Origin of the sequence: Pseudomonas sp. W2Oct36 (assembly GCF_041060465.1) — a bacterium.
In the GTDB taxonomy this organism is placed as follows: Bacteria; Pseudomonadota; Gammaproteobacteria; order Pseudomonadales; family Pseudomonadaceae; genus Aquipseudomonas; species Aquipseudomonas graminis_B.
Genome location: NZ_JAUERW010000011.1, coordinates 57,201 through 169,178 on the forward strand (window position 1 = coordinate 57,201; position 111,978 = coordinate 169,178).

Here is a 111,978-nt window from a genome sequence, read left to right on the forward strand (position 1 = left end):
ACTTAGAGCACAGTCAGTGGTTATCGATGATGTACCCTCGCTTGGTACTTCTACGCGAACTGCTTGCCGAAGATGGCAGCATATGGGTGACCATTGATGATAACGAAGCTCACTATCTCAAGGTTCTCATGGACGAAATATTCGGTAGGAAAAACTTCGTCGCGACGTTCGCTTGGGAAAAAGATAAGGGCCGTCGAAACGATACGGATATTTCTAGCGCTCATGACCATGTCATTCTGTTTGCACGGCAGCGGGACGTGTGGAGTAAGACGAGAAATCTACTCAATAGAACGGAAGAGCAGAACGCTAGGTACAAAAACCCAGACAAGGATCCTAGAGGTCCTTGGTTACAGGGAGACAACGGAACTGCCAAAAGTGGTAGTGCCGCGCAGAGATATCCGATAACCCTGCCATCTGGGCGCGTAGTAACACCTCCATCGGGGAATTACTGGCGATTCTCCAAGGAAAGCCTGAGGTCAGCTCTTGCTGAGAACCGAGTGTACTTTGGAAAGGATGGGGACCGCCTGCCGATCATCAAACGTTACTTGACCGATGTTCAGGATGGTGTCGTCCCCCGAACTTGGTGGCCTGCCGAAGATGCGGGGTCTAATCAGTCTGCAAAACGTGACCATCTTCGAAAGCTTCTGCCAGAAATAGAGCCGTTCTCTACACCTAAACCTGAAGAGCTCATTCACTTAGTATTCCGGATCGCTACTGATCCAGGTGATTTAATATTGGATTCGTTTCTGGGCTCTGGCACCTCTGCTGCGGTCGCCCACAAGACTGGCCGACGCTATATCGGCATCGAAATGGGAGAGCATGCCCGGACACACTGCGTGCCACGTCTTGAAAAAGTCATTGAAGGAGAAGCCGGCGGCATTAGTCACAGCGTCAACTGGAGAGGTGGCGGCGGCTTCTCCTTGTTTACCCTCGGCGAACCTGCTTTCGATGAGCAAGGCCAGCTCACCAACTCAATTCGTTTTGCCACTCTAGCGGCTTACATCTGGCACCTTGAAACAGGAGCTCCTGGCCAGCAGGAGTTCAACTCTCCAATCCTAGGCGAACATAACGGAATCAGCTACTTCCTCCTTTATAACGGCATCCTCGGAGACCGTCGGCCTGCGAGCGGTAATGTCTTAACAAGTGCAGTCGTTGCAATGTTGCGACAGCTACAACCCAACCCTGGTCCCGTTGTAGTTTATGGAGAAACTACCCGCTTGGGCTCAGCACGCATGAATGCCGAAGATATCAGCTTCAAGCAAATCCCTTACGACGTGAAAATGCGCTGAGAGCCATCATGTTCAAACTGAAGAAATACCAAAACGACGCGTTGGACGCTCTGAGCGAATTCTTTGACAGAACTCGTAAGGTTTCTATCCAAGATGCCTACAGGGATATACTGCAACGTCAACAGCGAAGTGATGCTTACCACGAGATTTTCTCGAACATTCCTACCGTCTGTTTACGCGTCCCAACTGGTGGCGGCAAGACCCTACTGGCCGCTCACGCCGTAGCACTGGCTGGCAAGTCTGTTTTGGATAGCGATGCCCCTATTGCACTGTGGCTTACCCCTTCGGATGCAATTCGGACTCAGACACTTGAAGCTCTCTCCAATGCTCGCCACCCATATCGGCAAGCCCTGGCCCACTATTTCGGAGACCGCATACGCGTCTGCGATCTCGAGAGCTTGCAAACGGTCGGGCCACAAGACATAGGCAAAGCCTGTATCGTTGTCGTAGCTACCATACAGGCGCTTAACGTTAGTGATACCAGTAAGCGAAACGTTTATTCATTTTTTGAAGAGCTAGGTGAGCACTTCCGGGACCTACCTGCATCACTGACATCCAACTTGGAAAAGGTGACTGAGGGCGACCTGCAAAGCCAAAGGTTCCTGACTACAAAAGACATTGGCAGAGTTAAATGGTCAGTTGCCAATTGGCTGCACTTGCACCGCCCTCTGGTCATCGTCGATGAAGCCCACAATAATCGTACTGACCGTTTTTTTAAAACGTTGGGACGGTTACACCCGAGCTGTGTTATCGAAATGACTGCAACCCCGGTGCCAGGCAATAATGTGCTCTATCATGTCTCCGCTCAAGAGCTCCGTGCTGAGCAGATGATTAAGTTGCCAATTGTTTTGGCCGAGCATCCCGAAGGTTGGCGAGAGTGCCTACGAGACTCGATCCTCACACGAGACAGCCTTGAAATCGTCGCGCTAAAGGAAGACGATTACGTCCGGCCAATTGTGCTCATCCAAGCTATGCCCAAAGGGGGTGAGGCAACAGTCGACGTTGTGAAGCAGCACCTTATTGAGCAAGAAAATATATCTCTCGAACAAATTGCAGTTGCTACAGGTGCCCAAAAAGAACTGAATGGGGTCGACCTGTTCGACCCGGACTGCAAGATTAGATACATCATCACTATCGAAGCTTTGAAAGAAGGCTGGGACTGTTCCTTCGCCTACGTGCTTTCTGGCCTGCAATCCGTAAGTTCCTCAAAAGACGTCGAGCAGCTGCTAGGGCGTGTGCTCCGCATGCCATATGCGAAGGATCGCAGCCAAGCATCGTTAAACAAAGCCTACGCCCACATCGTGTCAACAAACTTCGCAGAAGCTGCCAGCAACCTGCGAGATCGTCTAGTTCAAAACATGGGGTTTGAACGTTTGGATACTGCCGGTATTATTGTGCCTCAGCAGTCTCTTCTCTTGACTGGCGGCTCCGGTGACATAGAGCAGAGTATCGGCCATAGCTCACCACTCTTGATACCGGATTGCCATGTCGATTTGCCCTCGGTGCCTGAAACTGATAACTGGCCGGAAGACTTGAAAGCCCAGGTGGAAATTCGTCCTACATCGCAAGGCGCAACTTTGGTACTCAAAGGCAACCTGGATAACGAGATGCTGAAACAGGCAGAAACGTTCATCGCAGCTGCTATCCCAGCAAAGGCTAAAGCTGCCAAGGAGAAGCTAGCCCAGCAATTTGCTGATCACCGAGCCGTTCGAAACGCACTACGGGCCCCAGCACAGCTAGGTATCCTATTCTCCCCAATTCCCCAGCTATGTCTCAGGTTGGATAGTTATCTTGAAATCGTCGAGAGAGATACATTGGCAGAGCTAGGAGAGTGGAATCTGTTGGACTACCCCGTGCAGCTTGCTGGCTTTACTATCCATGAAACGGTGAACTCCTTCGAGATTGATGTTCACGGAGAGAAGGTAAAATTCCGTCATATTGACGCCCAGCAATTAAAGTTGAACGAGGTAGCTAGCCACATCGGTGTGCAAGATCTCGTACGCTGGCTGGACATGCAAGTGCGGAAACCCTTCCTCCCTCAGGCACAGGTGCTGGCGTACCTGACAAAGTTGATTTCATACCTGATGAGTGATATCGGCCTCAGCCTTACTGCGCTGGTCCGGGCCAGATTTCAGCTGGCTGACGCCATCAAGGGAGAAATTGAGCGTCTGCGCAAGCAGGCTATGGAAAAAGGATTTCAAGGGCGGCTTTTTGAAATGCGTGTACCGACGTTGGAAGAGGTGGCGCAGTACAGCTTTTCTTTTGACGCTGGAAGGTATCCAGCCCGAAACATTTATCAAGGTAGCTACGATTTTAACAAACACTTTTACCCCATTATCCATGACTTACGAGAGAAAACGCCTGCAGGTAACACCGCAGAGGAGTTCAAATGTGCGATGGCGATTGATGCTCATCCTAAGGTAAAGCACTGGGTTCGCAATATTGAGCGCCAAGAAAGCTGCTCATTCTGGTTGCCGACCGCATCTGACTACTTCTACCCCGACTTCGTAGCAGAGTTGGAAGACGGTCGGATCTTGGTGGTGGAGTATAAAGGTGAGCCCTACAAAACGAACGACGACTCTAAGGAGAAACAACAGGTTGGACATCAGTGGGAAAAGTCTAGCGATGGACACTGCCTTTTCCTGTTTGCCGTTGAGCGAGATGACCTGGGCAGGGATGTTTTCAAGCAGCTGGCAGACAAGATAGTGTAAAACTATTTTGTCATTAGCTCGTGCGCCCAGAGCCTAAGCCGTGTCTGCAGGTTGTAACTTAAGTGGCATAACCTCGGCTATCTACCCAGCGTAGATAGCCGTAGTTTTTCTGATTTGGCTACCCACAGCCGCTACCTGCTTTATTACCCCTTACAGCTGATACGGATTAACGTCTGCACGAACCAAGTAAGAGGACAAAAGCAATACACCCCAGACCATCAGTAAAACAAGGCCACGTCGCAGAAATAACGCTGGTCACAAGCCGGCTTTTGACTTCCGATGAACACATCGCACCCAGGCCCACGCGGCGCCTAATGGCGCGCGTAAATCGGCAATCAATGGACTGAGCGCCGTAATTGGGAAATTGCAACCCATTTGACCAGCCATTTGCATTCGACTTGACCAGTCGTTTGCATCGGAAGTGACCAGGCATTTGCATTGGACTTGACCACTCGCCTAGCGAGTCATTTGAAAGGCTAAAGCAGCGGTACTGGTGGCACTGTCTGTGGCGCGCCATCGATGATGCACATCCATCCCCAAGTTCTCAGTGCCGACGTCTTCTTAAACTCCTCGACCAGCTCGGCCGCAATTTCCCCTATGTCCGTCCGCAACTCGAACTGAGGGCGCATTGCGTGCAAAACGTCAATTCCCATGTCCCCGGCAAGCAGCTTGCACATCAGCTTATTACGAAGCTTCCAAGGTAGGGCTTTTCCGCGCCTTTCCGGATGCTGGTAAACCATGGTGTTCAAATGCGCCGACGCGTGGATGTAGTCAGCGCTGCTCATCCAGATATGCAGATGGGCAGGCACTCCAAGGGGTAGGACGTTGAACACGAGCCAATCGATTAGGCCAACGGCAACACCGCGCGCTTGAAGCTCCATTGCCAGCATCAGAAGTACTTTGTGCAAGGTGCCTGCTGCCTTGATAGCAACGGTTTTTCGACCTAGGAGATCTGCTTCGACCACTATCGCGATCAACGCAGCGAGGGCATCCAAGCTTGCCCTGCGTTCGAGTTTTTCGAGTAGAACTTGAGTGATTGGTTCGCGCTGAACACTGTCCCAAATCATGTTGCTGGTGCTGCGATAAAGCACCAGTTGGACATCGGTATTTAACGCACGGAAGTAGCTGTCGAAGCTGATTTTCTGTTGCCGGGAGATCAGCTTCATCAAAGTCCATATGGGATGATTCAGGTCGCGGGACGATCCAGGTGCTAGCAGTTCCACCCTACTCAAGGTCTTGGCCTTGGGGGAGATCATTTTCTGTTCGTACCTAGACCACTTGCTTCGGTAATGCCGGATCGTGCCATTCGTATTTCTTCGAAATGACTCTTTTTCGAAATACAGCTCAAGGGCATAGGCAGTTTTGAGGCCTGTCCGCTGCCTCAGTCCTTCGAACCAGTAGCCCACTGCGAGCATTTCCACTGTGTTGCTTCGGGGGCGGCTATTTTCCGGAATTTGTTCGCGCAAGCTGCCTGCGAACTCCGAATAAATGTTTGCAATTCTCTTAAAATCAGACACTTAAAAATCCCCGAACGATCTTTGTACCGTAAAAAATGTAGAAGTCTTACGGCTGGAGCGCAAGGGGGCGGTTTATTACTATCAACTGTGACCAAACCGGACATTAAGTGCGATGCGCGAGCCCCTTGAAATCCAATTTCTGTCATTCGAATTAGAGCTCGACCTCAAACAGCGATATGGCCTGATGGTGGGTGGCAGCGCGCTGTGGAGAGAGTTGGGTTACACATCGTACGACGCGTTTCGTAAAGCTAAACAGCGAGGGACAATTGAGGTGCCGCTATTTGAAGTGCCTAATCGTCGGGGGTTCTTTGCTCTGTCCAAAGAGGTCGCTTGGTGGATTGCTACGCAGCGCTGCGCACGGCAGCAGGCCGTATGAACTAAGCATATGAGGAGTATCACAATGAGATCAGGATAGGAGCTAGCCGGTGGATTTGGAGCACAAAAAAGCCCAGGGGTGGAGCCCTAGGCTTTTTTGATGGTGTTAGGTTTCAGCCCTACGCGCCGTCATTCTGTGTTCCCTCGCGTTCGGCGTCAAGTCGATCACATTCCGTTTGTCTGCAATTTTCACACGGCGCGACCTGTGAGGTGTTCACACACCTGTCGCGAGGAGAACATATGAGGCTGCCAATAAGTACGCAGCGCGAGGTGCTACGCCTTACGAGCGACCCCAAGCTGTCGAATAGGGCTATTGGCCTATTAGCCAAAGTGTCCCATAACACTGTTCGCACCATTCGGGATCAGTTGGCACAGTGTGGACAAAGCTGGGAAGAACTGAAGCACCTTGACGACAAAGCGCTGGCGGAGCGTCTGCATACCCAGCCAAAAGTCTCATCTCAAAGGAAGGCTTACCCGTCATGGCCTGCCATCCATGAACAGCTAAAACTTCCTGACATCACCTTGGAACTCCTATGGCAAGAGTTTCGTACAAGCGAGCCAGAAGGCGTGTCTTATGCTCAGTTCACACGGATTTATCGTGAATGGGTCAATAGGCAAAAGCTGAGCATGCGACAGACTCACCTCCCCGGAGACAAGTGCTTCGTGGACTTTTGTGGCAGGACAATGCCTGTGACCAACCCGGATACTGGAGCAATCAGCCAAGCTCAGGTGTTCGTGGCAACGCTAGGTGCCTCGGGATACATTTTTGCCACCGCCGTGAGAAGTCAAACGATCCCAGACTGGCTCAGATGCAACATTCTGGCCCTGGAGTTCTTCGACGGGGTTCCACGGTTCGTTGTGCCTGATAATTTGAAGTCAGCAGTGACGAAAAACACGAGAGATGTGGTGACCCTAAATCGTGCCTACGCCGAGTTTTCTGAGCACTACGGATTTCAAATTTACCCCGCCAGACCGCGTAAACCGCAAGACAAGTCGCTAGGTGAGATTGCTGTTCAACTGGTACAAAGATTCGTTCTCGCAAGGCTGAGAGCGAGCACCTTTTTTTCCTTAGAAGAGCTCAACGAGAAAATCAGCTACTGGGTTGATGAGCTAAACAGTCGAATCACTCGAACGTACCCTAAGAGCCGAACCAGCCGCTTCCTTGAGCTTGACTATCCAGCCCTCAAGCCGCTCCCAGAACATAAGTACAGCTACAGCAAGTGGGTGTATCAGGTTAGGGTAGGCAGCGACTACCACGTACAATTTGAAGAGCACAGCTACTCGGTTCCTTACCACTTCGCGAATCTTCTTGTCGATTTGCGCGTGCGAGACGATTGGCTCGAAATCATTCATCAGCGCCGTCTCATCGGCTCGCACAAGCTCAATCGTCAGCGGGGCACTAGCACTCTCAAAGAGCACTTGGCCCCGAATCACAGATATTTCCAGGACTCCCAGCCGGAAGCTCTGATTGTCTGGGCTGAGACTATTGGGCCGGAAACGCTCCGTTTCGTGAAGGACAACCTCAACCTGCGGAAAGATTTCTCGACCGGTTTGAAGGTCGTTGTTGGCCTGAAACGTGACGTTCGCAAAGGGGCAATCACACCGTCACGCCTTGAGTCCGCGTGCGGCTATGCGAATAGCTTGAACATCCTAAGTTCTGAGCGGCTGCGTTCGATCCTTCGGAACGAATCTGACCTGCGCCCCAACTACCGAAGATCCGCCCCCTTGGTCGAACACGCCAACATACGTGGTGCTGAATACTACGCCTCACAGGGAGATGAGCCGCTATGAAGTCAATCCTCGATACTGCCCAAAACCTTATGTCTCTTGGTCTGCACGGGATGGCAGCAGCCTACGAGCGTCAGCTTGAAACACCGGCGCTGCTGAAAGAACCATTCGAAACAAGGCTTGGTTTAATGATGGATGCCGAAAATAGCGAGCGTGAGAGCAGAAAGGTTGGACGTTTGCTAAAGAACGCAAGGCTTCGTGAGAATGAAGCCACAATAGACAGCATTGAATTCAAGGCGTCTCGAGGCATAGACCGCAATACGGTCATGTCCCTTGGTGAGTGCGAGTGGTTAGCGCGACGTCAGAATGTGATCATCACGGGCGCTACGGGCACTGGCAAAACCTGGCTCGCTTGCGCACTCGGAAACCAAGCCTGCCGCCTTGGGCGAGCGACGCTGTATCGCACTGCCACGAAGCTTTTTGAAGAAATCTCACTTTCTTACGCTGACCACACCACGCCTAAACTACGTCGGCATTTGATCCGCGCAGAATTATTAGTCATAGATGATTTGGGCATCGGTGGCATTGACGCCCAGTTGGGCCCGTTCCTCCTGGACGTTATCGACGAGCAGTCACAGAACGGCTCATTGTTGATTACAAGTCAGTACCCTAAAGAAAAATGGTATGACCTGTTCTCCGACCCCACGATTGCCGATGCAATTCTTGACCGTATCGTTCACAAGTCCCACGTTATAGAACTGAAAGGCGAATCAATGCGAAGGATCAAAAGTCGCAAACGGTTGCAATAGGATCCGGTGTTTATCCAGGTGGGCAATACGAATGCAATTGGTCAAATTGAATGCAAGCAGTTGGTCAAATGCAACGCAATCACCTGTTTTTTCAATAATGTATAATTGGCGGGATTAAGATTTTTGCTATGCTCTTTGAATCATCCTACCTTAATCAGATCTGAGGGTTGAAACCTTTAGTAAGTCCCAGCCCCAGTGCTAGCCCTATTTAAATTTAACAGTCCAGAGGTGATCCAGCTGGGTTGTGCAAATGGGGCTTAGCATCTGGCGCTTCATACCCCAGTATGGCGTTATGGGAACATCTCAAGAGCGTACGGTGCCTCGGCCCCATTTTACGTTGATCTGATCCATCATGCTTTGTGAGGCGCAGCGGCCGCACGTTGGCGGAACTATCAGGTAGTTAAACTTCTAGTTTGCGCCACTGACAAAGCCAGGGCGCATGCTAGCCTGTTAATTAATGAGGTTACGGTTTAGCAACGTGCCAGACTTGGTTGACACCGTCGCCGGTTGTATCCCCTGGCTTGGTATCTTTGACCCAGCTGTAAAGTGGCATGCCTTTGTAAGCCCATTGTTTTGTGCCATCGTCTCGAGTGACGACAGAATAATCATGATCCGCTTTGGCGTTTGCCGACACTGCCAGAGGTGGCCAGTTTGCAGCGCATGGCCCAGTGCAGACCGACTTGCCCGAGGTGTCCTTACCGAACGTGTACAGAGTCATTCCTTTCGCGTCTACGAGTACTTTTCCCTTGTCTGTTTCAGCAACCTTGACTGGCGCGTCGGCGAACGCAAAACCAGATATGCAGCAGACGGCAACAGCAGCGGTGAGGATCATTTTTTTGAACATACGTATTCCTTTGGTTTTTGTGAATTTTTGTAGGCTCGCCTGCTATTTGAAATAGTACGCGACCAGACAGTAGACGAACGCCAGACAGTTCTATTCCAGTTCCGTAAAAAACTTCCCAATATTATGTTTTACCGGAACCCTGATCTTTCCCCCCCTGTTGATCCAATGGCGTTCTTATTTGAGCAAAACGACGTTCACGCTCAAGCATCACGAGCTTGGGCGCCTCACTCCACAGCCGAAGTTCAGGGCTGACCCACCAAGCTACAACGAATGCAGAAACGATCAGGGTCATCACAATTACCATTGAAGCAAACATGATTCACTCCTGCTCGGTAGGTTGGTATAGCGTACGCAAATAGGTAACTACAGCAGTTCGTTGTTCGTCCGAGAGCACTGCTTTCCAGGGAGGCATTGCCGTACCTGGTATGCCTTCACGCAAGACGTTCTCCAGATACGCCGTGTTGCCTTTCTTCTCCCAGAAGTTCGCGGGGCGTGGGGAGAGCCCGCGAGATGCAGGCCCATTGCCCTGGCCACTGGCACCGTGGCAGCTAGCACAATTGGTGGAAAATAGAGACTGCCCAAGCGCTACGTCGCTAGACGGCAAGGCGCGCTCGTCCGCTGTATGCAGGCTTTGCACATAAAGCGTGAGTGCCACCAGCGTTGAGTTATCAAGGTCTCTCCAAGCGGGCATTGCTGTCCCGGGCCTGCCGTTCCACAAAACATCGGCTAAATGCCGGGTTGTAAATTGTGCATCGCGCAGGTTAGCCGGACGTGGCAGCAACGTCGGCGCCGCTAAGCCATCACCTGTTCCACTCGGACCATGGCACCCGGCGCAGTTCTCCGCGAAAGCCGCTTGTCCCAGACGTAATGCGATCGAGCGGTCATTTGCGTTAGTAGGTATCACAAAGCCAGGCACTGGCCCATCCAAGCGAGGTCGCGCGGCGATTGCATCTTGGCTTACATTGAGTGACGCCGACATTTCTTCATCTGCCATGCTGTCGTGCGACATCGCGTTACTGCTCTTCTGGGTTGATTGTTGAGCGTCAACCTGCGCCTGAAGCGGATCGTCATAACCCGAAACTTTTCTAGCTCTACCAAGCGTCTGTAAGTAGGCAACGAGGTCAATTCCATCCGATGTCGGTTTGTTGGCATCACCTTTAAACAACCAGGGATAGCCAGGCATTACAGAGTCACGAACGACATATCGAGGATTGAATAGGTGGGTCAGATGCCAATCATTACTTCGTACCTCGGTTTCCCGAGCTAAATCAGGACCAATGCGGCGAGTCCCCCAGAGTTGTGGGTAGTCGTATTTCGTTTCCCATGCTTCAGTGGGCGCCCCCCAGCGACTGACGTCCTGAGCTACGAATCGTACTTGTTGAGTATGACAATAACCGCACCCTTCGCGGGCATATACAATGCGCCCTCGTTCTTCTTTCGCGGAATACTGTTGCATGTTGGCAGGTGCACGGGCCTCGATTTCCTTTTGCAGTTGCTTCCCAGGCAATATCCCGAGCAGCATAAACGACAAGATAAAGAAGCCGATACCGGCTACAAATATGATCAGATAGGCGCTATTGAACAGGCGATGCTTGGTAACCGTTTGCATACCTTAAACTCCCGCTAACGTAGGGTGAATGACGGGAGAGGTACTTACGGCAGCACCGTTGTTTCGGGCTCCTGTAGTTAGGCCCAGGAAAAACGCGATGAAGCCTGCCAGAATCGGCAATCCGCTTAGGTCTCTGATCCACCAGTACGCCAGAGATGCGCGTACAGAGTCCATCCACGGCGCGGTGGTTTCCCATATTTGTGCCTGTACCAAACCGCCGGCCGTTAGTGTGGTGAACATGGCCAGTAGGCCGATAGTTATCAGCCAGTAAGCCCAATTCATCGCCGCTGCGCTGTAGCGGTTGTTTGGTATACGCTGCCAGGCATGGGCAATCCCGCCAGCGGCAACGAAGGTTGCAAAACCCAGCATCGCGAGATGCGAATGGCCAATTACCCAATCGGAAAAGTGAGTCAATCGGTTGACCGGCATCAGAGCCTGGAACGCGCCCTGCAAACTGACGATTAAATAGAACACCGTGCCCGTCCAGACAAACCTCAGAGGGACATCGCTTGCGACTGTCGAAGCTTGGCCTCGCAGTGACATCAGTTGGTTGAATACAACTAGTATCACGTCCATGCCCAAATACACGGAGGCGATAATGGCCGCCTTCTGCGCGTCCATGGGGATAGCCGAATAGACGTAATGGTGAGTGCCATTGAGCGGATAAAAAAAGAATAGAAACCAGAAACCGATCATTGACAAAAAGTGGCTATAGATAGGTCGATTGGTGGCGGCCGGAATAATGTAGTAAGAGATCGCAAGTACAAATGGCGTAACGAACAAACCCACTGCGTCGTGAATCCAAAGCCCGCTGAATGCAGCACCTTGCGCGCCGGGGATAAATGCAGGCGCGAAATTTCCTACTGGATATGCAAGCAGCGTAAATACGGCTCCGCCGATCAGGTACCAAGCCGAAATATACAAGCCTCCTCGTTGCCGCTTAAGCAAGAAAGGCCCCGCGAATTGGGCACATACCAAAATCAGACCGAGTACTACCACTAGGTCCACGATCATTGGGAACTCCGCCCATTCTAAAGACTGTATTGCGAACCATGGGCTATCGAGCCCGAGGGAAATAAGTAACCATCCGGGCAAAAGGACACCAAGATTCCAAATATAGAAAATGACCCAGCCCAATCTGCGACTGAACACCGGGCGATCAGCCAGGCGCGGGACCATGTGGTAACAGAACGCAAAGAAAGCATTGGCAAGCCAACCAAAAAAAATACCTTGTGTGTGATCGAACCTCAGGCGACCCCAGGTCAGCGCTGCGTGGCTACTCAGCAGATCGGGCATTGTCAGCTTCAGAGCAACAAGCAGGCCCGCAAGAGCTGATAGAAACAGTGTGATCACTGCTGCATAACCGTGGGCTTTGATAAGATCGTAATCAATGCGCGGCAAAATATCCGAGGGTTGATTCGCGTCTAGAGCATGCTCTGTTCCAGCTATCAGTCTACTCATGGCTTAGCTCCTTCAACGAAACGGTTTTGGAGCGGCTTAGAATCCATGCTGCCGTTCCTGATCGCTCCTCCGGCGTCAGTGTTATGTCCGTAGGCCCTGCAGAATAACCATCCCATCCTGGTTGGGGATGGGAAATGGCAGCGACCATGACAGCCAATGCTTCGTGATTAAGCGGCTTCGTCCCAATTACAGATTTATATCGTGCAAGGACTGCATTCCAGCTAGGACCTACCGAACGTTGAGTCGCGTCATGACACCCTGCGCAACGCTGTTGGACCACAATTGCGCCTGCGCCGACCAATGCAGTGGTCAACTCGACCTTATCTGTTGAGTCCACTCGCGACGGGAGAGCATCTCCTCGTCGGGTGATATCCGAGGCGCCGTGGGTGCCGATGACCTTCCAAGATATCAACGTGCCGAGCGCCAATACACCAATCAACATAGCCAATGCAGTTCGGGAAATCCCATGGGCCGATGTGTCGCGAACAGGATCACTCATGGTGTCTCCTTGCCATTGAAGAACATCAGATAATCGATGATTGGTTGTACGGCTTCGTCGGGGATGGGCGCTCCATATTCGTCGCGCATTTTGGCGACCTCAGCCGCCCAGGTTTTACGCGGAAATGCAGGTTGGTTGGTAACGTAACGAGGAGAATGGCAGATCACGCATTGTGCCAGAAATTCGCTGCGCCCCGGACCGTCCGGCAAGTAGGGCTCGTCGTGGGGAACAGTGATTGAGTGCACGGGAGCACCAAAATCGACCTTCGGTTCCTCGGCCGCAAAGGCGCTTGGTATCCAAATAGGTAGGCTACACATCAAGGCAAAAAAGAGCATTCTAGGCTGGAGAAATGTCGTCATCTCACACCACCATTCCAGTGGTTTGTTCGATAACCCGGCGCGCATAGCCTCCCCGATTCCACTGGGTGGTCAGTTGACCTTGCCCGGCGCGGTTGGTGGCGCGGACCTTGAACGTGTATCGGCCTTTGTCAAGGGGGGTCCATACGAAGCGCCACCGACGCCAAGAGAACCGGCCGATCTCGGGGTCGAGCGTCGCATCTGCCCAAGTACGCCCGCCGTCAACTGAAACCTCAACCCGAGCGATACCATCGCCGCCATCATTGGCTAAGCCCTCTAGCATGTATGGATGATTTACAAGCAATAGTTCTTCGGGTTCTGGACGTACGAATACGGAGTGAGTGACAAAGCGGTTGATGGGTACCGTTTTCTTGGAGAGGTTTCCTGGCTCCTCGTTGATCTCTGGATTATCAGGAATTCGGTAGGCTTGGTTCATCCAAATATTGCTTAAAGGTTTATCTAGCACCTCAATGTGAGCCAATGATTTAATCCAGTAAGTCGCGTACCAACCGGGTACCACTAAGCGCAATGGAAAGCCATTGAGCATCGGCAGTGGTGCGCCATTCATTGCGTATGCAACCATCACATCACCATCATTGGCATGGTCAAACTTCAATGACTTCACGATCTTTGGCAAGCCTGGCATTGGCGACTCATCCAGCCCAGAAATTGCCACCTCGACTGCTCCTGCTTTAACACCTGCACGATCAAGGAGGTCCTTGAGGCGAACGCCTGTCCACTGTGCATTTCCCATCGCGCCAAATTGCCATTGCCCACCAGGAGGTTTAGGACCAAACAAGCTTCTGGCATTGCCTGAACATTGGTTCATGGCCACCAGTGTCACGGGCTCGAACTCGTTGACCAAGGCATCAAGAGAAAAAGACTGAGGATTGGCAACCTGGCCATCGAGACGCAGTCGAAAGGTTCGCGTATCGACCTGAGTTGGATACCCCGACAGATGCCACCGAACAAAATAGGCTTCGTTAGGCGTCAGGTCCTGGCGAAAATAATGCAGCGGCGTTTCCAACTGCGGCGGACGATCAGTAATCAGAATCAGTCCCGTTTTCTCTGGAAAACGTACAAGGCGTCGTTCGGACTCTGCGGATTCGATCCTATCTAGTTGCGCCAAGTCCGTTCCAGAAAGGGCTTGGCGCGGAAGCAGGCTAGCGAGACCAGCGCTAGTGGCCAACCCGAGTAAACGACGGCGATTCATCATCCAGAACTCATCACTTCCATTCATTATTATTCACCAGGTCGTGGAGTATCAGCAGGCCCTCGAGAAGGCCTGCGTTGTTTCGATCAGTCAGCCTTGAGCGTCGATACCACCTTGTTGCTGGCGAGATCGACGGTGGAGATGCTCAGGTCCTCGTTGAGGACATAAGCCTTCGACTTGTCTTTGGTGAAGACAATGGCCTGGCGGGGTGCCTTCAAACCGGTCACAGTGGTCGTCACTTTCAGCGTTTTGGTGTCTATCACTGACAGGGTGTTGTCACCCAGGTTACCCGAGTAGACGTGCAGTCCGTCTGGAGTCAGGGCTGCACCGTAGGGGTCTTTGCCCACCATAACGGTGGTTGTGATAGCGCGTTTTTGAGTGTCGACAACTGCGATGCTGTTACTGCCGCTGTTAGCCGCGTACAGCGTATTGCCGTCGGCCGATATGGAGATGGCGCGCAACTTGTTGAAGCCAGTGATCTCACCTTCGATCTTATTGGTCTTGCTGTCGACCAGGGTGATTTTGTCGCCAAGAAAGTTGGTGACATAGACGGTTTTGCCGTCAGGGCTTACTCGGATGCCTTGGCGCGGTTGGGAGAAGCCAGGTACCACAGCTACTAGTCGTTGGTGATCAAGGTCAATAACCGACAAGGTGCTGGCGGCCTCGTTGTTGACGTAGAGCAGGCTCCCATCCTTGCTGAGCGTGGTACCAAAAGCACCTGCACCTAACGGAAGATCTGCGATGACTTTTAATGTTTTGGTGTCGATCTTACGAACGACCCCTAAGCTGCTGTCGGAAAGGTAGAACACATCGCCGTTTGGAGAAAAGACAATGTTGCGTGGCGTGATATAGCCGGTGAGAACCTGACGAACCTTGCCGGTTTTCAAGTCGTAGACCACCACGTCAGGACGCTGACTGTAGGAGACTACGGCTGTCGATTCGTCAGGGCTGACAGCCAGTGAGTTGTTATGAATATCACCATCGAAGGTCCAGCGATCTTCCGCTGCCGACGCACTCATTGATGCGGCGAGCGCGATACCCAACGCCAGTGCAGTCACTGTTTTCTTGATCACATTCATCAAAGGTTCCTCACAAGGGGCAGCCAGGCGTGAGATTGCGCCTTGGCAAATGCAGCTCGCTGATTGCTGCTAGACAATGAGTTGACCTTAAGCGCTTGGGATAAATTCCGAAAACAAGTTGTTGTGGTAGTAGTTACCTACTTTTCAAATAGATTTCGTTAGCTTTGGCTCGCAAACTGAGTGCAACTTTGCCAGAACCGTTCAAGTCCGGACGAGATGAATTTTTCCCGGTGGCGGATCAGAAAAAAGCGCCGGCTCAGCCCAGGCAACGCATGCGGCAGTTCAATCAGGTCTTGAGAAGTCAGCAGATCCCGAACGACCCTGCTCGACAGGCAACTGATGCCGATGCCTTGTGCAAGGACGTGTTTGATGGCTTCTGAGCTGCCGATCTGGCGGGTTTCAGCGAGGTCGTGCAGGTGACGCAACAGCAACTGTTCGACTTCCTCCCGAGTGCCCGAGCCAGGTTCGCGGAGAAGCCACTCAGCAGTACGCAGGTCATCAAGGGTGACCTGCGACTTGAGTGCTAAAGGGTGACGTTGGCCCGCTACAATGAGCAGTTCATCTACAAGCCAAGGTTCGGCACTCAGTTCGGGCAAGTGGCACGGTCCCTCAATCAGTCCCATATCAATCTCGAAATCTGCGACCTTCCGGGCGATAGCCATGCTGTTGGCCATATCAACATCGACCCGCAGGTGCGGAGCCGATTGGCGTAACTCGCCAAGTATCAATGGCAAAACATAGTTGCCTATAGTGGTACTACAGCCTACCCGCAAGCGAGTCTTCAGCTCTGCATGCCCTGGAAGGAAGCTGTTTTCTATCTGCAACGCGTTCTCAAGCATGCTTCTGGCCTGGGGCAGTAATGCTTGGCCGTTATTGTTTAACACCAAGCGTTTGCCTACGCGATCGAAAAGCCGGGTATCCAAGGCGCTTTCCAACTCGTTGAGTGCGGCGCTGGTGGCCGATTGCGAAAGTGACACAGCGATGGCCGCGCTGGTGGTGCTGCCCTGTTGCGCAATGGCGCAGAAGATTTGCAATTGACGTAGGCTTAACTTCAATTTTCTACCTCTTTAACAGGTAACGTAAACCTATACTATCCGTTTAGCCGCTAACCTCATCAAGCTATACTTCAGGCAAGTCACATTGAATGAACACTGAAGCGGGAGCGCGAAAATGAGTGATACACGACTCGCAGCGATTATGGGCGGCAGCCATCCACTGGCAGCATTGTCCAATCCACGAGAAGCGATCCGGCAGTTCACACCTAACTGGTTCGCCGCCACGATGGGCACCGGGATTCTGGCTCTGGCTTTGGGCCAACTGCCATTTGCCGCGCAGTGGCCCAAAGTGTTAGGTGAAGCCTTGTGGTTTTTCAATATCGCGTTGTTTTGCCTCTTTACGGTGTTGTACGCAAGCCGCTGGGCCCTGTTCTTTAATGAAGCCAAACAGATCTTCGGTCACTCCACCGTGTCGATGTTTTTTGGAACCATCCCCATGGGGCTGGCGACAATCATCAACGGATTTCTCCTTTATGGCTTGCCACGCTGGGGGGATGGGGTTGTCGCTTTAGCTGAAGTCCTGTGGTGGATCGATGTCGCCATGGCGTTGGCGTGCGGGGTTCTGATCCCGTTCATGATGTTTACCCGCCAGCAGCACAGTATCGACCAGATGACAGCAGTATGGCTGCTACCTGTGGTTGCGGCCGAGGTAGCCGCCGCCAGTGGTGGGCTACTGGCGCCGCACCTTGCTGATGCGAGTGCACAGTTCACCCTGTTGATCACCAGCTACGTGCTATGGGCATACTCAGTGCCCGTTGCCTTGAGTATTCTGGTGATTCTGCTGCTGCGCATGGCATTGCATAAATTGCCTCATGAGAGCATGGCGGCATCGAGCTGGCTTTCATTAGGGCCCATTGGTACTGGTGCGTTGGGGATGCTGGTACTCGGCAGCGACGCTCCGGCGATCTTCGCCGCTCATGGAATGGCCGGCATCGGAGGCGTTGCCGAGGGCATTGGCTTGATCGGTGGTGTGCTGTTTTGGGGGCTTGGATTGTGGTGGATGGTTTTGGCGCTGCTGATTACCGGTCGCTACTTCAGGGAGGGTATTCCTTTCAACCTCGGCTGGTGGGGTTTCACCTTTCCGCTAGGCGTGTATGCGGTGACTACCCTTAAATTGGGCTCCATGTTGCACCTCGCGTTCTTCAATTTTGTGGGCGTGGTACTGGTATTGCTGCTTGCGATCATGTGGATCATCGTCGCGGCCAAAACTTTGGTAGGCGCGTATCGCGGCAACTTGTTCATCTCGCCCTGCATCGCCTCGCTGAACAAGATGAGCAAACCCTGAACCTTTGGCTACTCAATCGACTGTTTGGCGTCACGCAGCGTGGATAGGATGCGTTGCCGAACACTCGGGTGAGTGCAAACAGAAAGCGGGCTGGGGTGTGGCATCTCGAGCAATGAGATATCGGGAAAGGCGTGTCGAACCCGCAGCATCGCCTGCTGAGCGACACGTCCGGCAAATACGACAGTCGCGAGATCAGGAAAATGCGGAAGCAGCGTGATTAGCTTCTCAATTCCCTCCTCAATTTGCGCCCTGCGGAGCGACGCCTTGGGCTTTTCAAGATCGGGCAGCCAAGGATATAGATTCCAGATAACGGTCTCTCGGCGTTCCAACCCAACCTGTTCCATGAAACTTTTGAGGTTGCGTTGTGCAGGCCCCGGATTGTCTCGTGAGACATACCGTGCACGACTGACCGTTCGCGCGGGTGACTCTAGCAATATCAATATTTTGGCGTAGACGCCGCCATCCAACGGATCGAAATACGGCAAGGTTTTGTCGCCCGTGGACTGGGAAATCACCCAGCGCGTCAGTTGCGCAACGTTCGGCATCAGCAGAAAAATTTCTCGCGCTTCAAGCGAAATCCCGAGGGGGGCGGTGCCTTGGTGAGTCGACACTGACAAGACGCTTCCTCTATTGATACGAAATTGCCATTAGGAGGCCACGATATGTTCGATCTTCAAGCTCTTGACCTCGCGCGAATGCAGTTCGCTTTCACCGTTTCATTCCACATCCTGTTCCCGGCAGTTACCGTCGGGCTGGCTGCTTATCTAGCAGTGTTGGAAGGTCTTTGGTTGAGGACGCATGACAATACCTATCGGACCTTATACCACTTTTGGATCAAAATCTTCGCAGTCAACTTCGGTATGGGTGTGGTGTCAGGATTGGTCATGGCGTATGAGTTCGGTACCAATTGGAGCAGATTTTCGTATTTCGCCGGCCCTATAACGGGGACCCTACTGACCTACGAGGTACTGACGGCTTTCTTTCTTGAAGCTGGATTCTTGGGTGTGATGCTTTTTGGTTGGAGTAGAGTCGGCCGTGGCCTACATTTCTTTTCTACCGTGATGGTGGCCGTTGGCACCTTGGTTTCCTCGTTCTGGATTCTCGCCTCTAATAGCTGGATGCAAACCCCACAGGGCTTCAAAATTGATCATGGTCAAGTGATTCCGATGGACTGGCTGAAGATTATCTTCAATCCGTCTTTTCCTTACCGCCTGGTGCACATGTCGATTGCTGCCTTCGTGGCAACGGCGTTCTTTGTCGGCGCTTCAGCAGCCTGGCACCTGTTGGGAGGTCGCGATAACCCGGCCGTCCGTCGAATGTTATCAATGGCGATGTGGATGGCGTTGATTGTGGCGCCGATACAAGCCGTGGTGGGCGATGCTCACGGGTTGAACACTTTGGAGCATCAGCCGGCAAAAATTGCGGCAATAGAGGGCCACTGGGAAAACGTGGGCAATGAGCCGACGCCGTTGATCCTGTTTGGCTGGCCCGATATGAAGGCTGAGAAGACCCGGTTTTCCGTCGAGATTCCCTACTTGGGCAGTTTGATCCTTACCCACAGCCTGGATCGTCAGATTCCTGCCTTGGCATCCTTTGCGCCGGAGGATCGCCCCAACTCGACTATCGTGTTCTGGTCGTTCCGTATCATGGTTGGCTTGGGAATGCTGATGATTTTCACTGGACTGTGGAGTCTATGGTTGCGAAAGCGCGGCACGCTCTACCGGTGCCGCTCGTTCTTATACTTCCTGATGCTTATGGGGCCGTCAGGGCTGATCGCCCTATTGGCCGGCTGGTTTACCACTGAAATCGGTCGTCAGCCTTGGGTAGTGTATGGACTGCTGCGCACTGCCGATGCTTCGTCGAACCATAGCGTGGCGCAGATGAGCATTACCTTAGTGCTGTTTGTCCTGGTTTATTTCGCGCTTTTCGGAACCGGCTTGGGCTACATGATGCGCCTGGTACGTAAAGGACCCCAAAATCACGAAGGCGACGCGCTTAGCCACGGTGGGCCTGGCCATCTGCGAACACCTGCCCGTCCTCTATCTGCCGCCCACGGTGGCGATGCTGATAGCCATCACAAGGGGCATTGACTCATGGGCATTGATCTTCCGCTGATTTGGGCCGTGATCATCATCTTCGGCATCATGATGTACGTAATTATGGACGGCTTTGACCTAGGGATTGGCATTCTTTTTCCTTTCATGAAGGGCTCGGGCGATCGCGACGTAATGATGAACACGGTCGCGCCTGTCTGGGACGGCAACGAAACCTGGCTCGTGCTTGGCGGCGCGGCGTTGTTCGGCGCCTTCCCGCTGGCCTATTCGGTGGTCCTGTCGGCCCTGTACCTGCCGCTGATTTTCATGCTGTTCGGGCTGATTTTCCGCGGCGTGGCCTTCGAGTTCCGTTTCAAGGCCACTGACGAGAAGCGCCACATCTGGGACAAGGCCTTTATCGGCGGCTCCCTGGTGGCGACCTTCTTCCAGGGCGTGGCGTTGGGCGCCTACATCGACGGCCTCCCGGTGGTCGATCGCCAGTACGCCGGGGGCGGCCTAGACTGGCTGACGCCGTTCAGTCTGTTCTGCGGCGCTGCGCTGATAGTTGCGTATGCCTTGCTTGGCTGCACCTGGCTGATCATGAAAACTGAAGGCGTGCTGCAAAAAGCCATGCATAACCTGGCCCGTCCTTTGACGTTGGCACTGCTGGCTGTGATCGCCGTGGTCAGCTTATGGACGCCGCTCGCCCATGGCGATATCGCTGCACGCTGGTTCTGCCTACCGAACCTGTTCTGGTTCCTGCCGGTGCCAGTCCTAGTGTTGGTGACTATGTGGGGGTTGTTCAGGGCCGTGGCGAGCAGTGCTCACTACGCGCCTTTTATCTTGACCCTGGTATTGATCTTTCTGGGTTACAGCGGCCTCGGCATCAGCCTGTGGCCGAACATCGTCCCACCGTTGACGTCGATCTGGGATGCCGCAGCCCCCCCGCAAAGCCAAGGTTTTATGCTTGTAGGTGCTCTGCTCATTATCCCGATCATTCTGGGCTACACCATTTGGAGCTACTCCGTGTTCCGAGGAAAGGTTAACGATCAGGCAGGCTATCATTGAGTGAACTGACACCCTTTAAATGCCTCGGGAATCTCTAGTCCGTTCAGGAATGCAGTCCTTGGGTTACTTCGCCATCAGTGACATTATTGCAGTGCTTGGAGCGTAGCTCGGTACACAGGTGGCCACATCCTTTAATGTGGCGAGTGGTCCCCCTTTTTTGGTTTATACGTAGCTACCGATTTGCGAATCTCTTCTCGGGCCTCATCTGCGCTCCCCCAACGGCCCATCTTTACCCACTTACCCGGCTCCAATGCCTTGTAGCTTTCGAAGAAGTGCTGGATCTGTGCGAGGAGTAATGCAGGGAGGTCAGAGAATTCCTTTATGTTGCTGTACACAGAGCTTAGTTTTTCATGAGGCACCGCGATCACCTTGGCATCCGCTCCAGCTTCGTCCGTCATGTACATCACGCCAACCGGGCGACTACGAATGACAACGCCAGGCGATACCGGGTAAGGGCAAATCACCAAGACGTCCAACGGGTCTCCGTCATCGCTCAACGTATTTGGAATGAACCCGTAGTTGGCCGGATAGAACATGGGCGTGCTGAGAAAGCGGTCTACGAAAATTTGTCCACTCGGCTTGTCCACCTCGTACTTGATCGGCGAGTGGTTTGCAGGAATCTCGATAACGGTGAAGAAGTCATCGGGGATCGCGTTACCAGCTGGAATATCCGTGTAGCTCATGCTCATATCTCCAAGCGTCTAGGAAAGGCCAATGCCACTGACGTTTTTGCCAACAGCGATATGTGGTTCGTTTTTTACGGTAACCAGTACAACAGGTTTACCGGCTATAGGCCGTCAGCGCACGAATGCATCATGTCCTGCATAAAACGCATGGCTGCCAAGATGCTCTTCTATTCTCAGAAACTGATTGTATTTCTCGACCCGCTCCCCTCGACATGGAGCGCCCGTCTTGAGATGGCCAGTACCCATGGCAACAGTCAGATCTGCGATGAAGCTGTCTACAGTCTCCCCGCTACGATGAGAAACCATAGCTCCCCAATTTGCCCCGTAAGCCATTACGATGGCGGCTTTGGTCTCAGTCAGGGTTCCGATTTGATTGGGTTTAATCAGTACAGCATTGGCGACGTTTTCTTTGATGCCTCGTTGAATCCGTTCGACGTTGGTGACAAACAGGTCATCTCCAACCAACTCGATCCGGTTACCCAGCGCAGCATTCAATTGCTTCCAGCCCGACCAATCGTCTTCCGCGAGGCCATCTTCCAGTACCGCAATCGGGTACTTGTCGACCCAGGAGGAATAGAGACTAATCAGCTCTTGAGCATCGACCTTACGACCTTCAGAGCGCAGATGGTAAAGACCGTTCTCATAGAAACCGCTGGATGCTGGGTCGATAGCGATCTCGATCTGAGATCCAGGGGTATAACCGGCCCTTTCAATTGCCTTAATGATCAGCTCAATGGCATCTGAGTTTTTCTTGAGCGTCGGCGCAAAGCCGCCTTCATCTCCGACCGCTGTTGAGTAGCCGGCGTCCTTAAGCACCGCTTTCAGCTCGTGGTACACCTCAGCGCCCCAACGCAAGGCTTCCTTGAAACTGCCAGCCCCTGTAGGTGCAATCATAAATTCTTGGAAGTCAGGGCCTTGCCAGTTTGCGTGAACACCGCCATTGAGAATATTGAACATTGGGACGGGCATTCTTGCTGCTTGCTCGCCGCCCAGATATTGGAACAAGGGCACTTTCATCGCAGAAGCCGACGCTCTGGCTACGGCGAGGCTGACGCCCAAGATGGCGTTTCCTCCAAGCCTAGACTTATCAGGTGTTCCATCCAGCTTAATCATCAGATGATCAATCTGTTCCTGGTCAACTGCATCCTGGCCTCTCAGAGACTCAAGTATTTCGGTATTCACATTGCTAACGGCCTTTAACACTCCTCTGCCGGAATACCTCTTTGGATCATGGTCACGCAACTCAACAGCTTCGTGAGCGCCTGTAGAGGCACCGGACGGGACTGAAGCCCGGCCCAGTGTTCCGCACTCCAAGGTGACGTCGACTTCAACGGTAGGGTTACCGCGTGAATCGAGAATTTCACGTGCATGAATAGCCTGGATTTGCGTTTTCATTGATTTTCTCCAAGGGACGATTCGGGAACGTCATTAACCATGTGAATAAGTCGAGAGGCCTCGATTTCGGAAGTCAGCTCTCCATGAGTATTCTGAACAGCTGCACTGCCGACACCGCAATTGCGGGAACCAAGAAGCCTCCAATAATTAGCTCAGGAATCTCTCCCACCAAGGGCATGAATTGCCCTCCCTTTGCCATCTGGAAAAGCTCCAGCATTTGGTTTGACGCAACCATCACAGAACAGCAGTACGCAGTCTGGGCTTGTAGCATGGCCCGCCTTTGATCTAGCAGATGAAACGTCAGCAACGACACTCCAATGCTTACGATGAAAAGCGCGACGAATTCATAGACGGATCCTGTAAAAAGCCTGCCCATCACAAGCCCGAATACGATGCTCAGCATCACTGCGCTCATGTGGTATCCCATTTCTCTAAAGTGGTTTTGATGAGCCGACGTCGGTGAGTTCCATTTCGCAATCTCATCTTTGGATTGCCCACCACCATCGCGCTCGTAACGTTCAACGTTGCTGTGCTCTCAGCTCGTAGCCAGGTACGCAGGTGATGGTCACGTCTGCCTTGCAGGATTTCTCACTGGGCATGCGCATCGTGACCAAGGCGCCTTCGAGCGAGGTGACGATGTACCAACCCTCGCTCGATACCTTTTGGCTGCCTGCAATGCCCGCCAAAAAAAGCGCCCAAAAAACCAGTCCTACGAGGAGCGGCCTGTTGTCACGAGCCCAGTTGACGGGGGCTGGCTGTGGACGCAGGTTATAAATTCGGTACATGGCGTTTATCCTTTTTACTGGTTGTCCAACAAACCGTGGTTTTCAGCTTTTCGCCTGGCCCACTCGACCGTACTCGATGGGCAATTTGATAAAGCTCAGCGAAAACGCCTCCTTGGCCAATGCTTCCAGCAACTTCTCGCACCCGGGCTCATCAGTGGATATCGTCACTGTGACCGGATGATCAGCACCGCTGAGGAAATGCGCGGTATGCAAATGTCCTAAATGATCCAGGCCTTCCGTACCGCTCACCAGCGTCGCTCCCAACATGCCCTCTCGTTTGGCGAACTCAACCAGCCACTCCCCGAGTGGAAGATGCTGGTAGTTGGTACTCTGTTCAGTGAAAAACGTCAGTTGAAAGCCATTCATGGCAACATCCTCTAATGTGGCGAGAGCGACCAACGGTTAGTCGGCTATGCCTCTTCATTTGCGAACTGTTTCTTCGAACTGAATTACAAGGCTTCACTGAGCGGTAACTCGCATAAGAGAAGAACTGCTCGCACCTTGCGCAACTCGTCAGCGTGGTCGCGCAGGAAGGTGCGCAGCTTGACCTCTGTATCCAGCAATTCCAGACACTGCGGATGACGCATATCACCAAGCTCCGGGTGATGATGGGAAATGCGATGGCCCGTCAAATAGCCCGCAGAAATCGGTTTGAGCATGACCTGATCAATCTTGGCTTTCTGCGCGACTTTAAGAAGGTGTTGGGCAAGTGCGGGCGCACTCAGGTGATGCCAGAAATTTGTAACTCGAGCCCGACTAGCGCCAGGGAAATAGAGCTGCAAAGCTGTCAGGCGATCTTGGCGATGTTCGGTCATTTCTCTTCCCCAATAAAAGTCACTTTGCGCTCGCTGGCGGATTCACTTTGAGCATGAAATTGCTTGATATCGGAGAGCCGGATTTCCTTCGGCAGAGGACGGTGATGCTTGCTGTGACCGACGCGCTGGGCGTGATAGATCCCGGTATGCCCGGATACGAGGTAACTTGCGATACAGGCAATGGCTGCAAGCGGAGCAATTTCAGGCCCGAAGAGCTCCATGGCCATGACAATGGTTGCCAGTGGCGTATTAGCTGCACCAGCGAAGACAGCGACAAAACCGATACCAGCCAGCATGCCGAAGGGAAGATGTAAGAGGGGCGCTAGCGCGTTCCCCAAGGTGGCTCCAATGTAAAACAGCGGAGTGACTTCGCCGCCCTTGAATCCAGTCCCCAGGGAGACAACGGTGAACAACATCTTTCCAAGCCAGTCCCAAGGAGCCATTGGCATTTGAAAGGATTGGACGATGCTCGGAATCCCCAGTCCGATGTACTTATCGACATCGGTGTAATGGTTGCTACCAAGCGCCCACACTGCCACTGCGATCAGAAGGCCGCCGGCGAATGGTCGTAATGGCGAATAGGAGATAAGTCGTTTAACGAAAGCCCCTAGCTTATGGGTGGTCGTCGCGAATAGCAGGCCAGTGAGGCCGAAGATAATCCCAGCGGCGACCACAGCCATGACGCTCCAGAGCTGCACGGGAACCACTTCGCCAATGACGTAATGCGTATGAACCACTCCCCAGGCTTTCCCCACCTGGTCAGCAACGATTGCCGCAACCACGCAAGGGAAAAGCGCGTCGTAACGCATGCGTCCGATGGCCAACACTTCAAGTCCGAACAAAGCCCCGGCAAGAGGGGTGCCGAAGACGGACGCAAAGCCAGCACTGATACCGGCCATGAGAATCACCCGGCGATCTTCGCGGCGTAGCCGAAAGACATGCGTCAATTGATCCGCAAGAGCGCCGCCCATCTGCACCGCCGTTCCCTCACGTCCCACAGATGCACCGAAGAGGTGGGAAACCACGGTTCCGATTAGCACCATCGGCACCATGCGCAAGGGAATAGTCTTTTTAGGATCGTGGATCTCATCGATGATCAGGTTGTTTCCGGCATCAACTGGTTTGCCTATCAGGTGATACGCAAGTCCCACGGCAAAGCCAGCAACTGGCAGGAGCCAGAGCACCCAGGGATGGGCTTCTCGCCACTGGGTGGCATGATCCAAAGAAAGGAGGAATAACGCAGAGGCAGAGCCTGCCAAAAGAGCTACAAGACCAGCAAGCGCAAGCCATTTCGCAATATAGGGCAGTAAGTCGAGTTGTTCAGGTCGTCGAAATTTAGACATTTGGCCAGCCACAAAAATGTAAGTGGGCCTGACCAAAAAGGGGATTCTGGGCGCGAACGCCTACAGACCTGGTTGATCAGGTTTCTGTAGGCATCATCAGCTGCTACGGGCACAGCGGTTGGTTAATGGAGGAATGCCATCTCCAATGAGCCGATCTTAGCGAGCTCTGTCCAAAATGTAAAATCGTGTTTCGGAGCACGAGGCAAGCGTAGGCGTCTTCGAGTCACCGCTTATGAAAGCAGGCCAGACTAGGTGACTTCTGTTCCGGCGAAGCCCATCTCAACTGGGGTTTTTATGTAAAATAACGAGATATCTTCAAGCTCCAATCGCTTGAATAACTGCACAGATTCGTCCTCGGTAATGGCCATACGAATTTCGGTAGGCTGATCCGCTAGTTCAAAAAAATGCGAGGAATGCAGCCGGCCGGTATGCCCAAAGCCTTCGATACCTGTGGACAGAGTCGCACCCCGCAGTCCCATTTCTTTCGCCAAATCAACGATCCAGTCGCCGAGCATCTTTCCCTGATAGCGACGATTCTGTTGAGTAAAGAAAGTGACCAGAAAACCTTTCATGTTCCTCTCCTAAGCGCGTGCTGATTATTTGATAGGACAGAAGCCCGGCAGCCGTCATTGCCACCCGGGCAGGATTCACACTGGCATCATGCGCACTGGTCAAGTCGGATGCAAACGACTGGTCAAGTCGAATGCAAATGGCTGGTCAAGTTCATGCAATTGCCCAGTAATCAACGAAGCGACAGCACCTTCAATACAGGGAGGTCGTCATGAGTACTACCCGCTGATGGAGGCCTCGAAGAAAAATGAGAATATCGATTCCAACTTCTTTAATGCATATGACTTGATTGAAGCGCGGGACAGCAGTTCGCCACAGACCATCAAACGCCGGCTGCGCGCAAGCGTATCAACAACACCAAGCAAGTGATTTTTCTGGGTCGCAAAGATGCGCCGACCCAAAGACGGCGACGGCGATTCATTTCTCGCTTATGAAATCGAGATCATTCTCGAACTGAACCTTCCTTACGTCATTGCAAACCTATGCCATACCGATTCGCAGGGCCCGCATCAATATGCGCGAAGGTGTACGACGAGCTGGGCATGTGATGACCATCCTTCAGGACATCCAGACTTCGCGCTTCTGGCGCCACTTTCAGCTAGCGTTGTTCGCCAGCGTCGGCGGGCTGCCGACGATCATGCGGACCTTCAACGTCATTTACCCCGGCAGCCACGCGATGGAGGGTTTCGGCATCCTGATAGCGATCAAGGAACTTGATCGTCATCCGGACGACGCGCTGATTAACATGCCCTGCGTCGGCACACTCAACAAGCTATTCTCTGGAGTACACGCGCTGTTTGCGCGAGACAAATCGGTTATCTCGCGCCACCTTAAAAAATCTTTGACAGAAGCGAGTTGCAACGTCAGGCAGTTGTTGCAAAAAAGGCAAAAGCTGCTACTGACTGGACCCGGTATTGGACGCCCTGACCGACCACGAGGAGCTATCGCTTAAGCTGTTGGACAATAAGACGAAGCGCCGAGCGTATGCGCTGGTGATTCTGAAGATTTTGAAGTCGGCTGGGCTGGATACAGGCGACTACCGTAGCACTTCTTGACCCGCGAAGCGTTGCGACAGACGATCCAGTAGAGGCTTGAGGATGCATATCTCCCAATCAGAATCCGAAAAGTTTTTTTCTTCGGGTTTTGATTTCGCCGTCGAGCAATGCGCATACGGTGGTCAGGAATACATACAAATCGCCTTCGAAGTAGTCTTCGGCGAAGGAAGTATCTTGACCAAACGGAGGGTCGACGTACTCCAACCCTTCGGGCGTCATATGCCTTCGGATATAGACTTTTATTTGCCTTTTGAACAAGATCGCATGCAGCAAATCCAGAAAGCCGTCGCCGATGTATTCGCTGACTATCTGGGGCAGCGTGAGGGGTTCGAATTCTGTCTTTTCCTCCTCGGTTAGAAACTCGCCTACGGCATCGCCGACAGAAAACATGAATCCAGATAGGTATGTGTATCGCATATTCAGCCTTGGATAAATAAATAGCCTGTCAACGGCACGATTAGAGCCGAAGGAGCCTTCCTCGCCTCACCTTGATTTCGGCATCCAGCAAGACCAAGACGCTAGACAGGAAATCGTATAGATCACCTTCAAAATAGTCTTCTGCGAAGGACGTTTCCTGGCCGAACGGAGGGTACACATACGCCAACCCGTCATCGGTCATGTGTCGTCTAATGTAGGACCTAATCTGCCGCTTCAGAATTACGGCGTGGACAAGCTCCACGATCCCGCCTTTACCAAAAGATTTTCTTACGATCTCTGGAAGATTAAGCGGTTGGAACGCTGCCTTTTCTTCAGCTAATAAAAATTCGCCAACGCCTTCGCCGACCTCGTACATAAAGCTGTGCAGATGCATGTAGCTACTCATGAGCCGCCTCATAAGACCGATTCAGCAGCAACCCAGTTAACGGGACTCACCACTGCCCAGGCCTCCCTCATCACACCTTTGAAAAAAGGTTTTCAATCGCTCTACCGTCCACCGCCACTTCGGGGTACTAGGACGGCAGATCGTGTTCTGATTACCAAAGAATCCAACTTCCCGCACGGCCTGCGAAAGCGGGACCGTCTGTAACCATTCAACGCCAACGAAATACTCGCACCGTTCCAGGTCATCAAAAAACTCAGCGTGATAACTGCCGCGTGTCACCGCTTCCAGTACCGGGACGTCGACGCCATCCCTCATGACTGTAAACGCGCTAGCGGGCGCAGCCGCGGCGGCGACCCGGCATACGCCGACGTAACCTTGCTGCGGAACGTTCACCCAAACGCGGTCGCCTGGTGCAAGTACCCGCAAGGTTTTGCTGTACCAACTTCCGCCGCCCCCAGAGATGAACCCGAACTCGACAGCGTCATCCCACGATCGCGCTGTTGATACCCCGTACGAGCAATAGAACTCGCCGTTCCACGGTTCGTTTTGAGACTCGCCCGTTGATGCTGCATTGACCTGAGTCTGCGCAGGATCGAGCAGCCACGACCGGCTGAGCAGTTGACGCTCGCCAGCTTGAAAGATCTGAAAGCACAGGACGTTGATCGGGATGTCTCGCTCGCTTAGGTAGGAAACGATGCGCTCGCTGCTTGCATCCAGTTCTGTGGCGACAATGATCAACTGATGGCTGTTGTTCAGATCGCCTTCACCCAGCATGCGCCCAAATCGCTGACGGAAGTCATCGCCCAAGCTGCGTCCCGGCCGGAAACGTTTGTAGATCAATTCGATTTCGTCGCTGCGTAACTTTTCAATCCAGACGGCGTAATCAAGCGCCTGTGCAACGACCTCACGAGGAGTACGATCCCGTTTGAGCTCAATCAGCACTAGCGCACCGTCCGGAGCGACTGCAAGCAGGTCGATTCTTCCGCCCATGCCGGTACTTTCTTGCCGTCCGATGAGCATCCACTCGTCCGAGAGGATGTCTGGCGCATTCACGATCATGTCTTCGAGAAACTGCTCGCTTGGCAATCGGCTCGGTACAAGCTTGGTGGGCGCAGCGTCTACGGTCCAAATATCCGTTTTGATTGGCAAAGTTAGATCCTTCTGTATTGAAAAAACCACGCTTGAGGTAGTTCGCTGAGCGAGGACCGAGGATAACGACGATTCGCGTTAATTTGCCAATACACGTCATAAAACCCATCCTACCGGGCAGAGTTACATCGGGAGCACAGCATTCGGGATCAGCCGAAATATATTGAATGCCAGCGATATCGAGCGCTTACATTTGGTCAGCAACCGCTGACCAAATTGATCGCCCGCGATGGCCGGTCCATCAACAGAACACCGAGGCTTATCACCCACCCGGATACCGCTTCCAAATCTCGTCATCAAACTCCCCGCCATACCCCGTAAACACCCTCGGCACCCGCTCCATATCATCCGCCACCGCCTCAATCACTTCCCGCAATTCAAGCGGCGCAAGCCAACGATCCGGGATCGCCTCCAAGCCGTGCTGAATACCCAGCATATGCCCAGCAATCAGCCCGGTGCTGTCACTGTCGCCGCTGTGGTTCACGGCATTGATCACGCCGTCTTCAAACGATGTCGCAGTCAGTGCGCACCAGATGCCAATGGCCAAGGCTTCCTCCGCGATCCATCCGCCGCCCAGTTCGTCGATCCGCTCGGGGGCTGGGCGGTGGCCTTCGTAGCTAAAGAAGAGCACGCGCTCGACGATCGCTCGGGTTTCCTCCATTCCAGGTTTGTCCCCGTGCTCGGCCAGACTTTTGGCTATGGCGTCATCCAGACTGTCTTGGCGGTCGACGATGCGCTGGAGAATGTCGGCGAAAATACCGCCCGCCATGTAGCCCGTCGGGTGACCGTGGGTCAGACGGCCGGAGTCAGCGGCGTTGTCAAAGCCGTTGCGGAAGAACGCGCACGGCGCAACGCGCATGACGGCGCCACAGCCTTTGCTGTCGTTTTGGGCGAAAGAGCCAAATTCCGTACTGGCCTTCAATGCGCTTAGACAGGTGAGGCCGGGCGCGCGGCGGGACCACAACTCGCGCTCCTTCACCAGCCAGCCATCCAGGCTGACGCTTGTGATGGCAGGCGAATAGTCCTGAGTCATCAACCAGCGCAGCAACGCATGGTGGATGACGCCGGGTATGTGGCAAATACCGCGGGAGATACCGCGCACATGGGCGCGCAGCAGGCCTTCAGCGGTGAAGAGCATCATTTGCGTGTCGTCGGTGATGGCGCCCACGCGGCCGTAAGCCGGGGCGAAATCGACGATGCCACGCGCACCGAACGTGGCGCGGATGTCGTTCCATTTGAGAAATTCAACCGGCGCACCCAGCGCATCGCCCACCGCGCCGCCGAGCAGGCAGCCTTTGATCCGTTCAAGTCTGTTCATCTGTGCTTCCTTACACTGGCTGCATCATGGTTTTGAGCGATTCGAGCGTTCTTTCAAGTGGCTCAACATAGGCTCTTCTTGCACGCGAAGGCCTGATCTTCTATGTGTTAATCCTCAAATTCAGGCCCAAGATCGTGCTCACGTCGACGTGACCTCCAGCTCTTATACCCCTCCGAAATCTCCACCTCGGTCATCACCATTCCGAACCTCGGAAAAGCCTGCTTCAGCTCCAGCTCAGCCGGAATGAAGTAATCCCCGCCCCTGATTGTTCGAAACATCCCGTTGGGCACCTCACCGAAAGCGATGAGATCCGGCGCCTCAACTGGCAGCCCTTCTCCTTCGTAGGCATCGTATGCAGCCATGTAGAGCACATCATTGATATGCGCCTGAACGCTTCGGTCGCTACGCTTGAAAAAATGTACGGGTTGGAGGCTTTCTTCCCACACGTCGACGTGTCGCTAGAGCTCAGCCTGAGGCGGAATTTGCCCGCGAACATTACCCGCCAACACAAGCATTTCAAGAAGGTATCGAGCGTTGAACTGCTGCAGAAAACCCTGCACGTCGTTGGGTTTCAGACCCACAAACATCATCGCGTAGCGCGTGTCGACTTTCATGGCGAGCAGGACATGGGTCCTGCCGAATTTGGTGACGTGCAGTTGCCAGCGATCCACTCGCTCGTGGGCTGCGCTGTCCGCTTCCAGCGATTGGGCAGCGGCGGCGGGCTGCACAACGCTGATGATCTTGCCCTTCACTTTCTTGGAGAAGAAATCAGCGGCGTGCTGGGTGCAATCAAAAATCAGCATGTCATAGGGTCCATTCGGCGATAGTCGAGGATAACGGCGATCAACCTCACCCCGCCAACACATGCCGCAAAAACAACGCCCCCGCCACCGACAACCCTTCCCGCGACCTCACGCAAACGTTGAGTTCGCGACTGGCCCATTCCTCTTCCAGCTGAACCACTTTCGCGCCGTCCATTCGGTAAATCCCTACGCTGCCCTCGGGCATGATGCCGATGCCGACGCCGGCCTGAACCATCAGGCTCAAAGCGTCATAGCTGGCGACCTCCATGCGGATTCTCAGGGAGCGGCCGAGGTCATTGGCGGCTTTGATCAGTTGGAAATTCAGGTGGGTGCCGCTGCGCAGGGCGACGTATTCGTGGTCGAGGGTGTCGCTGAAGCGCACTGATTCGCGGCCTGCCAGCGGGTGGTCGTTGGGCACGATCAATACGAGGCGATCAGTGCGGAACGGGAAGACCTCGATGTCGGCGCCATGGGGCAAGCGCGTGAATATGCCGATCTCGGCGCGGTTTTCGGCGACGGCTTTGGTGATCGCCAGGCTTTGTTGTTCTTCTAGGACGATGTTGATGAGCGGGTACAGCGCCATGAACGACTTGATCAAGCCGGGCATGAATTGGGTGATCGCGGAGATGTTCGCCAGCACGTGCACCGAGCCGCGCGTGCCGTTGGAGTAGTCGCGCATCTGCAGGACGATGTCGTTGAGGTTGTTCAGTGCGCTGCGGGCCATGAACAACAGCGACAGGCCGGCGTCGGTCGGCGTGATGCCTTTGTTGGTGCGGGTGAGCAGTCGCGAGTCGAGCAGCTCTTCCAGTTCGCTGAGCCGCTTGCTGACGGCCGCCGCTGCGATGTGTTCGCGCTTGGCGGCGGCAGCGATGGTGCCTTCTTCGACGACGCTGACGAAGAGGCGCAGCGAGACAGGGTCGAGTTTCATGTGGGGTACCGGGCGTGCTGGCCTGAGTGGCCGCCATAGTACCCCGTCAGGCATCGCCTCAGAACGCTCCGGATAACAGATGGCCGGCGTTGGGAACCTGCGCTTTGAGGCCGAGGGTTTTAAGCATCTGGTAGACGGTCGCCACGGACGCGGACAACACCGGCTTATCCAGCCGATCCTGTACGACCTGGATGGCGGGCAGCGACGGCATCTGCACGCAGCACGACAGCACCACGCCATCGGCTTGCCCGATGTTGAGCCGGTCGGCGTGGGAAACCAGATCCATCGGGTCGAGGCGACCGACTTGCAGGTTGTCGGAGACTTCCAGGCTGATGGCGTCCACCACCTCGATTCCGGCCGCTTCGATGTAGTCGATGACCTGTTGGGTGAGTGGCTTCATGTAGGGCGTGATGATCGACACTTTCTTGTAGTCGAGCATCTGCAGGCTGTCGATCAGCGCGCCGGCCGAGCTGAGCACCGGTGCGTCGGAGGCGTTGGTGGCGACGGTTTTGCTCAAGCGCTCCTGGGAGACGTTATGGTAGCCGGCGCCCTGGCACATGATTGCCACCAGGCAGGCATACGCCATGACATCGACCCGCGCATCGCTCAATTCCAGCGCGCAGCGGTCGCTGTCGATGTCCATCTTCTTCAGTTCTTCGGGGCTGACTTTCATCATGCGCATGCGGGAGGAGTGGAAGGTGAAGCGCTCGTCCGGAAACAGGGAGTACCGCGACGTGAGCATCGCCGGGATCTCGGTTTCCATGGTGGTGTTGGAGCTGGGGACGATCTGGCCAATCCGGAAATTTCTCACAAGGTCTTCTCCATTTCGCCGACGGCGAGGTCATGTGCGACCGATGCTAGGAGTGACCGTGAGCGGCGTATATCAGGCAATGGCGAGCCTGCCATCGCGGCTGGCGATGGCAGGCCCTGATTCTCGTCTACGCGTGAGAAAGCACCTCGCCTCGCGCAGGCGCTTCGGCCTTGTGATTGCCCAGCATCGCCCGAGGGATCGACAGAATCAGTCCGGCGCTGATGAACAAGCAGGCGCCCAGCACGTAGGTGCCGTTGTTGATGTTGCCGGTGAGGTTCTCGGCGACGGCGGTGATCATCGAACCGGTGAAGCCTGACAGGTTGCCGATGGCGTTGATCATGCCGATCCCCGCAGCGGCCGCGACGCCGGACAGAACGGTGCCCGGGAGGGTCCAGTAGATCGGCATCAGGCTCAGCACGCCGGACGCGGACACGCTGAGGAAGATGATCGACAGCACCACGTTGCTGGCGAAGTAGGCGCTGAGGATCAAGCCGATGCCGCCGATGATCGCCGGAATCGCTGCGTGCCAGCGGCGCTCGCCGGTCTTGTTGGAATGCCGCGCGTTGAGGGTCATGGCGATCACCGCGATGCCATAGGGAATGGCCGTCAGCAGGCCAATGTCCATCGGGTTGGAGACGCCGGCGCTTTTGATGATCGACGGCATCCAGAACGCCAGCCCGTAGAACCCGGTGTTGAACGTCAGCAGGATCAGCACCAGCAGCCATACGCGTCCGTTGAAAAACACCTCGCGCAAATTCGTCGCCTTGCCTTTGCTGTCATTCTCCAGATTGGCCTTGAGCATGGCCTTTTCCTGGGGCGACAGCCATTTGGCCGCGTCGATGTTATTGGCCATGAACGCCAGCACCACGAATGCCATCACCACCGAAGGCAGGCCTTCGATGATCAGCAGCCATTGCCAGCCGGCCATGCCGTTGACGCCCTGCATTCGGGTCATCAGCCAGCCGGAAATCACACCGCCCAGCGTCAGACTGATCGGCATCGCCATTAGGAAACCTGCCATCACCCGGCTTTGCCGACGGGTAGGAAACCAGTAGTTGAGGTAAAGGATGACGCCGGGAAAGAAGCCTGCCTCACAGATGCCGAGCAAGAAGCGCAGCACGTAGAACATGGTCTCCGACTCGATGTGGAAAAACTTCGCCAGCGGCACGGTAAACGCGACGGCCATGGACACGATGGCCCAGGTGAGCATGATACGGGCGATCCAGAACCTTGCGCCGAAGCGATGCAGCAACAGGTTGCTCGGGACTTCGAAGAGGAAATAGCCCCAGAAGAACATGCTCGCGCCGAGGGCATAGATGGTGTTGCTGAATTGCAGGTCGTTGAGCATGTCCAGCTTGGCGAAGCCGATGTTCACGCGGTCGAGGTAGGCCGCCATGTAACACAGGAGCAGGACGGGAAGGATGCGCAGAATGACTTTGCGGTAGGTGCGGTCTTCAAAGTTGGCGTGCCCGGGACCCGAGGACTCGGGCAGGCGCTGGGAAACGGTTTCCATGGTGGGACCTCCAGGCACTCGAGGGCGCCTGTATTGTTGTTATGTGAGGGTCGAAACACGGGCCGATGGTACTGACAACGGCATTGATTAGGATAATGACTTGTTTCCATTGATTGATAACGCTGCGTTATCGCCTATTGATGGGCCAGCCTTGCATTTGCCAGCAGGATCTCGGCAAATTCCGATGCAGCGCCGAGTAACGGCTCACCACGGCGGGTGAGAATTCCGTAATCCTGGGGCGCCAGTTTCAGCGGCGTGTTCAGCACTTTCAGCAAACCGGAATCCAGATGCGGCTGCGCCATCGAGGCTGGCAACATGGCGATCATCGGCCCTGCCTGCAGCACCTGGAGAAAGGTCTGCATGGAGATGGTGTCGATGGTGTTCTTTGGGGTGGGGATGCCGGCTTTGGCGAAGGCCTGCTCCATCCGTGCGCGAATGGGCGTGCCCAGCGGATACAGAATCCATGGCCAGTTTCCGAGCGCTTGCAGCGGCGTCTGCGGCAATTCGATCAGCGGGTGACGACTGTTGACGACCATGCAGAATGGCTCCGGCGCCAGCGCCTTAAAGTCATACACCTGCTGTTGGTTTTCGTTGGTGTAGCGCGCCACCGCGAGATCAAGCTTCTTGTCGTCGAGCATTTCCATTAAATGGTCGCTGGTCTGCTCAACCACCTCGATCGACAGCAGCGGCCAGCGCGCTTTCAACTGCACGATGGCTTCCGGCAGCACCACCGCGGTCGCCGCGAAGATCGCCCCCACCTTCAGGAAACCATGCCCGCCCTCGCGCAGACTGCTGATCTGATCAACGAACTTGCTCGCGTCGTTCAGGGCGATCTGCGCATAGCGCACCACGTGTTCACCGAGGGCGGTCGGCGGCATGTTCCGCGGCAGACGCTCGAACACATCAAAGCCCAGCAGCCGCTCGATCTCGCGCAGCATTTTGCTCACCGCCGGTTGGCTGAGATTCATGTGTTGCGCCGCCGCGTGCATGTTGCGAGTGCGCGCGAGGGTTTCGATGAGCACCAGATGCTTGAACTTGAGCCAGTTACAGACCGTGGAAAATGAAATGTCCGACATGAGCGCGGCCTCAATAAGCGATAACCCAATGTTATCGATTCTTGAGCAGATGTCATTGGAGTTTATCGACGGCGCTGATTAGGGTCGTTGATAAATCATAAAAAGCGTTGAGGACTTCACCATGCCGATTCAGCTCACTCCCGAAAACACCCTCCCCGCCGACGGCCTGAATGGCACGCTGATCGGCCGCGCCTGGGTGCCCGGTAAAGTTGGCGGCCCGTCGCCCGTGGTGGTGCGTGGCGACGGGGTGTTCGATCTTTCGTCGAGCTTCGCCACGTTGAGCGACTTGCTGGAGGTCGACTCGCCATTGGCCGCCGTTCGCGAAGCCCAGGGTACGCGCGTCGCCAGTCTCGAAGAATTGCTGGCGAATTCGACCGCAACGCCCGATCCGAACAAACCACACTTGCTGGCACCGGCGGACCTGCAAGTGATCAAGGCCGCCGGCGTCACCTTCGCGGCGAGCATGATCGAACGGGTGATCGAGGAACAAGCGGCGGGCGACCCGGCCAAGGCGGAGAGCGTGCGCGCCATCGTGCAGAACGCGATTGGCGACAACCTGCGCAACATCAAACCGGGCTCCGAACAAGCCCGCACACTCAAGGCGCTGCTGATCGAGCAAGGCATGTGGTCGCAGTACCTTGAAGTCGGCATCGGCCCGGACGCCGAGATTTTCACCAAAGCGCCGGTGCTGGCGGCAGTGGGCAGCGGCAGCCAGGTGGGCATTCATCCGAAATCCGAGTGGAATAACCCCGAGCCGGAAGTGGTGCTGGCGGTGAACAGCCGCGGGCACATCCACGGCGCGACCTTGGGTAACGACGTCAATCTGCGTGACTTCGAAGGCCGCAGCGCGCTGCTGCTGAGCAAGGCAAAGGACAATAACGCCTCGTGCTCCATCGGCCCGTTCATTCGGCTGTTCGACGAAACCTTCTCCCTGGACGACGTGCGCAACTGCGTGGTCGATCTGCAGGTAAAAGGCGATGACGGCTACGTGATGAAAGGCTCAAGTTCGATGTCGCAGATCAGTCGTGATCCGGCCGACATCGCTGGACAGGCGCTCAACGCCAACCATCAATACCCGGACGGCTTCCTGCTGTTTCTCGGTACCCTCTTCGCCCCGACCGCCGACCGTGACCATGTCGGCGGCGGTTTCACCCACAAGTTGGGCGATCAGGTCAGTATCAGCAGCAGCCTGCTCGGCGGGCTGCACAATGAGGTGACCCACAGCAGTGACGCGGCGCCGTGGAGGTTCGGCGTCGGCGCGTTGATACGCAATCTTGCCGTGCGCGGTTTGTTGTAACGCTGAACACCTACGCAGCACACCTAATTCCAAGAGAGACCCGAACCATGTCCGACACGCCGAAACGCCCCCTTCGCAGCCAGCAATGGTTCGATGATCCGGAACACGCTGACATGACGGCGCTGTACGTCGAGCGCTACATGAACTACGGCCTGACCCGCGAGGAGCTGCAATCGGGCCGACCGATCATCGGCATCGCCCAGACGGGTTCTGATCTGGCGCCCTGCAACCGTCATCACCTTGAGCTCGCCCAGCGGGTCAAAGCCGGCATCCGCGATGCGGGCGGCATTCCGATGGAGTTTCCGGTGCACCCGATGGCCGAGCAGACGCGCCGGCCGACCGCGGCCCTGGACCGAAACCTGGCGTACCTCGGGCTGGTGGAAATTCTTCACGGCTACCCGCTGGATGGCGTCGTTCTGACCACCGGCTGCGACAAAACCACGCCAGCTTGCCTGATGGCAGCGGCGACCACCGACCTGCCGGCCATCGTGTTGTCCGGCGGGCCGATGCTCGACGGTCGTCACAAGGGCGAATTGATCGGTTCCGGCACGGTGCTGTGGCACGCGCGGAATTTAATGGCGGCCGGCGAGATTAATTACGAAGGCTTCATGGAAATGACCACCGCCGCGTCGCCGTCGGTCGGCCACTGCAACACCATGGGCACGGCGCTTTCGATGAACGCGCTGGCCGAAGCACTGGGCATGTCGCTGCCCGGTTGCGCGAGCATTCCGGCGGCGTACCGCGAGCGCGGGCAGATGGCGTACATGACCGGCAAACGCATCTGCGATCTGGTCCGAGAAGACGTGCGCCCTTCGCAGATCATGACCCGCGAAGCCTTTGAAAACGCGATCGCGGTCGCCTCGGCGTTGGGCGCTTCAAGCAACTGCCCGCCGCACCTGATCGCCATCGCCCGGCATATGGGCGTCGAGTTAAGCCTCGACGACTGGCAGCGCATCGGCGAAGACGTGCCGTTGCTGGTCAATTGCATGCCGGCCGGGAAGTATCTGGGCGAAGGCTTCCACCGCGCAGGCGGCGTGCCGGCGGTGATGCACGAGCTGCAGAAGGCGGGCAAGCTGCATGAAGACTGCTATACGGTCTCCGGCAAAATCATCGGTGACATCGTGCGCAACGCCGTCGCCCACGACACCGACGTGATTCGTCCGTACGAAGACCCGCTCAAACACCGCGCGGGCTTTATCGTGTTGAGCGGTAATTTTTTCGACAGCGCGATCATGAAGATGTCGGTGGTCGGCGAGGCGTTCCGCAAGACCTACCTGTCCGAGCCCGGCGCGGAGAACAGTTTCGAGGCGCGAGCGATCGTGTTCGAGGGCCCGGAGGACTATCACGCTCGGATCAACGATCCTTCGCTGGAAATCGACGAGCGCTGCATTCTGGTGATCCGTGGCGCTGGCACGGTCGGTTATCCCGGCAGCGCCGAGGTGGTGAACATGGCGCCGCCGTCTGCGCTGATCAAACAAGGCATCGATTCGCTGCCGTGCCTGGGCGATGGCCGGCAGAGCGGCACCTCGGCCAGCCCTTCAATCCTCAATATGTCGCCAGAAGCAGCGGTGGGCGGTGGCCTGGCGCTGCTGAAAACCAACGACCGGCTGCGCGTGGATTTGAATAACCGCAGCGTCAACGTGCTGGTCAGCGACGAGGAAATGGCCGCACGCCGCGCGCTGTTCGAGCCGAAGATGCCCCCCTCCCAAACCCCGTGGCAGGAGCTGTATCGGCAGTTGGTGGGGCAGTTGTCCACTGGCGGATGTCTGGAGCCGGCAACGCTGCATTTGCGGGTGATTGCACGCAGCGGCGAGCCGCGGCATTCGCATTGAGCAGCCGCGCGCGCTCTTGTAGGAGCGCGGCTTGTCCCGCGATTGGCGACGAAGTCGTCGCAAAACCTGTCATCTGGGTGTGGAAGGTTTCCCGAGGTAGTCAATTTACGGCTGCTTTGCAGCCGATCGCGGGACAAGCCACGCTCCTACAGGGACATCATTGTGGCGAGAGTTGCGCCATGGACGCAGAGGGTTGGGCAGTACTCACAACAACGCCGGCAACCCCTTTTCCATGCCGGCAAGGCGGTTTTTCAACAGCGAATGCAGCTGTTGCACCGCCGGGGAAAACTGTTTGCGGTGCGGGCAGACCAGGTTGAGCGGGGTCGGCTCGCCCGGGTAATCCGGCAGCAACAGTTCCAGCCGCCCGGCGCGCACGTCCTCGCAGACATCCAGCCACGACTTGTACGCCACGCCCTGCCCCGCCACCGCCCAGCGTCTCACCAGATCAGCGTCATCGGTGAGCAACGGGCCTGACACCGAGAACACCCGGCCACCGAGCCGCCATTTGTCGTACACCCGCCCCGCCAGCGTGAACAGCAAACACTCATGGCGCAGCAAGTCGTCGGAGACCACGGGTCGGCCCTTGCGCGCCAGATACTCGGGCGATGCCACCAGCACTCGGCGATTCCACGGCGCCAGCGCCAACGCGATGTAGTTAGCGTCTTCGATCACGCCGTAGCGAATCGCAACGTCCACCGGATCGCGAAACAGATCGGCCACTTGATCGGAGATAAACAGGCGCAGATTCAGCGCCGGGTGCTGACTGCGAAAATCCGTCAGCCAGGGCAGCAGCATGTTTCGCCCCAGATCCGAAGGCGCCGCCACTTGCAGCGTACCTTGCAGCTGAGCGCTTTCCCGCTGCAGCTTTTCCCGGCCATCCCGTAAGGCATCGAGCACCGTCTGGGCGGTCGGCAGGTACTGCTCGCCTTCAGCGGTGAGGCGCAGGCTGCGCGTCGAACGGGCAAACAGGCGGATATCCAGCTCTCGTTCGAGGCGCTTGATGGCCGCCGCAACTTGCCCCGGCAATAGATCCACCTCCCGCGCAGCATTGGAAAAGCTACCCAGCGCGGCGGTGCGGACGAAGAGGGTCAGGTCGTCGATGCGGATCATTTTCACTCCAGCCGTGAAAGTGTTGGGGGATTCTGCGGGTTTTTCTGCCCAACGAACAAGAACAAGATGGGTCCAACGTTTCAGCCACCTTTTGTCCACTGACTAGAGAGATCGCCATGAAAGCCATCGCCTTCACCCAGCACGGTCTGCCCATTGAAGACCCCAACGCGCTGCTGGACATGGACCTGCCCAAGCCAACGCCCGGCCCTCGGGATTTGCTGGTCGAAGTCAAAGCAATTTCGGTGAACCCGGTCGACACCAAAATCCGCGCCGGCTCTGCCGCCACCGAACCCAAGGTGGTCGGTTGGGACGCCGTCGGCGTCGTTCGTGAAACGGGCAGCGACGTCACGCTGTTCAAAGCCGGGGAAGAAGTATTCTACGCCGGCTCCATCGCCCGTCCTGGCAGCTACAGCGAATTCCACCTCGTCGACGAGCGCATCGTCGGGCACAAACCCAAGAGCCTCGACAACGCCCACGCCGCCGCGCTGCCGCTGACCTCGATCACCGCCTGGGAATTGCTCTTTGACCGTCTGGGCGTTAAAGAAGGTGGCGGCGAAGGTGACAGCCTGTTGATCATCGGTGCCGGTGGCGGCGTCGGGTCGATTCTGGTGCAACTGGCCCGCCAACTGACCAAGCTGACCGTGATCGGTACAGCGTCGCGTCCGGAAACCCGCGAATGGGTCGAAAGCCTGGGCGCCCACCACGTCATCGATCACAGCCAGCCGCTGGTCGAGCAACTGAATCAGATCGGCGTTGGCCAGGTGAGCCATGTCGCCAGCCTGACCCACACCGACTCGTACTTCACGCAGCTGATTGAGGCCCTGAAACCGCAAGGCCAGTTGGCGCTGATCGATGACCCGAAATCCCTCGACGTCGTCCCGATGAAACGCAAGGCCCTGTCGCTGCACTGGGAACTGATGTTCACCCGCTCGCTCTACGAAACCCCGGACATGATCGCCCAGCATGAGCTGCTCAATCGCGTCGCCGACCTGATTGACCAAGGCGTGCTGAAGACCACCCTCGGTGAGCACTTCGGCGCGATCAACGCCGAAAATCTGCGCCGCGCCCACGCCGTGATCGAGAGCGGCAAGGCCAAGGGCAAGATCGTTCTCGAAGGTTTCTAACCCTGTCCATTTTTTGAAGGGCCTGCTGCGGCAGGCCGGGAGCCGTTTGTGTCCATGAAGCAGAACATGATGTTGTCAGCGCTGGCCCTGTCAGTCGCTTTGATCAGCCAGACCGGCATCGCAGCCACGACCGCCACCGAACTACCCGCCGATGCACCAGCGGAGAAAACCATCGGTCAGCTTGAGCAGGTGTTCGCCTTCCACGATGCCATGCCCACCGGCGTGACCGTGACGGAAACCGGGCGCATCTTCGTCAACTACCCGCACTGGGGTGACGACGTGCCGTTTACCGTGGGCGAAATTCGTGACGGCAAGGTCGTCGCCTACCCCGATGCAGCCATCAACAAAGAAGACCCAAAAGACCCGGCCAAAGGGCTGATCAGCGTGCAGAGCGTGGTCGCCGACGGTCAGGGCCGCGTCTGGCTGCTGGACACCGCCGCCCCGAATTTCGCCGCGCCAAAAGCCGGCGGCGCCAAGCTGGTGGCGGTTGATCTGGCCAGTAACAAAGTGGTCAAAACCCTGGTCTTCCCGGCCAACGTCATCCTGCCGAGCACCTACGTCAACGACATGCGTTTTGATTTCCGCGCAGGTAAGGAAGGCACGGTTTACGTGACAGATTCGTCGGTCTCCGGGCCCGGCGCGATCATCGTCATGGACATCGCCAGCGGCAAGGCGACCCGTCGTTTGAGCGGCGCTAAATCCACGTCGGCCGACCCTGACTTCAAGACGGTGGTCGAAGGCCAGGCCGCCCTGGTCACCAAAGGTCCGGATGGCAAGCCGAAAACCATGGCCGTTGCGTCTGATGGCATCGCGCTGTCCCCTGACGGCAAGACGCTGTATTTCAGCGCGCTTTCCAGCCGCCACCTGTATTCGGTGCCCACCACCATGCTGCGTGATGCCAACGTCAGCGAGGCTCAACTGAACGCAGCGGTCAAAGACCTCGGCGAAAAAGGCGCGTCCGACGGCCTGGAAGCAGACGCCAACGGCGCGGTCTACGCCGGCGACTACGAGCACAACGGCATCCGCAAACGTCTGGCGGACGGCAGCTGGCAGACCATCGTTCACGACCCTCGCGTGCTGTGGCCGGACACGTTGTCGGTGGGGCCGGACGGGTATCTGTATTTCACCGCCAACCAGCTGCAGCGCCAGGCCGGTTTCCACGATGGCAAGGACCTGCGCGAAAAGCCCTACAGCCTGCTTCGGGTGAAGATCGACGCCGCGCCTGCGCCGACGCGTTGATCGTGCAGGCATAGTCAGTCGCGCGAAAGCGCAGATCCTGTAGGAGTGAGCTTGCTCGCGAAGACGGTATTTCAGCCGCTGAAGATTGAGCCGATGTGCGGCCCCCTTCGCGAGCAAGCTCGACTCCCACACTTCCATCATCTGCGGCCAACATCCGCGAGGCTGATGCAATTCTTGTGGGAGTGATGCACTGCAAGCCGTCACCTGCGTACCCCTTCTCATTTGCCCCGATGCGTGCGCTCTGCTAGTGTCGCGCCGGTTTAACGTCTACCGGGATAGCCGCCATGGCCCGCAAGAAAGCTGCACTGGATTTCGAACAGTCCCTCACGGATTTGCAAACGCTCGTCGAGCGTCTGGAGAACGGTGAGCTGTCGCTGGAAGACTCACTGACCGCCTTCGAACAAGGCATCCGCCTGACCCGCGAGTGCCAGAGCGCACTGGCCCAGGCCGAGCAGAAGGTGCAGGTCTTGCTGGAGCGCGACGGCGAACTGGCCGAAGAGCCGTTCGACGCGGAACAGCCGGAATGATCGCGGCGTATCAGGCACTCAGCCAGGCTCGCGTAAATGCGGCGCTGGAGACGCTGTTCGATGCGCCCGCCCCTGAATTGACCCGCCTTTACGCCGCCATGCGCTACAGCGTCACCAATGGCGGCAAGCGCGTGCGCCCGCTGCTGGTCTACGCCGCCTGCGAAGCCTTGGGCGGCAACGCCGAGCACGCCAACGGCGCAGCCTGCGCCGTCGAATTGATCCACGCGTATTCGCTGGTGCACGACGACCTGCCGGCCATGGACGACGACGATTTGCGTCGCGGCCTGCCCACGACCCACAAAGCCTTCGACGAAGCCTGCGCGATTCTCGCCGGCGACGGCCTGCAGACCCTGGCCTTCAGCGTACTGAGCGATAACGCACTGACCCCACAGAACGCCGACACCCGACTGAAAATGGTCGCCACCCTCGCCCGTGCATCCGGCCCTGCCGGCATGGTCGGCGGACAGGCCATTGATCTCGGCTCGGTCGGACTCAAGCTCGACCAGACGGCGCTGGAATTCATGCACCGGCACAAGACCGGCGCACTGATCGAAGCCAGCGTCAGGCTCGGCGCCTTGGCCAGCGGCAACGCAACCCAGGTCCAGCTCGATTCGCTGCAGATTTACGCCCGCGCCATCGGCCTGGCCTTTCAGGTGCAGGACGACATTCTCGACGTCGAGAGCGATACCGCCACGCTGGGCAAACGCCAGGGCGCCGATATCGCCCGGGACAAGCCGACCTACCCCGCGCTGCTGGGCCTGGAAGAAGCCAAACATTACGCACTTGAGTTGCGCGACCAGGCCCTCGTGGCCCTGCGACCGTACGACGCATCGGCCGAACCCTTGCGAGCCTTGGCGCGTTATATCGTCGAACGCCGCAACTGAGCGCAGGTCATAAAACTTACCGGGTGTCGGCAGCCTTGCTGCCGCTGCCTGATTTCGCCGGCAATCGTTGCCCCTGAACATCCCGTTGCTGCACATCGTGCGCAGCCGGCAATGCATCAGGTAAACTGCCGCCTCTTTTACTTATAACGATTCGCCTGATGCCCACGACGTTCAAAGAGATTCCCCGCGAGCGCCCGTCCACGCCCCTGCTCGACAAGGCAGTGACGCCGGACGGCCTGCGCCGCTTAGGTGAAGCAGAGCTTGAAGCCCTGGCTGACGAACTGCGCCTGGAGCTGCTCTACACCGTCGGCCAGACCGGCGGCCATTTCGGCGCCGGCCTCGGCGTCATCGAACTGACCGTGGCCTTGCACTACGTCTTCGATACCCCCGACGACCGGCTGGTCTGGGACGTCGGTCACCAAGCGTACCCGCACAAAATCCTCACGGGTCGTCGCGAACACATGTCGACCCTGCGCCAGAAAGGCGGAGTGGCGGCATTCCCGCGTCGCAGCGAGAGTGAATACGACACCTTCGGCGTCGGTCACTCCAGCACCTCCATCAGCGCCGCGCTGGGCATGGCGATCGCCTCCCGGCTGCAAGGCAGTGAGCGCAAGTCCATTGCCGTGATCGGCGACGGCGCACTGACCGCCGGCATGGCCTTCGAAGCGCTGAACCACGCCCCCGAAGTCAGCGCCGACATGCTGGTGATCCTCAACGACAACGACATGTCGATCTCGCGCAACGTTGGCGGGCTGTCGAATTATCTGGCGAAAATCCTCTCAAGCCGCACTTACACGAGCATGCGCGAAGGCAGCAAGAAAGTACTGTCGCGTCTGCCCGGCGCGTGGGAAATCGCCCGTCGTACCGAGGAATATGCCAAAGGCATGCTGGTCCCCGGCACGTTGTTCGAAGAGCTCGGCTGGAACTACATCGGTCCGATCGACGGACACGACTTGCCTATCCTGATCGCCACCCTGCGCAACATGCGTGACCTCAAGGGTCCGCAGTTCCTGCACGTGGTCACCAAGAAAGGCAAAGGCTTCGCGCCGGCCGAGGTCGATCCGATCGGCTATCACGCGATCACCAAGCTTGACCCGCTGAACGCACCTGTCGTCCCTAAAAAAGCCGGCGGCCCCAAGTATTCCGGCGTGTTCGGCCAGTGGCTGTGCGACATGGCCGAAGCGGATGAGCGTCTGGTCGGTATCACGCCTGCCATGAAAGAAGGTTCGGATCTGGTCGCGTTCAGCGAACGTTTCCCGGAGCGCTATTTCGACGTCGCCATCGCCGAGCAGCACGCGGTGACGCTGGCAGCGGGCATGGCCTGCGAAGGCGCCAAGCCGGTAGTGGCGATTTACTCTACGTTCCTGCAGCGCGGTTACGACCAGCTGATTCATGACGTCGCCGTGCAGAATCTGGACGTGCTGTTCGCCATCGACCGCGCGGGGCTGGTGGGCGAAGACGGCCCAACCCACGCCGGCAGTTTCGATCTGTCGTACCTGCGCTGCATCCCCGGCATGCTGGTCATGACGCCGAGCGATGAAAACGAGCTGCGCAAGATGCTCACCACCGGCCATCTGTTCAAAGGCCCCGCAGCCGTGCGTTACCCGCGCGGCAACGGTCCCGATGCCGTGATCGAGAGCCGTCTCGAACCGCTGGAAATCGGCAAGGGTGTGGTTCGCCGTCAAGGCAGCAACGTCGCCATGCTGGTGTTCGGCGTGCAGTTGACCGAAGCGCTGATCGTGGCGGAGAAGCTCGACGCGACCGTGGTCGACATGCGCTTCGTCAAACCGCTGGACGAGGCACTGGTGCGCGAAATGGCCGGCAGCCACGACTTGCTCGTGACGATCGAAGAAAACGCCATCATGGGTGGCGCGGGCGCGGCGGTCAGCGAGTTCCTGGCGCGGGAGAACATTCTCAAGTCGGTCCTGCACCTGGGCCTGCCGGATGTGTACGTCGAGCACGCCAAACCAGCGCAGATGCTGGCTGAGTGCGGGCTGGATGTCGCTGGCATCGAAGCGTCGATCAACCAGCGCCTGTTGAAGATGTAGCCTCTCGCAAGCGTGACCGAGGTGCAGTCCACCCCGGTCATGCCTGCAAGTTATGCGATCAATCAAATGACCCTTTCCCGTCTTGCCCTCGCCTTCTCCCTGATCCCCGCCACGCAGGTCTTTGCCGATCAGCCTGATCGCGAACGCGCCCTGAAGCTGGACAGTGTGCTGATCAGCAGCAATCGTCAGGTCGAACAGCGGGACGCCAGCAGTGCGGCGAACACCGTGTTCACTCGCGCTGACATCGAGCGGCTGCAACCGAGTAGCGTCACTGACCTGCTGAGTCGTGTCCCCGGTGTGCAAGTGGTGCCCAGCGGCGGCCGGGGCAGTTTGCCGGGGATTTTCATTCGCGGGACCAAGGCTGCGCAGAGTCTGGTGTTGGTCGATGGCCAGCGCATTGCCAATGCCACGTCGGCGGACAGCAACCTGCAATACCTCGACGTCGAGCAGATCGAGCGCGTGGAAGTGCTGCGCGGTTCACGTTCGGTCATCTACGGCGCGGACGCCATTGGCGGGGTGATTCAGATATTCACCCGACGAGGCGCCGAGCAAGGGCTGCAAGCTCGGCTGCATACGGGTTTCGGCAATCGCGGCACGCAGCAGCAGAGCCTCGGTCTGTCGGGTGGCGACCAGCAAACGCATTTCAACCTCAGTACCAGTTTGGATGAAACGGCAGGCATCAACCGTACCGGCCCGTCCTTCGCCAGCGATGACGACCACGACGCCTACCGCAATAAATCCCTGAGCCTGAACCTCAGCCACTGGGTCAACGACGACGTGGAAGTGGGTATCAACGCGCTGGATAACCGGGGCAAGACCGAGTTCGACAACCCGTTCGGTCTGTTCGACCCGGTCACGTTCAACACCGTGGGTCAGCAGCAATACAGCAAGTTTGAGCTGAGCAGCCTCGGCACTTACGTCGACGCCCGCATCAACCAGACCTGGAAAACCCGTCTGGAGCTAGGCCATAGCGAAAACCGCGAGAAGACGCTGGATAAGCTGAGCGACGATCACTACGTGTTCAACACCTACCGCAATTCGGTCAATTGGCAGAACGACCTGACGCTGGACGAGCGCAATAGCCTGACGCTGGGGGGCGACTGGTACGAGGACCGTGTCAACAGCAGCACGGCGTTCGAAGAGGACAGCCGCTGGAACCGCGCGGTGTTCGTTCAGCACCGTTTCAAAAGCGAGCATTTCTCCACCGAGCTGGGCCTGCGCCATGATCAGAATGAGCAGTTCGGCAGCCAGAACACCTGGAGCGGCACGCTCACCGTTCCGCTCAATGACGCCAACGACGTGCTGCTTTCCTACAGCGAAGGCTTCCGCGCGCCGACATTCAATGACCTGTATTACCCGGATTTCAGCAACGCGAATCTCAAGCCCGAGCACTCCAAAAGCTACGAGCTGCAATGGCGCAGTCGTCTGAGCGAAACCGCCCGTCTTGAGGCTTCGCTCTATCGCACCGACCTGCAGGACGCGATCGCCCTCGACAGCGACTTTCGCCCCCAGAACATCGGCTCGGCACGGATCAATGGTTTCGAAGGGTCACTTGAGCAGCAACTGTTCGGCTGGACCGGCAAGCTTGGGGCGTCGGTCATCGACCCGCGTGACCGAGACACTGGGCACACGCTCAACCGTCGCGCTCGCCGCACTCTGAATCTCGATATTGATCGGCAGTTTGATCGGCTCGGCGTCGGCGCCAGCTGGCAGGCCGTCAGTGACAGCTACAACGACGAGGCCAACACCCAGCATGTCGGAGGTTATTCGTTGTTCGGTTTGCGCAGCAGCTGGAAAGCCAGCGACGACGTGAAGTTGGAGTTCAAGCTGGATAACGCCTTGGACAAACGTTACAGCCGCACGCTGTACAGCTTCGATGGCAGCAATTACGGCTATCGCGAAGAGGGTCGGACGTGGATGTTTGGCGTGACCTGGACGCCGACGCTGTAAATGTATAGCCGCCTGATTTAGCGATCTGGCGCTATCACGCTGCACACTTTCGCCACCGCGCCCACCATTTGCCCGCTGGCTCGTTCGAGGCCTTTGTCGGGCACGGCAAACAGGCGGCCGGTTTTCACCGCCTTCAACTGCGACCAAGTCTTCCATCCCGGCAACAACGCGGCATCACTGGCCAGAATCACGTCCGGGTCGCGCTGCAGCACTGACTCGAGACTGACCTGAGGCGCAGGCAGTTTGAGGTCGTCAAAAACGTTGCGTGCGCCGCACACGGTCAGTGCATCGCTGATGATCTGCCCGCCGCCTACGGTATAAAGCGGCTGGTCCCACACTTGGTAAAAGACTTTCAACGGGACATCGCGTCGATACCGCTCACGCAACGCGGCCAGTCGCTGACGGACATCCTTCGCTGCCTGTCGTCCACGGTCAGCGCGGCCAAGGCGCTCGCCCATCTCCTCGATCTGATCAGCCAGCTCGTTCAGCGTATGGGGCTCGGCGGTGTAGGTGGGAATGCTCAGCCGTTTCAGTTGGTCACGCTGAACCGCGCTGACGCTGCCAGGCCACAACAGCAAAAGATCCGGCTGCAGAGTGAGCAAACCCTCGATGTCGAGCTGCCCGTATCGGCCCACCGAAGGCAGGCCCGCGACCTTCTCCGGGCGCGGGCCGCCATCGAGCACGCCGACCAACAGATCGGAGGCATCCAGTTCGATAACGATTTCGGTAAGAGAGGGTGCGAGGCTGACGACCCGCTGTGCAGCGCCGGCCTGAAAAGCGATCAGCAACAGCAGGCAGGCAATCAGTGGGCGCATCAAGCGCGTCGAGCCTGCGCAAGACCACGGCGCAGGCTGCCGCGTGTCATGCCGGGTCGACTTCGCTCTGATGCTCGTTGCCCATCATGTGGCCGAGCTTGCCTGCCTTGGTCGCCAGATAGAGCTTGTTGTGCGGGTTGTGGCCGGTGTGCAGCGGCACGCGCTCGGCGACGGTGATGCCCATGTCGGTCAGCGCTTTGACCTTGCGCGGATTATTGGTCATCAAACGCAGAGACTTGATGCCCAGGTGCTCAAGCATCGGCAGGCAAATGCCGTAATCGCGCTGGTCAGCGGCGAAGCCCAGGCGCTCGTTGGCTTCAACGGTGTCGGCACCGCCGTCCTGCAATTCATACGCGCGGATCTTGTTCATCAAACCAATGCCGCGGCCTTCCTGGCGCAGGTACAACAGCACGCCACGGCCTTCGGCGGCGATGGCGCGCAACGCCGCTTCAAGCTGGGAACCGCAATCGCAGCGCTGACTGAACAGCGCATCACCCGTCAGGCATTCGGAATGCACACGCCCAAGCACCGGGGCGCCATCGGATACATCGCCCAAGGTCAGCACGACATGCTCGCGACCGTTTTCCTGCTCGAGAAAGCCATTCATCTTGAAAGTGGCAAAGGGGGTGGGCAGCTTGGAAGCCGCGACAAATACGACGGGCACCGGGTGCTCCTGATCAGTATGAGGGCTGGAAATTCGCAACATTGTAACAGCAGGTTCCGACAGACGCTTAGGCTGAATTGTGAGCCAATCAGATCAACTCGTTTGATCAGTGGCTCTCGCCAGCGCGGGACTGAGCATCGCCTGAATCGAATGGATACGCATGCTTCCAGCGCGCGAAGATCGGCCGCAGCTTGCCGCTGCGCACCAGATCGCTCATCCGCACGTCAAACAGATCCCGCAGCGCATGCCCTCGGGGAGTATCCGCGAAGCCGAGATACAGAGGAATCGCAGTGAGGTAGGTCAGTCGATAGCGCTGCGGGTCGCTGGTCTGCGCGAGGATGAAGTCCATCTCCGGCTTGGCATCGATGTACAGATCCGCGCGCCCATATTCAAGCATCGGCACAATGTGGTCACGCCGGGCGACTTCGTTGAAGTGCATCACGTTGGGCAGGTAGTGCTGATACTCGTAGCCACGGACCCAGGCCAGACGATATTTGCCCAGCGTCTGTAGCGAAGGGGGCGGCTTCGACGCCAGACCCAGTGTGTAGATTTCGTCTGTGTCGTAGTGCCACTTTGAATAAAGCGCGCCCTCGACCTCACCCTTGTAGGCGGCAATCCAGGCATCGGCCTCGCCGCGCTGCACCAGCCCGACCGCGCGGGTGTAGGGCTCGATGCGCTGCTCGACCTTGACGCCAGCCGGCTCGAAGATCTCCCGCATCAGTTCCCAACCCAGCCCCGTGCCGTCGGTTTCGGTGTAGCGAATCCAGTGCTCGCTCACCAGCAGGATGTCGGAGGGTTTGTCAGACATCGGTGCAATGGTTGCAGCGCCGGCAGTCGCCCACACACTCGTCATCATCAACGCCAGACTCAGCAGCCATACCCCGCCTGAACGCCTCATGAGCGCAGCCCCTACATCACGGCCCACAACCAGACCAGCCCTTGCATCGCCAGCCATGCGAACACACCGGCCAGCACATCATCGAGCATGATGCCGACGCCCCCGTGCACGTGCTTGTCGATCCAGTGGATGGGCCAGGGCTTGAGGATGTCGAAAAAGCGGAACACCAGGAAACCCACCAGCAGCCAGACCCAGCCTTCGGGCACCAGCCACAGGGTGATCCACATGCCGACCATCTCGTCCCAGACGATGCCTTCGTGGTCGTGGACGCGCAGGTCATCGGCCACCTTGCCGCACAGCCAGAAGCCGAACAGCATGGTCAGGCCGAGCATCAGCCAATAGCCCCAGTCCGGCAGCATTTGCCACAACGGGATGAACGGCACGGCGACCATCGAGCCCCAGGTGCCGGGCGCTTTGGGCAGTGTGCCTGAGCCGAAACCGAAGGCCAGGAAATGCCACGGATTGGTCCATACCGACGGGGGAACGTTTTCCGCCGGGACCTGATTAGGATGATCTGTCACCGTGTCTCCTGAAAATGTTGATAGCCCCGAGTCAACGGGGTGACGTCCTGCCCAAGTGGGTCAATCAGCGCCACGCCGCGACCTTCGACCACTCGACCCAGAACGAAAACAGGCAAGCCGGCAGCCTGCAGTTCAGCCAGCCATGATGGCGGCAACGTGAAAGCCAGTCTGTAGTCATCGCCCCCACTGAGCGCGGCATTCAACGCAGCGTCAGGCCCGAAAAACGTCAGCAGCGCGTCAGACATCGGCACTTTCTCGCGCTCCACCAGCAAACGCACGCCCGATGCCGCTGCGATGTGTCCACAGTCGGCGAGCAGTCCGTCGGAGATGTCCAGCGCCGCGCTGGCCCTGCCGCGTAACGCAATGCCCAACTCGAACTGCGGCTGCGGCGACCAGTAATGCGCCAGCAAGGCCTGAGTGGTAGACGCCTCGGTGCTGCGCTGGTTCAACACCAACGGCAGCGCCCCGGCCGCGTCGCCCAGCGGACCGCCCACGCACAACAAATCGCCAGGCCGCGCGCCGCTTCGGGTCAAGGCCTGCCCGGTCGGGACTGTGCCGAAGACAGTAAGGGTCAGGCTCAAGGGACCGCGCGTGGTGTCGCCGCCGATCAGGCGCAGGCCGCAGCTCTGGGCAATGGTATTCAAACCACGGGCGAACGCTTCCAGCCAGTCGGCGGAAACCTGCGGCAGGGTCAGGGCAAGGGTGAATGCAAGGGGACTGGCGCCCATGGCGGCCAGGTCGCTGGCCGACACGCCGAGTGCGCGCTGGCCAAGCAAGAAAGGATCGCAGGCGTCGGGGAAATGCACCCCGGCGACCAGCGTGTCAGTGGAGATGGCGAGTTGCTCGCCAGCGGCCACCGACAACAGGGCGCAGTCGTCGCCGATCCCCAAGGCAACGCCTTCGCCGGGCTGCGCGCAGGGCGCAGCGGCAAAGTAATTGCGGATCAGCTCGAACTCGCCCATGGCGGAGACGCTCAGGTTCTGGAGAAACCCAGAAGCCTCAGCGCTTGTGCGCCTTCACTTCGACTTCGCGCAGACGCGGAGCCAGCTTGTCGAGCACGCCGTTGACGAACTTGTGGCCGTCGGTCGAACCGTAGACTTTCGCCAGCTCGATGCCTTCGTTGATGACCACACGGTACGGCACGTCGATGCGCTCCAGCAGCTCCCAGGTCGACAGACGCAGGACAGCGAGTTCAACAGGGTCCAGCTCTTCGATGGTCAGGTCCAGACAAGGCGCCAGCGCCGCGTCGATCTTGTCCTGATTGGCCGGGACACCGTGCAGGATGTCGTGGAAATAGCTCGCATCAACGGAGGTGAAGTCGTTGTCGACGCGGAATTGGGCTTCGATTTCGTTCAACGACTGACCAGCCATGTGGCGCTGGTAGAGGGCTTGCATCGCCATCTGGCGAGCTGCGCGGCGCTTTTCGCTTTTGGAGGGCTTGCCGGCGTCTGCCGCACGTGGATCACGCGGGTTGAACTGATCGCTTTCGTCGTTAATCACTTGGCCTCCAACTGCGCCAACAGGCTGACCATCTCGATGGCGGACAGCGCAGCTTCGGCGCCTTTGTTACCGGCCTTGGTGCCGGAACGCTCGATCGCCTGCTCGATGGAATCAACGGTCAGGACGCCGAAGGCGACCGGCACGCCAAACTCCATGGACACCTGGGACAGGCCCTTGGTGCATTCGCCAGCAACGTATTCGAAGTGCGGGGTGCCGCCACGAATGACGGCGCCGAGCGCGATGATGGCAGCAAATTCGCTGCGTTGAGCGACCTTCTGCACCACCAGCGGGATTTCGAACGCGCCCGGTGCGCGGATGATGGTGATGTCGCTTTCGCTCACGCCATGGCGAACCAGGGCATCAACGGCACCGCTGACGAGGCTTTCGACGACGAAGCTGTTGAAGCGGCCAACCACCAGGGCATAGCGACCTTGGGGGGCGATGAAGGTACCTTCGATGGTCTTCAGGGTCATTCGGCTGAGTCTCGTGTTCTCGTATTAAAGAGCATGAAAGCGCGCATAGGTCGCGCGCTTTCAGGGATTTTAGGCCACGAATCGGGCGACTGCCGGGACAAAAACCACCAACGGCTGAATGCTGTCGGGGCCTGTCACCTGCCGGCCTTTATTCGGAGGGCACGTATTCTACAACTTCCAGATCGAAACCGGATATCGCATTGAACTTCATTGGCGAACTCATCAGGCGCATTTTGCGCACGCCGAGGTCACGAAGGATCTGCGAACCGGCACCGACGGTGCTGTAAGTGGTCGGCGTCTTGATCGGTGTGCCGCCGGCGGTTTCACGTACATGGGCCAGAACCGTGTCGCCATCGAGCGGGTGACCGAGCAGCAGCACCACGCCGCTGCCAGCCTCGGCCACAGTCTTCATGGCAGCGCGCAGGCTCCAGCGGCCGGGCTGTCTGACCATCAACAGGTCGCGCAGCGGGTCCATGTTGTGCACGCGAACCAACGTGGCTTCTTCTGCGCAGATCTTGCCCAGCGTCAGCGCCAGGTGGACATCGCCTTCAACGGAATCGCGGTAGGTCACCAGATTGAAATGGCCCAGTTCGCTGTCGAGGGGCTGTTCGGCAATCCGCTGAACGGTACGTTCGTGGATCATCCGGTAATGGATCAGGTCGGCGATGGTGCCGATCTTGATGTTGTGCTCGGCTGCGAAAGCTTCCAGCTCCGTGCGACGGGACATGGTGCCGTCGTCGTTCATGACTTCACAGATCACGCCGGTCGGCTCGAAACCGGCCATGCGCGCCAGATCGCAGGCTGCTTCGGTATGACCTGCGCGGGACAACGTGCCGCCGGCCTGGGCCATCAACGGGAAGATGTGGCCAGGGCTGACGATGTCTTCGGCTCTGGCCTCTTTGGCCGCAGCCGCCTGAACGGTGCGCGCGCGGTCGGCGGCGGAGATCCCGGTGGTGACGCCTTCGGCGGCTTCGATGGACACGGTGAACTTGGTGCCGAAGCCCGAGCCATTGCGCGGCGCCATCAACGGCAGTTTCAGGGTTTCGCAGCGCTCGCGGGTCATCGGCATGCAGATCAGGCCACGGGCATAACGCGCCATGAAGTTGATGTGCTCGGCCTTGACGCACTCGGAGGCCATGATCAGATCGCCTTCGTTCTCGCGGTCTTCGTCATCCATGAGGATGACCATCTTGCCTTGGCGAATGTCTTCAACCAGTTCTTCGATGCTGTTGAGCGCCACGCGGCACCCCCTTCGATTCAGGATTTGAGGTAGCCGTTGGCGGCCAGAAAGCTTTCAGAAATGTTGCCGCCCTGGGCCGGCGTCGGGTCGGCCGCTTTGTCACCGAGCAGCAAACGCTCGAGGTAACGCGCCAGCAGGTCGACTTCCAGATTGATCTTACGGCCCGCGCGGTAGTCGCCCATGATGGTTTCGGCGAGGGTGTGCGGGACGATGGTCAGCTCGAACTCGGCGCCATTGACTGCGTTAACGGTCAGGCTGGTGCCGTCGACGGTGATCGAGCCTTTGTGGGAGATGTACTTGGCCAGCTCGCGGGGGGCGCGCAGGCGGAACTGGATCGCACGGGCGTTTTCTTCCCGGGACAGCACCTCGCCGACGCCGTCGACGTGGCCGCTGACCAGATGGCCACCCAGGCGCGTGGTCGGGGTCAGGGCTTTTTCCAGATTGACCCGGCTGCCGGTTTTCAGATCGACGAACGCAGTGACGTTCAAGGTTTCGCGGCTGACGTCGGCCCAGAAGCCGTCGCCTGGCAATTCAACGGCGGTCAGGCAGACCCCGTTGACCGCGATGCTGTCGCCCAGCTTGACGTCGGAGAGGTCGAGCTTGCCGGTCTCTACGTAGACGCGGACGTCGCCACCTTTCGGAGTGATGGCGCGGATGCTGCCGATGGATTCGATGATGCCGGTAAACATGGGTGCTCCTGGAAAACAGGGCCAGCGCTGAACGCGAAAGCCGGAATTATACGCCGGGGTGCGACGCGGGTATCGCAATGACTCGCCAGTCATTGCCGACCGCGCGCATTTCGACAATCTTGAGCTCGAGCGCTTCGCTCATCTGCGCCAGCGGCAGGTCCAGCAACGGCCGCGCCGACGAGCCCATGAACTTGCCCGCAATGAATATCTGGAATTCATCCACCAGACCGAGCCGGGTAAACGCGCCAGCGAGCTTGGGCCCGGCCTCGACCAGCACGTCGTTGACGCCGCGGGCGGCCAGTTCGACCAACAGTTTGCGCAGATCGACGTGCCCGCCACTGCTCGGCAGCGCCAGCATGTCGTGACCTTCGTCGTGGTAACGCTCGCGGGCCGAGGCAGCCGCGCAGGTCACCACCAGCGCATTGCCCGCTTTAAAGAACGGCGCATCGAGGGGCACCCGCAAACGCCCGTCGATCAACACGCGCAACGGCGGTCGGGTCGCGGCCAGTGCGGTGAGTTCGGCGTTCAGGCCCAACTCCTCAGGCCGCACGGTGAGTCGCGCGTTATCGGCCAGCACGGTATCGGCGCCGGTCAGCACCACACTCGACTGCGCTCGCAGGCGCTGCACAGCCGAGCGCGCTTCGGGGCCGGTGATCCACTGGCTTTCACCGCTGGCCATGGCCGTGCGTCCGTCGAGGCTCATCGCCAGCTTGACCCGCACATAGGGCAGGCCATGTTCCATGCGCTTGAGAAACCCTTTGTTCAACGCCCGCGCTTCGCTTTCGAGCACGCCGCTCTGCACCGCAATACCCGCGCTCATCAGGCGCAACAGGCCACGGCCGGCCACGTCGGGATTAGGGTCTTGCATCGCGGCGACCACGCGCGCCACACCGGCGTTGACCAGCGCGTCGGCGCACGGCGGGGTGCGGCCATGATGACTGCAGGGTTCGAGGGTGACGTAAGCGGTCGCGTCCTTTGCCTTGTCGCCCGCCTGGCGCAGGGCATGCACCTCGGCGTGGGGTTCACCGGCGCGGACGTGCCAGCCTTCACCGACAATCTCGCCATCACGGACGATCACGCAGCCGACACGCGGGTTGGGGTGCGTCGAGTAGACGCCCTTGCGCGCCAGTTCCAGCGCCCGCGCCATATAGGCTGCGTCGAGCACGCTTTGCTCTGTGGAGGTCATGCTCACTCTTTAACCGGCTCGCGAGCCAGTCGGTCGATTTCTTCGCGGAATTCGTTGAGGTCCTGAAACCGCCGATAAACAGAAGCAAAGCGGATGTAGGCCACTTCATCGAGCTTTTGCAATTCGCCCATCACCAGCTCACCGACGATCAGCGATTTGACCTCGCGCTCGCCGGTCGCGCGCAGCTTGCTTTTGATGTGGGCCAGGGCCGCTTCCAGACGTTCGACACTGACCGGGCGCTTTTCCAGCGCGCGCTGCATGCCGGCGCGCAGCTTCTCTTCGTCGAAGGGCTGACGGCTGCCGTCCTGCTTGATCAGCCGGGGCAGAACCAGTTCAGCGGTTTCGAATGTGGTGAAGCGTTCTTCGCAGGCGACGCATTCACGGCGGCGGCGAACCTGATCGCCTTCAGCAACAAGGCGCGAGTCAATGACTTTGGTGTCGTTGGCACCGCAAAAGGGACAGTGCATGGTGGCAGGCAACAAAAAAAGGGAGGGCCATGGTAGCGCATCTCGCTGGCAAGACAAGTGCGAGGCTTTGAGGTATATAGACGCGCATTCAGTGCGGTGAAACCCGCCGCACTCAGCGATACTGCGCTATCCCGTGCGTATCCCGCCCGCATTCTGCTTTTTCTGGAGCTGTTCATGACGCTACGTACGCTTGCTGTAATCAGCCTTGTGGGCCTGCTCGCTGCCTGCAGCACGGCCGAGGCGCCGAAACCTGCCGCCCCCGCCAAGCCTGCCCCCAACGCCATTACGCTGCCGGAAGGGCAAGGTCCGCTGCAGCCCTTCCAGCGCGAACTGAGCGGCCAGTTGCTGGGCGTGCCGGCCGGCGCAGAGGTCGAACTGGCGTTGCTGGTCATTGACGATCGCAACCGCCCGCAAAAGCTGCTGACTAGCACCAAACTGGTGGGAAACAACCAGTCGCTGCCGTTCCAGTTGCGCTTCAATCCCGAAGCCTTCCCGGTGGGCGCGCGCGTGGAGCTGCGTGGTCGCGCCAGCAAGTCGGGCCAGCTGATTCTGCATCTGCCGTCCGTGCTGATCACTCAACCCACCACTCAGGCGCTGGGTCAGTTGCAATTCGCTCCCGCGCCGTGACCGCTCTGCTTCACCTGCAAGCCGCATTGAGCGAGCTGCTGGGCGATGCGCAACTGGTGGCCGAAGCGCTACCGGGCACGGACCTGAGGTTGTGGCTGATCGACGCGAACAATATGGATCGCGCGTTCAGCCCCGAAGAAACCCGGCGCATTCTTGAAGACCCGCCCTACTGGAGTTTCTGTTGGGCCAGTGGCCTGGCGCTGGCGCGCTTTATTGCCGAGCAGCCGCAGTGGGTCGCGGGCAAGCGGGTGCTGGATTTCAGCGCAGGCTCGGGCGTCGCAGGCATTGCGGCGATGAAAGCCGGCGCCCTTGAAGTGGTTGCGTGCGATCTCGATCCGCAGGCCATCGAGGCCTGCCGGGCCAACGCCGAGCTGAACGGCGTGACGCTTGAGTATTCGGGCGACTTCTTCGCCGAGGAAGATCGCTTCGACCTGATCCTGGTGGCGGACGTGCTGTACGACCGCGCCAACCTGCCGCTGCTGGATCAGTTTCTCAGTCGGGGGAAACAAGCGTTGGTGGCTGATTCCCGGGTGCGGGATTTCCAGCATCCTCTGTATCGGCGGCTGGGCATTCTTGAGGCGCTGACGCTGCCCGATCTGGCCGAACCGTGGGAGTTTCGCAGGGTGAGTCTTTACCATGCGGTCAGGTCATGACTCGCTTAGCGCCTGCAATTTAGCGACAGGCATCAACCGTGCTTCCGACAATCCCCCCAGCCCTTTATAGTTCGCGCCATCAAGCCTTCTTTCGAGACCCGCGATGAGCCAGGACACGCCGTACATCTTCGATGCCACCACCGCCACTTTCGATCAGATGGTCATCGAGAATTCGTTTCACAAACCCGTGCTGGTGGATTTCTGGGCCGAGTGGTGTGCGCCGTGCAAGGTGCTGATGCCGCTGCTGCAGCAGATTGCCGAGAGTTATCAGGGCGAATTGCTGCTGGCCAAGGTCGACTGCGACGCTGAACAGGACATCGTGGCGCGCTTCGGCATTCGCAGCCTGCCCACCGTGGTGCTGTTCAAGGACGGCCAACCGGTGGATGGGTTCTCCGGCGCCCAGCCTGAATCGCAAATCCGCGCGCTGCTTGAGCCCCATGTGCAGATGCCGGCGCCAGCCGCCGCCGACCCGCTGAAAACCGCGCAGGCGATGTTTGCCGAGAGCCATTTCGCCGAAGCCGAAGCGGTCCTGCAGACCATCCTCGCCGAGGACAACACCAATGCTGCGGCGCTGATTCTGTACGCGCGTTGCCTGGCCGAACGCGGCGAGCTGACGGAAGCCCGCACGGTGCTGGACGCGGTGAAAGGCGATGAGCACAAAGCCGCGCTGGCCGGAGCGAAGGCGCAATTGACGTTTCTGGCCGAAGCCGCCGCGGTGCCTGACGCCGCTGAGCTGAAATCGCGCCTGGCGCAGAACCCGCAGGACGATGAAGCCGCGCACCAGTTGGCGATCCAGCAATTGTCCCGTCAGCAATACGAAGCCGCGTTGGAGGGACTGCTCAAGCTGTTCGTCCGGAACCGCAGCTACAACGAAGGCCAGCCGCACAAGACGCTGCTGCAGGTGTTCGACTTGCTGGGGAACGATCATCCGCTGGTGACTACCTATCGTCGTCGGTTGTTTGCGGCGCTTTACTAGCCTTCCCGGCTGAAGCTCGTCCTACATTGACGGGCCGAGCCAGTCCCATAGATCTACGCGGTCCTATGGGGGTCCTGCAGGCTGTGTATCACTCAACCCAGTGATACACCGGCGTGTCGCCCTGGCTTTCCACTTTCACGTTGGCGCTGTGACGCATGCGCACCATCAGGCGTTTGCCCGCAGCGGTGCTGCCCGACAGACCTTCCAGCTGACCGAGCAGATCCGGCCCGTTCAGGTGACCTGCCTTGCGCAACAGCGCCTGAGCGATATCCCAGACAGCATCGTTGCGACTGGCGACAGGCTTGACGGGCGTATCAGTGGGCGCAGACGCTTCCCGCACCTGCGTGCACAACTGAACACCCAGCCGAGCCCAATCGGCGTCGTCCATTTCCACAGTCAGATCCACCGGCAGATCGCCGACGGTTCCACGGATTCGCAGCATGGGGTGTGTCCTCTGATAGGGCGGACCGGCATGGTCCCACAGGAATTGGCGACCTGCACGTGATCCCTGAACCCTCCGGGACGCACCTCCAGAAGCGCTGCCTGAAAAAGTTAAGAAACGGCGCCAAAAATTGTTATAAGATTACATAACACATTTCAGACTCGCTTCCGGAGCTTTCCCCCATGCGTCGTTTGCTACTTGCCCTGCCCTTCGCCCTGCTGCCCCTCGCCGTCGCCTTAGCGGCCGATGAGCATGACCACGATCATGAGCACGGCAGTCTCGGCGCGCACGTCCACGGTGTCGCGAGGCTGGATATGGCGCTGGACGGCCGCACGCTGGAACTGGAACTCGACACCCCGGCCATGAATATCGTCGGCTTCGAGCACCCGGCAACCACCGACGCAGACAAAATGACCCTGGCCCTGGCCAAGGAAACCCTGCTCAAGCCCCACGCGCTGTTCAGTCTTCCGGAAGCGGCCGGCTGCACCGCCACCAGACAACGTGTGGAAAGCACGCTGTTCGGCGACAAGGATGACGACGATCACGACCACGCCGATGGCGACGCCGCGGAACACGAGCACAGCGAAATTCACGGCCACTATCAATTCACCTGCAGCGCGCCAAATGTGTTCAACAAGCTCGATCTGACCCAACTGTTCAAAAGCTTCCCGGCCACCCAGACCATTCAGGTGCAGTTGGTGACACCGAAACGCCAGATGGGCGCCGAAGTGCGTCCGAGCAATCCGGCGATCAAGTTTTAACCAACGCCGCTCCATCAGCGACCGGGCTTCCCGGTCGATCACTTTTCAGACGCACGTGTGGCCATGACTCAAGCGCTCATTGAATTGTCCGAACTCGGCTTCAGCTGGCCGGGGCATCCGCAACTGCTGGACATTCCGGCGTTTCGCCTTGATGCCGGCGAAACCCTGTTCCTCAAAGGCCCCAGCGGCAGCGGTAAAACCACGCTGCTGGGTCTACTGGGCGGTGTGCAGCGCCCGAGTCGCGGCAGCGTTCGCCTGCTCGGTCAGGAGCTGACACAGCTCTCGGCCGGAGCGCGGGACCGCTTTCGTGTCGATCACACGGGCTACATTTTTCAGCAGTTCAACCTGCTGCCGTTTTTGTCGGTGCGCGAGAACGTCGAGCTGCCGTGCCGCTTTTCCACATTACGCACCCAGCGCGCGAGCCAGCGCCACGGCAGTGTCGATAAAGCGGCTGAAATCTTGCTCGCTCACCTGGGCTTGAAAGACCCTGAAATGCTGGGCCGCCGCGCCGACTCCCTGTCCATCGGTCAGCAGCAGCGCGTCGCCGCTGCCCGCGCCTTGATCGGCCAGCCGGAACTGGTCATCGCCGACGAGCCCACCTCGGCGCTGGATGCCGACGCCCGCGAGGCCTTCATTCAGCTGCTGTTCGCCGAATGCCGCGAGGCCGGTGCCAGCCTGTTGTTCGTCAGCCATGATCAGAGCCTGGCGCCGCTGTTCGACCGCAACCTGTCGCTGGCCGAACTCAATCGCGCCGCCGTCGCTGCAGAGGTTTGAGATGTATCTTCTTCGTCTGGCACTGGCCAGCCTCGCCAACCGCCGCTTCACTGCCTTCCTCACCGCGTTCGCCATTGCCCTCTCCGTCTGCCTGCTGCTGGCGGTCGAACGGGTGCGCACCGAAGCGCGCGCGAGTTTCGCCAGCACCATCAGCGGCACAGACCTGATCGTCGGCGCGCGCTCGGGCTCGGTCAACCTGCTGCTCTACTCGGTGTTCCGCATCGGCAACGCCACCAACAACATTCGCTGGGACAGCTTCGAGCACTTCGCCAACAGTAAGCAGGTGAAGTGGGCGATCCCGATTTCCCTGGGTGACAGCCATCGCGGCTATCGGGTGATGGGCACCAATGAATCGTATTTCGAGCACTACCAGTACGGTCGTCAGCAGCATCTCGAAATGGCCGACGGCCGGCCGTTTGCCACCGACCCGTTTGAAGTGGTGCTCGGCGCGGAAGTGGCGGACGCGCTGCATTACAAGCTCGGCGACAAGCTGGTGCTGGCCCACGGCGTCGCGACGGTGAGTCTGGTCAAGCATGACGACAAGCCGTTCACCGTCGTCGGCATCCTCAAACGCACCGGCACGCCGGTGGACCGCACGCTGCACATCAGCCTGGGCGGTATGGAAGCGATTCACATCGACTGGCACAACGGCGTGCCGGCACAAGGCGCCGGTCGGATCAGTGCCGATCAGGCACGCAATATGGACCTCACGCCCACGGCCATCACCGCCTTCATGCTCGGGCTGAACAGCAAGATCGCGACCTTTGCCGTGCAGCGCGAGATCAACGAGTTCCGCGGCGAACCGATGCTGGCGATTCTGCCGGGGGTGGCGCTGCAGGAGCTGTGGAGCCTGATGGGCACCGCTGAAAAAGCGCTGTTCGTGATCTCGTTGTTCGTTGTCTTGACCGGGCTGATCGGCATGCTGACGGCGATTCTCACCAGCCTCAACGAGCGGCGCCGCGAGATGGCGATTCTGCGTTCGGTGGGCGCGCGGCCTTGGCATATCGCCAGTCTGCTGGTGCTGGAAGCCTTTGCCCTGGCGCTGGCAGGCTCGGTCTGCGGCCTGGCGCTGCTTTACATCGGCATTGCCTCCGCGCAGGGTTACGTGCAGGCCAATTACGGTTTGTATTTGCCGCTCTCCCTGCCCAGCGCCTACGAGTGGACGCTGCTGGCAGGCATTCTCGGCGCTGCCGTGTTGATGGGCACCGTGCCCGCGTGGCGAGCCTATCGCCAGTCGCTGGCAGACGGGTTGTCGATTCGTTTATGAGGTCGTTGTGATGCGGATGGGTTGGATGCTGTTAATGCTCGTCGTGACGCCGTTGTGGGCGCAGGACCTGCGCGTGCTGACGTGGCAGGAAATGATCCCGCCTGACGCGCCGCCGGTGAAGCTGATCACCGCGCCCATTCACAACCTGTCGAGCATGGCGGACACCCTGTCAGTCGAGTCGGCGCCCGCCGCCCATCAACTGGCGCCCCATGCGCCGGTGGTCAAATCGCTCGATGGCCAGCGAGTGCGGCTGCCGGGGTATATCGTGCCGCTGGAAGTCAGCGAGGAAGGCCGGGTGACAGAGTTTCTCCTGGTACCGTATTTCGGCGCCTGCATTCACGTGCCCCCACCGCCGCCGAATCAGATCGTCCACGTGACGAGCGAACTGGGCGTCAAGGTGGACGAGCTGTACCAACCCTACTGGATCGAAGGTCCGATGCAGGTCAAATCCTCGACCAGCGAATTGGCCGACGCGGGTTACCAGATGGAAGCGGACAAGATTCTGGTGTACGAAATGCCGGATGAGCAGTGAGTGGCCGTTAACAGGCACACCCTAATCGAGTTTTCATTGAGCCAGGTCAAAAACCGCGACCTAGACGCTTCGTAACATACGGCATACCTTTTTTATGCCCTTACGGAGCCCCCATGCACAAGTACCTGCTCAGCGCGCCCCTGCTCGCGCTTGCACTCGGTGTCCCCCTCGCCGCTCACGCCCACCAGGCCGGTGACTTCATCATTCGCGCCGGTGCTGCCACAACGGCGCCCAATGAAGAGAGCGGCAACCTCAAGCTGGACGGCACCAAAGTCCCGGGGACCAAAGCGACACTGGACAGCGACACCCAACTGGGCCTGGCCTTCGCCTACATGCTCACCGACCACGTGGGCCTTGAGTTGCTGGCGGCAACGCCTTTCCAGCACACCGTTGCGGTCAAGGGCCTGGGCCCGGGTCTGGATGGCAAGCTGGCGGACGTGAAGCAGCTGCCGCCGACCCTGTCGCTGCAGTACTACCCGATGGATGCGACGTCGAAATTCCAGCCCTATGCCGGTGTCGGCGTGAACTACACCTGGTTCTACGATGAAAACCTGAGCAGCGAACGCAAAGGCCAGGGCATGAACAACCTGCACATCAAGAACTCCTGGGGCTGGGCCGGTCAGATCGGCGCGGACTACATGCTGACGGACAAGATCATGCTCAACGCCGCCGTCTGGTACGTGGACATCGACACCCAAGCGACGCTGGACGGCCCGTCGGCGCTGGGCGTCGGCCGGACCAAAGTGAACGTGGACGTCGATCCGTGGGTGTACATGGTTGGCGTGGGCTACAAGTTCTAAGCGCTTGCGCCCCAACGAACAGGCATAAAAAAGGCACCTCATCGGTGCCTTTTTGCTGCGCGGGTTTCAGCGCCCCAGCAGTCGCGCCAGCCCGACCTTCAGCGGCGTGGGCTCTGGCACTTTGAAGCGCTCAAGCAGACGCTGATTGCTCGCCCGGGAATGCTTGATGTCACCCGAACGCGCCGGCAGGTAGCTTACCGCCGGCAGGTTCCCCACCACCTCGGCAAGGGCGGCCAGCAGCTCATTCAGCGAAGTCGTCGCGTTCAGGCCGACATTGACCGCGCCCTCTGCCACGGTCGGCATTTCGATTCCCTGTACCACAAGGTCAACCAGGTCCTCGACGTAGAAGAAGTCGCGGGTCTGCTCGCCATCACCGAAAACGGCAATCGGCAGGCCGTTTACCGCACGCTCCGCGAAGATGCTGATCACGCCGGAGTACGGCGATGAAGGGTCCTGGCGCGGGCCGAAGATGTTGAAGAAGCGGAACACGACAGGCTCGAAACCATGCTGACGGCGATAGAAATCGAAGTAGTGCTCACCGGCCAGTTTGTCCGACGCATAGGGCGTCAGCGGTGCTTTCGGGGTGTCTTCGGTGATGGCCTCGCCTTCACCGTTGTTGCCGTACACCGCAGCGCTGGAAGCAAACACCACGCGTTTGATACCGGCCTGGCGCATCGCTTCGCAGACATTCAGCGTGCCGATGAAATTGCTCTGGTGCGTCTTCACCGGATCATCCACCGAGGCCTGCACCGACGCGACGGCAGCCAGGTGCGCCACGGCCTGGCAACCTACCGCCGCTCGGGCCACCAGCGCGGCATCGGCCACATCACCTTCGATCAGCTCAACACGCGGGTTGTCCAGCGGCAGGTTGCTGGGCTTGCCGGTGGACAGGTCGTCGAGAATACGCACGGCGTAGCCTTTGGCGAGCAGCGCGTCCGTCAGGTGCGAGCCGATGAAACCGGCGCCGCCGGTGATGAGGACAGGAGCATCAGACATGGCGGTAATAGCGGTCCAGTAGGTTGGGCAGGCCGGCACGCCAGGCGCGTGGCTTGATACCGAAAGTGTGGAGAATTTTCTTGCAGGCGAGCACGGCGTTCTGCGGCTCCTCGCTGGCGTCCGGACGTGCGGCGTGGGCCTGCGCGGTAGGTACCTCGATCGCCAGCGGGCGCAGCAGACGGGCTTCGGTCAACACGGCCTGACCGAACGCCAGTGGCGTGGTCGCTTCGTGGCCGGCGTAGTGATAAGTACCCCACAGCGGCGCGGCGCAATCGAGCTGTTTGAGCACCGAAATGATCACCCTCGCGGCATCGTCGACCGGCGTCGGATTGCCACGACGGTCGTCTGCCAGCAGCAATTCACCAGGGGATTCGGCGCGGCTGAGAAAGCGCCCCAGTACACCTTCGGCGCTGTCGTCGAGCAGCCAGCCAAAACGCAGCAGCACATGCTGCGGACAGGTTGCCCGCACGCTTTGCTCGATGCGCCACAGGGCCTGCCCACGGGAACCCAGCGGCACGGGCTCGTCTTTTTCGCTGTAAGCCGTCGCCCGCGAACCGTCGAAAACGCGGTAGCTGGAGGGTTGAACAAGGACGATGTTGTGGTGCTGGCACAGTTCAGCGAGACGCTCCACAGAGCGTTCCTGATTATCCAGCCTGTCAGCGCTTACCCGATCCGCCTGAAACCAGTCGAAGTAGTAAGCGAGATTGATCAAGGCATCCGGGCGGGTGTCATCGAGCAGTTGCGTCAGGCTTGCCGCATCCCAACCGTCTTGCGGTGGGCGCGGCGCGAGGAATCCAATGTTCTCCTCGGCACCTAGACGAATCAACGCCTGCCCGAGGGCATTCCCGCCGCCCAATAGCATAAGGCGCATTCGCATAGAGTCAGCAGGCTCAGTCTTCAGGTCGATTAAAATTAGGTGAAAAACGTCCGCAAACATAACACGTCGACGGGCAAGTCCCAACAGCCTCGGGCGCGCGGGACTGCGTGAAGCTGTTGAGGCGCGCCGCCGATCACTTGGCCCGGTATCTGCCTCTTGCATCTGCCTGCCTGCGCCCGCATTAATTAGCGATGAACCTTCCCCAGACACCCGACCCGGTGCTCGACGCCTTTCACCCGGCGGTCAGCGCGTGGTTTCGCTCGACATTCCCGGCCATTACCGCGGCCCAGGCCCAGGCGTGGCCGCTGATCAAACGCCGCGAGTCCACGCTGATTGCCGCGCCCACCGGATCCGGGAAAACCCTGACCGCGTTTCTGGCGGTCATCGATGATCTGGTGCATCAGGGGCTGGAGCGGGGTGGCGAGCTGCCGAACGAGACCTTCGTGGTGTACGTTTCGCCCCTGAAAGCGCTGTCCAACGACATCCAGATCAATCTGCAAAACCCGCTGGCGGGCATCACCGATCAGCTGATTCAGCAAGGTCTGCCCGGGCTGCGCATCACCACCGCCGTGCGCACCGGTGACACGCCGCAGAAAGAACGCACCGCGATGCGTAAAACCGCGCCGAACATTTTGGTGACGACGCCGGAATCGCTCTACGTGCTGCTGGGGTCCGACTCCGGTCGGCGCATGCTCGCGAGCACGCAGACCGTCATCGTCGATGAGATTCACGCGATCGCGGCCGGCAAGCGCGGCAGTCATCTCGCCCTGACACTGGAGCGTTTACAGGCTCTGTGTGCGAAACCGCTGCTGCGCATCGGGCTGTCGGCAACGCAAAAACCTATCGAGCGGGTGTCGCGCTTTCTGGCGGGCAGCGATCCGGTCAGCCGGCCGTGCGCCATCGTCGACATCGGCCACGCGCGCCCCCGGGATCTGGCTATCGAAGTGCCGCCTGTGGCCCTGAGCGCCGTGATGTCCAGCGACGTCTGGCAACTGGTCTACGACCGGCTCGCGGTGCTGGCGCGTGAACATCGCACCACGCTGATTTTCGTCAACACCCGGCGCCTGGCCGAGCGCATGGCGCGGCATTTGAGCGAGCGACTGGGCAACGAGGCCGTTGCCGCCCACCACGGCAGCATGGCCAAGGAACAGCGGCTCGACGCCGAGCAGCGCCTCAAGCGCGGTGATCTGCAGGTACTGATCGCCACGGCGTCGTTGGAACTGGGGATAGACATTGGCGACGTCGATCTGGTCTGCCAGATCAGCTCGCCCCGCTCCATCGCGTCCTTTTTGCAGCGCGTCGGCCGCTCCGGTCACCACGTAGGCGGTACACCCAAGGGGCGGCTGTTCGCGGTTTCCCGGGATGATCTGATCGAGTGCGCGGCGCTGCTGGATTGCGTGCGTCGCGGCGAGCTCGACACGCTGGTCATTCCCAAGGCGCCGCTGGATGTGCTGGCGCAGCAGACCATCGCCGAGGTCAGCTGTCAGGAATGGCAGGAGCAGGACCTGCTGGCGCTGTTCCGCAAGGCTTCGCCCTACGCCGACGTCGATGAAGGCCATTATCAGGCGCTGCTGAGCATGCTCGCCGAAGGCTACAGCGGGCGTCAGGGCGTGCGCGCGGCGTACCTGCATCGCGACGCGCTGACCCGCACGTTGCGTGGCCGGCGCGGCAGCAAACTCACGGCGGTCACCAGTGGCGGCACGATTCCGGACAACGCCGATTACAGCGTGGTCCTGGAACCCCAGGCGCTGAACATCGGTACCGTCAACGAAGACTTCGCCGTGGAGAGCGCCGCGGGGGACATCTTCCAGCTGGGCAACACGTCCTACCGGATTCTGCGGATCGAGTCCGGCCGCGTGCGGGTCGAGGACGCCCACGGCATGCCGCCGAACATTCCGTTCTGGATGGGCGAGGCCCCGGGGCGCAGCGATGAGTTGTCGTTCGCCGTCGCCCGCTTGCAGGCCGACATCGACGAGCAGCTCAGCGCCCACCCCGGCAGTCTTCAGGCCTGCACGGACTGGCTGGTGAAAAGCCTGGGCCTGGACCTCGCCAGCGCCGAGCAGATCATTGAATACCTCGCCCGCGCGCACTCGGCCCTGGGCGCGCTGCCGTCACAGGACACGCTGGTCATCGAGCGCTTTTTCGATCAGTCCGGCGGCACACAACTGGTGATTCATTCCCCGTTCGGCAGCCGGGTCAATCGCGCGTGGGGGCTGGCGCTGCGCAAGCGCTTCTGCCGCACCTTCAACTTCGAGCTGCAAGCCGCCGCCAGCGAGGACGCCATCGTGCTGTCGCTGTCCACGGCGCACAGCTTTGCGCTTGACGAAGTCTGGCGTTATCTCAACGCCGCCACCGCCGAGCATTTACTGATTCAGGCGGTGCTGGATGCGCCGCTGTTCGGCGTGCGCTGGCGCTGGAACGCCGGGGTCGCATTGGCCCTGCCGCGTTACACCGGCGGACGAAAAGTGGCGCCTCAGTTGCAACGGATCAAGAGCGATGACCTGATCGCCACGGTGTTTCCGGACCAGATCGCCTGCCTGGAAAATCTGGTGGGCGAGCGGGAAGTGCCGGAGCATCCGCTGATTGAGCAGACCCTGGACGACTGCCTGCATGAAGCCATGGACGCCGAAAGCTGGCTGAAATTGCTGCGGCGCATGGAGAACGGCGAAGTGCGTCTGGTCAGTCGCGATCTGCCTGCGCCCTCGCCGCTGGCGGCGGAAATCCTCAACGCCAAGCCGTATGCGTTTCTCGACAACGCGCCGCTGGAAGAACGTCGCACCCAGGCGGTGCTCAATCGGCGCTGGAGCGATCCGGAATCCACCGACGATCTCGGCGCGCTGGATGTCGATGCGATCAAAGCGGTGGCCGATGAAGCCTGGCCGCAGCCGCAAAACGTGGATGAGATGCACGAGGCGCTCATGAGCCTGGGGTGCATCACCGGCGTTGAGGCCCGCGAGCACGGCGACTGGATGAAATGGCTGGAGAGCCTGGCCCGCTCGGGTCGTGGCACGCGCTTGCAGGTCACCCCGGAACAGGCGCTGTGGATTCCTCTGGAGCGGCTGACGTGTTTGCAGGCGATCTACCCCGCCGCTGAAATGCACCCGCCATTGGCGGCATTGGCCGGGTTCGACGAAGCGTGGAACGAGGACGAAGCGCGGGTTGAGATCGTGCGGGCGCGGCTTGGCGGCTTCGGCCCGCTTACGGTGGCTGACATTGCCGAGCCGCTGGCGCTGACGCAGAACGAAGTCGCCCAGGCACTCGCGCAGCTGGAGAACGAAGGTTACGTGCTGCGCGGTCAGTTCAACCCTGACGCCGGCAAGGAAGAATGGTGCGAGCGGCATCTGCTGTCGCGCATCCACCGTTACACGGTCAAACGCCTGCGCCGGGAAATCGAGCCGGTGTCGCTGCAGGATTTCACCCGATTCCTGTTCGACTGGCAGCATCTGTCTGCCACGACCCAAAGCCAGGGCAAAGCCGCGCTGCCGGAAGTCGTCGCGCAACTGGAGGGGTTTTCGTCAGCAGCAGGCGCCTGGGACAGTGATCTTCTTCCGGCACGCCTGAAGGACTATTCATCGATCTGGCTGGATGACTTGTGTCGGTCCGGCAAGGTGGTGTGGATGCGTCTGACCAGTCGCAACAAGGTGGGCAGCGCTGCGTTGCGCAGTACGCCGATTGTGCTGCTGCCGCGACCGCAGGTCCGCCTGTGGACCGGGCTGACCGAACAGCCGGCGCCGACTGAATTATCCCTGCGCGCGCAGAAGGTTCACGAGGTATTGTCGAGCCAGGGCGCGATGTTTTTCGATGAGCTGACCGGCGAAGCGCACTTGTTGCGGGCCGAGCTGGAAACGGCACTGCAGGAATTGGTCGGTGCCGGGTTGGTCAATGCCGACAGCTTCGCCGGGCTGCGAGCGCTGATCACCCCGGCGAGCAAACGCAGCAGCCACACCAGTCGACGCAATCGTGGCGCTTTCATTGGCGGCATGGACGATGCCGGGCGCTGGGCTTTGTTGCGTCGCGCGCCGGCGAAAGAAGAAGGCGCGTCACAACGGATCGACAGTGACACGCTGGAGCATGTTGCCATGACCTTGCTGCGCCGATACGGCGTGGTGTTCTGGCGCCTGTTGGAGCGCGAGGCGGACTGGCTGCCGACCTGGCGCGAGCTGCTGCGCACGTTCCACAGGCTTGAGGCACGCGGAGAGATTCGCGGCGGGCGCTTCGTTTCAGGCCTGGCCGGTGAGCAATTCGCATTGCCCGAAGCCATCCCGCTGTTGCGCGAAGTCCGCAATCGCCCATTGGACGGCAGTTTGATTGCCGTCAGCGGCGTCGACCCGCTCAACCTCGCCGGGACGCTGCTGCCCGGCGCGAAGGTCCCGGCGATTGTGGGCAACAAGCTGGTTTACCGCGACGGCATCCCCATCGCCGCCATCATCGCCGGCAAGCCCCAGTATTGGGGCGAGGTGGATGAGGCGCTGATGTTGCAGGTGCGCGATCGGCTGTTCCGGTAGATCTCAAGCCGGGCTTTCGGACCCGTCCTTGTTCACTACCGAGGTCTTGCCGGGCAGCGCTTGTTGCTCGGCGCCCTCTTCCCCCTCAGGGGCCTGACGATTGTGCGGGCTCATTACCAGTTGTGGATAAGTTTGCGCGAAGCGCACATCAGCTGACTTATCCACAAGTCGCTTGAGCCGATCATTGAATGCACGGCTCACCGCGTACTGCCCGCCCGATGACGTACGGAACTGCGCCGTGATGACGATCCCATTCATGTCCATGCGGTCCAGCCCGAACACCTCCAGCGGCCCCTGCAGTTTGCTCGCCAGCAGTAAATCGTCGCTGATCGACTGGCCCGCTTCACGAATCAGCGAGGTCGCCGCGTCCACGTCGGTGTCGTAGGTGAACTGGAACGAGAAGAAGGCGTAGGCGAACTGCCGCGACTGGTTGGTGACCGCCTTGATCTGCCCGAACGGCACCGAATGCACGAAGCCCTTGCCGTCGCGCAGACGCAACGTACGGATCGTCAGGCTCTCGACCGTGCCGGCATGGCCTGAATCCAGCACCACCCAATCGCCGATGGAGATAGTGTCCTCGATGATGATAAACAGGCCGGTAATAACGTCCTGCACCAACTGCTGCGAACCGAAGCCGATCGCCAGACCGACAACCCCCGCACCGGCCAGCAGTGGCGCGACGTTGATGCCCAGATTGGCCATGGTCGTGATGGTGCAGATCACCACGAGGATGATCTTCATCGCGTTGCGCAGCAGCGGCAGGATGGTCTTCACCCGCGTGCTCGGCTGACGCGCGGAACGTCCATTGGCCGCAGGCTTCAGGGCTTCCTGAATGGCCGTGTCCATCACCACCCATAGCAGCCAGGTCACCAACAGAATCAGGCCGATGCTGCTGAGGGAATCGCTGATCACTTTGCCCAGTGCATTGCGTTGGGCAAATTCGAACAGCGAGAAACCCCAGATCCGGCCCAGCAACTCGATGAAGCCGATCGCCAGCGCAATACGCATGACCGCGTGCAACAGGCTCAGCAGACGCTCCTTGTAAACACTGTCGGTCCGCGTCTCGGTGGGCTTGAACACGTGCTGGAACAAGGTGCTCAGAAACACCGCGCCAATCAACAGGACTGTCGTCAGCAACGCGCAACGCAGGGCTTCCTGACTGCCTTCGCCGGCACCGATCAGATTCACCGCCGAGACCAGAATCATCAGCAGGATCGGCAAGTGCCACAGGCTGGAGAAAATCTTCAGCGTCTGTTGCACCGCGGGCCGCGCCAGCCGGGCGCCGAGGGAACGGTTGCGGATCAGATGGGCGATCGGCCGACGCATGCGGATGACGACCATGCCAAACATGACCGACGCCATCAGCCCGGTGAACGCCGCGATGCTGGTGGTCACGTTGCCACCAAACAGCCGGGCAATCTGCGGGCTGGTCAACGCGTCGCTCAACGCCGCGAGAAAGCCGATGATGAACAGCGGATGCGGCGCGTAGTGACGAATGATGCGCACCGCTGGCCGTTTATGGCCCGAGTTGAACAGCACAATCAGGGACAACAGCACCGAGGTGGAGAAAATCCCGCTGCTGGTCGAGTACGCCAGACACAGCGCCAGCGCGCGTCCGACCGATGTCGGCATGAAGTGGCTGACGTACAGGGTCAGCGGCAGGCAGATGAGCGCCGGCACCATATAAGGAAGCATATAACCCAGCACCCCGACCACGCGATCACGGCGAATCAAAAACCGGTGCCGCGATAGCCGGGTGACGAGGAACGCGCCGATGCGATTGAGCAGCAGGAACGCCCCCGCCCACACCAGGGACAGCATCACGAAATCGCCGGCGATCCGCCACGCTGAGCGCGACTGCGGCTTGTTGACCAGCGCGTCGATCTCGTCGGCGGCGCGGTCAGCGCGCAGACGCCAGGAGTCGAGCAGGTGGCCATCCACATCGAGCTTGTCTTGCACGCTGTCGATGCTGGAACTGATGGCGCCGAGCAATCCTCCCTTGACCAGAATCTCCGCTTTGGCGGGATCCTCCGGTGCAGAATCGGCGGGTGCCGCAGCGGCAGCGGTTGTTGCGGCGGGGGCGTCAGCGGCTTGAACATTGACGCTGCAAACGCTTAACAGCAGGCAAAGCAACAGAAAGGGTTTGAAATTCGGCAAAACGCAAGTCACTCCTTCGATCAGGGAACCGTGGAAAAAACGGCCCTCTGACACTGATCGGATTTCACCCGGCAAGTTCGCTCCGACACGCAATCGTCATGTTGGCCGTTGACGGTCCTCTTACCGACAAATGTAACGAACCTTTACCGAGCCGCTTCGTCGTAGCCTTACGAGGGCGACTGTCTCCAGTGCGCCCGCTCCGCCGAGGATCAACTCCATGTCGCTCATCCATCCCAAAGCCCATTTCCGCCCCTACACCTCTGCCGCCGGCGGTTGGGGCTCGGCGAAGTCGGTGATGGAGATCATCTGGCGTGAGCAGGCACCGATTCGTGCAGGCCTGCCGCTGATCAAGCAGAACAAGCCGGGCGGGTTTGCCTGTGTCAGCTGCGCATGGGCCAAGCCCGGCAAACCCCACAGCCTGGAGTTCTGCGAAAACGGCGCGAAGGCCACCGCGTGGGAGCTGACGTCGCGGAAGACCGACCCGGCCTTTTTCGCCCGGCACACCCTCACCGAGTTGCGCCAGTGGCCCGATTACGACCTTGAGCAACAGGGCCGCCTCACGCACCCCATGCGGTACAACGCTGGAACTGATCGTTACCAGGAAACCACGTGGGAGGAGGCCTACCGCGACATTGGCGCGCAGCTGAAAAGCATGACGCCGGAGAGCGTGGTTTTTTATGCATCGGGGCGGGCCTCGCTGGAAACGTCGTTCATGTACCAACTGGTCGCCCGTGCCTACGGCAACAACAATTTGCCCGACAGCTCGAACATGTGCCACGAGAGCACGTCGGTCGGCCTGCAGGAAAGTATCGGCGTACCGGTAGGAACAGTGACGCTGGATGACTTCGAGCACACCGATTGCATCCTGTTTTTCGGCCAGAACGTGGGCAGCAACAGCCCGCGTATGCTGCATCAGCTGCGTGAAGCGCGACAGCGTGACGTGCCGATCATCACGTTCAATCCGATCCGCGAGCGCGGCCTGGAACGCTTCGTCAATCCGCAGTCCCCGGTGGAAATGCTCGGGCCGAAATCGACGGTCATCAGCACTCAATATCACCAGCTGGCAATCGGTGGCGACACGGCGGTGGTGCTGGGCATTGCCAAATCGCTGTTCGAAATGGACGAGGCGGCGCTGGCTAAGGGTCAGCCCGGAATCATCGATCAGGCGTTTATCGCCCAGCACACCGAAGGATTCGCCGAGTTCTGCAACTGCGCGCTCGAAATGCCTTGGGACACCATCGAGCGTCAGGCAGGACTGAGCCGCAGCGCGCTGGAGGCGGTGGCGACGGTGTACGCCAGACACGAGCGCGTGATGCTGGTTTACGGCATGGGCATCACCCAACACCGGCGCGGCGTGACTAACGTGCAGATGTTGGTGAACCTGCTCCTGCTGCGCGGCAACATCGGCAAGCGCGGCGCCGGGATTTGCCCGGTGCGCGGTCACTCCAACGTGCAGGGCCAGCGCACCGTCGGCATTACCGAAGACCCGAACAAGATTCCTGTGGATAAGATTGAGGCACTGTATGGCTTCGCGGTCCCCTCGAAAAAAGGCCTGAATACCGTTGAGACCTGCGAAGGACTTCTGGACGGGAGCGTGCGCGGATTCATCGGGCTCGGCGGGAATTTTCTGCGGGCGATCCCCGACACGTCCCGCATGGAGCCGGCCTGGAATACCTTGGACCTGAACGTTCAGATCGCCACCAAGCTGAACCGTACTCACCTGGTTCCGGGGAAAAATGCATGGATCCTGCCCTGCCTCGGGCGCATCGAAAAGGATGTGCAAAACGGCGTCGAGCAGGTTTATACCACCGAAGACAGCACCGGCTGCGTGCGGGCGTGGCAGGGTAACAGCGAACCGGCCAGCGCCCACGCCCGCGCCGAAGCCGCGATCCTCGCTGGCATTGCCGAGGCAACATTACCCGGTGCCACCCGGATCGATTGGGACGCCTGGCGCCGCGATTACGCGCTGATCCGTCAGGGCATCGCTCAGGTCTATCCCGAGATTTTCCACGACATGGAAACCCGCATGTGGGAAACCGGCGGCTTTCATCGCCCCATCGCGGCAGCGAAGCGTGAATGGAAAACCGAGAGTGGCCGCGCGATGTTCATCACGCCCGAATTGCTCGAAGAAAACGATGACGTGTACCCGAACCACACACGCCGCGACGTGTTGCAACTGATGACGTTGCGCAGCAATGACCAGTTCAACACCACGATTTACGGCTACGAAGATCGCTTCCGTGGCGTGAGCGGCACCCGCGCGGTCATCTTCATGAACCGCAACGACGTCCTGCGAATGGGCTTCAAACCGGGAGACTGGGTCAACGTCACCACCGCCATCGAGCCTCAGGTCACGCGTTCGGTAGGACCTCTGCAGATCATTGCCTATGACATCCCCGAGAACTGCTGCGCGGCGTACTACCCCGAGTGCAATCCACTCGTTCCGTTGTGGCATCACGCTGAACGCAGCAAGGTGCCTGCGGCTAAATCCATCCCGGTAACGCTGGCCAAGGCATCACCCAGTGCAGAGGATTTGAAACGCGCGCTGCCGGAGTCTGACCAGGTGCGCTGAGCCTGTTCTTGGAGGAGCGGCTTGACGCGGGAGAACGGACGTTCTACCTTCTGCATCATGAATACATCAACGGCCAATACCCGCGAGAAAATCCTCGCAACCGCCGAACAGCTTATTTACCAGAATGGCATTCAGGCCACCGGCATGGACCTTCTGGTAAAGACGTCGGGCGTCGCGAGGAAAAGCATCTATCGCTACTTCGCTACCAAAGACGAGGTCGCGGCTGCTGCGCTCAACGCACGTGACGTACGCTGGATGGACTGGTTTCGGACTGAATCAAGCAAGGCCGACACCCCTGAAGCGCGCGTTCTAAATATGTTTGATGTGCTCAAAGGCTGGTTCGAGTCCGAAGGCTTTCGCGGCTGCGCGTTTATCAATACCGCCGGCGAAGTTGGCGATCCACAGGACCCCATCCGTCTTATTGCCACGCTGCACAAGCAGAAACTGCTGGATTACACGCTGGAGCTCTGCGAGCAGCTCGGGATTGCCGATCCGCACACTCTTGCCAGACAGCTGCTCATCCTCATGGAAGGCGCGATCACCGTCGCTCGCGTTATGGGCGACTACAGTGCTGCAGAGAGCGCCAAGGCTGTTGCCCAGTTGATGCTCGAACAGCGCTTGCGTTCCAGTTCCTAGCCACACACGTCCCACCCACCGCCGAATCATCACCGCCTGGAGGTCCATCATGTCGTCCAATGCCCAAACTCGCCCGCCACTTCCCCCTTTCACCCGAGAATCCGCCATTGAAAAGGTTCGCCTGGCTGAAGATGGCTGGAACAGCCGGGACGCTGAAAAGGTCTCGCTGGCTTACACACTCGACACCCAATGGCGCAACCGCGCCGATTTCGTCGAGAACCGTGAAGAGGCGCAAAATTTCCTGATCCGCAAATGGAACAAGGAGCTCGAGTACCGCCTGATCAAAGAGCTCTGGGCGTTCACCGACAACCGCATCGCGGTCCGTTACGCCTACGAATGGCACGACGATTCAGGCAACTGGTTCCGCTCGTACGGCAACGAGAATTGGGAGTTCAATGAAGACGGCTTGATGGCGCGGCGTTTCGCCTGCATCAATGACATGCCGATCAAAGAGGCAGAGCGCAAGTTTCACTGGCCGCTGGGACGCCGTCCTGACGATCATCCCGGGTTATCGGATCTGGGTTTGTAACCCTCGAACGCGACCCAAAACAAAGCCCCCGACAACTGAGCTGTGCGGGGGCTTTTGTTTGCTGCGTTATCGCGGCTGGATCACGCGGTGTTTAGAAAGGAATGTCGTCATCGAAGCTGTCGAAATCAGGCGCTGGCTGCGGCGCTTGTTGCGGCGCAGGGCGTGATTCACGCTGTGGCTGAGGAGCGGATTGCTGTGGGCGTGCCTGCTGCTGCGGACGCGGTGCCGAGTTCTGGGAGTTCTGATAACCGCCACCACCCTGGCCCTGTGGAGCGCCGTCGCCTTGAGGACGGCCACCGAGCAATTGCATGGTGCCTTGCATGTCGACGACGATTTCAGTCGTGTAACGCTTGATACCATCTTTTTCCCATTCGCGGGTCTGCAGCTTGCCTTCGATGTAAACCTGCGAACCCTTGCGCAGGTACTCGCCGGCGATTTCGGCGACCTTGCCGAACATCGAAACACGGTGCCATTCGGTCTTCTCGACCTTCTGACCGGTTTGCTTGTCAGTCCACTGTTCGCTTGTTGCCAGACTCAGGTTGGTCACGGCATTACCGTTAGGCATGTAGCGGACTTCGGGATCCTGGCCGCATGTGCCGACCAATATGACTTTGTTAACCCCACGGGCCATAACGTTCTCCTAGGCTTCACACGTTTCCGACGCTGGATTGACCACTTCGTCGAAAGACGCCCGATCCAACAGTTCTTTGTCAAATTTGATATAGATGGCAGCCTCATCGGCGACCACTACTGCATCTGTTACTCCGCGTACGGCCAACACGCGATCGGCAAGGCCTGTGTCGCGTTGAGCCTCGGGCGACAACGGCAAGCGAAGGCTGGTTACGTAGGGAGGTTCGCGCATGGTAACAGCAAACGCCAGCCAGATGGCGGCGAGCCCGGCGCCGCCGAGGAACACAACATCCAGTCCGCCGTGCTGGAAAAGCCACCCGCCGAGGATGCCCCCCGCCGCCGAACCCAGGAACTGACTGGTGGAGTAAATCCCCATCGCCGTGCCCTTCCCGCCCGCCGGAGACACTTTGCTGATCAGCGACGGCAGCGAAGCTTCGAGCAAATTGAATGCGGTGAAAAAGACCACAGTGCCGATGACCAGCGCCCGCAGCGTGTCTCCGAACTCCCAGAAGAATAGCTCAGTGAGCATCAGCACCAGTACGGCGCCGAGCAAGACCCGCTTCATCTGACGCTTCTTTTCGCCGTAGATGATGAAAGGGATCATCGCGAAGAAAGAAATCAGCAGCGCTGTGAGATACACCCACCAGTGCTGCTCCTTGGGCAAGCCGGCTTTTTCGACCAGCGCCAGCGGCAATGCAACGAAACTGGACATCAGCATGGCGTGCAACGCGAAGATACCCAAGTCCAGACGCAACAGGTCGGGATGACGAAGCGTCGCGCCCAATGCCTGTCGTGCCAGACCGGATTCCCGGTGCTGCAGGGTCACCGTGGACTTAGGCACGACGAAGGCAACGATCGCCACGCCCACCAGCGCCATCGCGCCGGTCGCCAGAAAAAGTCCGGACAATCCGAATGCACTGGTCAGAATGGGGCCGACCACCATCGCAACGGCGAACGACACGCCAATCGTCATGCCGATCATCGCCATGGCTTTGGTGCGATGCTGCTCGCGGGTCAGATCGGACAGCAACGCCATGACCGCCGCGGAGATAGCACCCGCGCCTTGTAGGATCCGACCGGCGATCACACCCCAGATCGAGGTGGACTGGGCGGCCAGCACGCTGCCGAGCGCAAACACGATCAGCCCTAAATAGATGACGGGGCGACGGCCGATGCGATCGGAGATAATGCCAAACGGAATCTGCAACACCGCCTGTGTCAGGCCATAAGCGCCGATCGCCAGACCGATGAGTGCCGGGCTCGCGCCGGCCAGGTCCATCCCGTAAGTGGCGAGTACGGGGAGCACCATGAACATGCCAAGCATACGGAAGGCGAACACCAGCGCCAGACCGCCCGCCGCGCGGGTTTCGCTGCCGCTCATGCGCTCGCTGTGAGAATCGTGCATGAAGAAACCTCGTATGAACCGGCGGCGATTCTACCAGTCCCATCGTTTAGAGCACATACGACGGTTTGCCGCGCATCGCAGGAATATTCTTTTTTCCGAGTGAGGCGGCACGCCCTTCAATAGTGTGTATCCATCCAGTATTTCCCCGTATACTTCCACGTTTTACACGCCCGCCGTGCGAGGCCAGCTTTGGACAAGATCTTGATTCGTGGGGCTCGAACCCACAACCTGAAGAACATCGACCTGACCCTTCCACGCGACAAGCTGATCGTCATCACCGGATTGTCCGGCTCAGGAAAATCGTCCCTGGCGTTCGATACGCTCTACGCCGAGGGCCAGCGCCGCTATGTTGAATCGCTGTCCGCCTACGCGCGTCAGTTTCTGTCGATGATGGAGAAGCCGGACGTCGACACGATTGAAGGCCTCTCCCCGGCCATTTCCATCGAGCAGAAGTCTACGTCCCACAACCCGCGCTCGACCGTGGGCACCATCACCGAAATCTACGACTACCTGCGCCTGCTCTATGCACGAGTGGGCCAGCCGCGCTGCCCGGATCACGACATTCCTCTGGAGGCGCAGACCGTCAGCCAGATGGTCGATCTGGTGCTGGCACAACCCGAAGGCGCGAAACTGATGCTGCTTGCTCCCGTGGTTCGGGAGCGTAAAGGCGAGCACCTGGCGGTTTTCGAAGAGCTCCGCGCTCAGGGTTTCGTACGTGCCCGGGTCAACGGCCGTCTGTGCGAGCTGGACGAGCTGCCGAAGCTCGACAAGCAGAAAAAGCATTCGATCGACGTCGTGGTTGACCGCTTCAAGGTACGCTCAGACCTGCAACAGCGTTTGGCCGAATCCTTTGAAACCGCGCTGAAGCTGGCAGATGGCATTGCGCTGGTCGCGCCGATGGACGATGAGCCAGGCGAAGAGATCATTTTCTCCGCGCGCTTCGCCTGTCCGATCTGCGGTCATGCGATCAGTGAGCTGGAGCCAAAGCTGTTCTCGTTCAACAATCCTGCCGGCGCATGCCCAACCTGCGACGGCCTGGGCGTGAAGCAATTCTTTGACACCAAGCGGCTGGTCAATGGCGAACTCACGCTGGCAGAAGGCGCGATCCGTGGCTGGGACAGGCGTAACGTCTACTACTTCCAGATGCTCGGCTCGCTGGCCAAGCATTACCGCTTCAGCCTCGAGGTGCCGTTCAAGGAGCTCCCTGCCGAGCTGCAGAAGGTCTTGCTGGGCGGCAGTGGCAAGGACAGCGTCGACTTCCGTTACTTGAACGACCGTGGCGACATCGTCAAACGTGCGCACCCGTTCGAAGGCATCGTTCCCAATCTGGAGCGCCGTTACCGGGAAACCGAATCGACCACAGTCCGCGAGGAGCTGGCGAAATTTCTCAGCACCCAGCCCTGCCCCGAGTGCCGTGGCACGCGGTTGCGCCGTGAAGCGCGTCACGTGTGGGTCGGCGAGAAGACACTTCCCGCCGTGACCAACATGCCTATTGGCGACGCTACCAATTATTTTGGCGAGTTGAAGCTGACAGGCCGCCGCGGTGAAATCGCTGACAAGATTCTCAAAGAGATTCGCGAGCGCCTGCAGTTCCTCGTTAATGTCGGGCTGGACTATCTGACACTGGACCGTAGCGCCGATACGCTCTCTGGCGGTGAGGCGCAGCGGATTCGTCTGGCCAGTCAGATCGGTGCCGGCCTGGTCGGCGTCATGTACATCCTCGATGAGCCATCAATCGGCTTGCATCAGCGCGATAACGATCGTCTGCTGGAGACGTTGCGACACCTGCGAGACATCGGCAACACGGTGATCGTGGTTGAGCACGACGAAGATGCCATCCGACTGGCCGACTACGTAGTCGACATCGGTCCGGGCGCAGGCGTGCATGGCGGCAAGATCGTCGCGGAAGGCACGCCGCAGGAAGTGATGGATCATCCGGACTCGTTGACGGGTAAGTACCTGTCGGGCCGGGTGAAGATCGCTGTGCCTGCCAAGCGCACGCCGCGTAATAAAAAGCTGTCGCTCAAACTCAAAGGCGCGCGCGGCAACAACCTGCGCAACGTCGATCTGGAAATTCCAATCGGCCTGCTGACCTGCGTGACCGGTGTATCGGGCTCGGGCAAGTCGACGCTGATCAACAACACGCTGTTCCCTCTCAGCGCCACCGCACTCAATGGTGCAACGACGCTTGAGGCTTCGGCACACGACAGCATGGACGGCCTGCAGCACCTGGATAAAGTCGTCGACATTGACCAGAGCCCAATCGGGCGTACACCACGGTCAAATCCTGCGACGTACACCGGGCTGTTTACACCCATCCGTGAGTTATTCGCGGGCGTGCCTGAATCAAGGTCACGGGGTTACGGGCCTGGCCGATTCTCCTTCAACGTGAAAGGGGGTCGCTGCGAAGCGTGTCAGGGTGACGGCCTGATCAAGGTCGAGATGCATTTCCTGCCTGACATCTACGTCCCTTGCGATGTGTGCAAGAGCAAGCGATACAACCGTGAGACGCTTGAGGTCAAGTACAAGGGCAAAAACGTCCACGAAGTACTGGAGATGACGATCGAAGAGGCGCGGACGTTCTTTGACGCCGTACCTGCCCTCGCCCGGAAGTTGCAGACGCTGATGGATGTGGGTCTTTCCTATATCAAGCTGGGTCAGTCGGCGACCACGCTTTCCGGTGGCGAAGCCCAGCGTGTGAAGCTGTCTCGCGAGCTGTCCAAGCGTGACACCGGCAAGACGCTGTACATCCTCGATGAGCCCACCACGGGTCTGCATTTCGCGGATATCCAGCAATTGCTGGACGTCCTGCATCGCCTGCGAGATCACGGCAACACGGTCGTCGTGATCGAGCATAACCTGGACGTGATCAAGACCGCGGACTGGCTGGTCGACCTGGGCCCGGAAGGCGGTTCGAAAGGCGGACAGATCATCGCTACCGGTACGCCCGAGCAGGTGGCGGAAATGAAACAGTCCTACACCGGCCACTATCTGAAGCCGCTCCTGGAGCGTGATCGCGCCTAATCGCATGCTCCTAATAAAAAGCCCCTGTCGCGATCTGCGGCAGGGGCTTTTTTGTAGCGAGCTTTTCAGTCCTCAGAACTGCGACTGAAGGTAATTCTCGAGGCCGATGGATTTGATCAGGCCCAGCTGCTTTTCAAGCCAGTAGGTATGGTCTTCTTCCGTGTCGGCGAGCTGAATGCGGAGGATGTCACGGCTGACGTAATCCCTGTGCTGCTCACAGAGCGCAATACCTTTGCACAGCGCGGCTCGGACCTTGTATTCCAGACGAAGATCGCTGGCGAGCATCTTGGGGACCGTAGTACCCACATCCAGGTCGTCCGGACGCATGCGTGGGGTGCCTTCGAGCATCAGAATCCGGCGCATCAACGCATCAGCGTGCTGAGCCTCTTCTTCCATCTCGTGATTGATACGTTCGTACAGCTTGCTGAAACCCCAATCTTCGTACATCCGCGAGTGGACAAAATACTGGTCGCGCGCAGCCAGTTCGCCAGTCAGCAGGGTATTGAGGTAATCAATTACATCCGGGTGGCCTTGCATCGCCGTCCATCTCCTCGTGAAAGGCGTTAGTTTGAACCAACCAGACTGGTTGGTCACCCTATGGAATAGCAAATAAAGTCAGAAATACTGCGAAATTCGGCCATTTGGTACCGAAAAGGGCGGGAAATGAGGAGGGTTCCGATTATCACTTAGAGTCACCCCATATTCGAGACAATCTGGTTACCAGGGGACGATTATCGCAGGCAACAAAAAACCGGGCATTAGGCCCGGTTCTTTGTAATGACTGATGTCTTATTCAGCGGTTTCTACAGAACCACCGACAGGACGATCAACCAGTTCGACGTACGCCATTGGCGCGTTGTCGCCAGCGCGGAAGCCGCACTTGAGGATGCGCAGGTAGCCACCCTCACGAGTTGCATAACGCTTGCCCAGATCGTTGAACAGTTTGCCGACCATTTCTTTCGAACGGGTACGGTCAAATGCCAGACGACGGTTAGCAACGCTGTCAATCTTAGCCAAGGTGATCAGCGGCTCAGCAACGCGACGCAGTTCTTTGGCTTTCGGCAGGGTAGTTTTGATCAGCTCGTGCTCGAACAGCGACACCGCCATGTTCTGGAACATGGCCTTGCGGTGAGAGCTGGTACGGCTCAGGTGACGTCCACTTTTACGATGACGCATGGTTCATTCCTTACCAAACACTACGTTCGGTGATTACGACGATCAGGCAGTCGCCTTGTCGTCCTTCTTAAGACTTGCAGGCGGCCAGTTGTCGAGGCGCATGCCGAGGGAGAGACCACGAGAAGCCAGAACGTCCTTGATCTCGGTCAAGGATTTCTTGCCCAGGTTCGGAGTCTTCAACAGTTCTACTTCGGTGCGCTGAATCAGGTCGCCGATGTAGTAAATGTTCTCCGCCTTAAGGCAGTTGGCCGAACGTACGGTCAGTTCCAAATCGTCAACCGGACGAAGCAGGATCGGATCGATCTCGTCTTCCTGTTCGACTACAACGGGTTCGCTGTCACCTTTGAGGTCGACGAACGCAGCCAACTGCTGTTGCAGGATGGTTGCCGCACGACGGATAGCCTCTTCAGGATCCAGAGTACCGTTGGTTTCCAGATCAATAACCAGCTTGTCCAGGTTGGTACGTTGCTCGACACGGGCGTTTTCCACCACGTATGCAATGCGACGGACCGGGCTGAACGAAGAGTCGAGCTGCAAGCGACCAATACTGCGGCTTTCGTCTTCATCGCTCTGACGCGAGTCTGCTGGTTCATAACCGCGACCACGAGCTACAACGAGCTTCATGTTCAGGGCGCCGTTAGACGCCAGGTTAGCGATTACGTGATCGGGGTTAACGATCTCGACATCATGATCCAGCTGAATATCGGCAGCGGTAACCACCCCCGAACCCTTCTTCGACAAGGTCAGCGTAACTTCGTCTCGACCGTGCAGCTTGATAGCCAGACCTTTAAGGTTCAACAGGATTTCAATGACATCTTCCTGTACACCTTCGATGGCGCTGTACTCATGGAGCACACCGTCAATCTCGGCCTCGACTACTGCACAGCCGGGCATGGAGGACAACAGGATGCGGCGCAGCGCGTTGCCCAGGGTATGGCCGAAACCACGCTCGAGAGGCTCGAGGGTGATTTTGGCGCGGGTCGGACTGACAACCTGCACATCAATGTGGCGGGGTGTCAGGAACTCATTTACCGAAATCTGCATGGATGCACCTATTTTCTAGCCCTTACTTGGAGTAGAGCTCGACAATCAGGCTTTCGTTGATGTCGGCGGACAGATCACTGCGAGCTGGAACGCTTTTGAAGACGCCAGATTTTTTCTCAGTGTCTACTTCTACCCATTCTACGCGGCCACGTTGGGCACACAGATCGAGAGCCTGGACAATACGCAGTTGGTTCTTCGCTTTTTCACGAATTGCCACTACGTCACCAGCACGAACCTGGTAGGACGGAACGTTAACGGTTTTGCCGTTTACGCTGACCGACTTGTGCGATACCAGCTGACGCGATTCGGCACGAGTCGAACCAAACCCCATGCGGTATACAACGTTGTCCAGACGGCATTCGAGCAGTTGCAGCAGGTTCTCACCAGTTGCGCCTTTCTTGCCGGCAGCTTCTTTGTAGTAGCCGCTGAACTGACGCTCGAGAACGCCATAAATACGACGGACTTTCTGCTTTTCACGCAGTTGAGTGCCGTAGTCGGACTGGCGACCGCGGCGTTGGCCGTGGATACCAGGTGCTGCTTCGATGTTGCACTTCGATTCGATCGCGCGCACGCCGCTCTTCAGAAAGAGATCGGTGCCTTCGCGACGAGCGAGTTTGCATTTTGGACCAATGTAACGAGCCATTCTTTACAATCTCCTGGATTACACGCGGCGCTTCTTCGGCGGACGGCACCCGTTATGCGGGATTGGCGTCACGTCGGTGATGCTGGCGATCTTGTAGCCGCAGCCGTTCAAAGCACGGACAGCAGATTCACGACCTGGACCTGGACCTTTGACATTGACGTCGAGGTTTTTCAGGCCGTATTCCAGCGCAGCTTGACCAGCACGTTCAGCAGCTACTTGAGCAGCGAACGGCGTGGACTTGCGAGAACCGCGGAAACCCGAACCACCGGAGGTTGCCCAGGAAAGAGCGTTACCTTGACGGTCGGTGATGGTCACGATTGTGTTGTTAAAAGATGCATGGATGTGGGCGATGCCATCAACCACTGTCTTTTTAACTTTTTTACGAGGACGAGCAGCAGGTTTTGCCATGATTTAATTCCTGTCGATTCGCTGGGGCGATTACTTGCGGATCGGCTTACGCGGACCTTTACGGGTACGCGCGTTAGTCTTGGTACGCTGACCGCGCACTGGAAGACCACGACGATGACGCAGACCGCGATAGCAACCGAGGTCCATCAAGCGCTTGATTTTCATGTTGATTTCGCGACGCAGATCACCTTCAGTGGTGAACTTCGCGACTTCGCCACGCAGCTGTTCAATCTGCTCGTCGCTCAGATCTTTGATCTTCACCGCCGGGTTAACCCCGGTAGTAGCACAGATTTTGTGTGCAGTTGTGCGACCAACACCATAGATGTAGGTCAGCGAGATAACAGTATGCTTGTTATCTGGAATGTTAACGCCTGCAATACGGGCCATTCAGTGGGACTCCAATTGACAGCTACCTACGCCCCGGAAGCCAAGAAATAGGGCGCGAGATAATATCGCTGTAATAACAAATAATCAACCCAGCAGCGCACTAGCTGCTGGGCTTTTAGCACAGATCACATTTAGCCTTGGCGCTGCTTGTGACGTGGTTCCGCGCTGCAAATTACTCGAACAACACCTTCGCGGCGAATAATCTTGCAGTTGCGGCACAGCTTTTTCACCGATGCACGAACTTTCATCACCAACTCCTCGAACCTTATGGGTGCTTCAGCGCAGCATGCCGCTGCCGTAGCCCTTCAGGTTGGCTTTCTTCATCAGGGATTCATACTGGTGCGAAACGAGGTGCGATTGCACTTGGGACATGAAGTCCATCACAACCACGACCACGATCAGCAACGAGGTCCCGCCAAGGTAAAACGGCACGTTTGCAGCGACCACGAGAAACTGTGGGAGCAGACATACGGCCATCATATAGAGAGCACCGAACATGGTCAGACGAGTCAGAACGCCATCAATATAGCGCGCCGACTGCTCACCAGGACGGATGCCCGGAATAAAGGCACCGGACTTCTTCAGGTTTTCCGCTACGTCTTTCGGATTGAACATCAACGCCGTATAGAAGAAGCAGAAGAAAATAATCCCTGCACTAAACAGCAGAATATTCAACGGCTGACCAGGTGCGATCGACTGCGAGATGTCCTGCAACCAGCCCATACCCTCAGACTGACCGAACCAGGCACCCAGCGAAGCCGGAAACAGCAAGATGCTGCTCGCGAAGATGGCAGGAATAACACCCGCCATGTTCACTTTCAACGGCAAGTGGCTCGTCTGCGCAGCGAAGACCTTACGGCCCTGCTGACGCTTGGCGTAGTGAACAGCAATACGACGCTGACCACGCTCGATGAACACCACGAAACCGATTATCGCTACTGCCAGCAAACCGATGGCGACCAAAGCGAAGATATTGATATCACCTTGGCGTGCAGACTCGAAAGACTGCCCGATCGCTCTCGGAAGACCGGCGACGATACCCGAAAAAATCAACATCGAGATACCGTTGCCAACACCGCGCTCAGTGATCTGCTCGCCCAGCCACATCATGAACAGCGCACCAGCAACAAACGTGGTGACTGCAACGAAGTGGAAGCCGATATCTGCTGAGAACGCAACGCCCTGCCCGGCCAAGCCAATGGACATGCCAATGGCTTGAACCAGGGCCAGGACGACGGTGCCATAGCGGGTGTACTGGCTGATCTTACGACGACCAGCCTCACCTTCCTTCTTCAACTGCTCCAGCTGTGGGCTGACTGCGGTCATGAGCTGCATGATGATCGATGCCGAGATATACGGCATGATCCCCAGTGCAAAGATGCTCATGCGCTCCAGCGCACCGCCGGAAAACATGTTGAACAAGCTAAGAATGGTCCCCTCATTCTGTCGAAACAGGTCCGCCAGTCGGTCAGGGTTGATACCCGGAACTGGGATATGCGCACCGATCCGATAGACGATAATCGCCAGGAACAGGAAACGCAGACGAGCCCAGAGTTCGGACAACCCGCCGCTTTTGCCTAGCGCTGAGAGAGCACCTTGCTTAGCCATTTATTCCTCGAACTTGCCGCCAGCTGCTTCGATAGCCGCACGCGCACCTTTGGTGGCTGCGATACCTTTGAGGGTGACTGAGCGAGTAACCTCACCGGACAGCATGATTTTCACACGCTGTACGTTTTGGTTGATCACATTGGCATCCTTCAGGGACTGCACAGTGACGACGCCCTCAACTTTAGCCAGCTCGGAGGTGCGAACTTCAGCACGATCCATAGCTTTCAAAGAGACGAAGCCGAACTTAGGCAGACGACGATGCAACGGCTGTTGGCCGCCTTCGAAGCCCGGAGCGATGGTGCCACCGGAGCGGGAGGTCTGACCCTTGTGGCCACGGCCACCGGTCTTACCCAAACCACTACCGATACCACGGCCCGGACGATGCTTTTCGCGACGGGAACCCGGCGCTGGACTCAGATCATTGAGTTTCATCGATTAACCCTCGACTCGCAGCATGTAGTAAGCCTTGTTGATCATCCCACGGTTTTCCGGGGTATCAACGACTTCTACAGTGTGACCGATGCGACGCAGACCCAAACCCTTAACGCACAATTTGTGGTTAGGGATGCGGCCGGTCATGCTTTTGATCAGCGTTACTTTAACGGTAGCCATGATCAGAAGATCTCCTGAACGTTCAGGCCGCGTTTGGCAGCGATGGACTCAGGGGACTGCATGGTTTTCAAACCCTTGAACGTTGCGTGAACAACGTTGACCGGGTTGGTCGAACCGTAGCACTTGGCCAGAACGTTGTGGACGCCGGCAACTTCGAGAACGGCGCGCATTGCACCGCCAGCGATGATGCCAGTACCTTCCGACGCAGGCTGCATGTAAACCTTGGAAGCCCCATGAGCGGACTTGATGGCGTACTGCAGCGTGGTGCCGTTCAGATCAACTTGGATCATGTTGCGGCGAGCAGCTTCCATTGCCTTCTGGATCGCGGCAGGCACTTCACGTGACTTGCCACGGCCGAAGCCAACGCGCCCTTTACCATCACCAACCACGGTCAACGCGGTGAAAGTGAAGATACGGCCGCCTTTAACGGTTTTTGCTACGCGATTAACCTGTACCAGCTTCTCGATGTAGCCTTCGTCGCGTTTTTGGTCGTTATTTGACATAACTTAGAACTCCAGCCCGCCTTCACGAGCAGCATCAGCCAGCGCCTTAACGCGACCGTGGTACTTGAAGCCAGAACGATCAAAAGCCACTTGCGATACACCGGCGGCTTTCGCACGCTCAGCGATCAGCTGGCCAACTTTAGTGGCCGCGTCGATGTTGCCAGTGGCGCCATCACGCAGTTCTTTGTCCAAAGTCGAGGCGTTTGCCAAGACTTTGCTGCCGTCGGCCGAGATGACCTGGGCATAAATGTGCTGCGAAGAGCGGTACACGCAGAGACGCACGACTTCGAGTTCGTGCATTTTCAGGCGTGCTTTGCGAGCGCGACGCAGTCGGGTAACTTTTTTGACGGTCATTTGCTATGCCCTACTTCTTCTTGGCTTCTTTACGACGGACGACTTCGTCCGCGTAACGCACGCCTTTGCCTTTGTACGGCTCTGGACGGCGGAAGTCGCGGATCTCAGCGGCCACTTGACCAACCAACTGCTTGTCGATACCGCGGATGACGATATCGGTTTGGTTGGGAGTCTCAGCGGTGATGCCTTCCGGCAATTCGTAGTCCACTGGGTGCGAGAAGCCAAGGGCCAGGTTCAGCACCGTGCCTTTTGCTTGCGCTTTGTAACCAACACCGACCAGCTGGAGCTTGCGCTCGAAGCCTTGGCTTACGCCTTGGACCATGTTGTTTACCAACGCACGAGTGGTACCAGCCATTGCGCGAGTTTGTTGATCGCCATTGCGAGCAGCAAAACGCAACTCACCGGCTTCCTCAACAATTTCAACGGCCGAATGAATGTTCAGGTCTAGAGTGCCCTTGGCACCCTTCACCGAAAGCTGCTGGCCGACGAGTTTAACTTCGACGCCTGCTGGCAACTTAACGGGGTTCTTAGCTACGCGTGACATGCTTATCCCCCCCTTAGAACACAGTGCAAAGCACTTCGCCGCCGACACCGGCAGCGCGCGCAGCACGATCCGTCATCACACCTTTGTTGGTGGAGACGATAGACACACCGAGGCCGCCACGAACTTTTGGCAACTCATCGACGGACTTGTACTGACGCAGGCCTGGACGGCTAACGCGCTTCACTTCTTCGATGACCGGACGGCCTTCGAAGTACTTCAGCTCGATGGATAGCAACGGCTTGGTTTCGCTGCTGATCTGATAACCCGCAATGTAACCTTCGTCCTTCAGGACTTTGGCTACAGCCACCTTCAACGTGGAGGATGGCATGCTTACGACGGGCTTTTCAGCCATCTGGGCATTACGGATACGAGTTAGCATGTCCGCTAACGGGTCCTGCATACTCATGGGCTAGACGCTCCTGATACAAAAAAAATGAGCCTTACGGCTACAACCTATCGCCTTAAAATTTCGGGCACGTGCAAGCACGGGCTCTGGCGAGCCGGCAATTCTAGGCGCACCCCAGAAATGAATCAAGCCCCAAAAGGGGCTTGATTCAAATTCAGGCTCTACGCCCATCGGTTCGTGGTGATCACGATGGACGCAGTGCGAGAATAGCTGCTTACCAGCTGGCTTTAACCAGACCTGGTACGTCGCCACGCATTGCTGCTTGACGCAGCATGTTACGGCCGAGGCCGAACTTGCGATATACGCCGTGCGGACGACCTGTCAGGCGGCAACGGTTACGCATGCGCGAGGCACTTGCGTCACGTGGTTGCTTCTGCAGTGCGACCGTTGCTTCCCAACGTGCTTCTGGACTTGCGTTCAGATCCACGATGATCGCTTTCAGCGCAGCACGCTTGGTAGCGTACTTGGCAACGGTGAGCTGACGCTTCAGCTCACGGTTTTTCATGCTCTTCTTGGCCATGGTCCTACTCCAATCAGTTGCGGAACGGGAACTTGAAAGCACGCAGCAATGCGCGACCTTCTTCGTCCGTACGAGCAGTGGTGGTCAGGGTAATGTCCAGACCGCGCAGGGCATCGATCTTGTCGTAGTCGATTTCCGGGAAAATGATCTGCTCTTTAACGCCCATGCTGTAGTTACCACGACCATCAAAGGACTTGGCATTCAGGCCGCGGAAGTCGCGGACCCGAGGCAGGGAGATCGACAGCAGACGATCCAGGAATTCATACATACGCTCACGGCGCAGAGTCACTTTGACACCGATCGGCCAACCTTCACGGACTTTAAAGCCTGCGATAGATTTGCGAGCGTAAGTCACGACGACTTTTTGGCCGGTGATTTTTTCCAGGTCTGCAACAGCGTGCTCGATGACTTTCTTGTCACCGATCGCTTCGCCCAGACCCATGTTCAGGGTGATCTTGGTAACGCGTGGAACTTCCATCACGTTCGAAAGCTTAAGTTCTTCCTTAAGTTTCGGTGCGATTTCTTTCCAGTAAATCTCTTTTAGTCGTGCCATGGTCTTCTACCTAGCAGTGTTCAAGCATCAACCGCTTTTTGGGTCGACTTGAAGACACGAATTTTCTTGCCGTCTTCAACTTTGAAACCAACGCGATCAGCTTTGTTGGTTGCGCCGTTGAAAATGGCGACGTTAGAAGCGTGCAGTGGCGCTTCTTTCTCGACGATACCGCCCTGTACGCCCGACATCGGGTTTGGCTTGGTATGACGCTTCACCAGGTTGATCCCACCAACGACCAGACGGTCGTCAGCGAGAACCTTGAGCACCTTACCGCGCTTACCTTTGTCTTTGCCGGCGATCACGATGATCTCGTCGTCACGACGAATCTTTTGCATGTCGGATCTCCTTACAGCACTTCTGGGGCGAGCGAGACGATCTTCATGAACTTCTCAGTACGAAGTTCACGGGTCACTGGCCCAAAGATACGGGTGCCGATCGGCTCTTGCTTGTTGTTCAACAGAACAGCAGCGTTGCCATCAAAGCGGATGATGGAGCCGTCTGCGCGACGAACACCGTGGCGAGTGCGGACTACTACGGCAGTCATCACTTGGCCTTTCTTCACCTTACCGCGCGGAATTGCTTCCTTGACGGTAACTTTGATGATGTCACCGATACCAGCGTAACGACGATGAGAGCCACCAAGCACCTTGATGCACATAACGCGGCGTGCGCCGCTGTTATCGGCCACATCGAGCATGGATTGAGTCTGAATCATATAATTTCTCCGACCCCTAGCCCTTAGACTTCCACAGCGCGTTCGAGAACATCAACCAGCGCCCAAGATTTAGTCTTGGCCATCGGACGAGTTTCACGAATAGTGACCTTGTCGCCGATGTGGCACTGATTGGTTTCGTCGTGCGCGTGCAGCTTAGTCGAACGCTTAACGTATTTACCGTAGATTGGGTGCTTGACGCGACGCTCGATCAGTACGGTGATGGTCTTGTCCATCTTGTCGCTGACGACACGGCCAGTCAGCGTACGGACGGTTTTTTCGGCTTCAGCCATGATTACTTACCTGCCTGCTGGTTGAGCACAGTCTTCACGCGAGCGATGTCACGCTTAACTTGCGAGAGCAGGTGAGACTGCCCCAACTGGCCAGTTGCTTTCTGCATGCGCAGATTGAACTGGTCGCGCAGCAAGCCGAGCAGTTGCTCGTTCAGTTGCTGTGCTGATTTTTCACGAAGTTCATTCGCTTTCATCACATCACCGTCCGCTTAACAAAGGAGGTGGCGAGCGGCAGCTTTGCAGCAGCCAGGGCGAAAGCCTCACGCGCCAACTCTTCGGAAACACCCTCGATTTCATACAGGACTTTGCCTGGCTGAATCTGGGCAACCCAGTACTCCACGTTACCCTTACCTTTACCCATCCGAACTTCGAGGGGCTTTTTGGTAACAGGCTTGTCCGGGAATACACGGATCCAGATCTTGCCGCCACGTTTAACGTGACGGGTCAGTGCGCGACGCGCTGACTCGATCTGACGAGCGGTGAGACGACCACGAGCAACAGACTTCAGCGCGAACTCGCCGAAGCTGACTTTGCTACCGCGCAGTGCCAGACCACGGTTGTGGCCGGTCATCTGCTTGCGGAACTTCGTACGCTTAGGTTGCAACATTTGGCGTACCCCTTACTTAGCAGCTTTTTTACGAGGCGCTGGTGCTTGCGGCTTCAGCTCTTCTTGGCGACCACCAATTACTTCGCCTTTGAAGATCCAAACCTTTACACCGATCACACCATAAGTGGTGTGAGCTTCGTAGTTGGCATAGTCGATGTCGGCACGCAGGGTGTGCAAAGGCACACGACCTTCGCGATACCATTCAGTACGTGCAATTTCAGCACCGCCGAGACGACCGCTCACTTGGATTTTGATGCCTTTGGCACCAATGCGCATGGCGTTCTGCACTGCGCGCTTCATAGCGCGACGGAACATTACACGACGCTCCAGCTGCTGAGCTACGCTCTGCGCAACCAGCATACCGTCGAGCTCCGGCTTACGGATCTCTTCGATATTGATGTGCACAGGCACACCCATTTGCTTGGTCAGGTCCTGACGCAGCTTCTCAACATCTTCACCTTTCTTCCCGATAACGATACCTGGACGAGCGGTGTGGATGGTGATGCGTGCAGTCTGCGCCGGACGATGGATATCGATACGGCTTACGGACGCGCTTTTTAGTTTGTCTTGGAGATACTCTCGCACCTTCAGATCAGCGAACAAATAGTCCGCATAAGTCCGACCGTCTGCGTACCAGACGGAGGTGTGCTCCTTGACGATTCCCAGGCGAATGCCAATGGGATGTACTTTCTGACCCATCTCTTCGACTCCGTTACTTGTCAGCAACCTTGACAGTGATATGGCAAGACCGCTTGACGATGCGATCAGCACGGCCTTTGGCACGTGGCATGATTCGCTTCAGCGAACGCCCTTCGTTGACGAAAACGGTGGAGACCTTAAGGTCATCAACGTCTGCGCCTTCGTTATGCTCGGCGTTGGCTACGGCCGACTCCAGCACTTTCTTCATGATCTCGGCGGCTTTCTTACTGCTGAAAGCCAACAGGTTGAGCGCTTCGCCCACCTTCTTCCCGCGGATCTGGTCGGCGACCAAGCGGGCTTTCTGGGCGGAGATTCGAGCGCCCGACAACTTAGCGGCTACTTCCATCGTTCCTTACCCCTTAACGCTTGGCTTTCTTGTCTGCCACGTGCCCACGATAAGTGCGGGTACCGGCAAACTCGCCTAGTTTGTGGCCGACCATGTCTTCGTTCACGAGAACAGGAACATGCTGACGACCGTTATGCACAGCAATGGTCAAACCGACCATTTGTGGCAGGATCATAGAACGGCGCGACCAGGTCTTAACTGGTTTGCGATCGTTCTTTTCCGCCGCCACTTCGATCTTCTTCAGTAGGTGAAGATCAATAAAAGGACCTTTTTTCAGAGAACGTGGCACTGTCGTATCCCTCTATTTACTTGCGACGACGGACGATCATTTTGTCGGTACGCTTATTACCACGAGTCTTCGCGCCCTTAGTCGGGAAGCCCCACGGCGATACCGGATGACGACCACCAGAGGTACGACCTTCACCACCACCATGTGGGTGGTCAACCGGGTTCATGGCAACACCACGAACGGTTGGGCGAACGCCACGCCAGCGTTTGGCACCAGCTTTACCCAGCGAACGCAGGCTGTGCTCGGAGTTCGAGACCTCGCCCAGAGTCGCACGGCATTCAGCCAGAACTTTACGCATCTCACCGGAGCGAAGACGCAGGGTCACGTAGACACCTTCACGAGCGATCAGCTGTGCAGATGCACCAGCGGAACGAGCGATCTGGGCACCTTTACCCGGCTTCAATTCGATGCCGTGAACGGTAGAACCCACTGGAATGTTGCGCAGCTGCAGAGCGTTGCCTGGCTTGATTGGAGCCAGAGCGCCTGCAATCAGCTGGTCGCCAGCACTCACGCCTTTAGGCGCGATGATGTAACGACGCTCGCCGTCTGCGTACAGCAGCAGTGCGATGTGAGCAGTACGGTTTGGATCGTATTCAATACGCTCGACGGTGGCAGAAATGCCATCCTTGTCGTTGCGACGGAAATCGACCAGACGATAATGCTGCTTATGACCACCACCGATGTGACGAGTAGTGATGCGGCCATTGTTGTTACGACCACCAGTCTTCGATTTTTTCTCGAGCAGCGGTGCGTGAGGAGCGCCTTTATGCAGCTCCTGGTTGACCACCTTGACCACAAAACGGCGGCCAGGGGAAGTCGGTTTGCATTTAACGATTGCCATGATGCACCCCTTCCTTACTCAGCACTGCTGCTGAAATCGAGATCTTGGCCTGGCTGAAGGGAGATAACTGCCTTCTTCCAGTCATTACGCTTGCCCAGACCGCGAGCAGTGCGCTTGGTCTTACCCATAACATTCAGGGTAGTGACACGCTCTACTTTCACGCTGAACAGGCTTTCGACGGCCTTCTTGATTTCCAGCTTGGTTGCATCAGTAGCAACCTTGAAAACGAACTGACCTTTTTTGTCTGCCAGAACCGTAGCCTTCTCGGAAACGTGCGGGCCAAGCAGAACTTTAAATACGCGTTCCTGGTTCATCCCAGCAGCTCCTCGAATTTCTTCACGGCCGACACAGTGATCAACACTTTGTCGTATGCGATCAGACTAACTGGATCGGAACCTTGAACATCACGCACATCAACGTGCGGCAGGTTACGAGCAGCAAGGTACAGGTTCTGATCAACAGCGTCCGACACGATCAAAACGTCGGTCAGGCTCATGTCGTTCAGCTTGCCCAGCAGATCTTTGGTTTTCGGCGATTCAACAGCGAAATCCTGAACCACGACCAGACGATCAGTGCGAACCAGTTCAGCAAGGATGGAGCGCAGTGCAGCGCGATACATCTTCTTGTTGAGCTTCTGAGAATGATCCTGAGGACGTGCTGCGAAAGTGGTACCGCCGCCGCGCCAGATCGGGCTACGGATAGTACCGGCACGAGCACGGCCAGTACCCTTTTGACGCCAAGGGCGCTTACCGCCACCAGATACGTCAGAACGGGTCTTTTGCTGCTTGCTGCCCTGACGACCGCCAGCCATGTAGGCCACGACTGCCTGGTGAACCAGCGTCTCGTTGAATTCGCCGCCAAATGTCAGTTCGGAAACTTCGATCGCTTGGGCGTCATTTACATTTAATTGCATGTCAGCTTCCCCTTAACCGCGAGCCTTGGCTGCTGGACGTACAACCACATTGCCGCCAGTAGCGCCAGGAACAGCACCCTTGACCAACAACAGATTGCGTTCAGCGTCCACGCGCACTACTTCCAGGGACTGCACGGTCACGCGCTCAGCGCCCATATGACCGGACATTTTTTTGCCCTTGAATACACGACCAGGAGTCTGGCACTGGCCGATAGAGCCCGGGACGCGGTGGGACACGGAGTTACCGTGAGTATTATCTTGGCCACGGAAATTGTGGCGCTTGATAGTACCTTGGAAGCCTTTACCTTTGGACTGACCGGTAACATCTACCATCTGGCCAGCAGCAAAGATTTCTGCATTGATCAGATCGCCAGCCTTGTATTCGCCTTCTTCAAGACGGAATTCCAAGACAGTACGACCAGCGGCAACGTTCGCCTTAGCGAAGTGACCTGCTTGAGCAGCAGTCACACGGGAAGCACGACGCACGCCGACAGTGACTTGCACTGCACGATAGCCATCGACTTCTTCGGTTTTGAACTGGGTGACGCGATTCGGCTCGATCTCAATGACCGTAACCGGAATGGAGACACCTTCTTCGGTGAAAATACGGGTCATACCGCATTTACGACCGACTACACCAATAGTCATGTTGTAAACCTCATGAGTGTACGGGGCTTTCACCCGCTATGGCCGCCCATTTCAGAGCGTTACACGACTAAGACCCGAGTCTTAGCCGAGGCTGATCTGTACTTCCACACCTGCCGCAAGATCAAGCTTCATCAGCGCATCAACGGTTTTATCCGTTGGCTGGACAATGTCCAGAACACGCTTATGAGTACGGATCTCGTACTGGTCGCGCGCGTCTTTGTTGACGTGCGGAGAAACCAGAACGGTGAACCGCTCTTTACGGGTAGGGAGTGGAATCGGACCACGCACTTGAGCACCAGTACGTTTCGCGGTTTCCACGATTTCCTGGGTGGATTGGTCGATCAGGCGATGGTCAAAAGCCTTCAACCTGATACGGATTTGCTGATTTTGCATTGGATTTCAGACTCCAGGCTACTTCCCACCGAGCGCAATACGCCCGTTTAAAGGAGGCGCAATTCTATAGACGAGCTAACAGGGTGTCAACCCAATAAAAAAGCCCCCGCAAGCGGGGGCTCTTTTTGAAGATCATCGCTTACGCGATGATTTTGGCTACGACGCCAGCGCCGACGGTACGACCGCCTTCACGGATAGCGAAACGCAGACCGTCTTCCATTGCGATTGGCTTGATCAGGGTAACGGAAACTTTCACGTTATCACCTGGCATAACCATCTCAACGCCTTCCGGCAGTTCGCAGCTACCAGTTACGTCGGTAGTACGGAAATAGAACTGTGGACGGTAGCCTTTGAAGAAAGGAGTGTGACGGCCGCCTTCTTCTTTGCTCAGAACGTAGATTTCAGCTTCGAACTGAGTGTGAGGCTTGACGGTACCTGGCTTGACCAGAACCTGACCACGCTCAACGTCGTCACGCTTGGTGCCGCGCAACAGAACGCCGCAGTTCTCGCCAGCACGACCTTCGTCGAGCAGCTTACGGAACATTTCAACACCGGTGCAGGTGGTGACGGTAGTGTCACGCAGACCAACGATTTCCAGTGGATCTTGAACCTTGACGATACCGCGCTCAACACGACCAGTCACAACAGTACCGCGACCAGAGATCGAGAATACGTCTTCGATTGGCATCAGGAACGGCTTGTCGACAGCACGCTCTGGCTGAGGGATGTAGCTGTCCAGAGTTTCAACCAACTTCTTGACGGCAGTGGTGCCCATCTCGTTGTCGTCTTTGCCTTCCAACGCCATACGGGCGGAGCCGATGATGATTGGAGTGTCGTCACCTGGGAAGTCGTAAGTGCTCAGCAGATCGCGCACTTCCATCTCAACCAGTTCCAGCAGCTCAGCGTCGTCTACCAGGTCAGCCTTGTTCAGGAAGACCACGATGTACGGAACGCCTACCTGACGGGACAGCAGGATGTGCTCACGAGTCTGTGGCATCGGACCATCAGCAGCCGAACAAACCAGGATAGCGCCGTCCATCTGGGCAGCACCGGTGATCATGTTCTTGACGTAGTCAGCGTGACCCGGGCAGTCAACGTGTGCGTAGTGACGTACAGACGAGTTGTACTCAACGTGAGCAGTGTTGATGGTGATACCGCGAGCCTTCTCTTCTGGTGCGCTGTCGATCTTATCGAAGTCAACACGAGCCGAACCGAAGACTTCGGAGCAGACGCGAGTCAGAGCAGCGGTCAGCGTGGTTTTACCATGGTCAACGTGACCGATGGTGCCAACGTTGACGTGCGGAAGGGAACGATCAAATTTTTCTTTAGCCACGACAAATAACTCCTAGCCTAAAGGCGCTGAATCAGCCTTGTTTTTTGGTTACAGTTTCGACGATGTGCGACGGAGCTGTATTGTATTTTTTGAATTCCATAGAGTAGCTTGCGCGACCTTGGGACATGGAGCGAACGTCGGTCGCATAACCGAACATCTCACCCAACGGAACCTCGGCACGAATTACCTTGCCGGAGACCGTATCTTCCATACCCAGGATCATGCCGCGACGACGGTTAAGGTCGCCCATCACGTCACCCATATAGTCTTCAGGCGTAACAACCTCTACAGCCATGATCGGTTCAAGCAACTCACCGCCGCCCTTCTGGGCCAGTTGCTTGGTCGCCATGGAAGCAGCCACCTTAAACGCCATCTCGTTCGAGTCGACGTCGTGGTAAGAACCATCAAACACGGTAGCCTTCAGGCCGATCAGCGGATAGCCGGCAACAACGCCGTTCTTCATCTGCTCTTCGATACCCTTCTGGATAGCCGGGATGTATTCCTTAGGAACCACACCACCCACTACTTCGTTCACGAATTGCAGACCTTCCTGACCTTCGTCAGCAGGTGCAAAACGGATCCAGCAGTGGCCGAACTGACCACGACCGCCAGACTGACGAACGAACTTGCCTTCGATTTCACAGTTCTTCGTGATGCGCTCACGATACGAAACCTGAGGCTTACCGATGTTGGCTTCGACGTTGAACTCACGGCGCATCCGGTCAACCAGGATGTCCAAGTGCAGCTCGCCCATGCCAGAGATGATCGTTTGACCAGTCTCTTCATCAGTTTTGACGCGGAAAGACGGGTCTTCTTGAGCAAGCTTGCCCAGTGCGATACCCATTTTTTCCTGGTCATCCTTGGTTTTAGGCTCTACGGCAACCGAAATAACCGGCTCCGGGAAGTCCATCCGAACCAGGATGATTGGCTTGTCAGCGTTGCACAAGGTTTCACCAGTGGTGACATCCTTCATGCCGATCAAGGCCGCGATGTCGCCAGCGCGTACTTCCTTGATCTCTTCGCGAGCGTTGGCGTGCATTTGCACCATACGACCCACGCGCTCTTTCTTGCCCTTGACCGAGTTGATCACGCCGTCGCCGGATGCCAACACGCCCGAGTAAACACGGACGAAGGTCAGCGTACCCACGAACGGATCGGTAGCGATCTTGAACGCCAGAGCCGAGAACGGCTCGTTGTCGTCCGCGTGACGCTCCATTTCCTCTTCCTCGTTATCAGGGTTGGAACCCTTGATAGCAGGAATGTCGACTGGAGCCGGCAGGTAGTCGATCACAGCGTCGAGAACCAGGGGAACACCCTTGTTCTTGAAGGAAGAACCGCAAACAGCAAGAACGATCTCACCAGCAATAGTACGCTGACGCAGAGCAGCCTTGATTTCCTCGTTGGTGAGTTCCTCACCCTCAAGGTATTTGTTCATCAGCTCTTCGCTGGCTTCAGCCGCAGCCTCAACCATGTTGCTGCGCCATTCGTCAGCCAGCTCCTGCAGCTCTGCAGGGATAGGCTTGCGAACAGGGACCATACCTTTGTCGGAATCGTTCCAGTAGACCGCTTCCATAGACATCAGATCTATCTGACCCTGGAAGTTGTCTTCAGAACCGATTGCCAACTGGATCGGCACCGGAGTGTGACCCAAACGCTGCTTGATCTGGGCAATTACCCGCAGAAAGTTTGCGCCAGCACGGTCCATTTTGTTCACGTAAACAATACGTGGAACGCCGTACTTGTTGGCTTGACGCCATACGGTTTCGGACTGAGGCTCTACTCCAGAGGTACCACAGAAAACAACGACCGCGCCGTCGAGTACACGCAGGGAACGCTCAACTTCAATCGTGAAGTCTACGTGGCCCGGGGTGTCAATCACGTTGAAGCGATATTGGTCTTTGTGCTGCTTCTCGGAACCCTGCCAAAAGGCAGTAATAGCAGCAGAAGTAATGGTAATACCACGCTCCTGCTCCTGAACCATCCAGTCGGTGGTCGCGGCGCCATCATGCACCTCGCCCATCTTGTGGCTTTTGCCGGTGTAAAAAAGGACGCGCTCGGTGGTGGTGGTTTTACCAGCATCCACGTGAGCGACGATACCAATGTTACGGTAACGGCTGATCGGTGTAGTACGAGCCATAAAGCCCTCGCAAAATTAGTGACGCTGAAATTAGAAGCGGTAGTGCGAGAAAGCTTTGTTGGCTTCAGCCATACGGTGCACGTCTTCACGCTTCTTGACCGCAGCACCTTTACCTTCGGCGGCGTCCAACAGTTCGCCAGCCAAACGCAGAGCCATAGACTTCTCACCGCGCTTGCGCGCGAAGTCTACCAGCCAACGCATTGCCAGAGCATTACGACGGGACGGACGAACTTCGACCGGGACCTGGTAAGTAGCACCGCCTACACGGCGCGACTTCACTTCGACCAGCGGAGCGATGGCGTCGAGAGCTTTCTCGAAGATTTCCAGGGGATCGGAGTTCTTGCGTTCTTTAACCTTTTCCAGCGCGCCATAAACGATACGCTCGGCAACGGCTTTCTTGCCGCTTTCCATAACGTGGTTCATGAACTTAGCCAGAATCTGGCTGCCGTATTTTGGATCGTCAAGCACTTCGCGCTTGGCTGCTACGCGTCTTCTTGGCATGGATAAGCCCTCAAACGGTCTTCAGGTTCGCTCGGAATCAGCACCTAATGGCGCCACCGACCTTACTCTTATCGACTCAGAAAATAAGATGATTCAATTTTTTTCAAAAAGCCGCTACTACTTAGGCTTCTTGGTACCGTACTTAGAACGACCCTGGTTACGACCTTTGACACCGGAGGTATCCAACGAACCGCGGACGGTGTGGTAACGAACACCTGGCAAGTCTTTTACACGGCCGCCGCGAATCAGTACGACGCTGTGCTCTTGCAGGTTGTGGCCTTCACCGCCGATGTACGAGGAAACCTCGAAACCGTTGGTCAGACGCACACGGCATACTTTACGCAGTGCCGAGTTAGGTTTTTTCGGCGTAGTTGTGTACACGCGAGTGCACACACCACGACGCTGCGGGCAGTTCTGCAGCGCAGGCACGTCGGATTTCTCGACGATACGCTTACGCGGCTGACGTACCAGCTGGTTGATAGTTGCCATCTACTAGCTCCACTGTTGTCTTGCGACGCTATTGTCTTACAAGAAAAGCAAAATGGCAGGACATACGTCCCGCCAGATTTAGGGGTACAAGAGTCTAAAGAGGATCCTGCCCCCAGTCAAGGCAAAGCCCCGGTGTCCACAGCCACTGGCAACCCATCAACCGGTTGAGACCAATGACTGTGAAAATCGGGGCCCTACTCTCAATTACTGCTTGAGTTCAACGCTTCAGTGAGCGCGGCTTCAACTTCGCTCGCACTTACACGCATCGGCTTGTCGGCTTCACGACGACGCTTGCGCTCGCTGTGATATGCCAGACCGGTACCTGCAGGGATCAGACGACCCACTACCACGTTTTCTTTCAGGCCGCGCAGATAATCGCGCTTGCCGGTAACCGCCGCTTCGGTCAGTACGCGAGTGGTCTCCTGGAAGGAGGCCGCCGAGATGAACGATTCGGTGGACAGCGACGCCTTGGTGATACCAAGCAACACACGAGTGAATTTGGAAACAAATTTCTCGTCGGTCGCAAGGCGCTCGTTTTCAACCAGGACATGCGTCAACTCCATCTGGTCACCCTTGATGAAGCTGGAGTCGCCAGACTCAGCGATCTCGACCTTACGCAGCATCTGACGAAGGATCGTTTCAATGTGCTTGTCGTTGATCTTCACGCCTTGCAGGCGGTAAACGTCCTGAATCTCGTTGACGATGTATTTCGCCAGAGCGCTGACACCCAGCAGGCGCAGGATATCGTGCGGATCGCTTGGGCCGTCGGAGATAACCTCACCACGGCTGACTTGCTCACCTTCGAAGACGTTCAGATGACGCCATTTTGGAATCAGCTCTTCGTACGGATCGGTACCATCGTTTGGCGTGATAACAAGACGACGCTTGCCTTTGGTCTCTTTACCGAACGCGATCGTACCGCTGACTTCAGCCAGGATCGATGCTTCTTTAGGGCGACGCGCCTCGAACAGGTCGGCAACGCGCGGCAGACCACCAGTGATGTCACGGGTTTTGGAGGTCTCTTGCGGGATACGGGCGATAACGTCACCCACACCCACTTGCACACCATCCGCAACACCGACGAGGGCGTTTGCCGGCAGGAAGTACTGAGCCGGTACGTCAGTACCCGGCAGCAGCAGATCCTTACCATCAACACCAACCATCTTGACCGCAGGACGAATGTCTTTACCTGCTGCAGGACGATCTTTGGCATCCAGTACTTCGATGTTCGTCAAACCGGTCAATTCGTCGGTCTGGCGCTTGATCGTAATACCTTCCTCCATGCCCACGTAGGTCACGGTACCTTTCATCTCGGTGACGATTGGGTGAGTGTGTGGGTCCCACTTGGCCACGATGGACCCGGCGTCGACCTTGTCACCTTCCTTCACCAGAATCACAGCACCATACGGCAGCTTGTAGCGCTCGCGCTCACGACCGAACTCGTCGGCTATTGCCAACTCACCGGAACGCGACACCGCGACCAGGTGACCATCAAGACGCTCAACGTGCTTCAGGTTGTGTAGACGAACGATACCGCCGTTCTTCACCTGAACACTGTCAGCAGCAGAAGTACGGCTTGCCGCACCACCGATGTGGAACGTACGCATGGTCAGCTGGGTACCCGGCTCACCGATCGACTGAGCCGCGATAACGCCGACCGCCTCACCGATGTTCACCTGGTGACCGCGCGCCAGATCACGGCCATAGCACTTGGCGCAGATACCGAAACGTGTCTCACAGCTGATCGGAGAACGTACGATCACTTCGTCGATGCTGTTCAGCTCGATGAATTCAACCCACTTCTCGTCAACCAGCGTGCCGCCTGGAACGATGACATCTTCAGTGCCTGGCTTGAATACGTCGCGGGCGATCACTCGACCCAATACGCGTTCGCCCAGCGGCTCTACGACGTCGCCACCTTCAATGTGCGGCGTCATGACCAGACCGTGTTCAGTACCGCAGTCAACCTCGGTAACGACCAGATCTTGTGCCACGTCTACAAGACGACGAGTCAGGTAACCAGAGTTCGCGGTTTTCAACGCGGTATCCGCAAGCCCCTTACGAGCACCGTGCGTCGAGATGAAGTACTGAAGAACGCTCAAACCTTCACGGAAGTTAGCAGTGATCGGTGTCTCGATGATCGAGCCATCCGGCTTGGCCATCAGACCCCGCATACCTGCCAACTGACGAATCTGTGCTGCGGAACCCCGCGCACCCGAGTCAGCCATCATGTACATCGAGTTGAAGGATTCCTGATCAACGGTCTCACCGTGACGATCGACAACCTTCTCTTTCGAGAGGTTCGACATCATCGCCTTGGAGACTTCATCGTTGGCCTTGGACCAGAGGTCGATCACCTTGTTGTACTTCTCGCCTTGGGTAACCAGGCCGGAGGCGTACTGACTCTCGATTTCTTTCACTTCATCGGTTGCTGCGTCGATGATGCGAGCTTTTTCATCAGGGATAACAAAGTCGTTAACGCCGATGGAGACACCCGAGATCGTCGAATAGGCAAAACCGGTGTACATCAGCTGGTCAGCGAAGATTACAGTCTCTTTCAGGCCAACCACCCGGTAGCACTGGTTGATCAGCTTGGAGATTGCCTTCTTCTTCATCGGCTGATTGACGACGTCGTATGACAAGCCGGCCGGAACCACTTGGAACAGCAGCGCACGGCCGACGGTTGTGTCGACGATACGAGTGTTCTTGACGCTGCCGCCGTCACGATCATTGATCGTTTCGTTGATGCGCACTTTCACTTTTGCATGCAGAGCGGCTTCGCCCGCACGGAATACACGGTCCACTTCCTGCAGATCCGCGAATACACGACCTTCGCCTTTGGCGTTGATCGCTTCACGAGTCATGTAGTACAGACCCAATACAACGTCCTGCGAAGGAACGATGATTGGCTCACCGTTCGCTGGCGACAGAATGTTGTTGGTCGACATCATCAGCGCACGGGCTTCGAGCTGGGCTTCCAGCGTCAGCGGCACGTGAACAGCCATCTGGTCACCGTCGAAGTCGGCGTTGTATGCCGCACAGACCAACGGGTGCAGCTGGATCGCTTTACCTTCGATGAGAACCGGCTCAAACGCCTGGATCCCCAGACGGTGAAGCGTCGGCGCACGGTTCAGGAGCACCGGGTGTTCGCGAATGACTTCGGCGAGAACGTCCCAGACTTCTGGCAGCTCGCGCTCGACCATTTTCTTGGCAGCTTTGATGGTGGTAGCGAGACCACGCATCTCGAGCTTGCCGAAAATGAACGGCTTGAACAGCTCCAGTGCCATCTTCTTGGGCAGACCGCACTGATGCAGACGCAGGGTCGGACCTACGGTAATTACCGAACGGCCAGAGTAGTCAACACGCTTACCGAGCAAGTTCTGACGGAAACGGCCCTGCTTACCCTTGATCATGTCAGCCAGGGATTTCAGAGGACGCTTGTTCGAACCTGTGATGGCGCGACCGCGACGACCGTTATCAAGCAACGCATCCACAGCTTCCTGCAACATGCGCTTTTCGTTGCGCACGATGATGTCAGGAGCAGACAGATCGAGCAGGCGCTTCAAGCGGTTGTTACGGTTGATCACTCGACGATAGAGATCGTTAAGGTCGGAAGTCGCGAAACGACCACCATCCAGCGGGACCAGTGGACGCAGATCTGGCGGCAGAACCGGCAGGACGGTCAACACCATCCATTCTGGAAGGTTGCCGGAACCTTGGAAGGCTTCCATCAACTTCAGCCGCTTGGACAGCTTCTTGATTTTGGTCTCGGAGTTGGTTTGCGGAATCTCTTCGCGCAGCCGGCCAATCTCGTGTTCCAGATCAATAGCGTGCAGCAGCTCGCGGACAGCCTCGGCACCCATACGGGCGTCGAAATCGTCACCGAACTCTTCGAGAGCCTCGAAGTATTGCTCGTCGTTTAGCAGTTGCCCTTTTTCGAGCGTGGTCATGCCCGGATCGATAACGACATAGCTCTCGAAGTAGAGAACGCGTTCGATATCACGCAGGGTCATGTCCATCAGCAAGCCGATACGGGACGGCAGCGATTTCAGGAACCAGATGTGAGCTACCGGCGAAGCCAGCTCGATGTGAGCCATGCGCTCACGACGGACTTTGGCCAGCGCGACTTCAACGCCACACTTCTCGCAGATGACGCCACGATGCTTCAAGCGCTTGTACTTACCGCACAGGCACTCGTAATCCTTGACCGGGCCAAAGATCTTGGCGCAGAACAGGCCGTCACGCTCAGGTTTGAACGTACGGTAGTTGATGGTTTCCGGTTTTTTAACTTCACCGAACGACCACGAACGGATCATCTCAGGCGACGCCAATCCAATACGGATAGCGTCGAACTCTTCGACTTGACCCTGGTTTTTCAGCAAATTCAGTAGGTCTTTCAAGGCCTTTCCTCCTGGCGGAGCAGAGGGCAGTCATATCGACCCACCCTCGATTCGCGTCACGTGTTATTCGGTTTCCAGATCGATATCGATACCGAGCGAACGGATTTCTTTGATCAACACGTTGAAGGACTCGGGCATGCCCGGCTCCATACGGTGATCGCCGTCCACGATGTTCTTGTACATCTTGGTCCGACCGTTCACGTCGTCCGACTTCACTGTGAGCATTTCTTGCAGAGTGTACGCCGCGCCATAAGCTTCCAGCGCCCAAACCTCCATCTCCCCGAAACGCTGACCACCGAACTGAGCCTTACCACCCAGCGGCTGCTGGGTAACCAGGCTGTACGAACCAGTGGAACGCGCGTGCATCTTGTCGTCCACCAAGTGGTTCAGCTTCAGCATGTACATGTAGCCAACGGTGACCGGACGCTCAAACTTGTTGCCGGTACGGCCGTCGAACAGCTGCATCTGGCCACTGTCCGGCATGTCCGCCAGGCGGAGCATTGCCTTGATTTCGGATTCCTTCGCACCGTCAAATACCGGGGTAGCCATTGGAACGCCGCCACGCAGGTTCTTCGCCAGATCCAGAATCTCCTGATCAGACAGGTCATCTAAACTCTCTTGACGGCCGCCAATCTCGTTGTAGATCTCGTTCAGGAACTTACGCAGCTCAACGACTTTACGCTGCTCTTCAAGCATGCGGTTGATCTTCTCGCCCAACCCCTTAGCCGCGAGGCCGAGGTGGGTTTCGAGGATCTGACCGACGTTCATACGCGAAGGTACACCCAACGGGTTGAGGACGATATCCACCGGAGTACCGTTGGCATCGTGCGGCATGTCTTCAACCGGCATGATCACGGAGACCACACCTTTGTTACCGTGACGACCGGCCATCTTGTCGCCAGGCTGGATACGACGGCGGATGGCAAGGTAAACCTTGACGATCTTGAGTACACCTGGAGCAAGATCATCGCCCTGCTGCAGCTTGCGCTTCTTGTCTTCGAACTTGTCGTCAAGCAGACGGCGACGATCGACGATGTAAGCCTGAGCTTTCTCGAGTTGCTCGTTCAGCGCATCTTCGACCATGCGCAGCTTGAACCACTGACCGTGTTCCAGGCCGTCCAGAACTTCGTTGGTGATTTCCTGCCCCTTCTTCAGGCCAGCACCACCTTCAGCGGTACGACCCACAAGAGCGGAACGCAAACGTTCGAACGTTGCGCCTTCAACAATGCGGAACTCTTCGTTCAGGTCCTTGCGGATCTCGTCGAGCTGGCTCTTCTCGATGGACAGCGCACGAGCATCACGCTCAACGCCATCACGAGTGAAGACCTGAACGTCAATAACGGTGCCTTTGGTACCGGTAGGCACGCGCAGGGACGTATCTTTAACGTCGCTTGCTTTTTCACCGAAGATCGCACGCAGCAGCTTCTCTTCCGGGGTCAGCTGGGTCTCGCCTTTCGGAGTGACCTTACCTACCAGGATGTCGCCTGCGCCGACTTCAGCGCCTACATAAACGATACCAGCTTCATCCAGCTTGTTCAGTGCTGCCTCACCCACGTTAGGGATGTCGGCAGTGATCTCTTCAGGCCCGAGCTTGGTATCACGCGCCACACAGGTCAGTTCCTGAATGTGGATCGTGGTGAAGCGGTCTTCCTGAACAACACGCTCGGACAGGCAGATGGAGTCTTCGAAGTTGAAGCCGTTCCACGCCATGAACGCGATGCGCATGTTCTGACCCAGCGCCAGTTCACCCATATCGGTGGACGGGCCGTCAGCCATGATGTCGCTACGCTGAACGCGGTCACCCTTGCTCACCAGCGGACGCTGGTTGATGCAGGTATTCTGGTTCGAACGTGTGTATTTGGTCAGGTTGTAGATGTCGACACCGGCTTCGCCTGTCTCAACTTCGTCATCTGCAACACGAACCACGATACGGCTGGCGTCTACCGAGTCGATCACGCCGCCACGACGGGCCACGACGCAAACACCGGAGTCACGCGCAACGTTGCGCTCCATGCCAGTACCAACCAGCGGCTTGTCAGCGCGCAATGTTGGGACAGCCTGACGCTGCATGTTCGAACCCATCAACGCACGGTTGGCGTCGTCGTGCTCAAGGAACGGGATCAGCGATGCCGCGACCGATACAACCTGCTTCGGCGAAACATCCATCAGGGTGACGTCTTCCGGCGCCTTGACGGTGAACTCGTTCAAGTGACGAACAGCAACCAGCTCGTCAATCAGGATCTTCTTGTCGTTCATTGCGGCAGAAGCCTGGGCAATGACGTGATCTGCTTCCTCAATAGCCGAGAGGAAAACAATTTCGTCAGTTACCAGAGCATCTTTAACCACACGGTACGGGCTCTCGAGGAAGCCGTACTGGTTGGTGCGCGCATAGGCAGCCAAGGAGTTGATCAGACCAATGTTCGGACCTTCCGGCGTTTCAATCGGGCACACGCGCCCGTAGTGAGTCGGGTGTACGTCACGGACTTCAAAGCCAGCACGCTCACGCGTCAGACCACCAGGGCCGAGTGCAGAGACGCGACGCTTGTGAGTGATCTCGGACAGCGGGTTGTTCTGGTCCATGAACTGTGAAAGCTGGCTGGAACCGAAGAACTCTTTCACCGCCGCCGCTACAGGCTTGGCGTTGATCAGGTCTTGAGGCATCAGGCCTTCGCTTTCCGCCATCGACAGACGTTCTTTGACCGCGCGCTCAACACGCACCAGACCTACACGGAACTGGTTCTCGGCCATCTCACCTACGCAACGAACGCGACGGTTACCAAGGTGATCGATGTCATCGACGATGCCTTTACCGTTACGGATGTCGACCAAGGTCTTCAGCACAGCGACGATGTCGTCTTTGTGGAGCACTCCAGAACCTTCGATCTCGGTACGACCGATACGACGGTTAAACTTCATCCGACCTACAGCCGACAGATCGTAACGCTCTGGACTGAAGAAAAGATTGTTGAACAAGGTCTCGGCAGCATCCTTGGTAGGTGGCTCGCCAGGACGCATCATCCGATAGATTTCGACCAGGGCTTCAAGCTGATTGCCGGTCGAGTCGATCTTCAAGGTGTCGGAAATGAACGGACCGCAGTCGATATCGTTCGTGTACAGCGTCTCGATACGGACAACCTGAGCCTTGGCAATCTTCGCCAGGATCTCGGTGTTCAGCTCGGTATTGCACTCGGCAATGATCTCGCCCGTCGCCGGGTGCACGATCGCTTTGGCGCTAGTGCGGCCGATTACGTAGTCGAGCGGAACTTCAAGGGTCTTGATGTTCGCTTTTTCGAGCTGGTTAATGTGGCGAGCCGTGATACGACGGCCTTGCTCAACAATGACCTTGCCCTTGTCGTCCAGTATATCCAGAACGGCAATTTCGCCACGCAGGCGCTGAGGCACCAACTCCAGATTCAGGTTCTCGCCCTGAACGTGGAATACGTTGGTGGTGTAGAAGGCATCCAGCACTTCTTCAGTGGTGTAACCCAGTGCACGGAGCAGAACCGATGCAGGGAGTTTGCGGCGACGGTCGATACGTACGAAGACACAGTCTTTCGGATCGAATTCGAAGTCCAGCCACGAACCACGGTAAGGAATGATGCGAGCCGAGTACAACAGTTTGCCAGAGCTGTGCGTCTTACCGCGGTCGTGGTCAAAGAACACGCCTGGGGAACGGTGCAGCTGGGAAACGATCACTCGTTCGGTACCGTTGATAACGAAGGTACCGTTCTCAGTCATCAGGGGAATTTCACCCATGTAGACTTCTTGCTCTTTGATGTCTTTGATCGCTTTATTCGACGATTCTTTGTCGAAAATGATCAGACGTACTTTTACCCGCAAAGGTACGGCGTATGTCACACCGCGGAGCACGCATTCCTTGACATCAAAAGCCGGTTCGCCCAGACGATAACCCACATACTCCAAAGCAGCATTGCCGGAGTAGCTGATGATCGGGAAAACAGATTTGAAGGCCGCATGCAGGCCCACGTCGCGGAACTGATCTTTAGTCGCTCCCGCTTGCAAGAATTCACGATACGAATCCAGCTGGATGGCCAGGAGGTAAGGCACATCCATGACGTCCGGCAACTTGCTAAAGTCCTTGCGGATACGTTTTTTCTCAGTATATGAGTAAGCCATCAGCGTTCCCCAGCTTGGTCACCTGCTTGTTTGGCTCCTCCCGACGGGAGCAGCCAGAAAAATCTTGCGAACCCCATGGTTCGCGCCACCGTTCAAGGTGGGTAGATCACGTAATCAGCGCTAACCGAATCAGCTGCCAACAACGGAAAAAGGCCGGTGGCAGAAGCCACCAGCCATCAGCCTATCGCTTAACGCTTGGGCTGGAAACGCAAAGTCGATGCTTACTTCAGCTCGACTTTAGCGCCTGCTTCTTCCAGGGTAGCCTTGGCTTTGTCAGCAGCGTCTTTTGCTACTGCTTCCAGGACCATTGCTGGAGCACCGTCAACGACTGCCTTGGCTTCTTTCAGGCCCAGACCGGTCAGTTCACGAACTGCTTTAATGACGTTAACTTTCTTCTCGCCCGCTTCCAGCAGCATGACGTTGAATTCGGTTTGCTCTTCAACAACGGCAGCAGCAGCAGCTGGACCAGCGGAAGCAGCGGCAGCGCTAACACCGAATTTTTCTTCGAATGCTTTGATCAGCTCTACAACCTGCAGAACGGACATTTCAGCTACGGCGTTGAGGATATCGTCTTGAGAGATAGACATGACTCTAATTCCTGAATTGGGGGACGGCCTACGCGACCATCGAAATAAACAAAAATACGCGAGAGGAAGTGCCTGCCCTTAGGCTGCAGCGGCTTCTTTCTGTTCGCGGATGGCCGCCAGTGTACGAGCGAGCTTGCTGGTAGCGCCTTGAATCACGCTCATCAGCTGCGAAATCGCTTCGTTGCGGGTCGGCAATGTTGCCAGTACGTCGATCTGATTAGGTGCGAGGAACTTGCCCTCGAACGCAGCTGCCTTGATCTCGAACTTATCCTGACCTTTAGCGAACTCTTTGAACAAACGGGCAGCAGCGCCAGGGTGTTCATTGGAGAACGCGATCAAGGTCGGGCCGGTGAACACATCGTTGAGGACACTGTATTCAGTGTCAGCAACGGCGCGCTTGAGCAGAGTGTTACGTACGACACGCACGTATACGCCAGCTTCACGAGCCTCTTTACGGAGTCCGGTCATCGCGCCTACTGTCACACCGCGGGCATCAGCCACAACAGCAGACAGAGCGTTTTTGGCAGCCTCGTTGACTTCAGCGACGATGGCCTTCTTGTCTTCGAGTTTAATTGCCACGGGTTTAACTCCTGCTTGTTACCGTTTCATCTGACCTGAGCCGGATGTCGTTTTGGTGTCTGATTCGGTAAAGAACCGGGAGCACCATCTGCGTAGGCTTGAGGTTTAAGACTTTCGCCGCCTACGGTCTTGGATAGCCCCCGCCAGGCAGGGACCCCAATTTTCGCTACGGCGCGGTTACCCGCGCCGTGCCAGTCTCACGCGTCCAACGAACCTTGGTCGATGACCAAGCCTGGGCCCATAGTGGTGCTCAGGGTTACGCGCTTGACGTAGATACCTTTCGAGGAAGCAGGCTTGATACGCTTCAAATCAGCGATCAGTGCTTCAACGTTCTCACGCAGCTTGTCTGCTTCGAAGCCGACCTTGCCAACGGAAGTGTGGATAATGCCGTTTTTATCGGTGCGATAGCGAACCTGACCAGCCTTGGCATTTTTAACGGCAGTGGCTACGTCTGGAGTAACAGTACCGACCTTCGGGTTAGGCATCAGGCCACGCGGGCCGAGGATCTGACCCAACTGACCAACAACACGCATTGCGTCCGGGGAGGCAATAACGACGTCATAGTTCAGATCGCCGCCCTTCATTTCAGCAGCCAGATCGTCCATACCAACGCGGTCAGCACCGGCAGCCAGAGCAGCTTCAGCAGCTGGACCCTGAGTAAATACGGCTACACGAACGGTCTTGCCAGTGCCGTGTGGCAGTACGGTAGCGCTACGTACAACCTGGTCGGATTTACGTGGGTCAACACCGAGGTTCACAGCAACGTCTACGGACTCGCTGAACTTCACTGTCGACAACTCAGCCAGCAGGGCAGCAGCTTCGTTGAAGTTATACGATTTGCCAGCTTCAACCTTGGAAGCGATAGCCTTTTGGCGCTTAGTCAGCTTAGCCATTACACACCCTCCACGTTAAGGCCCATGCTGCGAGCGGAACCGGCGATTGTACGCACGGCGGCGTCCATATCAGCAGCGGTCAAGTCGGCATTTTTTGCCTTGGCGATTTCTTCAAGCTGAGCACGGGTCACAGTGCCAACTTTTACGGTATTCGGACGAGCCGAGCCGCTGGTCAAGCCAGCTGCTTTTTTCAGCAGTACCGAAGCCGGGGTGCTTTTGGTTTCAAATGTGAAGCTGCGATCACTGTAAACAGTGATGATCACAGGAGTAGGCAGACCTGGCTCAATACCCTGAGTACGGGCGTTGAACGCTTTGCAGAACTCCATGATGTTCACGCCGTGCTGACCCAGTGCAGGACCAACGGGCGGGCTCGGGTTAGCCTGAGCGGCTTTCACTTGAAGCTTGATGTAAGCGGTAATCTTCTTGGCCATGAGGCACTCCAATTACGGGTTCTAGCGCCTCGAGAGGCTCCCCGGTTACTTGCGCGTTTATCCCGGTGACGAAAAAACCCCACAGCCCAAGGCTGCGGGGTATGGGATTCTGAGATCAGTTACGCCTTTTCGACCTGACTGAACTCCAGCTCCACCGGAGTGGAGCGTCCGAAAATGAGCACGGCCACTTGGATCCGACTCTTCTCGTAATTGACCTCTTCAACGGTACCGTTGAAGTCAGCAAACGGACCGTCTGTAACACGAACGACTTCGCCCGGCTCGAACAGAGTTTTTGGCTTTGGCTTATCGCTACCATCAGCGACGCGACGCAGAATGGCTTCAGCTTCTTTATCGGTAATTGGGGCAGGCTTGTCTGCAGTGCCGCCAATGAAGCCCATGACACGAGGAGTATCCTTAACCAAGTGCCAGGTACCTTCGTTCATGTCCATCTGGACAAGCACATAGCCAGGGAAGAACTTACGTTCACTTTTGCGTTTCTGGCCGTTACGCATCTCCACTACTTCTTCAGTAGGGACCAGAATTTCGCCGAAGCCATCTTCCATGCCTGCAAGCTTTACGCGCTCAACCAGTGAGCGCATGACATGCTTCTCGTAACCCGAGTAGGCATGCACTACGTACCAACGCTTAGCCACGGGACACCCTTAGCCGACAATCAAGGAAACAAGCCAGCCGAGCAGGGAATCCAACCCCCACAACAGCAGCGCCATCACAAGAACAACTGCAACCACGATCAAAGTGGTCTGGGTAGTCTCTTGGCGCGTAGGCCACACGACTTTACGAATCTCAGCGCGCGCTTCCTTGGCCAAAACAAAGAAAGCCTTGCCCTTCCCCGTCTGCAGCGCCACATAGGCTGCCACGGCGGCGATTACAAGCAGGGCAAGAACGCGATACAGGATTGGTTGCGCAGAATAGTATTGATTTCCAACGACACCCACGACCACCAGAAGCACTACTACAAGCCACTTCACGAGATCAAACCGGGAGTCTTGGGCTTCAGCCTTTGGATTCATCTACTAAAATCCTGTGAAAAGAAAGCCAGATACATTTGAGAATCTGGCAGGTCAGGAGGGAATCGAACCCCCAACCTACGGTTTTGGAGACCGTCGCTCTGCCAATTGAGCTACTGACCTAAAAGCAAAATCAGGCCGAACATTATGCGGACCTGACAGGAAGATTTCAACAGCAACTCGATAATGCGATGGCAAAAATCGACTCACTGCAGCACCAGCTCACCAAGAGCGTAAAGATCCCGGGATTCTTGGCACCCAAAACAAAGGCAGATACTCACATATCTGCCTTAGTAATGGAGCTCTTGAGCGGATTTGAACCGCTGACCTCACCCT

Annotated in this window: 120 protein-coding genes, 2 tRNA genes and 1 riboswitch (2 of these 123 running past the window's edge); of the genes, 31 read left to right on the top strand and 91 right to left on the bottom strand. The window is 57.5% G+C overall.

What is annotated here, in order from left to right; all coding sequences use genetic code 11:
* Together QWI18_RS15735 and QWI18_RS15740 are read left to right on the top strand one after the other, a co-directional pair.
* Positions 1-1,289 carry the 3' portion of a site-specific DNA-methyltransferase gene (locus QWI18_RS15735; protein WP_369319230.1) on the top strand. The gene continues 244 nt to the left of window position 1, outside the view, so the window shows 1,289 of its 1,533 coding nt (coding positions 245-1,533); its start codon lies beyond the left edge, outside the window; its stop codon occupies positions 1,287-1,289.
* Between the two features lie 8 nt (positions 1,290-1,297).
* The gene (locus QWI18_RS15740; RefSeq protein WP_369319231.1) at positions 1,298-4,000 is read left to right on the top strand and encodes a DEAD/DEAH box helicase; all 2,703 of its coding nucleotides are present in this window, start codon (positions 1,298-1,300) and stop codon (positions 3,998-4,000) included.
* A gap of 476 nt (positions 4,001-4,476) precedes the next feature.
* Here QWI18_RS15740 and QWI18_RS15745 read toward each other — a convergent pair whose 3' ends face one another.
* Entirely contained in the window at positions 4,477-5,517 is a 1,041-nt protein-coding gene (locus QWI18_RS15745; RefSeq protein WP_012723149.1) for a hypothetical protein, read from the bottom strand.
* A gap of 112 nt (positions 5,518-5,629) precedes the next feature.
* Between QWI18_RS15745 and QWI18_RS15750 the strand changes: the two genes are divergently transcribed.
* The 3 genes from QWI18_RS15750 (at position 5,630) to istB (ending at position 8,429) form a co-directional block, all read left to right on the top strand.
* Positions 5,630-5,893: a hypothetical protein gene (locus QWI18_RS15750; RefSeq protein WP_012723150.1), complete on the top strand. Its 264-nt coding sequence runs from the start codon at positions 5,630-5,632 to the stop codon at positions 5,891-5,893.
* Between the two features lie 239 nt (positions 5,894-6,132).
* Positions 6,133-7,683: an IS21 family transposase gene (istA, locus tag QWI18_RS15755; RefSeq protein WP_032657045.1), complete on the top strand. Its 1,551-nt coding sequence runs from the start codon at positions 6,133-6,135 to the stop codon at positions 7,681-7,683.
* Complete coding sequence (gene istB, locus QWI18_RS15760) at positions 7,680-8,429, top strand: IS21-like element helper ATPase IstB (protein ID WP_012723152.1); 750 nt, start codon at positions 7,680-7,682, stop codon at positions 8,427-8,429. Before istA ends, istB begins: the two co-directional genes overlap by 4 nt.
* Positions 8,430-8,633: 204 nt before the next feature.
* Here istB and QWI18_RS15765 read toward each other — a convergent pair whose 3' ends face one another.
* From QWI18_RS15765 to QWI18_RS15810, 10 genes are all read right to left on the bottom strand, one after another.
* A complete protein-coding gene (locus QWI18_RS15765; protein ID WP_311138688.1) occupies positions 8,634-8,723 on the bottom strand; it encodes a DUF4113 domain-containing protein in 90 nt (29 codons plus the stop codon).
* 169 nt (positions 8,724-8,892) lie between these two features.
* The gene (locus tag QWI18_RS15770; protein WP_012723153.1) at positions 8,893-9,273 is read right to left on the bottom strand and encodes a hypothetical protein; all 381 of its coding nucleotides are present in this window, start codon (positions 9,271-9,273) and stop codon (positions 8,893-8,895) included.
* Positions 9,274-9,394: 121 nt separating this feature from the next.
* On the bottom strand, positions 9,395-9,589 hold the full coding sequence (locus QWI18_RS15775) for a hypothetical protein (protein ID WP_032657047.1): 195 nt from the start codon (positions 9,587-9,589) through the stop codon (positions 9,395-9,397).
* Between the two features lie 3 nt (positions 9,590-9,592).
* Positions 9,593-10,882, bottom strand: coding sequence for a cbb3-type cytochrome c oxidase subunit II (locus QWI18_RS15780; protein WP_012723154.1), 1,290 nt, complete (start codon positions 10,880-10,882; stop codon positions 9,593-9,595).
* A 3-nt stretch (positions 10,883-10,885) separates the two neighbouring features.
* Positions 10,886-12,343, bottom strand: coding sequence for a cbb3-type cytochrome c oxidase subunit I (locus tag QWI18_RS15785; RefSeq protein WP_046722265.1), 1,458 nt, complete (start codon positions 12,341-12,343; stop codon positions 10,886-10,888).
* Positions 12,336-12,842, bottom strand: a complete 507-nt coding sequence (locus QWI18_RS15790; protein ID WP_012723156.1) for a hypothetical protein — start codon at positions 12,840-12,842, stop codon at positions 12,336-12,338. The genes QWI18_RS15785 and QWI18_RS15790 overlap by 8 nt, the downstream gene beginning before the upstream one ends.
* Complete coding sequence (locus QWI18_RS15795; RefSeq protein ID WP_224265906.1) at positions 12,839-13,201, bottom strand: hypothetical protein; 363 nt, start codon at positions 13,199-13,201, stop codon at positions 12,839-12,841. The genes QWI18_RS15790 and QWI18_RS15795 overlap by 4 nt, the downstream gene beginning before the upstream one ends.
* Position 13,202: 1 nt before the next feature.
* Positions 13,203-14,438 (bottom strand): molybdopterin-dependent oxidoreductase, encoded by a 1,236-nt coding sequence (locus QWI18_RS15800; protein ID WP_103388956.1) that lies wholly within the window; start codon positions 14,436-14,438, stop codon positions 13,203-13,205.
* Between the two features lie 59 nt (positions 14,439-14,497).
* Positions 14,498-15,490 (bottom strand): beta-propeller fold lactonase family protein, encoded by a 993-nt coding sequence (locus tag QWI18_RS15805; protein WP_369319232.1) that lies wholly within the window; start codon positions 15,488-15,490, stop codon positions 14,498-14,500.
* A 158-nt stretch (positions 15,491-15,648) separates the two neighbouring features.
* Positions 15,649-16,545, bottom strand: a complete 897-nt coding sequence (locus tag QWI18_RS15810) for a LysR family transcriptional regulator (protein WP_012723160.1) — start codon at positions 16,543-16,545, stop codon at positions 15,649-15,651.
* Between the two features lie 115 nt (positions 16,546-16,660).
* On the opposite strand from QWI18_RS15810, the gene QWI18_RS15815 reads away from it, so the two are divergent.
* Positions 16,661-17,830: a TDT family transporter gene (locus tag QWI18_RS15815; RefSeq protein ID WP_012723161.1), complete on the top strand. Its 1,170-nt coding sequence runs from the start codon at positions 16,661-16,663 to the stop codon at positions 17,828-17,830.
* A gap of 8 nt (positions 17,831-17,838) precedes the next feature.
* On the opposite strand, the gene QWI18_RS15820 is transcribed toward QWI18_RS15815, so the two are convergent.
* Complete coding sequence (locus tag QWI18_RS15820) at positions 17,839-18,441, bottom strand: uracil-DNA glycosylase (RefSeq protein ID WP_032657055.1); 603 nt, start codon at positions 18,439-18,441, stop codon at positions 17,839-17,841.
* Between the two features lie 51 nt (positions 18,442-18,492).
* Here QWI18_RS15820 and QWI18_RS15825 point away from each other — a divergent pair, with 51 nt between their 5' ends.
* Both QWI18_RS15825 and cydB read left to right on the top strand, forming a co-directional pair.
* Positions 18,493-19,920, top strand: a complete 1,428-nt coding sequence (locus QWI18_RS15825; RefSeq protein WP_012723163.1) for a cytochrome ubiquinol oxidase subunit I — start codon at positions 18,493-18,495, stop codon at positions 19,918-19,920.
* A 3-nt stretch (positions 19,921-19,923) separates the two neighbouring features.
* Complete coding sequence (cydB, locus tag QWI18_RS15830) at positions 19,924-20,931, top strand: cytochrome d ubiquinol oxidase subunit II (protein ID WP_012723164.1); 1,008 nt, start codon at positions 19,924-19,926, stop codon at positions 20,929-20,931.
* 131 nt (positions 20,932-21,062) lie between these two features.
* Here the strand turns inward: cydB and ppa are convergent, their stop codons facing one another.
* From ppa to QWI18_RS15870, 8 genes are all read right to left on the bottom strand, one after another.
* Positions 21,063-21,614, bottom strand: coding sequence for an inorganic diphosphatase (ppa, locus tag QWI18_RS15835; protein ID WP_012723165.1), 552 nt, complete (start codon positions 21,612-21,614; stop codon positions 21,063-21,065).
* A 114-nt stretch (positions 21,615-21,728) separates the two neighbouring features.
* On the bottom strand, positions 21,729-23,012 hold the full coding sequence (gene eno, locus QWI18_RS15840) for a phosphopyruvate hydratase (RefSeq protein WP_012723166.1): 1,284 nt from the start codon (positions 23,010-23,012) through the stop codon (positions 21,729-21,731).
* Positions 23,013-23,085: 73 nt separating this feature from the next.
* Positions 23,086-23,427, bottom strand: coding sequence for a hypothetical protein (locus QWI18_RS15845; protein ID WP_032657050.1), 342 nt, complete (start codon positions 23,425-23,427; stop codon positions 23,086-23,088).
* A 103-nt stretch (positions 23,428-23,530) separates the two neighbouring features.
* Positions 23,531-23,797 carry a hypothetical protein gene (locus tag QWI18_RS15850; RefSeq protein WP_012723168.1) on the bottom strand — a complete coding sequence of 89 codons (267 nt, stop codon included), beginning with the start codon at positions 23,795-23,797 and terminating at the stop codon, positions 23,531-23,533.
* Positions 23,798-23,839: 42 nt separating this feature from the next.
* A complete protein-coding gene (locus tag QWI18_RS15855) occupies positions 23,840-24,163 on the bottom strand; it encodes a DUF190 domain-containing protein (RefSeq protein WP_012723169.1) in 324 nt (107 codons plus the stop codon).
* 83 nt (positions 24,164-24,246) lie between these two features.
* Positions 24,247-24,612 (bottom strand): hypothetical protein, encoded by a 366-nt coding sequence (locus tag QWI18_RS15860; RefSeq protein ID WP_012723170.1) that lies wholly within the window; start codon positions 24,610-24,612, stop codon positions 24,247-24,249.
* Positions 24,609-25,955 (bottom strand): voltage-gated chloride channel family protein, encoded by a 1,347-nt coding sequence (locus QWI18_RS15865; RefSeq protein ID WP_012723171.1) that lies wholly within the window; start codon positions 25,953-25,955, stop codon positions 24,609-24,611. Before QWI18_RS15865 ends, QWI18_RS15860 begins: the two co-directional genes overlap by 4 nt.
* Before the next feature lie 80 nt (positions 25,956-26,035).
* A riboswitch (Fluoride riboswitch) is annotated at positions 26,036-26,108 on the bottom strand.
* A 95-nt stretch (positions 26,109-26,203) separates the two neighbouring features.
* Positions 26,204-26,527, bottom strand: a complete 324-nt coding sequence (locus QWI18_RS15870) for a DUF190 domain-containing protein (protein ID WP_012723172.1) — start codon at positions 26,525-26,527, stop codon at positions 26,204-26,206.
* Positions 26,528-26,615: 88 nt separating this feature from the next.
* On the opposite strand from QWI18_RS15870, the gene QWI18_RS15875 reads away from it, so the two are divergent.
* Positions 26,616-26,894 carry a hypothetical protein gene (locus QWI18_RS15875; RefSeq protein ID WP_369319233.1) on the top strand — a complete coding sequence of 93 codons (279 nt, stop codon included), beginning with the start codon at positions 26,616-26,618 and terminating at the stop codon, positions 26,892-26,894.
* A 178-nt stretch (positions 26,895-27,072) separates the two neighbouring features.
* Positions 27,073-27,477: a hypothetical protein gene (locus QWI18_RS15880; protein WP_369319234.1), complete on the top strand. Its 405-nt coding sequence runs from the start codon at positions 27,073-27,075 to the stop codon at positions 27,475-27,477.
* 160 nt (positions 27,478-27,637) lie between these two features.
* Here the strand turns inward: QWI18_RS15880 and QWI18_RS15885 are convergent, their stop codons facing one another.
* The 10 genes from QWI18_RS15885 to QWI18_RS15930 form a co-directional block, all read right to left on the bottom strand.
* Complete coding sequence (locus tag QWI18_RS15885; RefSeq protein WP_369319235.1) at positions 27,638-27,970, bottom strand: hypothetical protein; 333 nt, start codon at positions 27,968-27,970, stop codon at positions 27,638-27,640.
* 67 nt (positions 27,971-28,037) lie between these two features.
* On the bottom strand, positions 28,038-28,403 hold the full coding sequence (locus QWI18_RS15890) for a hypothetical protein (RefSeq protein ID WP_369319236.1): 366 nt from the start codon (positions 28,401-28,403) through the stop codon (positions 28,038-28,040).
* 36 nt (positions 28,404-28,439) lie between these two features.
* Positions 28,440-29,552 carry an endonuclease NucS domain-containing protein gene (locus QWI18_RS15895; RefSeq protein WP_369319237.1) on the bottom strand — a complete coding sequence of 371 codons (1,113 nt, stop codon included), beginning with the start codon at positions 29,550-29,552 and terminating at the stop codon, positions 28,440-28,442.
* Between the two features lie 262 nt (positions 29,553-29,814).
* A complete protein-coding gene (locus QWI18_RS15900; RefSeq protein WP_369319238.1) occupies positions 29,815-30,870 on the bottom strand; it encodes an ADP-ribosylglycohydrolase family protein in 1,056 nt (351 codons plus the stop codon).
* 107 nt (positions 30,871-30,977) lie between these two features.
* Positions 30,978-31,232: a hypothetical protein gene (locus QWI18_RS15905; protein WP_369319239.1), complete on the bottom strand. Its 255-nt coding sequence runs from the start codon at positions 31,230-31,232 to the stop codon at positions 30,978-30,980.
* A gap of 96 nt (positions 31,233-31,328) precedes the next feature.
* Complete coding sequence (locus tag QWI18_RS15910) at positions 31,329-31,673, bottom strand: hypothetical protein (protein WP_369319240.1); 345 nt, start codon at positions 31,671-31,673, stop codon at positions 31,329-31,331.
* A gap of 46 nt (positions 31,674-31,719) precedes the next feature.
* Positions 31,720-32,601, bottom strand: coding sequence for a LysR family transcriptional regulator (locus QWI18_RS15915; protein WP_369319241.1), 882 nt, complete (start codon positions 32,599-32,601; stop codon positions 31,720-31,722).
* Positions 32,602-32,659: 58 nt separating this feature from the next.
* Entirely contained in the window at positions 32,660-33,412 is a 753-nt protein-coding gene (locus QWI18_RS15920; protein ID WP_369319242.1) for an Asp/Glu racemase, read from the bottom strand.
* Positions 33,413-33,539: 127 nt separating this feature from the next.
* Positions 33,540-34,925, bottom strand: coding sequence for an MFS transporter (locus QWI18_RS15925; RefSeq protein WP_369319243.1), 1,386 nt, complete (start codon positions 34,923-34,925; stop codon positions 33,540-33,542).
* Positions 34,926-35,059: 134 nt separating this feature from the next.
* Positions 35,060-36,001 (bottom strand): LysR family transcriptional regulator, encoded by a 942-nt coding sequence (locus tag QWI18_RS15930; RefSeq protein ID WP_369319244.1) that lies wholly within the window; start codon positions 35,999-36,001, stop codon positions 35,060-35,062.
* A gap of 121 nt (positions 36,002-36,122) precedes the next feature.
* Between QWI18_RS15930 and QWI18_RS15935 the strand changes: the two genes are divergently transcribed.
* Both QWI18_RS15935 and QWI18_RS15940 read left to right on the top strand, forming a co-directional pair.
* Positions 36,123-37,298, top strand: coding sequence for a fumarylacetoacetate hydrolase family protein (locus QWI18_RS15935; protein ID WP_369319245.1), 1,176 nt, complete (start codon positions 36,123-36,125; stop codon positions 37,296-37,298).
* A gap of 47 nt (positions 37,299-37,345) precedes the next feature.
* On the top strand, positions 37,346-39,130 hold the full coding sequence (locus QWI18_RS15940) for an IlvD/Edd family dehydratase (protein WP_369319246.1): 1,785 nt from the start codon (positions 37,346-37,348) through the stop codon (positions 39,128-39,130).
* Positions 39,131-39,334: 204 nt separating this feature from the next.
* Here QWI18_RS15940 and QWI18_RS15945 read toward each other — a convergent pair whose 3' ends face one another.
* Complete coding sequence (locus QWI18_RS15945; protein ID WP_192133474.1) at positions 39,335-40,240, bottom strand: LysR family transcriptional regulator; 906 nt, start codon at positions 40,238-40,240, stop codon at positions 39,335-39,337.
* A 116-nt stretch (positions 40,241-40,356) separates the two neighbouring features.
* On the opposite strand from QWI18_RS15945, the gene QWI18_RS15950 reads away from it, so the two are divergent.
* The 6 genes from QWI18_RS15950 (at position 40,357) to QWI18_RS15975 (ending at position 48,012) form a co-directional block, all read left to right on the top strand.
* Positions 40,357-41,364, top strand: coding sequence for a zinc-binding alcohol dehydrogenase family protein (locus QWI18_RS15950; RefSeq protein WP_369319247.1), 1,008 nt, complete (start codon positions 40,357-40,359; stop codon positions 41,362-41,364).
* A gap of 54 nt (positions 41,365-41,418) precedes the next feature.
* A complete protein-coding gene (locus tag QWI18_RS15955; RefSeq protein ID WP_369319248.1) occupies positions 41,419-42,603 on the top strand; it encodes an L-dopachrome tautomerase-related protein in 1,185 nt (394 codons plus the stop codon).
* Positions 42,604-42,887: 284 nt separating this feature from the next.
* On the top strand, positions 42,888-43,130 hold the full coding sequence (locus QWI18_RS15960; RefSeq protein WP_062384761.1) for an exodeoxyribonuclease VII small subunit: 243 nt from the start codon (positions 42,888-42,890) through the stop codon (positions 43,128-43,130).
* On the top strand, positions 43,127-44,014 hold the full coding sequence (ispA, locus tag QWI18_RS15965; RefSeq protein ID WP_369319249.1) for a (2E,6E)-farnesyl diphosphate synthase: 888 nt from the start codon (positions 43,127-43,129) through the stop codon (positions 44,012-44,014). Before QWI18_RS15960 ends, ispA begins: the two co-directional genes overlap by 4 nt.
* A gap of 158 nt (positions 44,015-44,172) precedes the next feature.
* Positions 44,173-46,062, top strand: a complete 1,890-nt coding sequence (gene dxs, locus QWI18_RS15970; RefSeq protein WP_369319250.1) for a 1-deoxy-D-xylulose-5-phosphate synthase — start codon at positions 44,173-44,175, stop codon at positions 46,060-46,062.
* 66 nt (positions 46,063-46,128) lie between these two features.
* On the top strand, positions 46,129-48,012 hold the full coding sequence (locus QWI18_RS15975; RefSeq protein ID WP_369319251.1) for a TonB-dependent receptor: 1,884 nt from the start codon (positions 46,129-46,131) through the stop codon (positions 48,010-48,012).
* A gap of 17 nt (positions 48,013-48,029) precedes the next feature.
* Here the strand turns inward: QWI18_RS15975 and QWI18_RS15980 are convergent, their stop codons facing one another.
* The 11 genes from QWI18_RS15980 to nrdR form a co-directional block, all read right to left on the bottom strand.
* Entirely contained in the window at positions 48,030-48,827 is a 798-nt protein-coding gene (locus QWI18_RS15980; protein WP_369319252.1) for a cobalamin-binding protein, read from the bottom strand.
* 46 nt (positions 48,828-48,873) lie between these two features.
* Entirely contained in the window at positions 48,874-49,491 is a 618-nt protein-coding gene (gene ribA / locus QWI18_RS15985) for a GTP cyclohydrolase II (RefSeq protein ID WP_074891807.1), read from the bottom strand.
* Between the two features lie 106 nt (positions 49,492-49,597).
* A complete protein-coding gene (locus QWI18_RS15990; RefSeq protein WP_192133464.1) occupies positions 49,598-50,389 on the bottom strand; it encodes an ABC transporter substrate-binding protein in 792 nt (263 codons plus the stop codon).
* A gap of 11 nt (positions 50,390-50,400) precedes the next feature.
* Entirely contained in the window at positions 50,401-50,910 is a 510-nt protein-coding gene (locus QWI18_RS15995) for a phosphatidylglycerophosphatase A (protein WP_065988427.1), read from the bottom strand.
* Positions 50,907-51,872, bottom strand: coding sequence for a thiamine-phosphate kinase (gene thiL, locus QWI18_RS16000; RefSeq protein ID WP_192133462.1), 966 nt, complete (start codon positions 51,870-51,872; stop codon positions 50,907-50,909). Before thiL ends, QWI18_RS15995 begins: the two co-directional genes overlap by 4 nt.
* 37 nt (positions 51,873-51,909) lie before the next feature.
* A complete protein-coding gene (gene nusB, locus QWI18_RS16005; protein ID WP_065988429.1) occupies positions 51,910-52,410 on the bottom strand; it encodes a transcription antitermination factor NusB in 501 nt (166 codons plus the stop codon).
* Positions 52,407-52,883 (bottom strand): 6,7-dimethyl-8-ribityllumazine synthase, encoded by a 477-nt coding sequence (ribE, locus tag QWI18_RS16010; protein ID WP_037017809.1) that lies wholly within the window; start codon positions 52,881-52,883, stop codon positions 52,407-52,409. The genes nusB and ribE overlap by 4 nt, the downstream gene beginning before the upstream one ends.
* A 148-nt stretch (positions 52,884-53,031) precedes the next feature.
* Entirely contained in the window at positions 53,032-54,123 is a 1,092-nt protein-coding gene (ribBA, locus tag QWI18_RS16015) for a bifunctional 3,4-dihydroxy-2-butanone-4-phosphate synthase/GTP cyclohydrolase II (protein WP_065988430.1), read from the bottom strand.
* Between the two features lie 17 nt (positions 54,124-54,140).
* Positions 54,141-54,812, bottom strand: coding sequence for a riboflavin synthase (locus tag QWI18_RS16020; protein ID WP_065988431.1), 672 nt, complete (start codon positions 54,810-54,812; stop codon positions 54,141-54,143).
* Positions 54,813-54,858: 46 nt separating this feature from the next.
* Positions 54,859-55,998 (bottom strand): bifunctional diaminohydroxyphosphoribosylaminopyrimidine deaminase/5-amino-6-(5-phosphoribosylamino)uracil reductase RibD, encoded by a 1,140-nt coding sequence (ribD, locus tag QWI18_RS16025; protein WP_369319253.1) that lies wholly within the window; start codon positions 55,996-55,998, stop codon positions 54,859-54,861.
* 2 nt (positions 55,999-56,000) lie between these two features.
* On the bottom strand, positions 56,001-56,465 hold the full coding sequence (gene nrdR, locus QWI18_RS16030; protein ID WP_065988433.1) for a transcriptional regulator NrdR: 465 nt from the start codon (positions 56,463-56,465) through the stop codon (positions 56,001-56,003).
* Positions 56,466-56,639: 174 nt separating this feature from the next.
* Between nrdR and QWI18_RS16035 the strand changes: the two genes are divergently transcribed.
* The 3 genes from QWI18_RS16035 to trxA all read left to right on the top strand — a co-directional run bounded on the left by QWI18_RS16035 (position 56,640) and on the right by trxA (position 58,721).
* Positions 56,640-57,092, top strand: coding sequence for a hypothetical protein (locus QWI18_RS16035; protein WP_133776016.1), 453 nt, complete (start codon positions 56,640-56,642; stop codon positions 57,090-57,092).
* Positions 57,089-57,745, top strand: a complete 657-nt coding sequence (locus QWI18_RS16040; RefSeq protein ID WP_369319254.1) for a methyltransferase — start codon at positions 57,089-57,091, stop codon at positions 57,743-57,745. The genes QWI18_RS16035 and QWI18_RS16040 overlap by 4 nt, the downstream gene beginning before the upstream one ends.
* A gap of 103 nt (positions 57,746-57,848) precedes the next feature.
* Positions 57,849-58,721 carry a thioredoxin gene (gene trxA / locus QWI18_RS16045; protein WP_369319255.1) on the top strand — a complete coding sequence of 291 codons (873 nt, stop codon included), beginning with the start codon at positions 57,849-57,851 and terminating at the stop codon, positions 58,719-58,721.
* A gap of 88 nt (positions 58,722-58,809) precedes the next feature.
* Here trxA and QWI18_RS16050 read toward each other — a convergent pair whose 3' ends face one another.
* Entirely contained in the window at positions 58,810-59,163 is a 354-nt protein-coding gene (locus tag QWI18_RS16050) for a hypothetical protein (RefSeq protein WP_369319256.1), read from the bottom strand.
* 182 nt (positions 59,164-59,345) lie between these two features.
* Between QWI18_RS16050 and QWI18_RS16055 the strand changes: the two genes are divergently transcribed.
* From QWI18_RS16055 to QWI18_RS16075, 5 genes are all read left to right on the top strand, one after another.
* Positions 59,346-59,924, top strand: a complete 579-nt coding sequence (locus QWI18_RS16055) for a DUF2796 domain-containing protein (protein WP_369319257.1) — start codon at positions 59,346-59,348, stop codon at positions 59,922-59,924.
* 63 nt (positions 59,925-59,987) lie between these two features.
* Positions 59,988-60,698 carry an ABC transporter ATP-binding protein gene (locus QWI18_RS16060; RefSeq protein WP_369319258.1) on the top strand — a complete coding sequence of 237 codons (711 nt, stop codon included), beginning with the start codon at positions 59,988-59,990 and terminating at the stop codon, positions 60,696-60,698.
* Between the two features lies 1 nt (position 60,699).
* Positions 60,700-61,965, top strand: coding sequence for an ABC transporter permease (locus QWI18_RS16065; RefSeq protein ID WP_369319259.1), 1,266 nt, complete (start codon positions 60,700-60,702; stop codon positions 61,963-61,965).
* A 16-nt stretch (positions 61,966-61,981) separates the two neighbouring features.
* Positions 61,982-62,497, top strand: coding sequence for a DUF3299 domain-containing protein (locus QWI18_RS16070; protein WP_369319269.1), 516 nt, complete (start codon positions 61,982-61,984; stop codon positions 62,495-62,497).
* 113 nt (positions 62,498-62,610) lie between these two features.
* Positions 62,611-63,297 carry an OmpW family protein gene (locus QWI18_RS16075; RefSeq protein ID WP_065988442.1) on the top strand — a complete coding sequence of 229 codons (687 nt, stop codon included), beginning with the start codon at positions 62,611-62,613 and terminating at the stop codon, positions 63,295-63,297.
* Positions 63,298-63,363: 66 nt separating this feature from the next.
* Here the strand turns inward: QWI18_RS16075 and QWI18_RS16080 are convergent, their stop codons facing one another.
* Positions 63,364-64,293, bottom strand: coding sequence for an NAD-dependent epimerase/dehydratase family protein (locus QWI18_RS16080; RefSeq protein ID WP_369319260.1), 930 nt, complete (start codon positions 64,291-64,293; stop codon positions 63,364-63,366).
* Entirely contained in the window at positions 64,286-65,170 is an 885-nt protein-coding gene (locus QWI18_RS16085; protein ID WP_065988444.1) for a sugar nucleotide-binding protein, read from the bottom strand. The genes QWI18_RS16080 and QWI18_RS16085 overlap by 8 nt, the downstream gene beginning before the upstream one ends.
* A 191-nt stretch (positions 65,171-65,361) precedes the next feature.
* Here QWI18_RS16085 and QWI18_RS16090 point away from each other — a divergent pair, with 191 nt between their 5' ends.
* Positions 65,362-69,675, top strand: a complete 4,314-nt coding sequence (locus QWI18_RS16090; RefSeq protein WP_369319261.1) for a crosslink repair DNA glycosylase YcaQ family protein — start codon at positions 65,362-65,364, stop codon at positions 69,673-69,675.
* A 3-nt stretch (positions 69,676-69,678) separates the two neighbouring features.
* On the opposite strand, the gene QWI18_RS16095 is transcribed toward QWI18_RS16090, so the two are convergent.
* Positions 69,679-71,832 carry a mechanosensitive ion channel family protein gene (locus QWI18_RS16095; protein WP_369319262.1) on the bottom strand — a complete coding sequence of 718 codons (2,154 nt, stop codon included), beginning with the start codon at positions 71,830-71,832 and terminating at the stop codon, positions 69,679-69,681.
* Positions 71,833-72,049: 217 nt separating this feature from the next.
* Between QWI18_RS16095 and QWI18_RS16100 the strand changes: the two genes are divergently transcribed.
* Genes QWI18_RS16100 through QWI18_RS16110 form a run of 3 tightly spaced genes read left to right on the top strand, consistent with a single transcriptional unit; the run spans position 72,050 to position 75,569 of the window.
* Positions 72,050-74,404, top strand: a complete 2,355-nt coding sequence (locus QWI18_RS16100; RefSeq protein WP_369319263.1) for an FdhF/YdeP family oxidoreductase — start codon at positions 72,050-72,052, stop codon at positions 74,402-74,404.
* A 57-nt stretch (positions 74,405-74,461) separates the two neighbouring features.
* Positions 74,462-75,040, top strand: coding sequence for a TetR/AcrR family transcriptional regulator (locus QWI18_RS16105; RefSeq protein ID WP_369319270.1), 579 nt, complete (start codon positions 74,462-74,464; stop codon positions 75,038-75,040).
* A gap of 49 nt (positions 75,041-75,089) precedes the next feature.
* Positions 75,090-75,569 (top strand): DUF1348 family protein, encoded by a 480-nt coding sequence (locus QWI18_RS16110; RefSeq protein ID WP_369319264.1) that lies wholly within the window; start codon positions 75,090-75,092, stop codon positions 75,567-75,569.
* Between the two features lie 91 nt (positions 75,570-75,660).
* Here the strand turns inward: QWI18_RS16110 and QWI18_RS16115 are convergent, their stop codons facing one another.
* Entirely contained in the window at positions 75,661-76,200 is a 540-nt protein-coding gene (locus QWI18_RS16115; protein ID WP_037017756.1) for a single-stranded DNA-binding protein, read from the bottom strand.
* A gap of 9 nt (positions 76,201-76,209) precedes the next feature.
* The gene (locus QWI18_RS16120; protein WP_065988450.1) at positions 76,210-77,604 is read right to left on the bottom strand and encodes an MFS transporter; all 1,395 of its coding nucleotides are present in this window, start codon (positions 77,602-77,604) and stop codon (positions 76,210-76,212) included.
* A 189-nt stretch (positions 77,605-77,793) separates the two neighbouring features.
* Between QWI18_RS16120 and uvrA the strand changes: the two genes are divergently transcribed.
* Complete coding sequence (gene uvrA / locus QWI18_RS16125) at positions 77,794-80,628, top strand: excinuclease ABC subunit UvrA (protein WP_369319265.1); 2,835 nt, start codon at positions 77,794-77,796, stop codon at positions 80,626-80,628.
* Positions 80,629-80,700: 72 nt separating this feature from the next.
* Here uvrA and bfr read toward each other — a convergent pair whose 3' ends face one another.
* From bfr to QWI18_RS16340, 43 genes are all read right to left on the bottom strand, one after another.
* Complete coding sequence (gene bfr, locus QWI18_RS16130; protein WP_369319266.1) at positions 80,701-81,165, bottom strand: bacterioferritin; 465 nt, start codon at positions 81,163-81,165, stop codon at positions 80,701-80,703.
* A 252-nt stretch (positions 81,166-81,417) separates the two neighbouring features.
* The gene (rplQ, locus tag QWI18_RS16135) at positions 81,418-81,804 is read right to left on the bottom strand and encodes a 50S ribosomal protein L17 (RefSeq protein ID WP_065988453.1); all 387 of its coding nucleotides are present in this window, start codon (positions 81,802-81,804) and stop codon (positions 81,418-81,420) included.
* A gap of 42 nt (positions 81,805-81,846) precedes the next feature.
* The gene (rpoA, locus tag QWI18_RS16140; RefSeq protein ID WP_007970428.1) at positions 81,847-82,848 is read right to left on the bottom strand and encodes a DNA-directed RNA polymerase subunit alpha; all 1,002 of its coding nucleotides are present in this window, start codon (positions 82,846-82,848) and stop codon (positions 81,847-81,849) included.
* Between the two features lie 22 nt (positions 82,849-82,870).
* Complete coding sequence (gene rpsD, locus QWI18_RS16145; protein WP_037017742.1) at positions 82,871-83,491, bottom strand: 30S ribosomal protein S4; 621 nt, start codon at positions 83,489-83,491, stop codon at positions 82,871-82,873.
* An 18-nt stretch (positions 83,492-83,509) separates the two neighbouring features.
* Positions 83,510-83,899: a 30S ribosomal protein S11 gene (gene rpsK, locus QWI18_RS16150; protein ID WP_002555466.1), complete on the bottom strand. Its 390-nt coding sequence runs from the start codon at positions 83,897-83,899 to the stop codon at positions 83,510-83,512.
* Positions 83,900-83,929: 30 nt separating this feature from the next.
* Complete coding sequence (gene rpsM / locus QWI18_RS16155) at positions 83,930-84,286, bottom strand: 30S ribosomal protein S13 (protein WP_037017739.1); 357 nt, start codon at positions 84,284-84,286, stop codon at positions 83,930-83,932.
* A 131-nt stretch (positions 84,287-84,417) separates the two neighbouring features.
* Positions 84,418-84,534: a 50S ribosomal protein L36 gene (rpmJ, locus tag QWI18_RS16160; RefSeq protein WP_002555468.1), complete on the bottom strand. Its 117-nt coding sequence runs from the start codon at positions 84,532-84,534 to the stop codon at positions 84,418-84,420.
* Positions 84,535-84,562: 28 nt separating this feature from the next.
* Complete coding sequence (gene secY, locus QWI18_RS16165; protein ID WP_065988454.1) at positions 84,563-85,894, bottom strand: preprotein translocase subunit SecY; 1,332 nt, start codon at positions 85,892-85,894, stop codon at positions 84,563-84,565.
* Entirely contained in the window at positions 85,895-86,326 is a 432-nt protein-coding gene (gene rplO, locus QWI18_RS16170; RefSeq protein WP_369319267.1) for a 50S ribosomal protein L15, read from the bottom strand.
* A gap of 3 nt (positions 86,327-86,329) precedes the next feature.
* Positions 86,330-86,506, bottom strand: coding sequence for a 50S ribosomal protein L30 (gene rpmD / locus QWI18_RS16175; protein WP_028621547.1), 177 nt, complete (start codon positions 86,504-86,506; stop codon positions 86,330-86,332).
* Between the two features lie 2 nt (positions 86,507-86,508).
* On the bottom strand, positions 86,509-87,009 hold the full coding sequence (gene rpsE, locus QWI18_RS16180; protein ID WP_037017729.1) for a 30S ribosomal protein S5: 501 nt from the start codon (positions 87,007-87,009) through the stop codon (positions 86,509-86,511).
* A gap of 3 nt (positions 87,010-87,012) precedes the next feature.
* On the bottom strand, positions 87,013-87,363 hold the full coding sequence (gene rplR / locus QWI18_RS16185; RefSeq protein WP_037017727.1) for a 50S ribosomal protein L18: 351 nt from the start codon (positions 87,361-87,363) through the stop codon (positions 87,013-87,015).
* A 10-nt stretch (positions 87,364-87,373) separates the two neighbouring features.
* Complete coding sequence (gene rplF / locus QWI18_RS16190; RefSeq protein WP_122536825.1) at positions 87,374-87,907, bottom strand: 50S ribosomal protein L6; 534 nt, start codon at positions 87,905-87,907, stop codon at positions 87,374-87,376.
* Between the two features lie 13 nt (positions 87,908-87,920).
* Entirely contained in the window at positions 87,921-88,313 is a 393-nt protein-coding gene (gene rpsH, locus QWI18_RS16195; protein WP_037017722.1) for a 30S ribosomal protein S8, read from the bottom strand.
* A gap of 214 nt (positions 88,314-88,527) precedes the next feature.
* Positions 88,528-88,833 carry a 30S ribosomal protein S14 gene (gene rpsN / locus QWI18_RS16200; protein WP_003186042.1) on the bottom strand — a complete coding sequence of 102 codons (306 nt, stop codon included), beginning with the start codon at positions 88,831-88,833 and terminating at the stop codon, positions 88,528-88,530.
* A gap of 13 nt (positions 88,834-88,846) precedes the next feature.
* A complete protein-coding gene (gene rplE / locus QWI18_RS16205; protein WP_037017720.1) occupies positions 88,847-89,386 on the bottom strand; it encodes a 50S ribosomal protein L5 in 540 nt (179 codons plus the stop codon).
* Positions 89,387-89,406: 20 nt separating this feature from the next.
* Positions 89,407-89,721, bottom strand: coding sequence for a 50S ribosomal protein L24 (gene rplX, locus QWI18_RS16210; protein ID WP_002555478.1), 315 nt, complete (start codon positions 89,719-89,721; stop codon positions 89,407-89,409).
* 11 nt (positions 89,722-89,732) lie between these two features.
* On the bottom strand, positions 89,733-90,101 hold the full coding sequence (rplN, locus tag QWI18_RS16215; protein ID WP_002555479.1) for a 50S ribosomal protein L14: 369 nt from the start codon (positions 90,099-90,101) through the stop codon (positions 89,733-89,735).
* Positions 90,102-90,124: 23 nt separating this feature from the next.
* Complete coding sequence (gene rpsQ / locus QWI18_RS16220; RefSeq protein ID WP_003194644.1) at positions 90,125-90,391, bottom strand: 30S ribosomal protein S17; 267 nt, start codon at positions 90,389-90,391, stop codon at positions 90,125-90,127.
* 2 nt (positions 90,392-90,393) lie between these two features.
* Entirely contained in the window at positions 90,394-90,585 is a 192-nt protein-coding gene (gene rpmC, locus QWI18_RS16225) for a 50S ribosomal protein L29 (RefSeq protein WP_002555481.1), read from the bottom strand.
* Complete coding sequence (rplP, locus tag QWI18_RS16230) at positions 90,585-90,998, bottom strand: 50S ribosomal protein L16 (protein ID WP_003186052.1); 414 nt, start codon at positions 90,996-90,998, stop codon at positions 90,585-90,587. The genes rpmC and rplP overlap by 1 nt, the downstream gene beginning before the upstream one ends.
* Before the next feature lie 12 nt (positions 90,999-91,010).
* A complete protein-coding gene (rpsC, locus tag QWI18_RS16235) occupies positions 91,011-91,697 on the bottom strand; it encodes a 30S ribosomal protein S3 (protein ID WP_003176422.1) in 687 nt (228 codons plus the stop codon).
* Positions 91,698-91,710: 13 nt separating this feature from the next.
* Positions 91,711-92,043: a 50S ribosomal protein L22 gene (gene rplV, locus QWI18_RS16240; RefSeq protein WP_003103908.1), complete on the bottom strand. Its 333-nt coding sequence runs from the start codon at positions 92,041-92,043 to the stop codon at positions 91,711-91,713.
* 13 nt (positions 92,044-92,056) lie between these two features.
* Positions 92,057-92,332: a 30S ribosomal protein S19 gene (gene rpsS / locus QWI18_RS16245; protein ID WP_002555486.1), complete on the bottom strand. Its 276-nt coding sequence runs from the start codon at positions 92,330-92,332 to the stop codon at positions 92,057-92,059.
* Positions 92,333-92,348: 16 nt separating this feature from the next.
* Positions 92,349-93,173, bottom strand: a complete 825-nt coding sequence (gene rplB / locus QWI18_RS16250; protein ID WP_003176423.1) for a 50S ribosomal protein L2 — start codon at positions 93,171-93,173, stop codon at positions 92,349-92,351.
* Between the two features lie 14 nt (positions 93,174-93,187).
* Entirely contained in the window at positions 93,188-93,487 is a 300-nt protein-coding gene (gene rplW / locus QWI18_RS16255) for a 50S ribosomal protein L23 (RefSeq protein ID WP_065988457.1), read from the bottom strand.
* Positions 93,484-94,086 carry a 50S ribosomal protein L4 gene (gene rplD, locus QWI18_RS16260; RefSeq protein ID WP_037017717.1) on the bottom strand — a complete coding sequence of 201 codons (603 nt, stop codon included), beginning with the start codon at positions 94,084-94,086 and terminating at the stop codon, positions 93,484-93,486. Before rplD ends, rplW begins: the two co-directional genes overlap by 4 nt.
* Before the next feature lie 12 nt (positions 94,087-94,098).
* Positions 94,099-94,734: a 50S ribosomal protein L3 gene (gene rplC / locus QWI18_RS16265; protein WP_065988459.1), complete on the bottom strand. Its 636-nt coding sequence runs from the start codon at positions 94,732-94,734 to the stop codon at positions 94,099-94,101.
* 81 nt (positions 94,735-94,815) lie between these two features.
* On the bottom strand, positions 94,816-95,127 hold the full coding sequence (rpsJ, locus tag QWI18_RS16270) for a 30S ribosomal protein S10 (protein WP_003186070.1): 312 nt from the start codon (positions 95,125-95,127) through the stop codon (positions 94,816-94,818).
* Positions 95,128-95,266: 139 nt separating this feature from the next.
* Positions 95,267-96,460, bottom strand: a complete 1,194-nt coding sequence (gene tuf, locus QWI18_RS16275) for an elongation factor Tu (RefSeq protein ID WP_024646116.1) — start codon at positions 96,458-96,460, stop codon at positions 95,267-95,269.
* A 31-nt stretch (positions 96,461-96,491) separates the two neighbouring features.
* Entirely contained in the window at positions 96,492-98,597 is a 2,106-nt protein-coding gene (gene fusA, locus QWI18_RS16280; protein WP_065988460.1) for an elongation factor G, read from the bottom strand.
* Positions 98,598-98,627: 30 nt separating this feature from the next.
* Complete coding sequence (rpsG, locus tag QWI18_RS16285) at positions 98,628-99,098, bottom strand: 30S ribosomal protein S7 (RefSeq protein ID WP_002555493.1); 471 nt, start codon at positions 99,096-99,098, stop codon at positions 98,628-98,630.
* Positions 99,099-99,215: 117 nt separating this feature from the next.
* Positions 99,216-99,587: a 30S ribosomal protein S12 gene (rpsL, locus tag QWI18_RS16290; protein WP_002555494.1), complete on the bottom strand. Its 372-nt coding sequence runs from the start codon at positions 99,585-99,587 to the stop codon at positions 99,216-99,218.
* Positions 99,588-99,787: 200 nt separating this feature from the next.
* On the bottom strand, positions 99,788-103,987 hold the full coding sequence (gene rpoC, locus QWI18_RS16295) for a DNA-directed RNA polymerase subunit beta' (protein WP_192133301.1): 4,200 nt from the start codon (positions 103,985-103,987) through the stop codon (positions 99,788-99,790).
* 63 nt (positions 103,988-104,050) lie between these two features.
* The gene (gene rpoB / locus QWI18_RS16300; RefSeq protein ID WP_133775995.1) at positions 104,051-108,124 is read right to left on the bottom strand and encodes a DNA-directed RNA polymerase subunit beta; all 4,074 of its coding nucleotides are present in this window, start codon (positions 108,122-108,124) and stop codon (positions 104,051-104,053) included.
* Between the two features lie 221 nt (positions 108,125-108,345).
* The gene (gene rplL, locus QWI18_RS16305; protein ID WP_019409897.1) at positions 108,346-108,711 is read right to left on the bottom strand and encodes a 50S ribosomal protein L7/L12; all 366 of its coding nucleotides are present in this window, start codon (positions 108,709-108,711) and stop codon (positions 108,346-108,348) included.
* A gap of 78 nt (positions 108,712-108,789) precedes the next feature.
* Positions 108,790-109,290 carry a 50S ribosomal protein L10 gene (gene rplJ / locus QWI18_RS16310; protein WP_065988463.1) on the bottom strand — a complete coding sequence of 167 codons (501 nt, stop codon included), beginning with the start codon at positions 109,288-109,290 and terminating at the stop codon, positions 108,790-108,792.
* A gap of 197 nt (positions 109,291-109,487) precedes the next feature.
* Positions 109,488-110,183: a 50S ribosomal protein L1 gene (gene rplA / locus QWI18_RS16315; RefSeq protein WP_065988464.1), complete on the bottom strand. Its 696-nt coding sequence runs from the start codon at positions 110,181-110,183 to the stop codon at positions 109,488-109,490.
* Complete coding sequence (rplK, locus tag QWI18_RS16320) at positions 110,183-110,614, bottom strand: 50S ribosomal protein L11 (protein WP_037017696.1); 432 nt, start codon at positions 110,612-110,614, stop codon at positions 110,183-110,185. Before rplK ends, rplA begins: the two co-directional genes overlap by 1 nt.
* Positions 110,615-110,733: 119 nt before the next feature.
* Positions 110,734-111,267, bottom strand: a complete 534-nt coding sequence (gene nusG, locus QWI18_RS16325; RefSeq protein ID WP_003317113.1) for a transcription termination/antitermination protein NusG — start codon at positions 111,265-111,267, stop codon at positions 110,734-110,736.
* Positions 111,268-111,276: 9 nt separating this feature from the next.
* On the bottom strand, positions 111,277-111,645 hold the full coding sequence (gene secE, locus QWI18_RS16330) for a preprotein translocase subunit SecE (protein WP_037017694.1): 369 nt from the start codon (positions 111,643-111,645) through the stop codon (positions 111,277-111,279).
* 44 nt (positions 111,646-111,689) lie between these two features.
* Positions 111,690-111,765 (bottom strand) — tRNA-Trp (locus QWI18_RS16335).
* Positions 111,766-111,939: 174 nt separating this feature from the next.
* Positions 111,940-111,978 (bottom strand) — tRNA-Thr (locus tag QWI18_RS16340); it runs 37 nt beyond the window's last position.

Bases quoted from the DNA above. Each gene is read 5' to 3' on its own strand.
- secY (WP_065988454.1), bottom strand. From the start codon at position 85,894: ATGGCTAAGCAAGGTGCTCTCTCAGCGCTAGGCAAAAGCGGCGGGTTG.
- QWI18_RS15795 (WP_224265906.1), bottom strand. From the start codon at position 13,201: ATGACGACATTTCTCCAGCCTAGAATGCTCTTTTTTGCCTTGATGTGT.
- rplL (WP_019409897.1), bottom strand. From the start codon at position 108,711: ATGTCTATCTCTCAAGACGATATCCTCAACGCCGTAGCTGAAATGTCC.
- eno (WP_012723166.1), bottom strand. From the start codon at position 23,012: ATGAAAACGCAAATCCAGGCTATTCATGCACGTGAAATTCTCGATTCA.
- rplK (WP_037017696.1), bottom strand. From the start codon at position 110,614: ATGGCCAAGAAGATTACCGCTTACATCAAGCTTCAAGTGAAAGCCGCT.
- bfr (WP_369319266.1), bottom strand. From the start codon at position 81,165: ATGCAAGGCCACCCGGATGTAATTGATTACCTCAATACCCTGCTGACT.
- QWI18_RS15860 (WP_012723170.1), bottom strand. From the start codon at position 24,612: ATGACCGAACATCGCCAAGATCGCCTGACAGCTTTGCAGCTCTATTTC.
- QWI18_RS15990 (WP_192133464.1), bottom strand. From the start codon at position 50,389: ATGAGGCGTTCAGGCGGGGTATGGCTGCTGAGTCTGGCGTTGATGATG.
- QWI18_RS16090 (WP_369319261.1), top strand. From the start codon at position 65,362: ATGAACCTTCCCCAGACACCCGACCCGGTGCTCGACGCCTTTCACCCG.
- rpsJ (WP_003186070.1), bottom strand. From the start codon at position 95,127: ATGCAAAATCAGCAAATCCGTATCAGGTTGAAGGCTTTTGACCATCGC.
- QWI18_RS16115 (WP_037017756.1), bottom strand. From the start codon at position 76,200: ATGGCCCGTGGGGTTAACAAAGTCATATTGGTCGGCACATGCGGCCAG.
- rpmD (WP_028621547.1), bottom strand. From the start codon at position 86,506: ATGGCTACCGTTAAAGTAACGCTGATCAAAAGCATGACCGGCCGCATC.
- QWI18_RS15850 (WP_012723168.1), bottom strand. From the start codon at position 23,797: ATGTACCGAATTTATAACCTGCGTCCACAGCCAGCCCCCGTCAACTGG.
- QWI18_RS16120 (WP_065988450.1), bottom strand. From the start codon at position 77,604: ATGCACGATTCTCACAGCGAGCGCATGAGCGGCAGCGAAACCCGCGCG.
- QWI18_RS15925 (WP_369319243.1), bottom strand. From the start codon at position 34,925: ATGGAAACCGTTTCCCAGCGCCTGCCCGAGTCCTCGGGTCCCGGGCAC.
- QWI18_RS16060 (WP_369319258.1), top strand. From the start codon at position 59,988: ATGACTCAAGCGCTCATTGAATTGTCCGAACTCGGCTTCAGCTGGCCG.
- QWI18_RS15975 (WP_369319251.1), top strand. From the start codon at position 46,129: ATGACCCTTTCCCGTCTTGCCCTCGCCTTCTCCCTGATCCCCGCCACG.
- rplD (WP_037017717.1), bottom strand. From the start codon at position 94,086: ATGCAATTAAATGTAAATGACGCCCAAGCGATCGAAGTTTCCGAACTG.
- rplP (WP_003186052.1), bottom strand. From the start codon at position 90,998: ATGTTGCAACCTAAGCGTACGAAGTTCCGCAAGCAGATGACCGGCCAC.
- rpsL (WP_002555494.1), bottom strand. From the start codon at position 99,587: ATGGCAACTATCAACCAGCTGGTACGTCAGCCGCGTAAGCGTATCGTC.
- ribE (WP_037017809.1), bottom strand. From the start codon at position 52,883: ATGACCCTGAAGACCATCGAAGGTACCTTCATCGCCCCCCAAGGTCGC.
- dxs (WP_369319250.1), top strand. From the start codon at position 44,173: ATGCCCACGACGTTCAAAGAGATTCCCCGCGAGCGCCCGTCCACGCCC.
- QWI18_RS15865 (WP_012723171.1), bottom strand. From the start codon at position 25,955: ATGTCTAAATTTCGACGACCTGAACAACTCGACTTACTGCCCTATATT.
- rpsQ (WP_003194644.1), bottom strand. From the start codon at position 90,391: ATGGCTGAAGCCGAAAAAACCGTCCGTACGCTGACTGGCCGTGTCGTC.
- thiL (WP_192133462.1), bottom strand. From the start codon at position 51,872: ATGGGCGAGTTCGAGCTGATCCGCAATTACTTTGCCGCTGCGCCCTGC.
- QWI18_RS15905 (WP_369319239.1), bottom strand. From the start codon at position 31,232: ATGGCTGCATACGATGCCTACGAAGGAGAAGGGCTGCCAGTTGAGGCG.
- QWI18_RS15875 (WP_369319233.1), top strand. From the start codon at position 26,616: ATGCGCACTGGTCAAGTCGGATGCAAACGACTGGTCAAGTCGAATGCA.
- QWI18_RS16035 (WP_133776016.1), top strand. From the start codon at position 56,640: ATGACGCTACGTACGCTTGCTGTAATCAGCCTTGTGGGCCTGCTCGCT.
- fusA (WP_065988460.1), bottom strand. From the start codon at position 98,597: ATGGCTCGTACTACACCGATCAGCCGTTACCGTAACATTGGTATCGTC.
- QWI18_RS16110 (WP_369319264.1), top strand. From the start codon at position 75,090: ATGTCGTCCAATGCCCAAACTCGCCCGCCACTTCCCCCTTTCACCCGA.
- QWI18_RS15890 (WP_369319236.1), bottom strand. From the start codon at position 28,403: ATGAGTAGCTACATGCATCTGCACAGCTTTATGTACGAGGTCGGCGAA.
- rpoA (WP_007970428.1), bottom strand. From the start codon at position 82,848: ATGCAGATTTCGGTAAATGAGTTCCTGACACCCCGCCACATTGATGTG.
- QWI18_RS15740 (WP_369319231.1), top strand. From the start codon at position 1,298: ATGTTCAAACTGAAGAAATACCAAAACGACGCGTTGGACGCTCTGAGC.
- QWI18_RS15780 (WP_012723154.1), bottom strand. From the start codon at position 10,882: ATGCAAACGGTTACCAAGCATCGCCTGTTCAATAGCGCCTATCTGATC.
- QWI18_RS15775 (WP_032657047.1), bottom strand. From the start codon at position 9,589: ATGTTTGCTTCAATGGTAATTGTGATGACCCTGATCGTTTCTGCATTC.
- QWI18_RS16070 (WP_369319269.1), top strand. From the start codon at position 61,982: ATGGGTTGGATGCTGTTAATGCTCGTCGTGACGCCGTTGTGGGCGCAG.
- QWI18_RS16105 (WP_369319270.1), top strand. From the start codon at position 74,462: ATGAATACATCAACGGCCAATACCCGCGAGAAAATCCTCGCAACCGCC.
- QWI18_RS15900 (WP_369319238.1), bottom strand. From the start codon at position 30,870: ATGAACAGACTTGAACGGATCAAAGGCTGCCTGCTCGGCGGCGCGGTG.
- rpsN (WP_003186042.1), bottom strand. From the start codon at position 88,833: ATGGCCAAGAAGAGCATGAAAAACCGTGAGCTGAAGCGTCAGCTCACC.
- cydB (WP_012723164.1), top strand. From the start codon at position 19,924: ATGGGCATTGATCTTCCGCTGATTTGGGCCGTGATCATCATCTTCGGC.
- QWI18_RS15815 (WP_012723161.1), top strand. From the start codon at position 16,661: ATGAGTGATACACGACTCGCAGCGATTATGGGCGGCAGCCATCCACTG.
- rpmC (WP_002555481.1), bottom strand. From the start codon at position 90,585: ATGAAAGCGAATGAACTTCGTGAAAAATCAGCACAGCAACTGAACGAG.
- QWI18_RS16055 (WP_369319257.1), top strand. From the start codon at position 59,346: ATGCGTCGTTTGCTACTTGCCCTGCCCTTCGCCCTGCTGCCCCTCGCC.
- QWI18_RS16065 (WP_369319259.1), top strand. From the start codon at position 60,700: ATGTATCTTCTTCGTCTGGCACTGGCCAGCCTCGCCAACCGCCGCTTC.
- QWI18_RS15870 (WP_012723172.1), bottom strand. From the start codon at position 26,527: ATGAAAGGTTTTCTGGTCACTTTCTTTACTCAACAGAATCGTCGCTAT.
- QWI18_RS16050 (WP_369319256.1), bottom strand. From the start codon at position 59,163: ATGCTGCGAATCCGTGGAACCGTCGGCGATCTGCCGGTGGATCTGACT.
- istA (WP_032657045.1), top strand. From the start codon at position 6,133: ATGAGGCTGCCAATAAGTACGCAGCGCGAGGTGCTACGCCTTACGAGC.
- rplQ (WP_065988453.1), bottom strand. From the start codon at position 81,804: ATGCGTCATCGTAAAAGTGGACGTCACCTGAGCCGTACCAGCTCTCAC.
- QWI18_RS16100 (WP_369319263.1), top strand. From the start codon at position 72,050: ATGTCGCTCATCCATCCCAAAGCCCATTTCCGCCCCTACACCTCTGCC.
- rplV (WP_003103908.1), bottom strand. From the start codon at position 92,043: ATGGAAGTAGCCGCTAAGTTGTCGGGCGCTCGAATCTCCGCCCAGAAA.
- QWI18_RS15980 (WP_369319252.1), bottom strand. From the start codon at position 48,827: ATGCGCCCACTGATTGCCTGCCTGCTGTTGCTGATCGCTTTTCAGGCC.
- rpsE (WP_037017729.1), bottom strand. From the start codon at position 87,009: ATGTCAAATAACGACCAAAAACGCGACGAAGGCTACATCGAGAAGCTG.
- QWI18_RS15935 (WP_369319245.1), top strand. From the start codon at position 36,123: ATGCCGATTCAGCTCACTCCCGAAAACACCCTCCCCGCCGACGGCCTG.
- QWI18_RS15770 (WP_012723153.1), bottom strand. From the start codon at position 9,273: ATGTTCAAAAAAATGATCCTCACCGCTGCTGTTGCCGTCTGCTGCATA.
- rpoB (WP_133775995.1), bottom strand. From the start codon at position 108,124: ATGGCTTACTCATATACTGAGAAAAAACGTATCCGCAAGGACTTTAGC.
- QWI18_RS15800 (WP_103388956.1), bottom strand. From the start codon at position 14,438: ATGAATGGAAGTGATGAGTTCTGGATGATGAATCGCCGTCGTTTACTC.
- rpsH (WP_037017722.1), bottom strand. From the start codon at position 88,313: ATGAGTATGCAGGACCCGTTAGCGGACATGCTAACTCGTATCCGTAAT.
- QWI18_RS15955 (WP_369319248.1), top strand. From the start codon at position 41,419: ATGAAGCAGAACATGATGTTGTCAGCGCTGGCCCTGTCAGTCGCTTTG.
- QWI18_RS15790 (WP_012723156.1), bottom strand. From the start codon at position 12,842: ATGAGTGATCCTGTTCGCGACACATCGGCCCATGGGATTTCCCGAACT.
- secE (WP_037017694.1), bottom strand. From the start codon at position 111,645: ATGAATCCAAAGGCTGAAGCCCAAGACTCCCGGTTTGATCTCGTGAAG.
- trxA (WP_369319255.1), top strand. From the start codon at position 57,849: ATGAGCCAGGACACGCCGTACATCTTCGATGCCACCACCGCCACTTTC.
- QWI18_RS15885 (WP_369319235.1), bottom strand. From the start codon at position 27,970: ATGTTTTCTGTCGGCGATGCCGTAGGCGAGTTTCTAACCGAGGAGGAA.
- QWI18_RS16075 (WP_065988442.1), top strand. From the start codon at position 62,611: ATGCACAAGTACCTGCTCAGCGCGCCCCTGCTCGCGCTTGCACTCGGT.
- QWI18_RS15945 (WP_192133474.1), bottom strand. From the start codon at position 40,240: ATGATCCGCATCGACGACCTGACCCTCTTCGTCCGCACCGCCGCGCTG.
- rpsM (WP_037017739.1), bottom strand. From the start codon at position 84,286: ATGGCCCGTATTGCAGGCGTTAACATTCCAGATAACAAGCATACTGTT.
- QWI18_RS15950 (WP_369319247.1), top strand. From the start codon at position 40,357: ATGAAAGCCATCGCCTTCACCCAGCACGGTCTGCCCATTGAAGACCCC.
- ppa (WP_012723165.1), bottom strand. From the start codon at position 21,614: ATGAGCTACACGGATATTCCAGCTGGTAACGCGATCCCCGATGACTTC.
- rplW (WP_065988457.1), bottom strand. From the start codon at position 93,487: ATGAACCAGGAACGCGTATTTAAAGTTCTGCTTGGCCCGCACGTTTCC.
- rpsC (WP_003176422.1), bottom strand. From the start codon at position 91,697: ATGGGTCAGAAAGTACATCCCATTGGCATTCGCCTGGGAATCGTCAAG.
- QWI18_RS15880 (WP_369319234.1), top strand. From the start codon at position 27,073: ATGACCATCCTTCAGGACATCCAGACTTCGCGCTTCTGGCGCCACTTT.
- rplO (WP_369319267.1), bottom strand. From the start codon at position 86,326: ATGAAACTCAATGATCTGAGTCCAGCGCCGGGTTCCCGTCGCGAAAAG.
- QWI18_RS15915 (WP_369319241.1), bottom strand. From the start codon at position 32,601: ATGAAACTCGACCCTGTCTCGCTGCGCCTCTTCGTCAGCGTCGTCGAA.
- QWI18_RS16080 (WP_369319260.1), bottom strand. From the start codon at position 64,293: ATGTCTGATGCTCCTGTCCTCATCACCGGCGGCGCCGGTTTCATCGGC.
- rplB (WP_003176423.1), bottom strand. From the start codon at position 93,173: ATGGCAATCGTTAAATGCAAACCGACTTCCCCTGGCCGCCGTTTTGTG.
- QWI18_RS15930 (WP_369319244.1), bottom strand. From the start codon at position 36,001: ATGTCGGACATTTCATTTTCCACGGTCTGTAACTGGCTCAAGTTCAAG.
- rplX (WP_002555478.1), bottom strand. From the start codon at position 89,721: ATGCAAAAGATTCGTCGTGACGACGAGATCATCGTGATCGCCGGCAAA.
- QWI18_RS15960 (WP_062384761.1), top strand. From the start codon at position 42,888: ATGGCCCGCAAGAAAGCTGCACTGGATTTCGAACAGTCCCTCACGGAT.
- rpmJ (WP_002555468.1), bottom strand. From the start codon at position 84,534: ATGAAAGTTCGTGCATCGGTGAAAAAGCTGTGCCGCAACTGCAAGATT.
- rpsG (WP_002555493.1), bottom strand. From the start codon at position 99,098: ATGCCAAGAAGACGCGTAGCAGCCAAGCGCGAAGTGCTTGACGATCCA.
- QWI18_RS15805 (WP_369319232.1), bottom strand. From the start codon at position 15,490: ATGAATGTGATCAAGAAAACAGTGACTGCACTGGCGTTGGGTATCGCG.
- nrdR (WP_065988433.1), bottom strand. From the start codon at position 56,465: ATGCACTGTCCCTTTTGCGGTGCCAACGACACCAAAGTCATTGACTCG.
- rplC (WP_065988459.1), bottom strand. From the start codon at position 94,734: ATGACTATTGGTGTAGTCGGTCGTAAATGCGGTATGACCCGTATTTTC.
- rplE (WP_037017720.1), bottom strand. From the start codon at position 89,386: ATGGCACGACTAAAAGAGATTTACTGGAAAGAAATCGCACCGAAACTT.
- QWI18_RS16020 (WP_065988431.1), bottom strand. From the start codon at position 54,812: ATGTTTACCGGCATCATCGAATCCATCGGCAGCATCCGCGCCATCACT.
- ispA (WP_369319249.1), top strand. From the start codon at position 43,127: ATGATCGCGGCGTATCAGGCACTCAGCCAGGCTCGCGTAAATGCGGCG.
- QWI18_RS15940 (WP_369319246.1), top strand. From the start codon at position 37,346: ATGTCCGACACGCCGAAACGCCCCCTTCGCAGCCAGCAATGGTTCGAT.
- QWI18_RS15825 (WP_012723163.1), top strand. From the start codon at position 18,493: ATGTTCGATCTTCAAGCTCTTGACCTCGCGCGAATGCAGTTCGCTTTC.
- istB (WP_012723152.1), top strand. From the start codon at position 7,680: ATGAAGTCAATCCTCGATACTGCCCAAAACCTTATGTCTCTTGGTCTG.
- QWI18_RS16085 (WP_065988444.1), bottom strand. From the start codon at position 65,170: ATGCGAATGCGCCTTATGCTATTGGGCGGCGGGAATGCCCTCGGGCAG.
- rplF (WP_122536825.1), bottom strand. From the start codon at position 87,907: ATGTCACGCGTAGCTAAGAACCCCGTTAAGTTGCCAGCAGGCGTCGAA.
- rplN (WP_002555479.1), bottom strand. From the start codon at position 90,101: ATGATTCAGACTCAATCCATGCTCGATGTGGCCGATAACAGCGGCGCA.
- rplA (WP_065988464.1), bottom strand. From the start codon at position 110,183: ATGGCTAAGCTGACTAAGCGCCAAAAGGCTATCGCTTCCAAGGTTGAA.
- QWI18_RS15750 (WP_012723150.1), top strand. From the start codon at position 5,630: ATGCGCGAGCCCCTTGAAATCCAATTTCTGTCATTCGAATTAGAGCTC.
- ribD (WP_369319253.1), bottom strand. From the start codon at position 55,998: ATGACCTCCACAGAGCAAAGCGTGCTCGACGCAGCCTATATGGCGCGG.
- QWI18_RS15910 (WP_369319240.1), bottom strand. From the start codon at position 31,673: ATGCTGATTTTTGATTGCACCCAGCACGCCGCTGATTTCTTCTCCAAG.
- rplR (WP_037017727.1), bottom strand. From the start codon at position 87,363: ATGACCGTCAAAAAAGTTACCCGACTGCGTCGCGCTCGCAAAGCACGC.
- QWI18_RS15785 (WP_046722265.1), bottom strand. From the start codon at position 12,343: ATGAGTAGACTGATAGCTGGAACAGAGCATGCTCTAGACGCGAATCAA.
- QWI18_RS15855 (WP_012723169.1), bottom strand. From the start codon at position 24,163: ATGAATGGCTTTCAACTGACGTTTTTCACTGAACAGAGTACCAACTAC.
- rpsD (WP_037017742.1), bottom strand. From the start codon at position 83,491: ATGGCTCGTTACATTGGTCCAAAATGCAAACTCGCTCGTCGCGAAGGC.
- rpsK (WP_002555466.1), bottom strand. From the start codon at position 83,899: ATGGCAAAACCTGCTGCTCGTCCTCGTAAAAAAGTTAAAAAGACAGTG.
- QWI18_RS15845 (WP_032657050.1), bottom strand. From the start codon at position 23,427: ATGAGCGCAGTGATGCTGAGCATCGTATTCGGGCTTGTGATGGGCAGG.